Annotated in this window: 114 protein-coding genes and 1 pseudogene (1 of these 115 running past the window's edge); 62 read left to right on the forward strand and 53 right to left on the reverse strand. The window is 60.2% G+C overall.

Features of this window, described 5'->3' with window-relative positions:
• Positions 1-103, reverse strand: a 103-nt coding sequence (locus ACYVIA_RS05530) for a transposase (RefSeq protein ID WP_460839700.1), incomplete at its 3' end; no start/stop codon positions are given.
• A gap of 304 nt (positions 104-407) precedes the next feature.
• A pseudogene (locus ACYVIA_RS05535) lies at positions 408-498 on the reverse strand (phosphoglycolate phosphatase); the annotation flags it as partial.
• A gap of 85 nt (positions 499-583) precedes the next feature.
• On the opposite strand from ACYVIA_RS05535, the gene ACYVIA_RS05540 reads away from it, so the two are divergent.
• Positions 584-1,471 carry a TraB/GumN family protein gene (locus tag ACYVIA_RS05540; RefSeq protein WP_460838740.1) on the forward strand — a complete coding sequence of 296 codons (888 nt, stop codon included), beginning with the start codon at positions 584-586 and terminating at the stop codon, positions 1,469-1,471.
• A 41-nt stretch (positions 1,472-1,512) separates the two neighbouring features.
• Here the strand turns inward: ACYVIA_RS05540 and ACYVIA_RS05545 are convergent, their stop codons facing one another.
• The 5 genes from ACYVIA_RS05545 to ACYVIA_RS05565 form a co-directional block, all read right to left on the reverse strand.
• Positions 1,513-2,148, reverse strand: coding sequence for a Tudor-knot domain-containing protein (locus tag ACYVIA_RS05545; protein ID WP_460838742.1), 636 nt, complete (start codon positions 2,146-2,148; stop codon positions 1,513-1,515).
• Between the two features lie 315 nt (positions 2,149-2,463).
• Complete coding sequence (gene argB, locus ACYVIA_RS05550) at positions 2,464-3,375, reverse strand: acetylglutamate kinase (protein ID WP_460838745.1); 912 nt, start codon at positions 3,373-3,375, stop codon at positions 2,464-2,466.
• A 311-nt stretch (positions 3,376-3,686) separates the two neighbouring features.
• Positions 3,687-4,418 (reverse strand): SPOR domain-containing protein, encoded by a 732-nt coding sequence (locus ACYVIA_RS05555; protein WP_460838748.1) that lies wholly within the window; start codon positions 4,416-4,418, stop codon positions 3,687-3,689.
• Complete coding sequence (locus tag ACYVIA_RS05560; protein WP_460838750.1) at positions 4,412-5,185, reverse strand: type III pantothenate kinase; 774 nt, start codon at positions 5,183-5,185, stop codon at positions 4,412-4,414. Before ACYVIA_RS05560 ends, ACYVIA_RS05555 begins: the two co-directional genes overlap by 7 nt.
• Positions 5,186-5,188: 3 nt before the next feature.
• Complete coding sequence (locus ACYVIA_RS05565) at positions 5,189-5,986, reverse strand: biotin--[acetyl-CoA-carboxylase] ligase (RefSeq protein ID WP_460838752.1); 798 nt, start codon at positions 5,984-5,986, stop codon at positions 5,189-5,191.
• Between the two features lie 95 nt (positions 5,987-6,081).
• Between ACYVIA_RS05565 and ACYVIA_RS05570 the strand changes: the two genes are divergently transcribed.
• The 11 genes from ACYVIA_RS05570 to ACYVIA_RS05620 all read left to right on the forward strand — a co-directional run bounded on the left by ACYVIA_RS05570 (position 6,082) and on the right by ACYVIA_RS05620 (position 14,760).
• Positions 6,082-7,212: an MlaE family ABC transporter permease gene (locus ACYVIA_RS05570; RefSeq protein WP_460838754.1), complete on the forward strand. Its 1,131-nt coding sequence runs from the start codon at positions 6,082-6,084 to the stop codon at positions 7,210-7,212.
• On the forward strand, positions 7,212-8,009 hold the full coding sequence (locus ACYVIA_RS05575) for an ABC transporter ATP-binding protein (RefSeq protein ID WP_460838755.1): 798 nt from the start codon (positions 7,212-7,214) through the stop codon (positions 8,007-8,009). The genes ACYVIA_RS05570 and ACYVIA_RS05575 overlap by 1 nt, the downstream gene beginning before the upstream one ends.
• On the forward strand, positions 7,999-8,934 hold the full coding sequence (locus ACYVIA_RS05580; protein ID WP_460838757.1) for an MlaD family protein: 936 nt from the start codon (positions 7,999-8,001) through the stop codon (positions 8,932-8,934). The genes ACYVIA_RS05575 and ACYVIA_RS05580 overlap by 11 nt, the downstream gene beginning before the upstream one ends.
• A gap of 13 nt (positions 8,935-8,947) precedes the next feature.
• Positions 8,948-9,544 (forward strand): ABC-type transport auxiliary lipoprotein family protein, encoded by a 597-nt coding sequence (locus ACYVIA_RS05585; protein ID WP_460838759.1) that lies wholly within the window; start codon positions 8,948-8,950, stop codon positions 9,542-9,544.
• Between the two features lie 114 nt (positions 9,545-9,658).
• Positions 9,659-10,765 (forward strand): VanZ family protein, encoded by a 1,107-nt coding sequence (locus ACYVIA_RS05590; RefSeq protein WP_460838761.1) that lies wholly within the window; start codon positions 9,659-9,661, stop codon positions 10,763-10,765.
• Positions 10,766-10,816: 51 nt separating this feature from the next.
• Positions 10,817-11,134 carry a (2Fe-2S) ferredoxin domain-containing protein gene (locus tag ACYVIA_RS05595; protein WP_460838763.1) on the forward strand — a complete coding sequence of 106 codons (318 nt, stop codon included), beginning with the start codon at positions 10,817-10,819 and terminating at the stop codon, positions 11,132-11,134.
• Between the two features lie 81 nt (positions 11,135-11,215).
• Entirely contained in the window at positions 11,216-11,839 is a 624-nt protein-coding gene (locus ACYVIA_RS05600) for an alpha/beta hydrolase (protein ID WP_460838765.1), read from the forward strand.
• A 143-nt stretch (positions 11,840-11,982) separates the two neighbouring features.
• The gene (locus ACYVIA_RS05605; RefSeq protein ID WP_460838767.1) at positions 11,983-13,131 is read left to right on the forward strand and encodes a D-alanyl-D-alanine carboxypeptidase family protein; all 1,149 of its coding nucleotides are present in this window, start codon (positions 11,983-11,985) and stop codon (positions 13,129-13,131) included.
• A gap of 69 nt (positions 13,132-13,200) precedes the next feature.
• The gene (locus ACYVIA_RS05610) at positions 13,201-13,485 is read left to right on the forward strand and encodes a DUF1330 domain-containing protein (RefSeq protein WP_460838769.1); all 285 of its coding nucleotides are present in this window, start codon (positions 13,201-13,203) and stop codon (positions 13,483-13,485) included.
• Between the two features lie 45 nt (positions 13,486-13,530).
• Positions 13,531-14,385, forward strand: a complete 855-nt coding sequence (locus tag ACYVIA_RS05615) for a D-amino acid aminotransferase (protein ID WP_460838770.1) — start codon at positions 13,531-13,533, stop codon at positions 14,383-14,385.
• Between the two features lie 105 nt (positions 14,386-14,490).
• Complete coding sequence (locus ACYVIA_RS05620) at positions 14,491-14,760, forward strand: DUF493 family protein (protein ID WP_460838772.1); 270 nt, start codon at positions 14,491-14,493, stop codon at positions 14,758-14,760.
• Here the strand turns inward: ACYVIA_RS05620 and gcvA are convergent.
• On the reverse strand, positions 14,744-15,673 hold the full coding sequence (gene gcvA / locus ACYVIA_RS05625) for a transcriptional regulator GcvA (protein ID WP_460838774.1): 930 nt from the start codon (positions 15,671-15,673) through the stop codon (positions 14,744-14,746). The two genes, ACYVIA_RS05620 and gcvA, sit on opposite strands and share 17 nt — an antisense overlap.
• A 146-nt stretch (positions 15,674-15,819) precedes the next feature.
• On the opposite strand from gcvA, the gene ACYVIA_RS05630 reads away from it, so the two are divergent.
• Genes ACYVIA_RS05630 through ACYVIA_RS05640 form a run of 3 tightly spaced genes read left to right on the forward strand, consistent with a single transcriptional unit; the run spans position 15,820 to position 17,023 of the window.
• Positions 15,820-16,182, forward strand: a complete 363-nt coding sequence (locus ACYVIA_RS05630) for a DUF2917 domain-containing protein (protein ID WP_460838776.1) — start codon at positions 15,820-15,822, stop codon at positions 16,180-16,182.
• 23 nt (positions 16,183-16,205) lie between these two features.
• Complete coding sequence (locus ACYVIA_RS05635) at positions 16,206-16,679, forward strand: DUF3291 domain-containing protein (RefSeq protein WP_460838778.1); 474 nt, start codon at positions 16,206-16,208, stop codon at positions 16,677-16,679.
• Positions 16,680-16,711: 32 nt separating this feature from the next.
• A complete protein-coding gene (locus tag ACYVIA_RS05640) occupies positions 16,712-17,023 on the forward strand; it encodes a cupin domain-containing protein (protein WP_460838780.1) in 312 nt (103 codons plus the stop codon).
• A 138-nt stretch (positions 17,024-17,161) separates the two neighbouring features.
• Here the strand turns inward: ACYVIA_RS05640 and ACYVIA_RS05645 are convergent, their stop codons facing one another.
• The 3 genes from ACYVIA_RS05645 to ACYVIA_RS05655 all read right to left on the reverse strand — a co-directional run bounded on the left by ACYVIA_RS05645 (position 17,162) and on the right by ACYVIA_RS05655 (position 20,275).
• Positions 17,162-18,175 (reverse strand): type I asparaginase, encoded by a 1,014-nt coding sequence (locus ACYVIA_RS05645; protein ID WP_460838782.1) that lies wholly within the window; start codon positions 18,173-18,175, stop codon positions 17,162-17,164.
• Positions 18,176-18,511: 336 nt separating this feature from the next.
• Positions 18,512-19,657, reverse strand: coding sequence for a branched-chain amino acid ABC transporter substrate-binding protein (locus ACYVIA_RS05650; RefSeq protein ID WP_460838784.1), 1,146 nt, complete (start codon positions 19,655-19,657; stop codon positions 18,512-18,514).
• Between the two features lie 45 nt (positions 19,658-19,702).
• Positions 19,703-20,275, reverse strand: a complete 573-nt coding sequence (locus tag ACYVIA_RS05655; RefSeq protein ID WP_460838786.1) for a hypothetical protein — start codon at positions 20,273-20,275, stop codon at positions 19,703-19,705.
• Positions 20,276-20,596: 321 nt separating this feature from the next.
• On the opposite strand from ACYVIA_RS05655, the gene ACYVIA_RS05660 reads away from it, so the two are divergent.
• From ACYVIA_RS05660 to ACYVIA_RS05690, 7 genes are all read left to right on the forward strand, one after another.
• The gene (locus tag ACYVIA_RS05660; protein ID WP_460838789.1) at positions 20,597-21,433 is read left to right on the forward strand and encodes a helix-turn-helix domain-containing protein; all 837 of its coding nucleotides are present in this window, start codon (positions 20,597-20,599) and stop codon (positions 21,431-21,433) included.
• An 11-nt stretch (positions 21,434-21,444) separates the two neighbouring features.
• Complete coding sequence (gene lipB, locus ACYVIA_RS05665; protein WP_460838791.1) at positions 21,445-22,083, forward strand: lipoyl(octanoyl) transferase LipB; 639 nt, start codon at positions 21,445-21,447, stop codon at positions 22,081-22,083.
• A 58-nt stretch (positions 22,084-22,141) separates the two neighbouring features.
• Positions 22,142-23,128: a lipoyl synthase gene (gene lipA, locus ACYVIA_RS05670; RefSeq protein ID WP_460838793.1), complete on the forward strand. Its 987-nt coding sequence runs from the start codon at positions 22,142-22,144 to the stop codon at positions 23,126-23,128.
• A 466-nt stretch (positions 23,129-23,594) separates the two neighbouring features.
• On the forward strand, positions 23,595-24,086 hold the full coding sequence (locus ACYVIA_RS05675; RefSeq protein WP_460838795.1) for a hypothetical protein: 492 nt from the start codon (positions 23,595-23,597) through the stop codon (positions 24,084-24,086).
• A 268-nt stretch (positions 24,087-24,354) separates the two neighbouring features.
• Positions 24,355-25,626: a 2Fe-2S iron-sulfur cluster-binding protein gene (locus tag ACYVIA_RS05680; protein WP_460838798.1), complete on the forward strand. Its 1,272-nt coding sequence runs from the start codon at positions 24,355-24,357 to the stop codon at positions 25,624-25,626.
• A 2-nt stretch (positions 25,627-25,628) separates the two neighbouring features.
• Positions 25,629-26,213, forward strand: coding sequence for a hypothetical protein (locus ACYVIA_RS05685; RefSeq protein WP_460838802.1), 585 nt, complete (start codon positions 25,629-25,631; stop codon positions 26,211-26,213).
• Positions 26,210-26,938, forward strand: a complete 729-nt coding sequence (locus ACYVIA_RS05690; RefSeq protein ID WP_460838803.1) for a cytochrome c3 family protein — start codon at positions 26,210-26,212, stop codon at positions 26,936-26,938. The genes ACYVIA_RS05685 and ACYVIA_RS05690 overlap by 4 nt, the downstream gene beginning before the upstream one ends.
• A gap of 522 nt (positions 26,939-27,460) precedes the next feature.
• Here the strand turns inward: ACYVIA_RS05690 and trxC are convergent.
• From trxC to ACYVIA_RS05705, 3 genes are read right to left on the reverse strand one after another with little or no spacing between them, the layout of a single operon-like run.
• Positions 27,461-27,892 carry a thioredoxin TrxC gene (gene trxC / locus ACYVIA_RS05695; protein WP_460838805.1) on the reverse strand — a complete coding sequence of 144 codons (432 nt, stop codon included), beginning with the start codon at positions 27,890-27,892 and terminating at the stop codon, positions 27,461-27,463.
• A 24-nt stretch (positions 27,893-27,916) separates the two neighbouring features.
• Positions 27,917-28,234, reverse strand: coding sequence for a chaperone modulator CbpM (locus ACYVIA_RS05700; RefSeq protein ID WP_460838807.1), 318 nt, complete (start codon positions 28,232-28,234; stop codon positions 27,917-27,919).
• Between the two features lie 3 nt (positions 28,235-28,237).
• Entirely contained in the window at positions 28,238-29,203 is a 966-nt protein-coding gene (locus tag ACYVIA_RS05705; protein WP_460838809.1) for a DnaJ C-terminal domain-containing protein, read from the reverse strand.
• Positions 29,204-29,371: 168 nt separating this feature from the next.
• Here ACYVIA_RS05705 and ACYVIA_RS05710 point away from each other — a divergent pair, with 168 nt between their 5' ends.
• The 3 genes from ACYVIA_RS05710 (at position 29,372) to ACYVIA_RS05720 (ending at position 30,827) form a co-directional block, all read left to right on the forward strand.
• The gene (locus ACYVIA_RS05710) at positions 29,372-29,812 is read left to right on the forward strand and encodes an Hsp20/alpha crystallin family protein (RefSeq protein ID WP_460839702.1); all 441 of its coding nucleotides are present in this window, start codon (positions 29,372-29,374) and stop codon (positions 29,810-29,812) included.
• 16 nt (positions 29,813-29,828) lie between these two features.
• The gene (locus ACYVIA_RS05715) at positions 29,829-30,212 is read left to right on the forward strand and encodes an Hsp20/alpha crystallin family protein (protein ID WP_460838810.1); all 384 of its coding nucleotides are present in this window, start codon (positions 29,829-29,831) and stop codon (positions 30,210-30,212) included.
• A gap of 108 nt (positions 30,213-30,320) precedes the next feature.
• Complete coding sequence (locus tag ACYVIA_RS05720; RefSeq protein WP_460838812.1) at positions 30,321-30,827, forward strand: Hsp20/alpha crystallin family protein; 507 nt, start codon at positions 30,321-30,323, stop codon at positions 30,825-30,827.
• 173 nt (positions 30,828-31,000) lie between these two features.
• On the opposite strand, the gene ACYVIA_RS05725 is transcribed toward ACYVIA_RS05720, so the two are convergent.
• Positions 31,001-32,734, reverse strand: a complete 1,734-nt coding sequence (locus ACYVIA_RS05725; protein ID WP_460838814.1) for a thiamine pyrophosphate-binding protein — start codon at positions 32,732-32,734, stop codon at positions 31,001-31,003.
• Positions 32,735-32,813: 79 nt separating this feature from the next.
• Positions 32,814-34,421, reverse strand: coding sequence for an FAD-binding dehydrogenase (locus ACYVIA_RS05730; protein WP_460838816.1), 1,608 nt, complete (start codon positions 34,419-34,421; stop codon positions 32,814-32,816).
• Positions 34,422-34,534: 113 nt separating this feature from the next.
• Between ACYVIA_RS05730 and ACYVIA_RS05735 the strand changes: the two genes are divergently transcribed.
• Both ACYVIA_RS05735 and ACYVIA_RS05740 read left to right on the forward strand, forming a co-directional pair.
• Positions 34,535-35,602, forward strand: coding sequence for an AraC family transcriptional regulator (locus ACYVIA_RS05735; RefSeq protein ID WP_460838818.1), 1,068 nt, complete (start codon positions 34,535-34,537; stop codon positions 35,600-35,602).
• 267 nt (positions 35,603-35,869) lie between these two features.
• Positions 35,870-36,511, forward strand: coding sequence for a phosphatase PAP2 family protein (locus ACYVIA_RS05740; RefSeq protein ID WP_460838820.1), 642 nt, complete (start codon positions 35,870-35,872; stop codon positions 36,509-36,511).
• Positions 36,512-36,576: 65 nt separating this feature from the next.
• Here the strand turns inward: ACYVIA_RS05740 and ACYVIA_RS05745 are convergent, their stop codons facing one another.
• The 8 genes from ACYVIA_RS05745 to ACYVIA_RS05780 all read right to left on the reverse strand — a co-directional run bounded on the left by ACYVIA_RS05745 (position 36,577) and on the right by ACYVIA_RS05780 (position 43,362).
• Positions 36,577-37,095 carry a peroxiredoxin family protein gene (locus ACYVIA_RS05745; RefSeq protein ID WP_460838822.1) on the reverse strand — a complete coding sequence of 173 codons (519 nt, stop codon included), beginning with the start codon at positions 37,093-37,095 and terminating at the stop codon, positions 36,577-36,579.
• A 69-nt stretch (positions 37,096-37,164) separates the two neighbouring features.
• Positions 37,165-37,614 carry a DsrE family protein gene (locus ACYVIA_RS05750; RefSeq protein WP_460838823.1) on the reverse strand — a complete coding sequence of 150 codons (450 nt, stop codon included), beginning with the start codon at positions 37,612-37,614 and terminating at the stop codon, positions 37,165-37,167.
• A 20-nt stretch (positions 37,615-37,634) separates the two neighbouring features.
• The gene (locus ACYVIA_RS05755; RefSeq protein WP_460838824.1) at positions 37,635-39,551 is read right to left on the reverse strand and encodes a M48 family metallopeptidase; all 1,917 of its coding nucleotides are present in this window, start codon (positions 39,549-39,551) and stop codon (positions 37,635-37,637) included.
• A gap of 130 nt (positions 39,552-39,681) precedes the next feature.
• Entirely contained in the window at positions 39,682-40,272 is a 591-nt protein-coding gene (locus ACYVIA_RS05760; protein WP_460838826.1) for a LemA family protein, read from the reverse strand.
• Positions 40,273-40,354: 82 nt separating this feature from the next.
• Positions 40,355-40,996, reverse strand: coding sequence for a BON domain-containing protein (locus tag ACYVIA_RS05765; protein ID WP_460838828.1), 642 nt, complete (start codon positions 40,994-40,996; stop codon positions 40,355-40,357).
• A complete protein-coding gene (locus tag ACYVIA_RS05770; RefSeq protein WP_460838830.1) occupies positions 40,989-41,585 on the reverse strand; it encodes a phosphoheptose isomerase in 597 nt (198 codons plus the stop codon). Before ACYVIA_RS05770 ends, ACYVIA_RS05765 begins: the two co-directional genes overlap by 8 nt.
• 212 nt (positions 41,586-41,797) lie before the next feature.
• A complete protein-coding gene (locus ACYVIA_RS05775; protein WP_460838831.1) occupies positions 41,798-42,172 on the reverse strand; it encodes a YraN family protein in 375 nt (124 codons plus the stop codon).
• A complete protein-coding gene (locus ACYVIA_RS05780; RefSeq protein WP_460838833.1) occupies positions 42,172-43,362 on the reverse strand; it encodes a penicillin-binding protein activator in 1,191 nt (396 codons plus the stop codon). The genes ACYVIA_RS05775 and ACYVIA_RS05780 overlap by 1 nt, the downstream gene beginning before the upstream one ends.
• 12 nt (positions 43,363-43,374) lie before the next feature.
• Between ACYVIA_RS05780 and rsmI the strand changes: the two genes are divergently transcribed.
• The gene (rsmI, locus tag ACYVIA_RS05785; protein WP_460838835.1) at positions 43,375-44,280 is read left to right on the forward strand and encodes a 16S rRNA (cytidine(1402)-2'-O)-methyltransferase; all 906 of its coding nucleotides are present in this window, start codon (positions 43,375-43,377) and stop codon (positions 44,278-44,280) included.
• Here rsmI and ACYVIA_RS05790 read toward each other — a convergent pair whose 3' ends face one another.
• The 6 genes from ACYVIA_RS05790 to ACYVIA_RS05815 form a co-directional block, all read right to left on the reverse strand.
• Positions 44,281-45,351 (reverse strand): septal ring lytic transglycosylase RlpA family protein, encoded by a 1,071-nt coding sequence (locus tag ACYVIA_RS05790; protein ID WP_460838836.1) that lies wholly within the window; start codon positions 45,349-45,351, stop codon positions 44,281-44,283.
• A gap of 345 nt (positions 45,352-45,696) precedes the next feature.
• On the reverse strand, positions 45,697-46,818 hold the full coding sequence (gene rodA, locus ACYVIA_RS05795) for a rod shape-determining protein RodA (RefSeq protein ID WP_460838838.1): 1,122 nt from the start codon (positions 46,816-46,818) through the stop codon (positions 45,697-45,699).
• A complete protein-coding gene (mrdA, locus tag ACYVIA_RS05800; RefSeq protein ID WP_460838840.1) occupies positions 46,818-48,716 on the reverse strand; it encodes a penicillin-binding protein 2 in 1,899 nt (632 codons plus the stop codon). The genes rodA and mrdA overlap by 1 nt, the downstream gene beginning before the upstream one ends.
• 143 nt (positions 48,717-48,859) lie before the next feature.
• Positions 48,860-49,372: a rod shape-determining protein MreD gene (gene mreD / locus ACYVIA_RS05805; protein ID WP_460838841.1), complete on the reverse strand. Its 513-nt coding sequence runs from the start codon at positions 49,370-49,372 to the stop codon at positions 48,860-48,862.
• Positions 49,369-50,565 (reverse strand): rod shape-determining protein MreC, encoded by a 1,197-nt coding sequence (gene mreC, locus ACYVIA_RS05810; protein WP_460838843.1) that lies wholly within the window; start codon positions 50,563-50,565, stop codon positions 49,369-49,371. Before mreC ends, mreD begins: the two co-directional genes overlap by 4 nt.
• A gap of 91 nt (positions 50,566-50,656) precedes the next feature.
• On the reverse strand, positions 50,657-51,700 hold the full coding sequence (locus ACYVIA_RS05815; protein WP_057290805.1) for a rod shape-determining protein: 1,044 nt from the start codon (positions 51,698-51,700) through the stop codon (positions 50,657-50,659).
• A gap of 265 nt (positions 51,701-51,965) precedes the next feature.
• Between ACYVIA_RS05815 and gatC the strand changes: the two genes are divergently transcribed.
• From gatC to gatB, 4 genes are read left to right on the forward strand one after another with little or no spacing between them, the layout of a single operon-like run.
• On the forward strand, positions 51,966-52,268 hold the full coding sequence (gene gatC / locus ACYVIA_RS05820) for an Asp-tRNA(Asn)/Glu-tRNA(Gln) amidotransferase subunit GatC (RefSeq protein ID WP_460838846.1): 303 nt from the start codon (positions 51,966-51,968) through the stop codon (positions 52,266-52,268).
• 40 nt (positions 52,269-52,308) lie between these two features.
• Positions 52,309-53,769 (forward strand): Asp-tRNA(Asn)/Glu-tRNA(Gln) amidotransferase subunit GatA, encoded by a 1,461-nt coding sequence (gene gatA / locus ACYVIA_RS05825; RefSeq protein ID WP_460838848.1) that lies wholly within the window; start codon positions 52,309-52,311, stop codon positions 53,767-53,769.
• A complete protein-coding gene (locus ACYVIA_RS05830) occupies positions 53,766-54,254 on the forward strand; it encodes a hypothetical protein (RefSeq protein WP_460838850.1) in 489 nt (162 codons plus the stop codon). The genes gatA and ACYVIA_RS05830 overlap by 4 nt, the downstream gene beginning before the upstream one ends.
• An 11-nt stretch (positions 54,255-54,265) precedes the next feature.
• Entirely contained in the window at positions 54,266-55,726 is a 1,461-nt protein-coding gene (gene gatB / locus ACYVIA_RS05835) for an Asp-tRNA(Asn)/Glu-tRNA(Gln) amidotransferase subunit GatB (RefSeq protein ID WP_460838852.1), read from the forward strand.
• 87 nt (positions 55,727-55,813) lie between these two features.
• On the opposite strand, the gene pyrE is transcribed toward gatB, so the two are convergent.
• Complete coding sequence (gene pyrE, locus ACYVIA_RS05840) at positions 55,814-56,479, reverse strand: orotate phosphoribosyltransferase (RefSeq protein WP_460838853.1); 666 nt, start codon at positions 56,477-56,479, stop codon at positions 55,814-55,816.
• A 152-nt stretch (positions 56,480-56,631) separates the two neighbouring features.
• Here pyrE and ACYVIA_RS05845 point away from each other — a divergent pair, with 152 nt between their 5' ends.
• Together ACYVIA_RS05845 and ACYVIA_RS05850 are read left to right on the forward strand one after the other, a co-directional pair.
• Positions 56,632-57,414 carry an exodeoxyribonuclease III gene (locus tag ACYVIA_RS05845; RefSeq protein WP_460838855.1) on the forward strand — a complete coding sequence of 261 codons (783 nt, stop codon included), beginning with the start codon at positions 56,632-56,634 and terminating at the stop codon, positions 57,412-57,414.
• Positions 57,415-57,487: 73 nt separating this feature from the next.
• Complete coding sequence (locus ACYVIA_RS05850) at positions 57,488-58,774, forward strand: O-acetylhomoserine aminocarboxypropyltransferase/cysteine synthase family protein (RefSeq protein WP_460838856.1); 1,287 nt, start codon at positions 57,488-57,490, stop codon at positions 58,772-58,774.
• Positions 58,775-58,877: 103 nt separating this feature from the next.
• Here ACYVIA_RS05850 and ACYVIA_RS05855 read toward each other — a convergent pair whose 3' ends face one another.
• From ACYVIA_RS05855 to ACYVIA_RS05910, 12 genes are all read right to left on the reverse strand, one after another.
• Positions 58,878-59,774 (reverse strand): M48 family metallopeptidase, encoded by an 897-nt coding sequence (locus ACYVIA_RS05855; RefSeq protein ID WP_460838858.1) that lies wholly within the window; start codon positions 59,772-59,774, stop codon positions 58,878-58,880.
• Positions 59,775-59,897: 123 nt separating this feature from the next.
• The gene (locus ACYVIA_RS05860) at positions 59,898-61,196 is read right to left on the reverse strand and encodes an AmpG family muropeptide MFS transporter (RefSeq protein ID WP_460838860.1); all 1,299 of its coding nucleotides are present in this window, start codon (positions 61,194-61,196) and stop codon (positions 59,898-59,900) included.
• Between the two features lie 158 nt (positions 61,197-61,354).
• Complete coding sequence (gene metW, locus ACYVIA_RS05865; protein ID WP_460838861.1) at positions 61,355-61,966, reverse strand: methionine biosynthesis protein MetW; 612 nt, start codon at positions 61,964-61,966, stop codon at positions 61,355-61,357.
• A complete protein-coding gene (metX, locus tag ACYVIA_RS05870) occupies positions 61,963-63,111 on the reverse strand; it encodes a homoserine O-succinyltransferase MetX (protein ID WP_460838863.1) in 1,149 nt (382 codons plus the stop codon). Before metX ends, metW begins: the two co-directional genes overlap by 4 nt.
• Positions 63,112-63,438: 327 nt before the next feature.
• Complete coding sequence (gene ptsP / locus ACYVIA_RS05875) at positions 63,439-65,184, reverse strand: phosphoenolpyruvate--protein phosphotransferase (RefSeq protein ID WP_460838866.1); 1,746 nt, start codon at positions 65,182-65,184, stop codon at positions 63,439-63,441.
• A 23-nt stretch (positions 65,185-65,207) separates the two neighbouring features.
• Entirely contained in the window at positions 65,208-65,477 is a 270-nt protein-coding gene (locus ACYVIA_RS05880; protein ID WP_460838869.1) for an HPr family phosphocarrier protein, read from the reverse strand.
• Positions 65,478-65,500: 23 nt separating this feature from the next.
• Positions 65,501-65,908 (reverse strand): PTS sugar transporter subunit IIA, encoded by a 408-nt coding sequence (locus tag ACYVIA_RS05885; protein ID WP_460838871.1) that lies wholly within the window; start codon positions 65,906-65,908, stop codon positions 65,501-65,503.
• Between the two features lie 123 nt (positions 65,909-66,031).
• Positions 66,032-66,973, reverse strand: a complete 942-nt coding sequence (gene gshB / locus ACYVIA_RS05890) for a glutathione synthase (protein ID WP_460838873.1) — start codon at positions 66,971-66,973, stop codon at positions 66,032-66,034.
• An 11-nt stretch (positions 66,974-66,984) separates the two neighbouring features.
• Positions 66,985-68,283 carry a glutamate--cysteine ligase gene (gene gshA, locus ACYVIA_RS05895; RefSeq protein WP_460838876.1) on the reverse strand — a complete coding sequence of 433 codons (1,299 nt, stop codon included), beginning with the start codon at positions 68,281-68,283 and terminating at the stop codon, positions 66,985-66,987.
• 245 nt (positions 68,284-68,528) lie between these two features.
• On the reverse strand, positions 68,529-69,950 hold the full coding sequence (gene amt / locus ACYVIA_RS05900) for an ammonium transporter (protein WP_460838877.1): 1,422 nt from the start codon (positions 69,948-69,950) through the stop codon (positions 68,529-68,531).
• A gap of 10 nt (positions 69,951-69,960) precedes the next feature.
• Positions 69,961-70,299, reverse strand: a complete 339-nt coding sequence (locus ACYVIA_RS05905; protein WP_460838879.1) for a P-II family nitrogen regulator — start codon at positions 70,297-70,299, stop codon at positions 69,961-69,963.
• Positions 70,300-70,316: 17 nt separating this feature from the next.
• Positions 70,317-71,063 (reverse strand): TorF family putative porin, encoded by a 747-nt coding sequence (locus ACYVIA_RS05910; protein WP_460838881.1) that lies wholly within the window; start codon positions 71,061-71,063, stop codon positions 70,317-70,319.
• A 236-nt stretch (positions 71,064-71,299) separates the two neighbouring features.
• On the opposite strand from ACYVIA_RS05910, the gene ACYVIA_RS05915 reads away from it, so the two are divergent.
• The gene (locus tag ACYVIA_RS05915) at positions 71,300-71,542 is read left to right on the forward strand and encodes an accessory factor UbiK family protein (protein ID WP_460838883.1); all 243 of its coding nucleotides are present in this window, start codon (positions 71,300-71,302) and stop codon (positions 71,540-71,542) included.
• 3 nt (positions 71,543-71,545) lie between these two features.
• Positions 71,546-73,069 (forward strand): YifB family Mg chelatase-like AAA ATPase, encoded by a 1,524-nt coding sequence (locus tag ACYVIA_RS05920; protein WP_460838886.1) that lies wholly within the window; start codon positions 71,546-71,548, stop codon positions 73,067-73,069.
• A 6-nt stretch (positions 73,070-73,075) separates the two neighbouring features.
• Here the strand turns inward: ACYVIA_RS05920 and ACYVIA_RS05925 are convergent, their stop codons facing one another.
• On the reverse strand, positions 73,076-74,533 hold the full coding sequence (locus ACYVIA_RS05925) for an aminotransferase-like domain-containing protein (protein WP_460838888.1): 1,458 nt from the start codon (positions 74,531-74,533) through the stop codon (positions 73,076-73,078).
• Positions 74,534-74,712: 179 nt separating this feature from the next.
• Between ACYVIA_RS05925 and ACYVIA_RS05930 the strand changes: the two genes are divergently transcribed.
• The 14 genes from ACYVIA_RS05930 to ACYVIA_RS05995 all read left to right on the forward strand — a co-directional run bounded on the left by ACYVIA_RS05930 (position 74,713) and on the right by ACYVIA_RS05995 (position 87,591).
• Positions 74,713-75,060: a hypothetical protein gene (locus tag ACYVIA_RS05930; RefSeq protein ID WP_460838890.1), complete on the forward strand. Its 348-nt coding sequence runs from the start codon at positions 74,713-74,715 to the stop codon at positions 75,058-75,060.
• Between the two features lie 53 nt (positions 75,061-75,113).
• Complete coding sequence (locus ACYVIA_RS05935; protein WP_460838891.1) at positions 75,114-75,968, forward strand: AraC family transcriptional regulator; 855 nt, start codon at positions 75,114-75,116, stop codon at positions 75,966-75,968.
• 47 nt (positions 75,969-76,015) lie between these two features.
• Complete coding sequence (locus tag ACYVIA_RS05940; RefSeq protein ID WP_460838893.1) at positions 76,016-76,990, forward strand: DMT family transporter; 975 nt, start codon at positions 76,016-76,018, stop codon at positions 76,988-76,990.
• 50 nt (positions 76,991-77,040) lie between these two features.
• Positions 77,041-77,577: a hypothetical protein gene (locus ACYVIA_RS05945; protein ID WP_460838896.1), complete on the forward strand. Its 537-nt coding sequence runs from the start codon at positions 77,041-77,043 to the stop codon at positions 77,575-77,577.
• Between the two features lie 137 nt (positions 77,578-77,714).
• A complete protein-coding gene (locus ACYVIA_RS05950; protein WP_460838898.1) occupies positions 77,715-78,059 on the forward strand; it encodes a DUF1840 domain-containing protein in 345 nt (114 codons plus the stop codon).
• A gap of 196 nt (positions 78,060-78,255) precedes the next feature.
• Positions 78,256-78,891 (forward strand): LysE family translocator, encoded by a 636-nt coding sequence (locus tag ACYVIA_RS05955; protein ID WP_460838900.1) that lies wholly within the window; start codon positions 78,256-78,258, stop codon positions 78,889-78,891.
• Between the two features lie 36 nt (positions 78,892-78,927).
• Positions 78,928-80,229, forward strand: coding sequence for a 16S rRNA (cytosine(967)-C(5))-methyltransferase RsmB (rsmB, locus tag ACYVIA_RS05960; protein WP_460838903.1), 1,302 nt, complete (start codon positions 78,928-78,930; stop codon positions 80,227-80,229).
• Positions 80,230-80,442: 213 nt separating this feature from the next.
• A complete protein-coding gene (locus tag ACYVIA_RS05965; RefSeq protein WP_460838906.1) occupies positions 80,443-81,024 on the forward strand; it encodes a DUF4390 domain-containing protein in 582 nt (193 codons plus the stop codon).
• Positions 81,025-81,026: 2 nt separating this feature from the next.
• Positions 81,027-83,384, forward strand: a complete 2,358-nt coding sequence (locus ACYVIA_RS05970) for a sensor histidine kinase (RefSeq protein WP_460838908.1) — start codon at positions 81,027-81,029, stop codon at positions 83,382-83,384.
• A gap of 40 nt (positions 83,385-83,424) precedes the next feature.
• Entirely contained in the window at positions 83,425-84,144 is a 720-nt protein-coding gene (locus tag ACYVIA_RS05975; protein ID WP_460838910.1) for a response regulator, read from the forward strand.
• Entirely contained in the window at positions 84,141-84,500 is a 360-nt protein-coding gene (locus ACYVIA_RS05980) for a GTP-binding protein (protein ID WP_460838911.1), read from the forward strand. Before ACYVIA_RS05975 ends, ACYVIA_RS05980 begins: the two co-directional genes overlap by 4 nt.
• A 151-nt stretch (positions 84,501-84,651) precedes the next feature.
• Positions 84,652-84,909, forward strand: coding sequence for a BTH_I0359 family protein (locus ACYVIA_RS05985; protein WP_057292409.1), 258 nt, complete (start codon positions 84,652-84,654; stop codon positions 84,907-84,909).
• A 186-nt stretch (positions 84,910-85,095) separates the two neighbouring features.
• Positions 85,096-85,764 carry a tRNA (guanine(46)-N(7))-methyltransferase TrmB gene (trmB, locus tag ACYVIA_RS05990; RefSeq protein ID WP_460838914.1) on the forward strand — a complete coding sequence of 223 codons (669 nt, stop codon included), beginning with the start codon at positions 85,096-85,098 and terminating at the stop codon, positions 85,762-85,764.
• A 384-nt stretch (positions 85,765-86,148) separates the two neighbouring features.
• Positions 86,149-87,591 (forward strand): sigma-54 interaction domain-containing protein, encoded by a 1,443-nt coding sequence (locus tag ACYVIA_RS05995; protein WP_460838917.1) that lies wholly within the window; start codon positions 86,149-86,151, stop codon positions 87,589-87,591.
• 54 nt (positions 87,592-87,645) lie between these two features.
• Here the strand turns inward: ACYVIA_RS05995 and ACYVIA_RS06000 are convergent, their stop codons facing one another.
• Complete coding sequence (locus ACYVIA_RS06000) at positions 87,646-88,545, reverse strand: LysR family transcriptional regulator (RefSeq protein WP_460838919.1); 900 nt, start codon at positions 88,543-88,545, stop codon at positions 87,646-87,648.
• A gap of 1,037 nt (positions 88,546-89,582) precedes the next feature.
• The gene (locus ACYVIA_RS06005; RefSeq protein WP_460838920.1) at positions 89,583-89,972 is read right to left on the reverse strand and encodes a hypothetical protein; all 390 of its coding nucleotides are present in this window, start codon (positions 89,970-89,972) and stop codon (positions 89,583-89,585) included.
• On the opposite strand from ACYVIA_RS06005, the gene ACYVIA_RS06010 reads away from it, so the two are divergent.
• The 3 genes from ACYVIA_RS06010 to ACYVIA_RS06020 all read left to right on the forward strand — a co-directional run bounded on the left by ACYVIA_RS06010 (position 89,971) and on the right by ACYVIA_RS06020 (position 93,302).
• On the forward strand, positions 89,971-90,897 hold the full coding sequence (locus ACYVIA_RS06010; protein WP_460838922.1) for a LysR family transcriptional regulator: 927 nt from the start codon (positions 89,971-89,973) through the stop codon (positions 90,895-90,897). The genes ACYVIA_RS06005 and ACYVIA_RS06010 overlap by 2 nt on opposite strands.
• A gap of 63 nt (positions 90,898-90,960) precedes the next feature.
• Positions 90,961-91,731: a class II glutamine amidotransferase gene (locus ACYVIA_RS06015; RefSeq protein ID WP_460838923.1), complete on the forward strand. Its 771-nt coding sequence runs from the start codon at positions 90,961-90,963 to the stop codon at positions 91,729-91,731.
• A gap of 287 nt (positions 91,732-92,018) precedes the next feature.
• On the forward strand, positions 92,019-93,302 hold the full coding sequence (locus ACYVIA_RS06020; RefSeq protein WP_460838925.1) for an EAL and HDOD domain-containing protein: 1,284 nt from the start codon (positions 92,019-92,021) through the stop codon (positions 93,300-93,302).
• A gap of 66 nt (positions 93,303-93,368) precedes the next feature.
• Here ACYVIA_RS06020 and metH read toward each other — a convergent pair whose 3' ends face one another.
• From metH to def, 3 genes are all read right to left on the reverse strand, one after another.
• A complete protein-coding gene (gene metH / locus ACYVIA_RS06025; RefSeq protein WP_460838927.1) occupies positions 93,369-97,127 on the reverse strand; it encodes a methionine synthase in 3,759 nt (1,252 codons plus the stop codon).
• Between the two features lie 260 nt (positions 97,128-97,387).
• Positions 97,388-98,341 (reverse strand): methionyl-tRNA formyltransferase, encoded by a 954-nt coding sequence (fmt, locus tag ACYVIA_RS06030; RefSeq protein ID WP_460838928.1) that lies wholly within the window; start codon positions 98,339-98,341, stop codon positions 97,388-97,390.
• Positions 98,342-98,520: 179 nt separating this feature from the next.
• Entirely contained in the window at positions 98,521-99,054 is a 534-nt protein-coding gene (gene def / locus ACYVIA_RS06035; protein ID WP_460838930.1) for a peptide deformylase, read from the reverse strand.
• A 177-nt stretch (positions 99,055-99,231) separates the two neighbouring features.
• Between def and ACYVIA_RS06040 the strand changes: the two genes are divergently transcribed.
• The 6 genes from ACYVIA_RS06040 (at position 99,232) to ACYVIA_RS06065 (ending at position 106,014) form a co-directional block, all read left to right on the forward strand.
• Positions 99,232-100,311 (forward strand): LysM peptidoglycan-binding domain-containing protein, encoded by a 1,080-nt coding sequence (locus ACYVIA_RS06040; RefSeq protein ID WP_460838931.1) that lies wholly within the window; start codon positions 99,232-99,234, stop codon positions 100,309-100,311.
• An 18-nt stretch (positions 100,312-100,329) separates the two neighbouring features.
• A complete protein-coding gene (dprA, locus tag ACYVIA_RS06045; RefSeq protein WP_460838933.1) occupies positions 100,330-101,451 on the forward strand; it encodes a DNA-processing protein DprA in 1,122 nt (373 codons plus the stop codon).
• 217 nt (positions 101,452-101,668) lie between these two features.
• On the forward strand, positions 101,669-102,145 hold the full coding sequence (locus ACYVIA_RS06050; RefSeq protein ID WP_460838935.1) for a Smg family protein: 477 nt from the start codon (positions 101,669-101,671) through the stop codon (positions 102,143-102,145).
• A 229-nt stretch (positions 102,146-102,374) separates the two neighbouring features.
• The gene (locus ACYVIA_RS06055) at positions 102,375-104,984 is read left to right on the forward strand and encodes a DNA topoisomerase III (RefSeq protein WP_460838937.1); all 2,610 of its coding nucleotides are present in this window, start codon (positions 102,375-102,377) and stop codon (positions 104,982-104,984) included.
• A 74-nt stretch (positions 104,985-105,058) separates the two neighbouring features.
• Positions 105,059-105,403, forward strand: coding sequence for a DUF4870 domain-containing protein (locus tag ACYVIA_RS06060; protein WP_460838939.1), 345 nt, complete (start codon positions 105,059-105,061; stop codon positions 105,401-105,403).
• A 407-nt stretch (positions 105,404-105,810) separates the two neighbouring features.
• The gene (locus ACYVIA_RS06065; protein WP_460839704.1) at positions 105,811-106,014 is read left to right on the forward strand and encodes a glycine zipper 2TM domain-containing protein; all 204 of its coding nucleotides are present in this window, start codon (positions 105,811-105,813) and stop codon (positions 106,012-106,014) included.
• 622 nt (positions 106,015-106,636) lie between these two features.
• Here the strand turns inward: ACYVIA_RS06065 and ACYVIA_RS06070 are convergent.
• The 3 genes from ACYVIA_RS06070 to ACYVIA_RS06080 form a co-directional block, all read right to left on the reverse strand.
• Positions 106,637-106,924 (reverse strand): hypothetical protein, encoded by a 288-nt coding sequence (locus tag ACYVIA_RS06070; protein ID WP_460838940.1) that lies wholly within the window; start codon positions 106,922-106,924, stop codon positions 106,637-106,639.
• A gap of 102 nt (positions 106,925-107,026) precedes the next feature.
• On the reverse strand, positions 107,027-107,509 hold the full coding sequence (locus tag ACYVIA_RS06075; RefSeq protein WP_460839706.1) for a methylated-DNA--[protein]-cysteine S-methyltransferase: 483 nt from the start codon (positions 107,507-107,509) through the stop codon (positions 107,027-107,029).
• 2 nt (positions 107,510-107,511) lie between these two features.
• Positions 107,512-109,005 carry an AlkA N-terminal domain-containing protein gene (locus ACYVIA_RS06080; RefSeq protein WP_460838941.1) on the reverse strand — a complete coding sequence of 498 codons (1,494 nt, stop codon included), beginning with the start codon at positions 109,003-109,005 and terminating at the stop codon, positions 107,512-107,514.
• Between the two features lie 341 nt (positions 109,006-109,346).
• Here ACYVIA_RS06080 and ACYVIA_RS06085 point away from each other — a divergent pair, with 341 nt between their 5' ends.
• The 3 genes from ACYVIA_RS06085 to ACYVIA_RS06095 are packed head-to-tail and all read left to right on the forward strand — an operon-like array spanning position 109,347 to position 111,121.
• On the forward strand, positions 109,347-110,564 hold the full coding sequence (locus ACYVIA_RS06085; protein WP_460838943.1) for an MFS transporter: 1,218 nt from the start codon (positions 109,347-109,349) through the stop codon (positions 110,562-110,564).
• Positions 110,565-110,578: 14 nt separating this feature from the next.
• Positions 110,579-110,707 (forward strand): hypothetical protein, encoded by a 129-nt coding sequence (locus ACYVIA_RS06090; RefSeq protein ID WP_460838945.1) that lies wholly within the window; start codon positions 110,579-110,581, stop codon positions 110,705-110,707.
• Positions 110,708-110,731: 24 nt separating this feature from the next.
• Positions 110,732-111,121 carry a DUF2784 domain-containing protein gene (locus ACYVIA_RS06095; RefSeq protein WP_460838947.1) on the forward strand — a complete coding sequence of 130 codons (390 nt, stop codon included), beginning with the start codon at positions 110,732-110,734 and terminating at the stop codon, positions 111,119-111,121.
• Between the two features lie 147 nt (positions 111,122-111,268).
• Here the strand turns inward: ACYVIA_RS06095 and ACYVIA_RS06100 are convergent, their stop codons facing one another.
• A protein-coding gene (locus tag ACYVIA_RS06100; protein WP_460839708.1) for a B12-binding domain-containing radical SAM protein crosses the window boundary here: on the reverse strand, positions 111,269-111,578 show its final stretch. 1,193 nt of this gene lie beyond the right edge of the window; the window shows 310 of its 1,503 coding nt (coding positions 1,194-1,503); the start codon falls outside the window, past its right edge; the stop codon is at positions 111,269-111,271.

The raw sequence follows: 111,578 nt of genomic DNA on the forward strand, positions 1-111,578 counted from the left end.
GCTCGCTCACGCCGTGGCGCTTGGCTACCTCGGCAATCGGGGCCTTGTCGGCTTCCCGCAAAATCCGGACGATTTGCTCGTCACTGTATCGGCTCTTCTTCATTGCTCCCTTTCGTTTGGGAGCTATCTTCTCAAATTTGCCGTGGCCCGAAAATCTCGGGTCAGGTCAACCGGATGGACCATCGTGCCGAACGCCTGTTCTGTCAGTAGTTCGGTGGGCCGCGAATTCGCAATGCACCCATCGATGATATAGACCCTGTCACAAGGACTTCACCGCATCGAGCATGGCGGGGAGCTTCCGTCGCGGCAGACGCTTGAGCAGCTTTAACAGCCCCGCTCGGCGTAGAAAATTACAGTTACATCGTTTGCCGGCAAGCCCGCCTCTATGAGCGCCGTTGCCATATTTGCATTCGTATTGGCATTAATGGCCGGGAAGATCGCGTGCGAGGCATTGTGCAGCGTGTTATCGGGGTCGAACAACCAAATCGGCTTGGGCATCTGCTAGAGTGCCTCGGCGCTCGCTCGCTTGTTCCTGCAGCGCCCAGGGAGAATGATGAAGTACGGGTTTGTTATTTTAATCAGCTTGGTAGCAAGTCTTTTCATACCGGCAGTCCACGCAGAGGATAATGCCGCACATGCCGCAAGCGCGCCTTCACGCGGCACGCTATACCGGATACGCCACCATGGCAGCGCAAGTTATCTGTTTGGCACCATCCATGTTGGCAAACCTGCCTATTTCCCTCTGGAAGGAGAAGTCGCGCAGGCACTCTCGCAAGCGAGCAAGCTGGTGCTCGAGATCGATGTGCGCAATGACGCACCCTTTCAGGCTGCCTTGACCAAGCATGGCCGGTATGCGAATGGCGAGACGGTGGAGCAGCATCTGTCGCCGGACAGCCTCAACCTGCTTAAGCAGGCGCTGCAGGAATCCGGACTCGCTTACGACAGCATGCAGCACATGAAGCCGTGGCTTCTGGCCAACCTGCTGATGGGCCTCGACCTGGAGCGCAATGGTTATCGCCGCCAGTACGGTATCGAATACTTCCTGCTGTCGGTCGCGGACCGGGAGGCGAAGGCTGTGCATGAACTGGAATCGGCCGAATACCAAATGGCGTTGTTTGCCGACATGAGCGATGCGATGCAGGAGCAATACCTGCGCGAGACGCTGGCGGAGATCGGCAGCGGCAGCGCACTCAGGAAAGCGCAGGGCCTGATCAATGCGTGGGCCGAGGCCAACGGCAGCGCGATGGAAAACGTCCTGCGCGCATCGCTGTCGGAGAACACGCTGTCGTCGGATTTTACGCAGCGTGTCCTGCTCGACAGGCGCAATCCGGAGATGGCCGACAAGATTGAAGCTCTGCTGAAGAACGGCGAAAGCAGTTTCGTCGGCGTCGGTTTGCTGCACCTGCTGGGCGAGAAAGGCCTGCCGGCGCTGCTACAGCAACGCGGCTATACGGTCGAAAAAGTGCACTGAAAGCCGGCGGGCCTTCCCTGCCATATCCACCACGGACTGCATCAATATCCGTACTGGCGCCGCCGCTCGTAATGGTTCTCGGTATCGCGGTATTGCTGCATCGTTTCCTGATGCAGGCGGTTCCCGTTTTCGCGCATCGCATCCATCGTTTTGTAAGCATTGCCCTGCGCGTCTTGAGCAGGCGCTGCCCCAGCCTGTCGCTTGCCGGACTGCGAGGCGGCAATCTTCCTCGCTTTTTCTTCGTCGATGATCTGGGCGTTACTGATCCATTCATCGTAGTTCGACGGCCAGCCAGGGTAGCTGACAAAGTGGCGGCCGCCTTCGGACTTGTGGATGACCGCCTTGTACGGCTTGCCATGCCACAGTACCCAGACCTGCTTTCCCGCATCGGCGCCGGACTGATGCGGCACAGGGCGCGGTTGTACGGACTGCACGCCCTGTCTTTGCAAAGATGGTGCGGATTGGCCCTTGGGTCCGATGATCTGGCTGTCCGAGATCCACTCGTCATAACTGGATGGCCAGCCATCGTAGTGGACGTAATGCCGGCCGCCTTCAGACTTCAGGATAAACGCCTTGTATGGGGTCCCCTTCCAGTCCACCATGACGGGCTCGCCGCTGTTGCCGGCAAATGCCAGCGCGCATATCGTCAGCAACAATGCAGGAATGATCTTTTTCATGTCGTGCCTCACCAGGATGTCATTGCGAAGGAGTGAGCGATGCCGCCGATGTGATGGCTTGCGGAATACACGGCTGCTTTTACCGCGGGAACATGCACGTTACGACTCAAAGACGTCTGCGACGGCGATGCCGTATGGTAATGCTCTCCGGATTGGCAAAACAGGGGACGGGTCAAGAAAATTGACGGCCGATGAAGAGAGATTCGTGGAGCGACATCCGGGACGTCTGACCGGGACATGCATAGTCAGCGCAGTCCTGACCGTATGTCCCGACAAGTACGGGCATGGGCACGTCGGGCGACGTGCCCGATTCGTTCAGTGCGAGCGAATCATCGTGCCGAACGCCTGTTCGGTCAGCACTTCCAGCAGCAGCGAATGCTCGATGCGGCCGTCGATGATGTGCACCGTGTTGACGCCGGACTTCGCCGCGTCGAGTGCGGAAGAGATCTTCGGCAGCATGCCGCCGGAAATCGTGCCGTCGGCGAACATCTCGTCGATCTCGCGCGCGGACAGGTCGGTCAGCAAGTTGCCCTGCTTGTCCTGCACGCCGGCGATGTTGGTCATCATGATCAGCTTTTCCGCTTTCAGGATTTCGGCGATCTTGCCGGCGACGAGGTCGGCGTTGATGTTGTAAGCCTGGCCATCCTCGCCGAAGCCGATCGGCGAAATGATCGGGATGAATGCATCGTCCTGCAGCGCCTTCACGACAGCCGGGTTGATCGCTTCGATCTCGCCGACGAAGCCGATGTCGAGGAATTGCCCCGGGTTTTCCTTGTCCGGCATCTTCATTTTGCGCGCACGGATCAGGCCGCCGTCCTTGCCGGTCAGGCCGACCGCCTGGCCGCCATAGTGGTTGATCAGCATGACGATGTCCTGCTGCACTTCACCGCCGAGCACCCATTCGACCACTTCCATCGTTTCCTCGTCGGTGATGCGCATGCCCTGAATGAAAGTGCCCTGCTTGCCGAGGCGCTTCAAGGCATTGTCGATCTGCGGACCGCCACCGTGCACCACCACAGGGTTCATGCCGACCAGCTTGAGCAGGATGACATCGCGCGCGAAGCCGTGCTTGAGGCGCTCTTCGGTCATCGCATTGCCGCCGTACTTGACGACGATGGTCTTGCCATGGAACTTGCGAATATATGGCAGCGCCTGGGCAAGAATTTCCGCCTTGATGCGCGGCGCTACCCCGCTCAGGTCAGTGTTGGGATCATTCAGTTCGGTCATGGCAATTCCTTAAGCGGGTAAACGGATTGCCGCGATTTTACAGCGAAAGTGCAGCCGATTCTTGAGCGGGAATCCAGTATTTCCGACGCCTGGCGGCCGGCTTTTTGCATGATTGGCAACCTGAGGGCGGCTCTTCTGACGCGCCTGCTCCGGGCGACGCTTTCTTGCCCTGCTCGATGCAGCAATACCGATCAGAGAGCGATGCCAAACGAATGGCCGGCCTCGGCGCGGCACCGGCTTGAATGTGGCATGAAAGACACGAGGGAGTCAGGCCAATGACAGCCGGATTGTTCGATACGGAAGCGGGCCTGTCAGGCCGGCTCGCACTCGCGAATGGCCTGCTTCGGGAATTCAGCCATGATCTTTTCCAGCTCGGCCTTGGCCGTTGCATCCAAATTGCGCAGCTGGAATGTGCTCATGCTGGAGCTGACTGTGCGCTGGCCGATGCGCGCGGAGCGAACGCCCTTCTTGTTCAGTCCTGCCAGATGGGCGCGGGCCGCCTCCTCCTGCTTGAAGACGCCGAGTGAAATCCCCCAGCGCAACGACGAGTTGTCCTGGATGATGAAGAAGTCGTTGATTCCCAGCTGGCGCAGCTGTTCCGCCTTCTTGTCGGCACCGGCCTTGTCGGACTGCGGCGGGATGTAGACCATGTGCGATGCGACTTCCTGGATTGCGCGTTGCGATACGCGATCACCAAGTCCCAGTGCTGCCAATTGCACATTGAAGCGTTTGGCGTCTTCCGGTGAGAAGTTGCCCACCTCAGTGCAGGCCAGCACCTCCGCCTTCTCAGTCTTTTCTGTTTGCTCCACCGCTGGTGCCACGGCGGCCACCGGCTCGACGACCGGCGGTGGTGGTGGTGGCGTCGGCACCGGATCGGGTTTGGCTTCGGATGCCGATATTACCTTGACCTTGTCGGCATTGAGCTGGTTCGCGAAGCGTGCAGGTTCGCGACCACTCGGCAGCAAGCTATCGAGCGCGCCTTGCTGGTACGCGAACAATGCAACATTCGCTATCAGCAGTATCCAGAAGAAGAATTTCAGCATGTTGTTTTCATTGCCACCGTATGCAATCCCAGCAACACCAGGTTATCGACTCTCGCGTGCGGCACCGACAGGTGCGGTGCGATCAGATAGGCCGCTCCGCCGGACAGGATGCACTGCACATCGCCATGGCGGCGCACATGGGCGGCAACCGCGCGCTCGATGGCGCCGACCTGGGCTGCGATGCAGCCGCTGACGATCGCCGCATCGGTATGGTCGGCAAATGGCTCCGACACGTCGAGGTTCTCGGCCACCTGCGGCAGCTGCGCCGTGTTCCTCGCAAGTGACTGCGCCATCAGACCGAGTCCGGGCAGGATCATACCACCCAGGAAAACGCCTTCGGCGGTGATCGCATCGACTGTGGTGGCGGTGCCGCAGGTCGCAACGATCAGCGGCCGGCCGGGATGAAGTGCATGCGCGCCGATCGCCGACGCGAATCGGTCGCATCCCAGCTGCGTGGGCTGCCGGTAGTTGTTGCGCACGCCGGCCAGCTCGGGCGCGGAGGCGAACCACTCGACCGGTACCGGCTGCATGCCGAAAGCGCCCAGCATCACTTGTTCGAGCGAATCACGCATCGCCTGGCCGGCGACATTTGAAATCAGCACATGCCTGACATTCCAGCCGCGCCATTCATCGCACAGCTGGCGCACCTGCGCGTGTTCGACCATGCCGAATGCCTCCCAGCGTCCAAGCCCCGTGTAGCCTCCGTCGCCGCATGCGACAAGCGCCCATTTCACCCGCGTATTGCCCGCGTCGATCAACAGTAGCATTTGTTAATTCTCCCTTGGGCGCAGCGACACGTCGCCAGCCATGACGGCAACGCGCCCGGCCGTGGTATCGAGCACAAAACGGCCGATGCCATCGACGCCGACGGCGACGCCTTCCTGCAGCACCCGTCCGTTATCCAGGATGACCACCGGCTGGCCGCTGTACGCATGCAATGCATTCCAGCGTCCTGTAAAAGCAGCCAGTCCCTCATGCTCGAACTGCACCAGCGCATCGGCCAGGCCGCTCAGCAGGTTAGCCATCAACGTGTCCTGGTCGAGCTCGGCCAGCCACGGAATGCTGGCAACCGGCCGCCCGATCTCCTCGACCATCGCCTGGCCCAGCGACATATTGATGCCGATGCCGATCACCGCCCAGCTTGCATCGTGCGGCACGTGGCCTGCCGAGGCCGTTTCGATCAGGATGCCGGCCAGTTTCTTCCCCTCGACCAGTACATCGTTCGGCCATTTCAGGCGCACTGCGACATTGAACATCGCCAGCGCGTCGGCCAGCGCAACGCCGACCGCCAGCGGCAGGCCGACCAGTGCCTGCACCGGCGCATGGAATTTCCAGGCAAGGGAAAACGTCAGCGAGCGGCCCGGAGCGGACAGCCAGGCACGGCCGGCGCGGCCGCGGCCAGCGGTTTGCGAGCGGGCGATCAGCAAGGTTGGCGCTGTCAGCCGAGGCAACTCGGCAAGAAGGTCGGCATTGGTCGAACCGGTTTCATCCACGATCCGGACGGCCACCTGCTGCGCGGATGGCCGGCACAAAGCGGCAATGCGGTCGGAAGACAGGGTGTTTTTCATATGAGCATTGTAGCGGGAGGAAGGAGTGCTTGATCCAGATTGCCTGCGCGCCGCATCGGGATGACCCTCACGGCAATCTCCCTTACACTTACGACATGACAAATCAGCACTCTTCGCCGGGACTTGCCATTCACAAGGAGGGACAGGTCACCGTGTCTGCCACCGGCTCCTGGCAGGTACATGCTCTGGCGCAGCCCGGCGCCATGGCGGAGATCCAGTCCAGGCTGCAGGACGTGCCGAAGGGCGGCACGATCGCCTGGGATCTCACCCGCGTCACCGCGCTCGACCATATCGGCGCCCAGTTGTTCTGGAACACCTGGAACAAGTCCCGCCCCGCGCAGCTGCTGCTGTCTCCCGCGCAGGAAGAGATTTTCAACCGCATCGAGCAGGCCGGCCCTCTCAGCCTGCCGCCGCAGCCACGGCAGTATTGGTTTGCGCCGGCGGCGATCCATCGGCTCACCCACCATCTCGCGCAACACCTGCTGGCGTTCATTGGCTTGATCGGACAGCTGGCGCTCGACCTTGGCGCGCTCGTCATGCGCCCCTTGCGCGGTCCGTGGAAGGAAATCTCGGCAAACGTTTTCCATATCGGTTATCAGGCGCTGGGCATCACCGCCCTCGTCGGGTTCCTGATCGGCGTCGTGCTGTCCTATCTTTCTGCCCAGCAATTGCGCGTATTCGGTGGCGACATCTACCTCGTCAACCTGCTCGGCATGAGCATCGTGCGCGAACTCGGCCCCTTGCTAGCCGCAATCCTGGTCGCCGGCCGCTCCGGTTCGGCGATCACCGCGCAACTCGGCGTCATGCGCGTGACCGAGGAACTCGACGCCATGCTGGTGATGGGCATGCCGCACGGCTTTCGCCTGATCCTGCCGCGTGTGCTGGCATTGGCGATCTCGATGCCCTTGCTCGTCGTCTGGACCGACGTGGTCGCGCTGCTGGGCGGAATGGCGGCAGCCAAGATCGAACTCGGTCTGTCGGCCACTTATTTCATTCAGGAACTGCCCGACGCGGTGCCTTTGGCAAATTACTGGATCGGGCTCGGCAAGGGCGTAGCCTTCGGCTGCCTGATCGCGCTGGTCGCGTGCCACTTCGGCCTGCGCATCAAGCCCAATACCGAAAGCCTGGGACAAGGCACGACGCTGTCAGTGGTCACGTCGATTACGGTCGTGATCCTCGCGGATGCGGTATTTGCGATCATGTTCAAGGGTGTGGGGTTCCGCTGATGACGAAACCGATCATCCAGATACAAAACCTGTGGACGCAATTCGGCCAGATCGTCATCCACCAAGATCTGAATCTGGAAGTGCGACAGGGCGAAATTTTGTCGCTGGTCGGCGGCTCGGGGTCGGGCAAGACGACACTGCTGCGGCAAATGCTTGGGCTGGAAACACCCGCACGCGGCAGCGTGCATGTTTTCGGCGAGGACATCCACCGCAGCAACGGCGGCCGGCAGCGCCGTCTGCGCAATCGCTGGGGCATGCTGTTCCAGCATGGCGCCTTGTTCTCGGCGATGAATGCGCTGGACAACGTCGCGCAACCGATGCGCGAGCTGCACGCCTTGCCGGAGGAGCTGGTGCGCGACGCCGCCCTGCTGAAGCTGAACATGGTCGGCATCACGCCCAAGGATGCATTGAAGATGCCGTCCGACCTGTCCGGCGGCATGGTCAAGCGCGTTGCCCTGGCACGGGCGCTGGCGCTGGAGCCGGAACTGCTGTTCCTCGACGAGCCGACTGCAGGACTTGACCCGGACCTGTCGGACAGCTTCGTGTCGCTGATCCGCAGCCTGCACCAGCAGATGCGCCTGACGGTCGTGATGGTCACGCACGATCTCGACACGCTGTTTGCGCTGTCGACCAGGATTGCCGTGCTGGCCGAGAAACACGTGATCGCCAGCGGCACGGCGGAACAGGTGCTGGCGAATCCGCATCCGTTCATCGGACAATTCTTCCTCGGCACACGCGGGCAGCGGGCGCTGGAAGTACTACGCGACAAGGAACTGGAAAACCATCATGGAAAATAAGGCGCACGCACTGATAGCCGGACTGTTCACCGTCCTGATGCTGGCCGCCGCCATTCTGATCGGCATGTGGCTCAACCGTGACCGCGTGGAATGGGTGCCGTACCAGATCGCGACCAAGCTGTCGGTGCCGGGTCTGAATCCGCAGGCGGCGGTGCGTTATCGCGGGCTGGACGTGGGCAAGGTCGACGAGATCACCTTCGATCCGCTGGAAGTCGGCCAGATCCTGATTCACCTGAGCATCCATCCCGATACGCCGATCACGCAATCGACCTTTGCCACGCTGGGCTACCAGGGCGTGACCGGTATCGCCTATGTGCAGCTGGACGACGATGGCAGCCGCCCGACCAGGGTCCCGAGCAGCGCGGAGAAAGTGGCGCGCATCGAAATGCGCCCCAGCCTGTTCGACCAGGTGCAAACCCGCGGTCTGGCGATCCTGCAGCAAACGGAAGAAATCGCCAAGCGCATCAACGACCTGCTGCAGCCGGAAAACCAGGAGAAGATGCTCGCGGCATTCGACAATGTCAGCAAGGCGGCAACCTCGCTGGAAACGGTTCCGCGACGCCTGCAGCCGACACTGGACCAGCTTCCCGCGTTGACCACGCAGGCGCGACAGACGCTGAACTCGCTGAACGGCCTCGCAAACGATGCCCGGACGCTCACCGGCAACCTGAATACCATGGCCACATCGCTGCAGGCGCCGGACGGCGCCCTCGCCAATATCAGCACCGCGGCGGAAGAGGTGCGCAGCGCCGCGGACAGGCTGGAACACGAAACGCTGCCCGTCATCAATGATGCGCGCACATCGATCCGCACGTTCAATCGCACACTCCAGGATTGGCGCGAACGTCCGCAAAGCGTCCTGTTCGGCGGCCCGGAGATGGCGCCGGGACCGGGCGAGCCGGGATTTGCCGAGCCATCGAAATAAGGGAACAACACGTATGAAAAGAATTCTCCCGATCTTCATTGCGGTACTGCTTGCCGCCGGCTGTGCCGGGGGCAAGTCAAACCCGGCCACACTCTACGATCTCGGCCCCGTGAGCACTCAGCGGGAAAACGTCACCATCCCGGCATTGCCGCCGGTTGCCGTTGCCGAAATCCAGGGACCGGGATGGCTCGACAGCACACTGATGTTCTACCGGCTCAACTATTCCAGTACTCAACAACCCAGACCCTATGCGCATGCGCGCTGGACCATGCCGCCGGCACAGCTCCTGCTGCAGCGGCTGAATGCCCGTATCGCACAGGCCGGCGGCGTGGCGGTAGCGGCATCCCACGGTGCAACCAACGTACCGGTATTGCGCGTCGAAGCGGATGAATTCACCCAGCATTTCGACGCGCCGGGTTCGAGCAATGCAAAGATCGCCTTGCGCGCGTCGGTCTACAAAGGCCGCACGCTGGTCGCCCACAAGAGCTTTGCCCGGCAGGTAGCGGCACCGAGCGCAGATGCCGAGGGCGGCGTGAAGGCCCTGGCAATAGCGAGCGATGCGGCCATCACGGACCTGCTCATGTGGCTGGGGACTCTCGACGTGAAATGAATTTGCTTGATCCGGTTCGCGCATGTGCCGAGAATACGCGTGAGCCCACGATGATCATGCAATGCCGCAATGTCATTACCCCAGGAAAAATTGTCTGCAGCAGGCCCCGCGCCCATGCCCTTTCCCCAAGCCTCCATCGGCACGCGGGTCGGCCTGCTGATGTATGCCTTCCTGATTGTCTACGCAAGTCTGTACCCATTTTCCAAGTGGAATGACATCGGGCTGGCGCCCTGGGCGTTCATCCGCATGCCGATGCCGCACTACTGGACCGGCTTCGACGTGGCCACCAATGTTGTCGGTTACCTGCCGTTCGGGGCGCTGGTCGTCTTTGCGCTGTATCCCACTGTGCGCGGCCTGCCGGCGGTGCTTGTCGCCATCGTCAGCGGCGCCCTGGTATCCGGTGCGATGGAAGCCATACAGACTTTCCTGCCGAACCGGGTGTCGTCCAACCTCGACTTCCTGACCAATGTCGCGGGCACCGGCATCGGTGCCGTGGCCGGCTGGTTCTTCACTCCACTCTTCCTGGAGCAGAGCAGGCTGCTGCAACTACGGCGCGACTGGTTTATCCCCGAAGCAGGGCGCGGGCTCATTGTCCTTGCGCTATGGCCGCTGGCGCAGATTTACCCGCAAGGCTACCTGTTTGGCCATGGCCAGTTCATGCCGGTGCTGTCGCAATGGCTGTCAGAATGGCTGGAGACACCGGTCGACCTCGTCGCGCTTTTGTCGGAAGGCATGCACCTGACCGTGCAGGAGTATTGGCTGGCAGAGACCTTGATCACCGCCTTCGGCCTGACTGGCGCCCTGCTCACCCTCTCCTGCCTGCTGCGCAAGCATGCGCCGAAAGCCATGTTGCTGATGGCGCTCCTGCTGGCTGCGGTGGCAGTCAAGCTGATGGCCAACGCGCTGCTCTTCACACCAGCGAACGCCTTCGCATGGTGGACGCCGGGCGCCAAGGGCGGCGTGTTGATCGGCGTGATGATGATCGGCGGCCTGGCCTATGCGCCGCCTGCGGCGCAGCGGCGCCTCGCTGCCACTGCATTGCTTGTGAGTTTTATTGCCATCAACCTTGTCCCGAGCAACCCCTATTTCGTGGCAACGCTGCAGACATGGGTACAGGGGAAATTCCTGAATTTCAACGGTGCCGCCCACTTCCTGTCCGTGTTCTGGCCTTTCTTCGCGCTGTGGTTCCTGTTGCACCCTGTGCACCGCGTCTCGAAATAAGCAGGGGTGTATCATTGCCCCTTCACCGTCAGAACCCGAATCAGGCGCACCATGTCCGACAAGCCCTACTACAAACATCACGTTTTCTTTTGCTTGAACCACCGCGAAGAAGGCCGTCCTTGCTGCGCAGACAAGGGCGCGGAAGCAGCGCAGGAACATGCGAAGCAGCGCGTCAAGGAGCTGAAGCTGAACGGCCAGGGCAAGGTGCGCATCAACAAGGCGGGCTGCCTGGACCGCTGCGAGGAAGGCCCGGTGCTGGTGGTATACCCGGAAGGTACCTGGTACACCTATGTGGACAAACATGACATCGACGAGATCATCGATTCCCATCTGGTCGGCGGCAAGGTTGTCGACCGTCTGAAAATCTAGCTGTAATTTGCGATACTGCGCCCGTTCGTTTCCGGCGGTGAACCAGAGGTATTGCAATTTCCCCTTCATACATCAAGAACAATGAACGCCCAAACCCAACGCTTTTCGATCACCGGCGGCGCCGGCGCGCTGGAGTGCGCGCTTGACCTGCCGGAATCGGCGCCACGCGGCCTGGCGCTGGTCGCCCATCCGCATCCCCTGTACGGCGGCACGATGGACAACAAGGTTGCGCAAACCCTGGCGCGCGCTTTCGTTGCGCTGGGTTACGCGGCTGTCCGCATGAACTTCCGTGGCGTCGGCAAATCCGCCGGTACGCATGATGCCGGCCATGGCGAGACCGACGATATGGCAACGCTGCTGGCACACATGCAACAGCAGTATCCGAACCTGCCTCTTGCGCTCGCCGGTTTCTCGTTTGGCACCTTTGTACAGTCACAACTGCAGCAGCGACTGATCAAGCAGGGCCGCCCTGCGGAACGGTTGGTGCTGGTCGGCACCGCCGCCGGCAAATGGCCGCTTCCTCAAGTGCCGAGCAACACCATCCTGATCCATGGCGAGCTGGACGATACCATTCCGCTATCGGATGTCCTCGACTGGGCACGCCCGCAAGACCTTCCTGTCATCGTGATTCCGGGCGCCGATCATTTTTTTCACCGCAAGTTGCAACATATAAAGAATTTCGTGGTCGAAATGTGGCACCGCTGAAAGTCTGGCCGTAAACCGTTGTAAAACGGCGCGGCGGGGCGAAGCGGACTGCAACGGGCCGGAAGCGGCACAGCTATAATTTGCCGCTTGTTTCTTCATGTCATCCGCCGGTGCTCCGTGCGGGGTTTCACACTTCACAACCGATGAAAAAATTACTTGCGGCAATTGCCGCCTCTGCTTTCTCGTTGTCTGTCGCATTTGCGCAGGCGCTTCCCGCACCGACCATTGCCGCCAAGTCCTGGCTGCTGCTCGATGCCACCAGCGGCCAGGTGTTGGCTTCGCAAGACCCGACGATGCGTATCGAACCGGCATCGCTCGTCAAGATCATGACGGCATACCTGACTTTCTCGGCGATCAAGGAAAAACGCCTCGATGCCAACCAAATGGTCAACGTGTCCGTCCGCGCATGGAAGGTTGACCCGAGCAGCTCGAAAATGTTTATCGATCCGGCCACCCCGGTCAAGGTCAACGACCTGCTGTATGGCCTGATCGTCCAGTCCGGCAACGATGCCGCCGTCGCACTGGCGGAAGCCGTGGCCGGAACCGAAGAGGCATTCGTGACGCTGATGAACCGCGAAGCGGAGCGCATGGGCATGAAGAACACCAAGTTCGCCAATCCGCACGGCCTGCCGAGCCCGGACAACTATTCAACTGCACAGGACCTGTCGATCCTGGCGACGCGCCTGATCAACGACCACCCCGAGCATTACAAGATTTATTCCACCAAGGAATACACCTACAACAAGATCAAGCAGCCGAACCGCAACCGCCTGCTGTGGCTCGACCCGACCGTGGACGGCATGAAAACCGGCCACACTGCGGCCGCCGGCTACTGCCTGATCTCGTCCGCCAAGCGCCCGAATGGCCCGAGCGGCGACCGCCGCCTGATCTCGGTGGTGCTCGGCACCGTTTCCGACCAGGTGCGCGCGCAGGAAAGCCAGAAGCTCCTGAACTGGGGCTACCAGAACTTCGATACGGTGAAGCTGTATGCGAAGGGCCAGCCGGTAGCCACGCCGGAAGTCTGGAAGGGCTCGCAGAGCCAGGTGAAGATCGGCTTCACACGCGATATTTTTGTGACGGTGCCGAAGGGCGTGGCCGACAAGATGAAGCCGGTCCTCGAGCGCAAGGATCCGCTGGTGGCGCCGGTGGCGCAGAACAGCCGCATCGGCACGCTGAAGATGATGGTTGACGGCAAGCCGCTGGCGGAACTGCCGGTCGTCGCGCTGGAGCAGGTCAACGAAGCCACCATCGTCGGCCGCGCATGGGACTCCGTGCGCCTGTGGATGAAGTAAGGTGACAACCTAAGCAACCATACGGGGCGGGCATGCAATGTCCGCCCCGTTTTTACATGGGAGACCGCCATGCCTGCCTACATCATCGGCCACATCAGCATCAAGGACCCGGCCACGTGGTCCGACTACTGCAGCAAGGTGCCCGGCACCATCGCTGCGTGGGGCGGCGAGCTCGTCTTCCGCGGCAAGAAGGTCGCCGTCCTGAACGGCACGCACGGACAGACAGACACGGTGGTCGTGCGCTTTCCCGACACGGCCGCACTCACCGGCTGGCATGATTCGGCCGACTATCAGGCGCTGGTGCCGCTGCGCGACGCCGGCGCAGATGTCATCCTCATCGCCTACGAATCCTGAACCGCACTGCGGCGGGACGCTGTCCGCAACAACGAAGGAAGTCCGATGCAAGATCCCCTCGTTTACCTGAACGGCGAATTGACACCGCTCTCCGAAGCGAAGATCCCGGTACTCGACCGCGGCTTCATTTTTGGTGACGGCATCTACGATGTCATCCCCATGTATGGCCGCCGCCTGTTTCGCGCGAAGCAACATATCGCGCGCCTGTTCCGCAGCATGCACGAAGTCGCCATTCCGAATCCGCACACGGAAGAGGAATGGATGACGCTGATTGCCCGGGTCTCCGACGCGTACCCCGCCGACGACCAGCTAGTTTATATGCAGGTCACGCGCGGCGTCGCGAAACGCGCGCACGCCTTTCCGCACGAAGTGAAGCCGACCGTCTTCATCATGACCAACGCGCTCACCGTGCCGACTGCGCAGGCGCGTGACAACGGTGTTGCCTGTGTGTCGGTGGAAGACCAGCGCTGGCTGCGCTGCGACATCAAGTCCACTTCGCTGCTTGGCAATGTGCTTGCTGCGCAGCATGCGGCGGAACACGGCGCGCTCGAGGCGATCCAGTTCCGCGATGGTTTCCTGACCGAGGGTGCGTCATCGAATGTGTGGATCGTGCAGGATGGCGTGTTGCTGGCGCCGCCGCGCGACCGGCGCATCCTTGAAGGCATTCGCTACGGACTCATCGAAGAATTGTGTGCGAGCTGCAACATCCCGTTCCAGGCAAGGAAGATTGCCCGCGATGAAGTCTTTGCCGCGGATGAAGTGATGCTGTCGTCCGCCGGGCGGGAAGTGCTGCCAGTGTCGACCATCGATGGCAAAAACATTGCGACCGGCAAGCCAGGACCGGTCTTCAGGAAACTGTACGCTGCCTACCAGGACGCAAAACAGCCGTCACGCCAGTAAATCGACATGCCGGCGGGCGCCGCACAAGACGGGGGCAGGCGTAAAATAGCGGCCTTGATAATTCGCCGTTCCGGCCGCATCTGCAACGGCAACCGCGAGAATGCCATGCCTCAACCTACCGAAAGCCTCATCGAATACCCGAGCGACTTCCCAATCAAGATCATGGGCGTCATGCAGGAAGCCTTTGCCCAGACCATGGTGGAAGTTGTCACGGTCTATGACCCGACCTTCCACGCCGGCAAGATGGAAATGCGCCCGTCGTCCAAAGGCACCTACCTTTCGCTGACCGTCACCGTGCGCGCCACCAGCCGCGAGCAGCTGGACAACTTGTACCGGGCACTGTCGTCGCACCCGATGGTCAAGGTCGTGCTGTAATCATCGCCCACCCCGGCGATTCCTCGGCCTGCTTCGCAATTTCCGCAAGCAGCCAGTCGCGAAATGCCTGCACCTGCGGCTTGCGCAGGGACTCCGGCGGGCACACGAGGAAATACGAGTGCGGACATGGTGCCGTCGCCTCGAACAGGCGCACCAGATCCCCGGACTCAATATCCGATGCCGCAATCGCATGACGTGCCAGCGCGATGCCTTGGCCATCGACGGCGGCACGTACCATCATCGATGAATCCTGGAACACCAGCCCGCCGGTTGGCTCCGGCATGTCGACGCCGGCCGCATGGAACCATGGTCCCCAGGGCTCTTCTTCGCAACGCAGCAGCGGGCATTTCACCAGTTGCTGCACTGTGCGCGGCAGCTTTCCACCGTTGAAGCGGGGGCTGGCGACGGGATAGTAGTAGTCGCCCATGATCTTTTCGACGGCAAGCCCCGGATAGTTGCCGCGCCCGAAGCGGATGCCGATATCCACCGACTCGCGCACGAAATCGGTCAGGTGGTTACTCGACTGCAGCATCACCTCCAGGTCGGGATGGCGCTCGATAAAGCCGCCGAGCCGCGGCGACAGCCAGCGCGCGGCAAACGCCGGCAGTGATGTGATCGTCAACCGCGCCTGCCGGCTCTCGGCCTGCAGTGCGGCGGCGGCCGATGCGATCTCCATGAGCGACTTGCGCAGCGTGGCGGCAAAGCGCTCGCCTTCCGGCGTGATCGCAATGCGCTTGCCATGCCGCACGAACAGCGACACGCCCAGCTCCTCTTCCAATGCACGCACCTGATGACTGATTGCGCCGTGCGTGACGTGGATTTCTTCTGCGGCGCGCGAGAAGTTTTCGTGACGCGCCGCTGCTTCGAAAGCACGCAGCGCGGCGAGATTGGGCAAGCGTCGGAGATCCGCCATATTGTGAATAAATCTAACAAGAGAAGCAAAAATATATCGTTTAGATAACGCCGAGGCAAGCACTAGAATGCACTCGTACGACAGGGAATTCTCCAACGCTGCACGGTGCAGCGGCGCCCTGCCACTTTTCCGAGGAGTGCACAGTCATGAGAGGCATATTCACAAAGGCGTCGCTTGTGCTTGAACCAAGGCAAGCAGTTTCCGGGATCGCGGGCGAGGCACAAGTGCTGCAGGTCCTGCATGGACAAATTTGGCTCACCGTGGAGGGTGTGTCGCACGACTACTGGTTGTACGCCGGCGACAGCTTCCCCGCTGTGCCGGGCCGCGTTATCGTCATCGAGGCAGATAAAGGCGGCAGCCGCGTGGATATCGTGAGTGTGCAAAGACCGGCAATGCTGGAACAAATCGGCAAGCGCATACGTACCATCGTGCAGCGGCTTGCTTTCGGCAAGGCGTCACAGGCAGGCGCACAGCAATGCACGCTTGCACGCTGCCCCGGGCAATCCTGATCATCACTGTCGAAGGGGAAGCCATGTCCAAGCATCTCGCCCAAGTCAACATCGCTCGCGCCCGTGCGCCGCTGGATGATCCTCTGATGTCGGGTTTCGTCGGGCGCCTCGACGAGATCAACGCGCTCGCCGAGGCCAGCCCCGGTTTCGTGTGGCGCCTGAAGACGGACGATGGAAACGCGACATCGGTAAGACCCTATGACGACGAGCGCATCATGGTGAACATGTCGGTCTGGGAAACGCCGGAGCACCTGAAGCAATACGTCTACCGCAGCGCCCATGTACAGGTCATGCGAGAACGCAAGGCATGGTTCGAGCGTTTCGATGATGTGTCTCTTGCGTTATGGTGGATCCCGGCCGGCCAACTCCCGACCATCGACGAGGCGAAGGAGCGGCTGCGCCATCTGCAACTCCATGGCGAAACCGAATATGCTTTTTCCTTCGCCAGCCTGTTTCCCATGCCCGGCGCAGTCCAGCCGCTGTCCGCCACTGTCTAAGACGTAATCAACGAAAGAAGGGAGAAATCGATTTGAAGATCATCCGTAGCCGCGAATTTACCGCTGAAAAAGCTTGGGGCGCGCTTGACGTCGCCAATATGAATGGCGTGACGACACGCCTGCACTGGACCGATGCACCCTACAAATGGCATGTGAATGACGGCGAGGAAGTGTTCGCGGTGATGGATGGCATTGTTGACATGCATTACCGTGACAATGGCGTGGAAAAAACGGCCGAACTGCGTGCAGGCGATGTCTTCTTTGCAGGTATCGGCTGCGAGCATGTCGCCCATCCTCGCGGCGCGGCGCGCATCCTCGTGATCGAAAAGGAAGGCAGCGTTTAAGGATACGCTGAACAGATGCACGTGCACCGCGCAGCCTGACTTCGCGCAGGCCGCAGCGTGGCAAATCCTCGCCATGGCTGCGGACAGGAACCAGCCCCAACGGCAGGTTTTCTCATCATGCCGGCAGGGACGCACGCATCAGCACGACAGCTCACCACTCAGGTTGCGCAGCATCGCGCGCTTGACCTCGTCGGTCGACAGCCCGAGCGCGAACAGATGGTGCAGCTTGGCGTATATCGCCTCGAATGTCATGTCGTGCGCGCCGGTCACGCCCGCCGCCGTCATGCCTGCACCAGCCGCATAGGCGCCGATCGACACTGCACCATGCGGTGACTGGCTGCAGGCAACCAGCACCGTGCCCGCCTCGTTCGCCCGGCGCAGCATGTCGAGCAATGCCGGCTCGCGATCCGGCACATTACCGGCGCCGTAACACTGCAGGATCACCGCCGCCGGCCTGAGGTCGAGCATTGCCTGCACGGCCTCAAGCGGCAATCCCGGCGCAAAGCGGATGGGCAGCACGGCTTGCGGCCGATACTCCGGCAACTCGAACTTCTCGTTCTGCGCACGAGGCAATAGCACCGGATGATTCAGGCGCACGTCGATGCCGACCTCGGCCAGCCAGGGATAATTAGGCGAGTCGAACGCGGCCATCCGCTCGATGCTGACCTTGGTCGCGCGATTACCGCGCAACAGGCGGTGATTGAAGTAAATCGCCACTTCGCTGATCGCCTCCGATGCAGCGAGTTGCATCGCACCGATCAGGTTCTGCTGTGCATCCGAGCGCGCCGCGCCCAGCGGTATCTGGGAGCCGGTCACGACCACCGGCTTGCGCAAGCCCTGCAGCATGTACGACAGTGCCGACGCGGTGTAGGCCATCGTATCGGTACCATGCAGCACCACAAAACCGTCGTAGTCGTCATAGCGCGCCGCAATGTCGCGCCCGATCCTTTGCCAGTCCTGCGGCGTCGCATTGCTGCTGTCGATCGGGTCTGCGTACGCATGCAGCGTACAGGCCGGCACGGCGTCGCCCTGTGCGCCGAGCAGCGATGCAAGTACGGAAGCAAAATCCGGCATGGGCGCATAGCCATCCGGAGTTTGGGTCATGCCGACGGTGCCGCCGGTATAGATCAGGCCGATATGTTTTCTGCTCATTGCGTATGCGTCTGTATTGATGATGGTTTGCAGCCCGTACCTAGGTTCACGCTTGGCTTCCTGCGCGCGGCAACGCGAGTTGCATGAACCAGGCACTGTGGATGCCGCAGGCGAGGCCAGGGTGGCGTGGCGCAAGCAAGAAGTATAGTGCCCGCCTCAATGCAGCGGAAAGGGAGCTGTCACGACAGTGCACGTCGCCGGTATCCGTTGCGGACGGCGATGTGCCGCAAACAAGACACTTGAGCAGGGAAAAAGAAAACGGCCAGCCATGATGGCCGGCCGCTGAGCGCAAACACCCGGCAGCGGGGTCTTCGCCCGCCGCCGCATGCCATGTCCTTATTTGACCACGGCCAGTTGCTCGCGCTTGCCGTCCTTGTAGGTGTATAGCGTGAGCGTACCGTTCTTGATATCGCCCTTGCTGTCGAAGGCGATGTTGCCGGTCACACCCTTGTAGTTGATCTTCGCCAGCTCAGGCAGGTACTTCTTCGGATCGGCGGAGTCGGCCTTCTTCATTGCCTCGGCCATCACCATCACGGAGTCGTACACATACGGTGCGTAGATCTGCACCTCGGTGCCGAACTTCTTCTTGAAGGCTTCGCGGAATTCTTCCATGCCCTTCTTCTGCGCCTCTTCCACGCCGCCTGCTTCGGCACAGACAACCTGGCCGTTGCCGAGTGCATCGCCGGCAAGCTGGGCGAGGCCCTGCGTGCAGATACCGTCGCCGCCCATGAACTTGGCATTGATACCGAGTGCCTTCATCTGGCGCAGCATCGGGCCTGCCACCGCATCCATGCCACCGAAGAACACGACATCCGGGCTTTTCGCCTTGATCGCGGTAAGAATCGCGTTGAAGTCGGTTGCCTTGTCATTGGTGTATTGCTGCGACACCACCTGCACGCCCTTGCCCTTGGCACCTTTTATGAATTCCTGTGCCACGCCCTGGCCGTAGGCGGTGCGGTCGTCGATCACGGCAACCTTCTTCGCCTTCAGCTGGTCAGCCGCGTAACGGCCCAGCGTGCCGCCGAGCTGGCCGTCGTTGGCCACTACGCGGAAGGCGCTCTTGAAGCCCTGCTGCGTGTACTTCGGGTTGGTCGCGGACGGGGAGATCTGCGGGATGCCGGCATCGTGATAGATCTTGGAGGCGGGAATCGTGGTGCCGGAGTTGAGGTGGCCGATCACGCCGTTGACCTTCGCGTCGACCAGCTTCTGTGCTGCTGCAGTACCTTGCTTCGGATCGGCTGCGTCGTCCTCGGCCAGCAGTTCGAACTTCACCTTCTTGCCGCCAATCGTGACGCCCTTGGCATTGAGCTCGTCGATGGCCATGCGCGCGCCGTTTTCATTGTCCTTGCCGAGGTGGGCAATGGAGCCGGAGATCGGGCCGACGTGGCCGATCTTGACGACCTGTTCCTGTGCCGATGCTGCACCTGCAAGGGCAAATGCGATGGCGCCAGCCAACGGAATCATTCTTGTCTTGAACTGCATGAGTTGTCTCCTTTTTTGAACGAACAATGTGCTGCAACGGGTCGCCTATGCAGGCGTTTGTACAGGCGAATCGAGCCGGGCCTTGCGGCCCGAAATCGCTGAATCGAAGGCATCGTCCAGACACGAATCTCCCAGCGGGCGGCTGCGTTCGGGGAACATTCCCGCCGCACTGATTTTCAACCGATCAAGAGAAAACTGCCGCAGGTGCTTGAACACGCTTTGATTAATCGCAATCATTGCCTGGGTTACCAGCAAATCGACATCGTTGCAGACACGCTCGGGCGGCATGGACTTGGCGCTTGTCCGGTTAGCCGGCTTGTTGCGCGACTGCCCCGACAGCACGCAGCGGTACACGTCTTCCAGTGTCACCTGGCTGGCGTCGCAGGTGAGCTGCAGCTTTTGCGGTGCACGCGGATCGGGACATAGCAGACCTGCACGCGCGAGGCTGCCGCAGAGTCGTGTCAGTTCCCTGCTGCTGCGCCCGGTCGCGTCCTCCAGTTGAGAGAGGCTGACGGAACGCGGTGCGCTTGAAACGAGTTTGGCGAGGATTTCGGTGATGGCGAAAAAGCGATCGTGCAGAACGCTACTGCCGAGGATGCGGTCTCCAACGGTACCCATTGATGTCTCCTTGTGAGGTCAAGCTGCACTTGAGATTCGCCGGTTTGTGGCCAGCTGTCTCGCCTGCAGTCACTGCCTGGTGTCGATAATTCTTGTTGTTATCGTCTTGTCCCTGCCGGATGGGCCGCAGTTCCATACGTGCAGGTTCAGCTGCACGATTTGTTGGAAATTCGGCCACGTCTGGATGGCAACTGTAGGCACAAAGTGGCATGAATGCCATTTCGCCACTTGGCGCGAATTGATGCGGCCTGATGCTACTATGGCGCCATCTCGCATCAATTTATTTCCCTCTAGAAAGCTGACCAAGCCATGCCGGGACTGATGCCCTCCACAAGAGTGACCCACGCCGCGCAGCGCGAATTCTGCGAAAACCTGCGCATGTTATGCAGCTATTACCGTTCGGTTGCCGACGTCTGCCGCAAGCTCAACATCAACCGCGCGCAGTTCAACCGCTACCTGAACGGCACCAGCAAGCCATCCAATTACACGCTGGAACGCATCTGCGATTTCTTCGGCGTCGAACCGGCGGAGATCTACCTGCCGCGCGAGCATTTCCATCAGATCGTGCAGGCACGTCCGAAGCAGCGTGCCGAGCGCACGCTCTACGTCGACCATATCGCGCGCCTGCAGCACCAGTCGGCGGGCAGGTTCGACAAGTACCTGGGCTACTACTACGAGTACTACCAGTCGATGAGCGCGCCGGGCAAGGTGCTGCGCGGACTGGTGCACATCTTCCAGCACAACGGTGCGGTCTACCATGAACGGCTGGAGCGCTTTCCGCAGCATCCGAACCTCGACCAGACCTACAAATGCAAGTACATCGGCAGCACGTTCTACCTGAATGACCGCATTTACCTCGTCGACTACGAATCCCTCAGCGGCAACGAGATCGTGCAGACGGTGCTGTTCCCGACCTACCGCAACCGGGTCGCGCGGCTGTCGGGCCTGATGCTCGGTGTCGCAGCGAGCAACCAGCGCGCAATTGCCTGCGCGCGCGTGGTGTTTGAGTTCCTCGGCAAGGACATCGATGTGCGCAAGGCGATGCGCCTGTGCGGACTGTTCGAACCGGAGTCCGGCGCCGTCGACGCGAGCATCCTGAAACTGATCGATAATTCACGGCACAACGACCAGCACCACTTTTACACCGTTCCCCTTTAGTGCAGACACCGATGCAAACTCCGGCCATCATCGAGCGCGGCAACGAGCCGTACGAAACCACCTTCGCAGCGATGCGAGCATTCACTGACGCGCGCACGCCTGACACACGCGACGAGCTGTGGATCGTGGAGCATCCGCCGGTGTTTACGCTCGGCCTCGGCGCCGACCCGTCGCACGTGCTCAACGCGCACGATGTGCCGGTGATCCAGACCGACCGCGGCGGCGAAGTGACGTATCACGGCCCGGGCCAGGTTGTTATCTATCTGCTCATGGATTTGCGGCGCAAGCCGGGTGCGCGCCTGTACGCGCGGGAGTTCGTGAATAAAATCGAACAGTCGGTCATAAACACCTTGCGTGCGTATAATCTGGACGGTGAGCGCAAGGCCGGCGCGCCGGGCATCTACATGTCCGATGGCGCATGGAAAGGCGCAAAAATTGCCGCACTCGGACTGAAGGTGCGCGGCAACGGTTGCACCTATCACGGCGTCTCCCTCAATGTTGCAATGGATCTCGCACCGTTCTCCTGGATCAATCCCTGCGGCTATGAAGGACTTGCCACCGTCGACATGAAAACGGTCGGCGTCGAAGCGCCGCTGCGAGACGTGCAACAGGCGCTGGCTCGCAACCTGATCGATTTATTAACGGCGTAAGGAGTGATGCACGACTTGCGCTTGACGTGCCGTCGAAGCGACAGCACCTGGAAACACCATGACCACCGAAAAAGACACCCCCGCTGCTCCCGCCTACAACCCCAGCGACAAGCAGAAAGGCGCCGGCAAAACCGCGCGCATCCCGATCAAGATCGTTCCCGCAGAAAAGCTGCCCAAGCCTGACTGGATTCGCGTCAAGGCGGGTTCGCCGTCGACGCGCTTCTACGAGATCAAGGACATCCTGCGCGAGAACAAGCTGGTCACGGTGTGCGAAGAGGCCAGCTGCCCCAACATCGGCGAATGCTTCGGCAAGGGCACGGCCACCTTCATGATCATGGGCGACAAGTGCACACGCCGCTGCCCGTTCTGCGATGTCGGCCACGGCCGCCCGGATCCGCTCGATGCGAACGAACCACAAAAGCTGGCCAAGACCATTGCGGCGATGCGCCTGCAATACGTCGTGATCACGTCGGTCGACCGCGACGACCTGCGCGACGGCGGCGCCGGCCACTTTGCCGACTGCATCCGCGAAACGCGGGCGCTGTCGCCGAAGACACGCATCGAGATCCTCACGCCGGATTTCCGCGGCCGCATGGACAAGGCGATGGAAGCGCTGAAGGCGGCACCGCCGGATGTGATGAACCACAACATGGAAACCGTGCCGCGCCTGTACAAGGAAGCACGTCCCGGTGCCGACTATGCGTTCTCGCTGAGCCTGCTGAAGCGCTTCAAGGAAGAGCATCCGGACGTGCCGACCAAGTCCGGCCTGATGGTGGGCCTCGGCGAAACCGATGAAGAAATCCTCGAGGTCATGCGCGACCTACGTGCACATGGCGTGACGATGCTGACCATCGGCCAGTACCTGATGCCGTCCGGCGACCACCTGCCGGTGCGCCGCTATGTGCATCCGGATACCTTCAAGATGTTTGAGGTGGAAGCGTACAAGATGGGCTTTGCACATGCGGCCGTCGGCGCAATGGTGCGCAGCTCGTATCATGCCGACATGCAGGCGCATGGTGCCGGTGTTGATGTGAACACGCAGTAAGCATGTAGGCAAGCAAGTGGCGGTACGGGCTTGCACGTGATGAGAAAAGTCACTGCAGATCGGCCCGTACAGATCGGCCAGGAGCCAGCCTTGTTTTCTTGCAAAAAACCTCACTGTTGCACATGGAACCCTGCGAATGCAGGGTGATCCACAGCGCTGATCACTGCTCGCTTTGCAGTGATGCGGCGTGTCAGCTACATGATCTTTCCCCTTCTCTTCAGATAATGATCCGTCGGATCTTCCCTTCGGCTGAACAAAGCCTGAACCCGCCATTCATCTTCCGTTAAGACTGTCCTCGGTATAACCGTACCGTGCGCGGTTGACTGAGCCGCATAGCCGACGTTGCTTCGGATTTGCAGTATGCACCGTGTTTTCATCACATCACTGGTGCATAACGCGAGAAGCCGTGCAGCGGAACGTCAAAAATCCGCGCCACGACAAATTGTATGAATACAGGGGAAATGAAATGATGTCTGTTCGAAGCGTAATCATGCTGCTGACACTGCTTGGCACACCGTGGATTCTGGAAGCTGCTTATGCGGACGACCACCGGCAGCAAAAGCCAAGTGCAAGCCAGCAGGATTCTGCTGCTCGGCCGGCAATGAAATGGGCAACCGATGACGTTGTGCGACAGCGAATGGAAGCCATTCGGCAAGCTGTGGCGGCGCAGCAAGCCGACATTCGAGAAGACCGTCTGGAATCGAACAACTATCAGCAGCTCGCTGAAGTCATTAACGCGAATGTCAGCCATATCATCAAGGACTGCAAACTGACGCAGGCTGCGGATGCTGCCTTGCATACGGTTGTCCTCGCCGACTTGACACGCAGCAGCGAGCTGATGCGCACGTCACCAAAGCGCGCTGCGCAACGTACCGGCGCCTTGGGCGTGCTGCAGTCCTTGCGCCTTTACGGCGAGTATTTTGACCACCCCGGCTGGATGACTGCATTGGCGCAATAGCGCAATAGCTATGAACACAAGGAACAGCTATTGCGCGAGCCAGCGCATAGCTGTCGAGCTGCTCTATGCGAGTTCGGAAGACGTTGACCCCGGTCATGGAAATATATCGCTCAAGTTCATAACATGAGTGTGCATTGTCCGGGTTAAAACAAGGCTCTGGCATGCACGCACAGCGCGAATGCCGAGAAAGGCGACTGGCGGAGGCAAAGGTGGACAACGACGTACCTTGGGATAGATCTCACATCCATCACCCTACTTTACCGACGCCATGACCATACAAGAGCTGTCCTCCTATATTGCGCTGGCCATCTTTCTGCAAGTGGCCGCATTCGTCACGGTGACGCTTTTTCGGAAGTCGCGCGACTATCGTCAGTTCGGCTTGCAGGAGAGGACGGGAACCGCCAGCGCTTCCGCACAAGGACGTCCCTCTTCCAATGGCCAGGTGGCTGGATGGAGCGGCTACCGGGAATTTCGGGTACAGCGCAAGGAATCGGAAGACCGCAGTGGATCGATCTGCTCGTTCTATCTTGTACCGGTCGACGGGCAAGCTCTTCCGTCGTTCAAGCCCGGACAGTTTCTGACGTTTCGCCTCGATGTGCATGCAGGGGGTGAAGCACAGCCCATTGTCCGGTGCTATTCACTGTCCGACGCACCCGATCCCGGCTACTACAGGATCAGCATCAAGCGCATCGGGACGCCGCCAGACAATCCGGATGCGCCGCGTGGCATATCGTCGAACTTCTTTCATGATCGCGTCCAAGTGGGGAGCGTGCTGGCTGTCAAAGCACCTTCCGGGCATTTTCATCTGCGCGACGGCGACCAGTCGCCGGTCGTGCTCATCGGTGGCGGCATCGGCATCACGCCGATGCTCTGCATGCTGGAAACGAGCTTGGGCCTCACGCCCAACCGTGAAGTGTGGCTGTTTTACGGTGTCCGCAATGGCAACGAACAGATCATGCAATCGCGGCTTCGCGATCTGGCGCAGCGATATCCGAATTTTCATCTGCATGTCTGTTACAGCCGGCCGGAACCTGACGACATTCCTGGCACCGATTTTCAGCATGCGAGCCACGTCAATATCGAATTACTTCGGCAAACGCTTAGCCTACGCCCCTATCACTTCTATATCTGTGGGCCGCGCCAGATGATGGAGTCGCTGGTTCCGGCGCTGGCCGACTGGGGCGTCGATCCGGAACGGATCCACTACGAAGCCTTCGGGCCGTCCACCGTGCCGAAACTGGCGAAGTCCGCAAGGCCGGTCGAATCAAGCACGATGGCAGCCGGTGCGCCCAGGGTGAGGTTTGCAAAGTCGGCCAAGGAACAGCCATGGGATCCTCGTGCTGATTCCCTGCTTGAATTTGCCGAAGACCTTGGCTTGTCCGTACCGTCCGGCTGCCGCGCCGGCAGTTGCGGCAGTTGCCAGACGACTGTCGTGTCGGGCGAAATCGAAACGACAAAAGAGCCGGATTATGACGTCAGCCCGGGCTGCTGTTTGCTCTGCATCTCCAAACCGAAGTCGGACCTTGTCTTGAGTGCCTGACCATGCCCCACTCCATCTCGATCTTTCGCAAAGAGGTTATCCCGTTCATCGCGATGTTCGCCATGCTCATTCTGGCCGCCATCGCAGGAGATGCACTGTTGCACCGGCTCCAGCTGGTCTGGATCGGCCGGTATCTGGGCATCCCGGGCACGCTGCTGATTCTAGCTTCGTTTACGTACTCGATGCGCAAACGCAAGATGATCCAGTCAGGTGATCCCAAGAGGCTACTGAATCTGCATGAATTCATGACGTGGCTAGGTTCCCTGATGGTTCTTGTGCATGCCGGCGTCCACTTCAATGCCATCCTTCCGTGGCTGGCCGTGACCGGCATGCTCGTCAACGTCATCAGCGGCCTGACCGGCAAGTTCCTGCTTGAGCGATCGCGCCGGCACATGCTGGCGATGAAGGAAAGCCTGCTCCGCCGCGGCATGTCGGAAGACGACGTGGAGAAAGAACTGTTCTGGAATGCGGCTGCCGTTGACGCAATGAAGAAGTGGCGAACGCTCCATATTCCGATCACGCTCGCGTTCGCCGCGTTTGCCCTGGGTCACATCATCAGCATTTTCCTGTTCTGGAACTGGAAATGAAAAGCCGCGCCTTCCTTTACATCCTTCTGGCGAACCTCGCGGTCATTACCGTGCTTGTCTTCCTTTATCCCCATCTGATGGTGGCCCCAGGCAAGCTGATGAAGGGGCACAAGGGCATGGAGCAGAACTGTTTTTCCTGCCACAGCAAATTCTTCGGTCCTCAGGCGGCGAAATGCAAGGACTGCCACAAGGTCCCTGACATCGGGATCGTGACGACGAAGGGGAAACCAATTCAAGGACCGGCGCGCAAAGTAGCCTTTCATCGGGAGCTCGTCGAGGAGAAGTGCATTGAATGCCACGCCGATCACCAGGGCGTGATGAAGTACCGGCAGGGCAAGCAGTTTTCGCATGCATTGCTTAAGCCCGGGAGAAAGGATCAGTGCGAGTCATGCCACAACAAACCGCGCGACTCGCTGCACGAAAAACTGACGGCTGGTTGTGCGCAATGCCACAGCGAGGACAAGTGGAAGCCGGCGACCTTCGATCATGACAAGTACTTCGTGCTCGACCGGGACCATAATGCGACGTGCACAACCTGCCATGCGAAGAGCAACTTCAAGCAGTACACCTGTTACGGATGCCACGAGCATACGCCGGCCAATATCCGAAGCGAACACCTGCATGAAGGAATTCGCAACTATGAAAACTGCGTGGAGTGCCATCGCAGCGCCGACGAACATGAGGGCGGCAAGCGTGACGGCCACGGCGAAGATGACGACGATTAGCCATGCGGCTGGCCTCACGTGCGGTGAGCAGTGAACCATTGACACGTTGTCGCCCTTCTCCGCGCCACCGAACTACGGTTTAGTTGCCCGGCCCGCAGACCTTGCACTTTCGCCGCGCACCAGGAATCTGCGTCACCTTGATGAAGGCGCCGATCATCTTGAGTACTCAGTTCCAACTTCGGCAACGCTGGCGAATAACGCCTTTCTGCCGCCGCACGCATTCCTTTGCAGCGGTTTCTGCCTTGCTTGCCCTCATCACAAGGTCACACCGCCGCTCGGCCCTGCAGAGGAACACTCGGCGTGTTCGCAAGGACATTGCTCGCCTTGTTCGTCGGGGTTGGCATGTTCGCGCCGGCATTCTTCGCTGCAGTACAGCTCGCCTGCAGGAACGGTACAGGTGCAGCGCGGCAGTGCGCATTTGTCTTCAAGCTGCCTGGTTGCCATATCAATCTCCTCGCAGGTAATTAAACAGCGGGAACTGCGCGTGCGTACGCAGGAAGGCGTCTCGGCCCGAGCAAGAGGTCAGCCAAGCGCCGCGCGGGCCCAGCGCACGATGTCCGCCGCACCCATCGCACCGGCTTGTCGTGCGACCTCTCGTCCGTTGCGAAACACGGCCAGTGTCGGGATGCTGCGTATGCCGTAGCGGGCGCCCAGCGCCTGCTCTTCTTCGGTGTTGACCTTGACGACGCGGAAATGCGGTTCCAGTTGCGCCGCAGCCTGTTCATACGCCGGCGCCATCATGCGGCACGGGCCACACCACGGCGCCCAGAAATCCACCAGCACCGGAATGTCGCTGCGCGCAATATGCCGGTCGAAGTCACTGGCCGAAAGCGGTACCGGATGGCCGGTGAACAATGCCTTGTGACACCGTCCACAATCAGGACGTTCCTGCAGGCGCTCGGGCGGGACGCGGTTGACCGCGTGACAATGGGGACAAACGATGTGCATGGACATGATGGCTTCACTCCCTCGTCGGCTTCAATCGGTTGGCAAGCCTGCGCGCCGCAGCCGTGCACGCATGCGCTCCAGCTCGTCGAACAGGTCGGCCACCAGGCCGGCAAGTTCCGGCGTGGCGTCGAAATCCCGCTCGATGCCCCACAGGCGGCGCGCACGCAGTACCTCGCGACCGGAAAATGCCCACTGGCCGGGATCGCTGTCCGCTTCCGGATGGGCAAGCAGCACGCCTGCTTCCACCTGTTCGATCACCCACTCCCGGCTGACCGCGCAACTTGTCGCAAGTTCTTCCAGCGTCAACAAGGCTTCGTCGAGCAAAAGGGCAATGTGTTCCTGCGTCATGGCTCACACTCCTTGGCGCGCTTTTTGGTGCATGTCTTGGCGCGGATCGAAGGCCATCTCGCGCGCCATGGTTTGATAAAGATCCCGCGCTTTCGGCGTATTGGCCGGCGGCAGCATCACTTCCAGCACCAGGTACAAGTCGCCCGGCGAGCTGGCCGGAATGCCCCTGCCCTTCAGGCGCAGCTTGCGGCCCGACTGCGATCCTTCGGGAATGCGCACTTCGACCGCGCCATCCGGTAACGGGGCCTTCACCGTCGCGCCAAGCGCCGCCTCCCATGGCGCAACCGGCAGCGTCGCATAGACGTCGCGCCCTTCGACGCGATAGCGCGCATGCGGCTTGAAGCGCACTTCGAGGTACAAATCCCCCGGCGGTCCGCCGCCAAGGCCGGGACTGCCCTGCCCGGACAGGCGGATGACCTGGCCTTCATGCACGCCCTTGGGGATGCGCACGTCCAGCGTGTGCTCGGCGAGTACGGTGCGTCCGAGTGCATCCATGCGCGGCACGCGCAAGCTCACCCGGCGGCTGGCGCCGTGGTAAGCGTCTTCCAGGTCGAGGAGTATCTTGGCATGGTGGTCGTCGCCGCGTGCATGGAAGGCTGCTCCGTGCGCACCGGCGCGGCCGCCCATGCGGCCGCCGAACAGCTCCGAGAAAAAGTCGCTGAAGTCGGACGCTTCCGCATTGGAAAAACCACGGCCGGAAAACTCGAATCCGGCATCCCAATCCGGCGGCGGACGGAATTCCTGGCCGGCATGGTAACGCTGCCCGAGCTGATCGTAGGCAGCACGCTTTTCAGGGTCGGACAGCACCGCAAAGGCTTCGTTGACTTCCTTCATGCGTGCTTCCGCGTTCGCTTCCTTGGAAACGTCTGGATGGTATTTGCGCGCCATCTTGCGGAAGGCCTTCTTTATTTCATCCGCAGTCGCATCGCGCGCGACGCCCAGAGTGTCGTAATAGTCCTTGAATTCCACACGATCCTCCTTCTGCCTGTTGATCTCTTATAGACAAAAAGAGTGGTGGCGGAAAGGTTCTAAATCAAGGCATTGAAATTTTCCGGCGCGCTCCTATGTTGGCTGCAGAGGCATTGGCCGGCGCCGACTGCGGTGCCCGGCTGGATCAACCACATGGAGGACAACATGATGTATCGGACGATGTTTCCACAGGATATTTTTGCGGAGTTTGATCGCCTGCAACGCGAGATGCAGCAGGCATTCGGTTCGGAATCGAACATTCGCGGCGCAGGCATGAGCGGCTTTCCCGCATTGAATGTCGGCGGCACGCCGGAAACGGTGGAGCTGTATGCATTTGCCCCCGGGCTCGATCCGGCAAGCATCGAAGTGAACCTGGAGCGCGGCGTGTTGACGATTTCAGGCGAACGCGCGAGCGAGCTGCCGCAGCAGGGCGAGAAAATGGCCTTGCATATCAATGAGCGCTTTGCCGGCCGCTTCCGCCGTGTCGTGAGCCTGCCGGAAGATGACGTCAACCCGAGTGGCGTTACCGCCGAATATCGCGACGGCATGCTGCACATCAGCGTCAAACGTCGCCAGGCGCCGCAACCGCGCCGCATCGCTATCCAGTAAGCAAGGAGGAAAGATCATGGACACAAAAACCGATGTGACGAAGACAACCGACACCGCCTCCCGGCCCGAGGCTGCCCTGTTGCCGGCAGTGGATGTAGTCGAGGACGCATCCGGCATCACCCTGTTTGCCGACCTGCCGGGCGTACCGAAAGACAAGCTGAACCTGCAGCTGGAAGCCAGCAGCCTGACGATCGAAGGCGAGCTGGAACTGAACCTGCCGGAAGGCATGGAATCGAGCCATGCCGAAGTGCGCCTGCCGCGTTACCGCCGCGTCTTCAACCTGTCGCGCGAACTCGACAGCGACAAGGCCACGGCGGAGTTCAAGAACGGCGTGCTCAAGCTGCGCATCCCGAAGGCGGAACATGCGCAGCCGCGCAAGATCGAAGTGAGGGCTGTCTAAGGCTTGCGTCTTGGTTCGAGGGAAGCCCTGCATGCCGCCTGCCGGTGCGGGGCTTCCGGCAACACTGCGGCATCATCCCGGCGGGCGTCGACTTGACGGAGGCTGGCAATGAAATTTGAGGACATCAAACAAGGCTTGTCTTCCTTCTGGGATTCGGTCGCCGAAGGCTGGCAGCACCTGCGCCAGTCGGCATCCAACGCGATCACCGGCTTCAAGCCCAGCGCACAGACCAACCTGCCGGCGAAAGGCGATATCGACGATGCATTCTTCATCCCGTCGCGCGGCTGGTCGATGCTGGGAGGGAATTTGTTCGAAGACGAACAGCGGGTTGTCGTCCAGCTGGAAGTGCCCGGGCTCGACAAGAACGACCTGGACATCGAAGTGCAGGACAACACGCTGATCGTGCATGGCGAGAAGCGATTCGAGCGCGAGGAAACCGAAGGCCGCTATCGCGTGCTGCAATGCGCCTACGGCAGCTTCCGCCGCATGATGCCGCTGCCGGCAGCAGTGAAGACCGACATGGCGAAGGCCAGCTACAAGAATGGTGTGCTGCGGGTGGAACTGCCGAAGCTCGAAATGAGCGAACCGCAGAAACGCACGATCAGGGTCGACTGATCCTCACCTTCCTGCGCCGCAGATAGGAGGAAAGCCTTCCCGACGGCGCCGCTGCGACATGGGCGGAGCGGCGCGCATTTCCTCATCTTCCCCTCATCATCTTCTCATCATCTTCTCATCATCTTCTCATCAGCCCCTTATCAGCTCCACATCAGTCCCTCATCAACACCTCATCAACCCATTACGCGGCGCGCCAGCGCCCGCGTCAGCACGCGCACCTTCTGCGGGAGCGGAAAGCGCTTGAAGTTGGTCTTGACCGCGCCTTCGGTAAACGCGGTTCGCTTCGAGTAGTCGATCCGCACGTCGACGATCACCGGCCTGCCGCCGGCGGCGATGGCCGACGCCGTGGCAATCGTGCTGGAGATCGATGCGTTCTCCGGCATTTCCACATACGCCGCGCCCGTCGCGCGCGCCACGCCTTCGACATTCATCAGCCCGAGTCGCGTGCACGGCTTGCGGTTATACGGGATCTCCTGCGCCTGCGCAATCTGCGACAGTTCGCCATCGTTGAACACGTAGTAGATGATGCCAAGGCCGTTGGTAGTTGCGGTCAGGATTTCCATGCAAGTCATCGTGAAAGCGCCGTCGCCGACAATGGCCTGCACGACGCGGTCAGGCTGCGCCAGCTTGGCGCCAATCGCCGCTGGCACCGCATAGCCCATGCAGTTGAAGTCGGTCGGCAGGATCACGCTCTTCGGCGCATACACCGGCATCAGTTCGGCGGTCAGGAAGGTATGATTGCCGTCGTCGATCACGATGATGCCGTCGTCCGGCGTCTGCCTGCGCAGCTCGTCGAAAAAGCGTGCCGGATTCACGCGATTCTCCGTGTCGTGGTCGTACCAGCTTTGGCGATAGTTCAGCTTGTCGCGGCGAATCTGCTCGCGCAGCTCCTGTCGCGGTGCGCGTTTCGGCATTGCCGCCTGCAACGCGATCAGCAGTTGCCCGAGCACGGCAGATGCATCACCCACCATGCCGATCTTGGCCGGGTAGTTCGCATTCAACACGTCCGGGTTGATGTCGATATGGATCAGGTTCTCGGGGACCTCGACGCCGTAGCTGCCGGTTGCAATCTCGCCAAAGCGCGTGCCAATCGCCAGCATGCAATCGCACTCCTTGAAGGCATTGCGCGCCGCAGGCACGGCCGATGCGCCGAAGCCGAATCCCGCATGCAGCGGATGGTTTGCAGGGAAGACCGACAACCCCTGCAGGGTGGTCGCCACCGGCGCGTCGAGCCATTCGGCAATGGCGGTCACCAGCGCGACCGCATCGCGTGCGCCCCAGCCGACGAAGATTCCGGGACGCTTGGCATAACGCAGCAGTACCAGCGCTTCGGCAATCTGCTGCGTCAGGTCGGGCACCGCCGCAACCGGCGCATGGTAGCGGGGCAGCTCGCCCGCTTCGCCGGGCATCAGCAGGATATTCACCGGCAATTCGATGAACACCGGCCCCGGCTCGCCCGTCGTCGCTATCGTGTAAGCCTCGAAGATGGTGGACACGACTTCATCATGGCTGGAGACATGGAAGCAGGCCTTTGTCAGCCCGGACATGAATTTCTGCATGTCGATCTGGTGCAGCTGATAACGGTGGCCGGAATCCGTGCGCGGCCCGCCGCTGATCACCAGCATCGGCACGCCGTCGAGATAGGCCTCGCCGATGCCGCTGGCGGCGTGCGTCAGTCCGGCCGCCGGCACGACGGTCAGCACGCCGATCGAATCCGACACGCGGCTCACCGCATCGGCCATGAAGGCGCCGCCGCCCTCATGTGTCACCAGTACCGGCGTGATCTGACGCGAGCTGTTGAGTTCGTCGTACAGCTCGGTGGTATGCACGCCCGGAATGCCGAACGTGAAGCGCGCGCCGATCTGCTCCAGCGCATAGGTCGCGAGCCAGGCTCCGGTCTTTTTCATTGTGTCGTCTCCTCTGCCAGTCGTTGCTTGTTGTTCGTTGTTCGTTGTTCGTTGTTCGCTCCTGCCTTGCCGCAATCTGTCATGCCGCAGCGATGGCCCGTGCGGCAGTACGTCCGGACAGGATACAGCCGCCCAGGAAGGTCCCTTCCAGCGCACGCAGCCCGTGCATCCCCCCACCGCCAAATCCCGCCGCCTCGCCTGCCGCGTAGAGGCCGCCGATCGGTTTTCCGGTGATGTCCAGCGCGCGGCTTTGCAAGTCGGTCTGGATACCGCCGAGGCTCTTGCGGCTGATGATGAATTCGCGGATGGCGATCAGCGGCAAGGCCTTGTCGTCAAGGATAGGCTGGAACTTGCACAGCCGCACCTTGTCGCCGCGGTACTGCCGCAATGCGGCAATACGGCGCAACTGCTCATCATTCATCAGGCTCGTGCCGCGCTTGATTGCCGCATCATACTCATTGACCGCCTGTTCGACGTCCGCAAGCATCACCGACTGGTCGCCCTGCAGGGCATTCATCTTTTCCACCAGCTCGGGCAGGCTTTTCGCCACCACAAAGTCCGGGCAGTTGCGCGTCAACTCATCCACCAGCCAGCGGTTCCCAAACATAATGTCGCGCAGAAATCCGACCACCTTCTTGTCGCGGATCGAAGGATTGAACTCCGCACCCGATACGGCAAGCTCTTTCAGCGCGATGCGCCGGTTCAGGACCTGCCAGGAATACGGGCGCTCCTGTGCGCAAATGTCGGTGACGAGGCGCCGCGTGTCGAAACCGGACACCAGCGGCTGCGGCCCGATCCGCTGCCCGCGCCAGTTCAGCCACAAGGCCGAGCGCGGTGGCACCAGCGACAAGCCGTGCTGCGGCTTGCGCGGCCGCGGATGGTGCACGCCTGCCGCGTAGTTCCACATCTTGTCAAGGTGCGTGATGTGCCCGCCCGCTTCGGCCACCGCATCATGCAGCATGCCGTCCGCATAGCGGTGGGAGCCATTGAGCATATGTTCGGGCGGAACGCGCCAGTCCGCATGCCAGTGGCGCCGCACCCGTTGCAGGTCGCCGTTGATGCCGCCGGTCGCCACAATCACATGTTCCGCATGCGCCTCGAATGGCGCGCCGCCCTTCTCCTGCCGGCCCTGGACGCCGCATACCCGTCCGTCGCGCAACAGCAGCCGCTCCACCCGATGCCCGAAATGAACGTGCAGGCGTTGTGCATTCGGATGCCGGCGAAGCGCCGCAAGCAAGCGCTCGCTCAGCTCCTTGCCGGTACCCCACACCATGTGAAAACGCGGCACGGAATTGCCCGGCCTGAATTCGCCGCGCTCCACCCAGTTCACGACGGGCATGAAGCGCACGCCGTGCCGCCGCACCCATTCATAGACATCCGGCGTGCAGCGGTGCACATAGGTTTCTGCCCACGCCTTGGGCAGGATGTCGGCCGCGCCGAACTCGGCAAAGTTGTGCCAGTCGCGCAACGCCAGTGCCGTCGAATCCCGGATGCCTTGCCGGCGCTGTTCCGGCGAGTCGACAAAGAACATGCCGCCGAAGCTCTCGCGCGCCAGCCCGCCGGCGGCTTCGGCATCATCGCGGTCCAGCACCGTGACCCACTTTCCCTTGTCCAACAGTTCGATGGCAGCAGTAATGCCCGCGATGCCGCCACCCACGACAAGCACCTCACTGCGGTAGGTTTGCATTGCTTCGTCTCGCTCCGTTCTTCAGTTATGATCGTTATCCGCACATCCTAACCACCCATGCGCCGCGCCGCATTGTCCGCACGAGCATGGAATTTGTCCTGGCAGACCAAGGGATGAACAAGCCGGTCCACATACAAGAAAAGACGGTTGCCATTGGCTGGGTCAGGGCGATCATCGCTGCGGCGCAGCAACTTGGCGCTGCCGAGCCGCAGCTACTTGCCCGCGCAGGCATGGACGTCCTTCCTGTTGACCCATTGGCGCGCCTGCCGCTGGATGCGGTCGTGCATCTGTGGCGCGCCGCCGTGGAGCTGACCGGCAATCCGGCATTCGGCCTGCGCATGGGCCAATCCATCCAGCCCACTTCGTTCAACGTCGTCGCGTACACGCTGGTATCGAGCAGCAGCCTGCGCGAAGCGGTCGCGCACATGCAGCAATTCCAGCATCTCGTGAGCGACGGCGGGCGCATTCAGCTGCTGGAAAAGAATGGCTTTGCCTGGCTGGTGTATCACCCTGTCGAGGCAAGACTGCCGTTCTCGCCACAGCAGGTGGAAGCCGTCCTCGCCTGCACCGTTGCGCTGGGCCGCTGGATCATGGGGAACGGATTTGCGCCGTCGCGTGTTTGCTTCGCGCATGCGGCCATCAGTGACCTGCCTATGTATCACGAGGTGCTCGACTGCGAACCGGAGTTTGGCGGCACCTTCAGCGGCATCGCGCTTCCGGCCGCACAGCTGGATGCGCCGCTGCCCGCCCGCAATCCGGAACTCTGCCGGCTGCACGAGTCGCTGGCGCGCCAGCAGCTGGCATTACTGCACCATACGGAAAGCTTCAGTCCGCGCGTCGCGGCGGTGCTGCAGCAATTGCTCGCGCAAGGGATGGCCAACAAGGAAAAGGTGGCGGGCTTGATGGGCATATCGCCGCGCACGCTGCAGCAACGGCTTGCAGAAGAAGGCAGCAGCTTCGTTGCCGTGCAGGATGAAGTCCGGCACCGGCTCGCACTGCAATACCTTGCCGACCCGATGCTGAGCCTGGGACAGATTGCCGTGCTGCTGAATTTCTCCGACGCGAGCGCGTTCTACCGCGCATTCCGTCGCTGGACGGGCACTGTTCCCGGAGACTACCGGCGTACCCATCGGCATACGGAGCGGGATACGGAGCGGGATACGTCGAAGCGTCAACTGTAACGACGCTTGATCAAGGTAAAACAGCATCCCCGCGGGGCAGCGACAATGGAGCTTCACACCGAGGCTGTCATGGCTCATTCGGCGCTGCCGAGGATCACAATGCATCAACCATCCCCCTTCAATTTTCCTGTCCGGCTATGGTGCCTTGTGCCGGTGCGATCGTGCCGGGCAGCGCGATGGCAAAGCGGCATTGGCGATGGCCACCCATGAAGGCTTGTTACAAATCCGCATGAACTTCTCCCGGCTCGGATTGCCATACAACCACTTATGATTACCTGGTCCGGAATCTCTCATTTCGGCGATATCACCATCACCGCATTTGCCGCGCTGGCCATCGCCGGATGGCTGGTGGTCGAAGGTGAAAAGCGCCTTGCATTGTGGTGGAGCCTGTTGTTTACAGGCGGCCTCGGCATCGTCGTCGTCACCAAGATGGCGTTCATCGGCTGGGGTATCGGGATCCGCACGCTCGACTTCACCGGCTTCAGCGGCCATGCGATGCGGGCGATGGCCGTGATGCCAGTCCTGTTCTACCTGATCCTCGAAAGGGCATCGCGGCCCGCGCGCATCGCGGGCACGCTCGTCGGCTTCCTGTTCGGCGCGCTGGTCGGCGTATCGCGTGTCGCAGTGCATGCGCATTCGGTGTCGGAAGCCGTAACCGGCGTGGCGCTGGGCGCGGTGGTCAGCATCTGTTTCCTGCGCATCGCCAGCAACACCTTGCGCAAGCAGGTATTCAATCCGTTGCGCATCGCACTGTGTACGCTCGCCCTGCTCCAGGCGCCCTATGTGCATCCGGCGCCGACGCAGCAGTGGCTGACCAGTTTCACGCTGCTTTTCACCAGCCGCGAAGAACCCTACCCGCGATCAGGCTGGAAGGACCACCGGCCGAAGCACGAAACACCGTCTCCCTGAATGCAGGGTTCCAAAAACAAAAAGCGCCGCAATGGCGCTTTTTCGCTGTGTCTCCTGCCTACACTTCAAGCTGCTAGCGCATCTTCCAGCAACCGATGCAGGGCCGCAAAATCGGGCTCACCGACATAGCGCTTGACGATGTTGCCGGTCTTGTCGATCACATAGGTGGTCGGCGTGAGCTTGACGTCGTCGAACGCCTTCGCAACCTCGCCTTGCGTATCGAGTGCCACCTTGAACGGCAGCGCGCGCGTCTGTGCGTAGTTCAGCACATAGTTCGGCGGATCGTAGCTCATTGCCACGGCAACGAAATCCAGGCCCTTGTCCTTGAACTTGTTGTACGTCTCGACCATCTGCGGCATCTCCTTAATGCAGGTGGTGCAACTGGTCGCCCAAAAATTGACCATCACGACCTTGCCGCGCAGGCTTTGCATGCTGACTTTTTCGCCCGTGATGCTGTTGAACACGACGTCCGGCGCCGGCTGCTTCGCCGACAGGGAAAAATAACCGACTGCCGTGAGTGCAAGCACGACAATCGCGACGATGAGGCGGGGCCAGAGACGTTTGCTGGATGTTTCGGATTGCATGGGATGACGAGGATTCTCTTATACAGACCCGAGCATTATAGAACCCATTACATTGATCGGCGGCGCGCGCTATGGCCGCAGATAGACAAAGCCTTCCCGAGCTTGCAGGCGGGAAACCTCCACGACGCCCGAAGTCACGAGCTTCGCCTCGGGTACGAGCTGCGATACCGGCACATCATGGGCGGTCAGCGTATTTTTACAGACCCGGAACTCCACGCCTTGCGCAGCCAGTGCTGCGACTGCCGCATCGAAGGGCTTGCCGTTGCGCTCCCTCGCACCCGCGAGCAGGAACCTGATGCCATCACCGTTGGCCACGACCACGATCTTTGTGTCGGGCTCGGCGCGCAGGTGATTGCGGATGTTCGCCATCGCACGCGACGCCTGGTCAAGTCCATCCGCCAGGTGGTACACCACCTTGACCGGCTCACCGGCCGTCACGTTGTCGGCGCTCTGAGCGTCAGCGCCAAGCGCGAGCATGGGAAAAGCGGCCAGCAGGTATTGGATGAAGCGTCGGCGCATTGCGTATTCCTGTCGATTTTCTACCAGTGATGGTGTGTATAGGTGTCCGCCACGGCCGGCGGCACTGGCGCCTCGAGCGCTGCGCAGATCGCGCGCAACAGATCTGCCGTCGCTACCGGCATCGGTGTCGCCTCGCCCGAGGCCGCCAGCAAGGCCTTGATCAGCGCCGGCTTTGCCAGCGGCGCGAGCTGGTGCACATGCTCGAGCGATGCGCGGATACGCGTGTAGTCGATTGCGCCGGCCTTCATCAGATCTTCCGCGCCCAGGCCAAGTTCCGCACAAGCTGCAGCGCCACGGGCAAACAGTTCCGCTGCCGGTATCCGAACGGCTTGCGAAGCAACGTGTGCCACCAGCGACAGCAGCAACGCGCACTCTTCACGCAATGGCATCAGGCTCTCGAAGCGCACCGGCGTGGCTCGCCCTGCATACGGCGCGAGCCGGCGCATCAGGACGGTTTGCAGCACGAATTCGGCAAGCGTGAGTCGATTGTCCGTCGCAATCAGCCTGTCCGCGACTGCAAGCAGCGCCGTTCGGTCGGTGTCGGCGAGCTGCTTCAACGCCGGCATTGCGAGGTCAAGCAAGGGCAGGCGCGCGCTTTTCGGCAGCAGCGCGACTGCCTTTGCCAGTGACGGTGCCAAGGCCGCCTGTTGTGGCGCGTCGTTCTTCAGGATCGCCAGCTGCGCCTCACGTTGCGCGCCATCATCGAGCAACAAGGCATAAACGACGGCACAGGCTGCATGCGGTTCGCGAACTGCATTGTCCAGCGCCGGCGGGAGTGATGTTTCCGCGCCGCTGTCGCTTGCCACAACCCAGTGCGCCGCCGACGTCTCTTCACCTGCGAAGCCGGAGGCGACATAAGGAATGTCGGGAAGCGTCTCGGCTGCCGGGGCCGCGATCTGCAGCTCCGGCGCGTCCATCACGCCGATGGCGCGCCCGAAGATGCGGCGCAGGCGCTCTTCGATCGGCGGATGCGTGGAGAACATGCCGCTGATCAGGCTGCGCTTCGGCGCACCGAGGAACAGATGCGATAGCTGTTCCGCATTCGGGTGCTCGATGCGCGAACCCAGCTCCATGGTGCGCGACAGGCCGCCGATCTTGCGCAAGGCGTTGCCGATGCCGTCCGGATTGCGCGTGAATTGCACCGCACTTGCATCGGCAAGGAATTCCCGCTGGCGTGACACGGCAGCCTTGATCAGGCGGCCGAAGAAAACACCGATTGCGCCGATGACGACCAGCGCCAAACCGGTCAGGAACAGGAAGGCGCGCGCCGATCCGCCCTTGTCGTTGCTGCTGCGCGAACGCGATGCACGCGATCCGAAATCGAGCAGGTGATGCCCGAAACTGGACAGCATCTGGATGCCGAACAACAGGCCGATCAGGCGGATGTTCAGCCGCATGTCGCCATTGAGGATGTGGCTGAACTCATGTGCGACCACGCCCTGCAGCTCGTCGCGCGTGAGGCGCTTGAGTGTCCCTTGCGTGACCGCGACGACCGCTTCATCCTGGTTGTAGCCGGCAGCAAAGGCATTGATCGATGCCTCGCGGTCGAGCAGGTAAACCTTGGGGCACGCAATGCCGGACGCCAGCGCCATTTCCTCCACCACGTTCAACAGGCGCCGCTCATGCAAGTCGGTAGACGACGGCGACACCAGGCGCCCGCCCGCCATCTTTGCGACGGCATCACCGCCGTCGCGCAGGTTGAACATTTCAATCAGCGTGCCGCCTGCTATCAGCAGCAAGGTGACAACCGTATTGGTGAGAAAGAAGCCCTTCGGATATTCGCGAATGCCAAGCACATAGCCTGTCTGCGTCCAGCTCCAGATCAACGCGAGTGCGGCGTTGACGGCAATGATGATCGCCATGACAGCGAGCGCAAACAGGATGACCAGCGTCCTGGTCTGGCGCCGTGCGTGGTCTTGTTGTTCAAAGAAGTTCATCGGGAATGATGAGCGGCGCAAAGCTCACTGGCAAATCCGCGCCAGACGGCGCATACCGTGTCGCACGCGGTGTTCCTGTTTCCCATGTGCCGAGGGAACATGGCGCCATGTGCACCGCCATGAACGTTACTCAGAACGTTACTTTGACGGGCTTGCGTTCTTCCGGCGCTTCGGTGGACTGCAGCAATTCAGCGGTGCGGAAAGCAAACACGCCGGCAATGATGGAGCCGGGGAATTGTTCGCGCGAGGTGTTGTACTGCATCACGCCGTCGTTATAAGCCTGGCGTGCAAATGCAATGCGGTTCTCGGTACTGGTGAGCTCCTCGGTGAGCTGCATCATGTTCTGGTTGGCCTTCAGTTCCGGATAGGCTTCCGACAAGGCGAAGAGTTTGCCGAGCGAAGAAGTCAGTACTCCTTCGGCCGTGGCGAGCTGGTGCATCGCCTGCGCATCGCTGGGATCACCCGCAGCCTTGGCATTGGCAGTGACGGCCTGGTTGCGCGCGGCGATCACCGCTTCGAGCGCCTCGCGTTCGTGCTTCATGTAGGCCTTTGCCGTTTCAACCAGGTTCGGGATCAGGTCGTAGCGGCGCTTGAGCTGCACATCGATCTGGGCAAAGGAGTTCTTGTACTGGTTCTGCAGGCTGACCAGGCGGTTGTAGGCACCCACGGCCCAGAAAACAACCAGAAGCGCGATCGCGACGAGGATAATGACGCCGACCATATTTTTCCCCCTGAAAGAAAAAAGCCGCAAATCAAAATTTGCGGCTTTCAAATATAGCATCCTGGAAACAGGATCCGACCGTTTACTTGCCGGCCTGTTGTTCTGGCGCCCGGGTCAGGCGCCGGTAGTCTTCTTCGGTGATGTACTCGAATACCTTCACTACCTTGTGCACGCCGCTGACGCCGCTTGCCACGGTGGCGGCGAGATGGCCCTCGCCCTCAGTCACGCGGCCCATCAGGTAGACCACACCGCGCTCGGTGACGACCTTGAATGCATTCGCGTACAAGTCCTTCGTGTCGACGAAAGAGGCAATGACTTTGCCCGTGATCAGCGAATCATTGGAGCGTGACGTGAAGCTGGACATGCCCATCACTTCCAGCTCATTCACGATCGACTCTACGCCCTCGACTGCGGCCACTTCGCGTTCGACCGCTGCCTTCATGGCTTCGTCGGGCACTTCTCCGGTAATCAGCACACGGCGGTTAAAGCTGGCGACGTTCACATGTGCTGCACCGTTGACGAGGTTGCGCACACGGTTCTCGCCCTTGAGCACAATCGCCTTGTCTTCGGTCTGCGCGCCAAACGTGCGGCGGTCCGATGCCGCCAACGTCCCGACCACGGCTGTGCCAACCGCCATCTCCACACAGCCCTGCAGGCTCGTCAGCACGACGCCACACAGCGCGACAGCGGCCAAAGGACGTGTCACACGCGTCCATTTACTCATTCACATCTCCTCCGAATAGCGCGACATCGATACCGTCGCATAAACAATGAATCGTCAACAAATGCACTTCCTGAATGCGCGCGGTGCGATCGTGCGGCACGCAGATATGAACATCGGCATCGGTCAGGCGACGGCCAATCTCGCCCCCGCCCTTGCCGGTCAAGGCGACCACGCGCATGTCGCGTTCCAGCGCAGCCTCGACTGCCGCAAGCACGTTCGGCGAGTTGCCGGACGTCGACAACGCGAGCAGCACGTCGCCGGCCTGGCCGAACGCCTGTACCTGCTTGGCAAACACGTCCTGGAAGCTGTAGTCATTTGCGACCGCAGTCATGATCGATGTGTCCGTCGTGAGCGCCAATGCCGGCAGCGGAAGCCGTTCGCGTTCAAAGCGGCCGACGAGTTCTGCCGCAAAGTGCTGGCAGTCCGCGGCAGAGCCGCCATTGCCGCATGCAAGTATTTTGTTGCCGTTTGATAAGGCCGTGAACATGAGCTCCACGGCTTGGGCGATTGAGGGTGCCAGGAGAGACGCTGCTTTGAGCTTGAGGTCGGCGCTTTCCTGGAAGTGCGCCTGAATGCGTTGGTTTGTCATAGTGTTCGCGATTATAGTGCAGCGCGGGAAGGGAAACTCCCAATAACAGCTTGGGTGAAGTTGAGGGGAGAGCGGCAGAGCGCCACCGGCAAGCCGGAAAAGCTTGCCTGAATGAAACTTCGACAAGATGCGACAAGGAAAGTTCCTTGCGGATTGTTGCTGTTATTTAACTGCTCTTCAGACGTTAGGAAGCTTATTCCGGGGTGTTGTATTTATGCATCAATCGCGTTTTTCAGCCACTCCAGCGACCCATTCTCGATTGCCACCACGTCAAAACGACAAGCGGGCTGATCGCGCAGGCGTTGCAAGTAGGTTTGTGCCGCGATGACGAGGCGAGCCTGCTTGCTGGCGGTAACGCTTGCTGCGGCACCGCCGTATCGTCCGCTTGCGCGCTTGCGGACTTCAACGAATACGAGCGTGTCACGGTCCCGCATGATGAGATCGATCTCTCCGCCCTTGCAGCGGAAGTTCCGCTCCACCAGCTTCAATCCCTGCTGCTGCAGGTACTGCAGTGCGCGGTCCTCGGCCGCATCTCCTGCGAGCTGTTTGGCCGTTCGCGACCGGATCAGCGCATTGAGCAGCGCCATTATTCACTGGCCGGCACAACGCTGCCTTCGCGGTACACCGCCGGTTGTGCGGTGCGCTCGAAATGAGCGTGATCCTTATCGAATTGCACGCTCAGCTTTCCGGTAACGCCGTCGAGTTCGAAGTTGGTATGGTTAGCCGCGATTTCACGTGCTACGCGATACGCGTCGATGCCAAGCGCATACAGCCGCTCCATGTCGGCACTGCGACTCTGGTCTGCGTCAACTACCAGGCGCGGATAGACCATCACGGCGGGATGATCGGCCTGCAGCTGCCACGGGATGTCGAGCAAGCGCGTGCCGTCCATCTCGACGGTCAGCTCCTCAGGGGGGCGCTCAGACAACGCAAATGGATTCAGTTGCGACGTCCCGTACATTTGCGCGTCGTTGCCCATGATCGCGCGCACCTGGCGTGCCTGGCGCGCATCCAGGGCAAGGAACAGCACCGGCGGGGTACCGGGCTCGATATCCTTCTTCAACTGCATGAGCGCGCGGCCGTTGAGGAAACCGTCCATCGACACCAGCTCGACCATCTCGACTTCACGCCCCTGCTGCTGCCAGTAGTATTCAAAAGCCTTGGCAGCGCGTCGTTGCCAGGGGCTCTTCGTGAATAGCGCAAACGCCTTGCCCGCGATGTTTTCGCGGCCCGCCCATTCGGCAATCTGGCGCGCCTCTTCTTCGATCGACAACCCCACGACGAGCATCTGCTGCGGCGGCCTTTGCGCCGCGTCTCCATTGGCGGCCACATCCGGCGCCGCTAGCGCAATCGTCGGCCGGTTGACGGCGCCGCCCTGCACGACGGCGGTTGCACCGGTGCGCGACAGCGGGCCCACCACAATGTCGTGCTGCGCACTGGCAGCCCGATAGCCGGCAAGCGTGTCCTGCGCCGAATCCCCGGTTTCGACGATGCTGATCGCAATACCCTCCTTTTCACGCTCATGCGCTGCCTGAAAGCCTGCACGCACCGCTTCGGCAGCCGAGCGCAGGATATCCGAACGCAGCGGCAACAACAGCGCCACCCGCACCAGGCGCTCGGTAGAGGAAAGATCGACCGCAGAGGGAACCGCGACAGGGGCCTGCGCAGGAAGCGGCGTGGCGGCTGGTTCGCCCGGTGTTGTATTTGCATGCACGGGCAGGCACAATCCACCGAGCACACTGCACAGCGCAAACGCTTTCCTCCAAAGCCTCACCATCACCGTCTCCTCATGACATCCAACACACCCGTTTTGTCTTCCCTCACGCCACTCATGCACGAGGTGTCGCAGCAAGTTTATCCTTCGGCCACATTATATGTGGTGGCCACACCCATCGGTAATGTCGGAGATATCACGTTGCGTGCCATGAACGTGCTGGCGATCGCCGATGCAGTCGCCTGCGAGGATACGCGCAACACGGCGCAGTTGCTTGCCCGTTACGGCCTGTCGAAGGAATTGATCGCGGCCCATGAGCATAATGAACGAGAGGCTGCGGAGAAACTGATTGCACGCCTGCGCGCCGGCGCGCGAATTGCGCTGGTCTCTGATGCCGGCACACCTGCCGTTTCCGATCCCGGCGCACGCATCGTGGACGCAGTGCGTGCGGCGGGGCTGCGCGTGATGCCGTTGCCGGGGCCCTCGGCGGCTGTCAGCGCGCTATCGGCCAGCGGCTTGGTAAACGACCGGTTCTACTTTGTTGGCTTCCTGCCGGCCAAAGCGAAGCAGCGGGAAACCATGCTGAAGGGCCTTGCAGGCATGGAAGCGACACTGGTGTTCTATGAAGCGCCGCATCGCATCGCGGAAACTGTCGATGCGCTGGTGGCAACCCTTCCGCGTGACCGGCAAGTCGTCTTCGCGCGCGAAGTGACCAAACTCTTTGAGGAAATTCACCGCTGCCCGCTTGCCGAAGCACAGGCATGGCTGGCAGCCGATCCTCACCGACAAAAGGGTGAGTTCGTGGTCCTGGTTGAAGGCGCATCGGCGTCTTCCGGCGATGACGATGCAGAGGCAGAACGTGTGCTGTCGATCCTGCTCGCGGAGTGTCCGGTGAAACAGGCTGCGTCACTGGCCGCGCAGATCACCGGACAAAAGAAGAATGCACTTTACGAGCGCGCGCTGCGCATGAAGGGGCAATGATCACCGCTGCACGATCAACGGTTTGAAGCTGCCGCGGTCCTTCAACCGCAATGCCGCCGCCGCGGCTTCAGCGCGCGTCGCGAAGGGGCCGCTATACAAACGGTGGAGCGCGCCTTGCATTACCACTTCCATCGGCGCCAGGATCCCACCCGCGGTTTGCTCAAGGCGTGACCGCACCGATTCTGCACTCGCTGCCTGCGAATAAGCCCCAAGCTGCAGGTAGAAGCCGGAAGCCCCAACCCCTGCAGTCCCTGCGGCGGCTGCTGCAGGGGAAGCGGCGGCACTCGTCATGACCGCTTCGCCAGCCTGACCACCCCCCTGCACTGCAGTTACCTCTGTCCGCGAGGATTGCACTGCTGCAGCCGCAGACAGCACTTCGCTTGTCGGGATCGCCTGTTCCGCGCGGGCGAGCTGCTCCTTGCGCACGCTTGCCAGGCGATTGATCTCGTCCGGCAACAGACGCTCCACCTCCAGCAGACTACTTCCCTTGCCGAGATAGCCTAGCTTCAGGGCCGCGGTATAGGACAGGTCGATGATGCGTCCGGAGTGGAACGGTCCGCGGTCATTCACCCGTACGATGACCTGTTTGCCGTTATTGACGTTGGTGACGCGCACATAGGAGGGGATTGGCAAGGTCGGATGTGCAGCGGTCATCTTGTACATGTCATAGGGCTCGCCGGACGACGTCTTCTGGCCATGGAATTTCTTCCCGTACCAGCTGCCGACGCCACGCTGCTTGAAGGGGCGGTCGTCAGTGAACGGCGTATATTGCTTTCCGAAGACCACATAGGGCTTGTTGCCGCGCGTCGCGTAGGGCTCGATCTTCGGCTCGGCATCCGGCGTATCGAGCAGTCCTTCCGGCGGAGCGTCGCCCGGACCGTCGTCCATGTAGTAGCCGCCGCGTCCGGAGCCGGCTGGCGGCAGTGCGGGAAGCGAAGATGCGCGGGCGGAAGAGTTCGTCGTCACGTTTGATGCGGGCGGCAAACTGCCGCAGCCAACCAACACGAGTGCAGGTGCGATCAGGGCAATTGCAGCCCATCGAAGACGAGTCAGGTAAATGCGCGGTGACATCGCGTTCTCCTTTGTTTTCTTGTTAGCCGCGAGAGACGTGCTGCCGAGCCACGATGCAGCTCCCCGGGTCGTATCAGCAACGACCTTTCATGGCGCCATTGCAGGCGGTCCTGTCCGGAACCTGTTCAACGGCCTTGTCGCCGACAACGACCGCTGATGATCAGGCCAGACAGGGATCCCGGCGCGACTCCCTTGTGTTTTTAAGCATGGCCAGGCACGCAGCGAGGCCGTCAACCGAAGAGTGTGCAGCGGTCACGCCTTGACTGCAAGAACAGTTTTCTTATGGAATTCTTTGTTAATAACCCGACCACGATGCAGCCAAGTAGTTCCGTCCCAGAGTATTGATCAGCTTTGCACCAGCTTGCGATGCCGCTGAATGCTCATCAGGATCCCCATGCCGAGGCCGAGTGTGACGAACGCAGTGCCTCCGTAGCTCATGAATGGCAATGGAACGCCGACCACCGGCAGGATGCCCGACACCATGCCCATGTTGACGAATGCGTAGGTAAAGAACATCAACGTCAGCGCTCCGGCCAGCAGGCGCGCAAAGAGCGTTGGTGCATTCGCGGCGATCAGCAGTCCTCGCCCCAGCAGCAACAGGTACAGCACCAGCAGCAGAATATTGCCGGCAAGGCCGAACTCTTCCGAATACACGGCAAACACAAAGTCCGTCGTCCGCTCGGGAATGAATTGCAGATGCCCCTGCGTACCGTTCATCCACCCCTTGCCAGCGACGCCGCCGGAGCCGATGGCGATCATCGACTGGATAATATGGAAGCCCTTTCCGAGTGGATCTGACGTCGGATCGATCAACGTCATCACGCGCTGCCGCTGGTAGTCGTGCATCATGGACCATCCGACCGGAAGGAAAGCAGCACCGGAAATCATCAGGCCGAATATCACCTTCCATGGCAGGCCGGCAAGAAAGATCACAAAGAACCCTGAGCCAGCCACCAGCAGCGACGTGCCGAGGTCGGGCTGCTCCATGATCAGTCCGACCGGAACCATCAGCAAGACTGCAGCCACCACGAATTCCTGCCAGCTGATGATGCTTTCGCGCTTCTGGAACCACCACGCCAGCATCAGCGGTGTGGCAATCTTCATGATTTCCGAAGGCTGGATCACGACACCCACATTGATCCAGCGCTGCGCACCCTTCTTGATAATGCCGAACAGCGCGACGGCAATCAACAGTGCGACGCCCACCGTGTAAATCGGCACAGCCAGGCGCATCAGTGTCTGCGGCGAAACCAGAGCGGCGGCCCACATGACGATAAAAGCCAGCACGATGTTCCGAATATGATCCTCGAGCCGACCAGGGAAATCGATACCAGCCGAATACATGGTGATCGTGCTGAGCGTGAGTATCAGGGCGAGGATCACTACGAGCGGTCCGTCAAACACCGTGAAGTACGGCTTGACGGTCGGCCAGAAGGCGCGTCGTTCAGTCAGTTCAAAAGAACCCATCAGTCACCCTCGACTTCAATAGCGGCAGCGGTTGCTTCCTTTGGCTCAGGCCGCTTGCCAAGCAGGTAATAGTCCATCGCGAGCCTCGCAATCGGTGCGGCGGCAGCCGCGCCGAAACCGCCGTTCTCGACGATGACCGCCAGCGCAATGCGTGGATTGTCAGCGGGCGCGAATGCGATATACAAGGAGTGGTCGCGGTGACGTTCAGGCATCTTCTTCGCATCATACTTTTCGTTACGGGCAAGACCGACCGCCTGCGCCGTACCGGTCTTGCCGGCAGAAACATACTCCGCACGGGCGAAGGCCCGTGAAGACGTGCCCTCGCGCACAACACCAGCCATCGAGTGCTTGATGAAATCGATGTTCTCCTGCTTGAGGGGAATGCGATAGCTTTCCTTGGATACGGTGAGCGTCCGCTCCCGGGTGGCGCCGTCTTCAACGGACTTCACCAGATGCGGTTTTATGACCACGCCATTATTGGCGAGGTTGGCCATGGCGTGCGCAAGCTGCAGCGGCGTATAGGCGTTGTAACCCTGACCGATACCGACCGAAATCGTCTCGCCTGCATACCATTTCTTGTGCTCAGGTCGCTTGTAGGCCGCGCGCTTCCATGCGGTCGATGGCAGCACGCCGGAACGCTCGTTCTCGAGGTCGATGCCGGTGAGCTGGCCGAATCCGAACGGCTTCATGAAATCATGGATCGCGTCGATGCCCAAATCATTCGCCAGGTTGTAGTAGTAGGTGTTACACGACTCCACGATCGACTTGTACATGTCGACTGTGCCGTGGCCGCCCACCTTGTCGTCACGGAAGCGATGATTGCCGAACCAGAAAAAGCCGGGATCGGCAATCGCCTGCCCCGGTGTGCGCTTGCCAAGCTCAAGTGCTGCCAGCGCCATGTACGGTTTGAAGGTCGAACCCGGCGGATAGGTGCCGATCAGAGGGCGGTTCAACAACGGTTTGTCGAGTGAAGTGTTGAGTTCGTCCCAGCTCTGCTGGTCGATGCCGTCCACAAAGAGGTTAGGATCGAAGGTTGGCTTGGACACATAGGCGAGCACATCACCGGTGGCCGGTTCGATGGCGACCAGCGCACCACGGCGGTTTCCGAATGCCTCCTCGACGATCTTCTGCAGCTCGATATCGAGCGACAGAATCAGGTTGTGACCAGGCGTGGCGGCAGTACGGGACAAGGTGCGCACGGCGCGGCCGCCGGCAGTCACTTCCACCTCTTCATAGCCTGTCTTGCCGTGCAAAATGCTCTCGTACTTTTTCTCCAGGCCTTCCTTGCCGATATAGTCGGTGCCGGCGTAGTTCGCGGCATCGTCCATTTCTTCGATCCTTTTGGCGTCTTTCTGGCTGATGCGACCGATATAGCCGACGACATGCGATGCGGTCTCGCCAAGCGGATACTGGCGGAACAGACGCGCCTGAATTTCGACGCCGGGGAAGCGGTAACGTTGCACAGAAAAACGCGCTACTTCCTCGTCCGACAGCCGGGTGCGGATGGGTACGCTCTCGAAGTTCTTCGCCTCCTCCAGCAAGCGGCGGAAACGACGACGATCCTTGGGCTGGATATCGACAATTTCAGCAAGGTCATCAATCACGGTTTCCAGTGGCGCACCGAGCTTGGATGGGGTGATCTCCAATGTATAGGCGGCGAAATTACGCGCCAGGACCACGCCGTTGCGGTCGAGGATCAGGCCGCGATTGGGCACCACCGGCACCACGGAAATACGGTTGTCGTTTGCCTGGCTCATGTAGTCCTCGTGTCTGACTACCTGCAGCCAAAGGAAACGCGAGAGCAGCAGTCCGAAACAAACCAGCACGAACACGCCCACCACCGACAGGCGCAGGCGGAACAAGTGCAGTTCGCGTTCAGTGTTCTTAAACTCGGTCATGTTCAGTATTGCAAGGACGGCAAGCAGCCGTCCCCGTCATTCAGCTCGCCGCATCCTTGACGGAGACGAACTAGGAGGACGAGGATGCGTTTCACGAAGTACGCCACGCATTCGGGAAACAGTAGTAATAATCAGGTTGGCAATCAGATCGGGCGCGTGTCATCTCGATCGATCGCGCGCCGCTGCGGCGCCAGCAGGATCATCGTCACCAGCGGCCAGAGCGCCGCAGCGACCACGCTTTCCATGAAATACAGCCAGCCCGGAAACTTGCCGCTTACCATCAGGCGCACCACCAGCTGTACGGATTGCATCATCAGCAGCAGCGGCAGAATATGCGCGGCCTGGGTCGGCAGCTTGAACCACAATACCCGACGGTGGATCATGATCGCGAAGTACGACAGCAGCGTATAGGACAGTGCGTTCTCGCCCAGCAGAGAGGCATCGTGCACATCCATCAGCAGGCCCATCAGGAAAGCAATGCCAATCCCGACCTTGCGCGGCTGGTGGATGCTCCAGAACACCAGCACCAAGGCGACGAAATCCGGAATGCCAACCCAATGCCCCCACGGCAGGAGGTTCAGCAGAAAGGCGCAAATCATGCTCGCCGTGATGAACAGCGGATTGGCGGGCAGCAGAATGTAATGCGGGCGGTTCATGGCGTATTCGTCTTCTGCACAGGTGCCAGGGGTAAGGGCGCCACGGGTGCGGGAGTCTTCGGCGCCGATGCACCCGCGACTTCCTTCCCGGGTTGCTTCCCGGTTTCTTTGGGTGCGCCTTGGGGCGCTTCCTTCGCCTGCACCTTGACGGCATTCGCGACCGGTGGTGCCGGTGGTGCCACTGGTGCCTTGGCAGGCTCCTTCGGCGCTTGTTGCTTCGCAGTGTCCTTGGGCTGCTCTTTAGGTTGCTCTTTAGGTTGCTCTTTGGAAGGCTCCTTTGGCGCCGCCTTCGGAGGCTCCACGCCATGCTTCTTGGCTGCGCGTTCCTTGGCATCTTCCGGCGGCGGCGCTGGCGGCACTTTGGATTCGGTTAGCAGGATCAGCAGCTGCCGGTTGCGGTCGATGCCAGCCAGAGGCTGGCAAACGATGCGCGCGAAGGCGTCGGATGACTTGCTTTCCACTTGCACCACCTTCGCCACGGACAGTCCGGCCGGATAGACGCCGTCGATCCCCGAAGTGACGAGAATGTCGCCATTCTTGACGTCTGCATTGACCGGCATGAAGCGCAAGTCCAGGGAGCCGGAATGCCCCTGGCCGTACGCGATGCTGCGCAAGCCGCTGCGCACGACCTGCACCGGAATCGCCTGGTCCTTGTCGGTCAGCAGGGTGACCTCGGAGGTGAATGGGAACACGCGAGTCACCTGACCCACGACGCCAATATCGTCGATCACCGGTTGCCCCGTCATGACGCCGTGCTGGCTGCCGCGGTCCACCACGACCTTCCGCGTGAATGCATCACGGGCGTCGTACAGGATTTCGCTCATCACGGATTTCACCGGCAATCGCTCATTGGCAGCAAGAAGCTTGCGCAACTGCGCGTTTTCCGAGGACAGCTGCTGCACCTGCTGCAACGTCTGTGCATTGGCAACCTGCTGGAGCCTAAGTTTGTCGTTCTCCTTTTTCATCGCCGACAGCGTTGAAAAGTAGTCGCCAACCATATAGGCGGCATCGCGCGGCATCAGCGCAACAACCTGCAGCGGGTACAGCGCAGTGCCGACGAATTGCCGGATCGTGGTCAGCGAACGCAGGCGCGAGTCGGCGACCAGCAGGATCAGTGCGATCAGGGAGAAAAACACCACTTTGGCGCGGGCGGAAGCGCCCTGCTTGAAGAGTGGTGGTGGACTGTATTCCATTAAAGCCTAACGATATTGCGGGAATATGACCGAAGGTCGCTGTCCATTCGCGCGCCTTGCGCAGAAATGGCAAGGCGCAGCTTCTGAAGCATTACTCGTACGAGAAGATGGAGCCGAGCTTGTCCATGCGCTCGAGTGCCATGCCGGAACCGCGCACGACGCAGGTCAGCGGATCTTCGGCAACGATCACCGGCAGGCCGGTCTCTTCCATCAGCAAACGGTCGAGGTCGCGCAGCAGCGCGCCACCACCGGTCAGCATCATGCCTTTCTCGGCGATGTCGGCGCCCAGTTCAGGCGGCGTTTGCTCCAGTGCGTTCTTGACAGCGGAAACGATGTTATTCAGCGGGTCGGTCAGTGCCTCCAGGATTTCGTTGGAAGAAATCGTGAACGAGCGCGGGATGCCTTCGGACAGGTTGCGGCCCTTGACTTCCATTTCCTTTACTTCGGAGCCCGGGAAGGCGGAACCGATTTCCTTCTTGATTGCTTCGGCGGTTTGCTCACCGATCAGCATGCCGTAGTTGCGGCGGATGTAGTTGACGATCGCTTCGTCGAACTTGTCGCCACCCACGCGCACCGAGCCTTTGTACACCATGCCGCCCAAAGAGATGATGCCCACTTCAGTGGTACCGCCACCGATATCGACCACCATCGAACCGGTCGCATCCGACACCGGCAGGCCGGCACCGATTGCGGCAGCCATCGGCTCCTCGATCAGGTACACCTGCGATGCGCCTGCACCGAGCGCGGATTCACGGATCGCGCGGCGCTCAACCTGGGTGGAACCGCAGGGGACGCAGATGATGATGCGGGGGGACGGTTTGAACAGTTTGGAGTCATGCACCATGCGGATGAACTGCTTGAGCATCTGCTCGGTGACGGTGAAGTCGGCAATCACGCCGTCTTTCATCGGGCGGATCGCTTCGATATTTCCCGGCACCTTGCCCAGCATCTGTTTAGCTTCCTTACCGACGGCCTGGATGGTCTTTTTGCCGTTCGGCCCGCCCTGCTGACGGATGGCCACTACCGAGGGCTCGTCGAGCACGATACCCATGTTGCGCACATAGATCAGCGTATTGGCAGTACCGAGGTCAATTGCCAGGTCGTTAGAAAAATAACTGCGTAAGAATCCAAACATGTAGTGTCCCGATGCGCATCCACGGCGCGTTTTAACAGTGTGAGTAAAACCTATATGCCCGCAACCACTCAAAACTCAACGGTCCGGCAAGGTATCAGCCCCGCATTCTACCTTATAATTTATCCGAAATTTGTCGACGGAAACGTCGAAAATCCGTGCCGAATACAAGCCAATTCAAGCGTTTTGGCAAGTTTTTGCCAGAACAAGAAAACACTTTGCTTTCCTAGAAAAACCCCGCCGCAAACGGCTTGCAAACTAACTAACCATGTCACTCGACCTCTCCGATGTTAAGCGCTTGGCTCGCCTCGCGCAGCTCGATCTGAACGATGATCAGGCAGTCAACACCCTCGACAAACTCAATGGCATCTTTGCACTGGTCGAACAGATGCGTGCCGTAGACACAACAGGCGTCGAACCACTGAACCACCCGATCGCCGCGTACCAGAACGATGTCGCTCTACGTCTGCGCGAAGACCAGGTCACCGAACCGAACCGCCGTGACGACTATCAGCAAGTCGCTCCTGCAACACAGGACGGCCTGTACCTGGTCCCCAAGGTCATCGAATAACACCTGACGGCGCACAGCGCCGGCATCGCCATCCAACCCTATGCATACCAAGACACTTAAAGAGCTTTCCGCTTTGCTTCAGGCAAAGCAGGTCTCCGCTACCGAACTGGCCCGCACCTATCTCGACCGCATCAAGCAGAGCGACCTCAACGCGTTCGTCCACGTCGATGACAACCTGACCTTGCAGCAGGCGGCAGAAGCCGATGCCCGTATTGCGAAAAACGACACAACGCCCCTGACCGGCATTCCCATCGCGCACAAGGACATTTTTGTCACACGCGACTGGCGCTCCACCGCGTCCTCGAAGATGCTCTCAACTTATGTCAGCCCCTTCGATGCTACTGTGGTGAAACAGTTCCGCACGGCAGGCATGGTCACGCTCGGAAAATTGAACTGTGACGAATTTGCCATGGGTTCTTCCAACGAAAACTCGTTTTTCGGCCCGGTCAAGAACCCCTGGGACAAGAACGCAATTCCCGGCGGATCCTCCGGCGGCTCGGCTGCGGCGATTGCTGCCCGACTGGCCCCCGCTGTGACAGCGACCGACACCGGTGGTTCGATTCGCCAGCCGGCATCCTTCTGCGGCGTCACCGGCATCAAGCCGACCTATGGCCGCGTGTCGCGCTTCGGCATGATCGCTTTTGCATCCTCGCTCGACCAGGGTGGCCCGATGGCGCAGACTGCGGAAGACTGCGCCCTGCTGCTCAACGCGATGGCCGGCTTCGATCCGCAAGACTCCACCAGCCTCGAGCGTCCTGACGAGGACTTCACCCGCGACCTCAACAACAACCTGCAAGGCCTCAAGATCGGCATTCCGCGTGAATACTTTAGTGCCGGACTGGCAAGCGATGTCGAACAGGCAGTGCGCGCAGCATTGCGCGAGTATGAAAAGCTGGGGGCGACGCTAGTTGACATCTCGCTGCCCAAGACCGAGCTGTCGATCCCTGTCTACTATGTGATCGCGCCGGCGGAAGCGTCGTCCAACCTGTCGCGCTTTGACGGCGTGCGCTATGGCCATCGTGCCAAGGAGTACAAGGACCTTGGCGACATGTACCGCAAGTCGCGCGCCGAGGGCTTCGGCGAAGAAGTGAAGCGCCGTATCCTGGTTGGCGCCTATGTGCTGTCGCATGGTTACTACGACGCCTACTACCTGCAGGCGCAGAAGATCCGCCGCCTGATCGCACAGGACTTCCAGAACGCGTTCCAGCAATGCGACGTCATCATGGGACCGGTCGCGCCGACAGTGGCCTGGGATCTCGGTGACAAGGCCGATGATCCGGTTGCCAACTACCTGGCCGACATCTTCACCCTGTCGACCAGCCTGGCTGGGCTGCCCGGCATGTCGATTCCCTGCGGCTTCGGCCAGGGCGACGAGAATGGCAAGCGCCCGGTCGGCCTGCAGATCATCGGCAACTACTTCAACGAAGCGAAACTGCTGAACGTCGCGCACCAGTTCCAGCGCGTGACCGACTGGCACCAGCGCAAACCGGAGGGCGTATGAAATCCTTCTTCCGCACCACTGCATTCCTGCTGATTGCTGCCAGCGGCATCGTTGCTGCGCAGGAGCTGGACACCAAGTTTTCGTGCAGCGTGGCGCGGGAGATGGATGGCGAACGCGTCATTTATGCAGACAACGGCGCATTCCGGCTCAAAGGTGAGCGCATTGAAGCCTTCCAATGGGAATCGGCCCTGTACCGCAGCACGCACGGTTTTGACTGCAGCATCGACCAAAGCGATGGCCTGACGGCCGAAGTGCGGGAAGAAGGAGCCAAGGCGATGTGGCGCGTGGCGCTGAAGGATGCGCGCGCTGCGCGCAGTAAGCGCGGATTCACGTTTGATCGCGGCATGAACTGCACGATCCGGATTGAGCGGGAAGGCGACATGATGAAAGTGACGCCCACGTGCCCCGCATTGTGCGGATCGCGCCCCAATTTTTCGGCACTGTCGGTGGACCTGAAGTCCGGCGAGTGCCGCTACGAAGAATAAGTGAGGACACTATGCAGTGGGAAGTCGTAATCGGTCTTGAGACGCACGCACAACTCTCGACACAATCGAAAATCTTCAGTGGCGCATCGACGCGCTTCGGCGCCGAGCCCAACACGCAGGCCTGCCCGGTGGACCTGGCGCTGCCGGGTGTGCTGCCCGTGATGAACAAGGGCGCCGTCGAGCGCGCGATCCAGTTTGGCTTGGCGATCGGCGCCACCATCGCGCCGCAGTCGATCTTCGCGCGCAAGAACTACTTCTACCCTGACCTGCCCAAGGGTTACCAGATCAGTCAGTACGAGATCCCGGTTGTGCAGGGCGGCACCGTGTCGTTCATTCTGGAGAGGGACGGCAAGCCGGAAATGCGCACCGTGCAGCTGACGCGCGCGCATCTGGAAGAAGACGCCGGCAAGTCGCTGCATGAGGACTATCACGGCATGTCCGGCATCGACCTCAACCGCGCCGGTACGCCGCTGCTGGAGATTGTCACCGAACCGGTCATGCGCAGCGCTGCCGAAGCGGTCGCCTATGCGAAGGCGCTGCATTCACTGGTCGTGTGGCTGGGCATCTGCGACGGCAACATGCAGGAAGGCTCGTTCCGCTGCGACGCGAACGTGTCGGTACGTCCGGTCGGCCAGAAGGAATTTGGCACGCGTTGCGAGATCAAGAACCTGAACTCGTTCCGCTTCCTCGAAGAGGCGATCAACTACGAAGTGCGGCGCCAGATCGAGCTGATCGAGGATGGCGGCACCGTGGTGCAGGAAACCCGCCTGTACGATCCGGACCGCAAGGAAACGCGTTCCATGCGCAGCAAGGAAGACGCGCAGGATTACCGCTACTTCCCCGACCCCGACCTGCCACCGCTGGTGATTGCGCAGGAATGGATCGAGCGCGTGAAGGCGACGATGCCGGAACTGCCGGGTGCGATGCGCGAGCGCTTCGTGAAGGACTACGGCCTGCCGGAATACGATGCTGCGGTGCTGACGCAGTCCAAAGCCATGGCGTCCTACTTCGAGGCGGTCGTCACCAAGGCCGGCAAGGAGCAAGCGAAGCCGGCGGCCAACTGGCTGATGGGCGATGTCTCGTCGACGCTGAACCGTGCCGGAGTGGATATTGCCGATGCGCCGGTGAAGGCGGAGCAGCTCGCGTTACTGCTGCAGCGCATCGCTGACGGCACGATCTCGAACAAGATCGCCAAGGAAGTGTTCGGCGCGATGTGGGAGACGCCTTCCGACAAGCCATCGCTGGCCGACGACATCATCGAAGCCAAAGGCCTGAAACAGATTTCGGATTCCGGGGCGCTGGAGAAGATCGTCGACGAAGTGCTGGCTGCGAATGCGAAGTCGGTCGAGGAATTCCGCTCCGGCAAGGAAAAGGCGTTCAACGCGATCATCGGCCAGGCGATGAAGGCGACGAAGGGCAAGGCGAATCCGGCGCAGCTGACGGAATTGCTCAAGCAGAAGCTGTCCGCATAAAGCTACACAGATGAAGCGGCCCGAAGTCGCTTCAAAATAAAAAAGGGCGCATTTCGATGCGCCCTTTTCTCATTCCAGTCTTACTGCTTACATCACGCCATAGCGGGTACGGTACGCTGCAACAGCATCCTTGTACTTGGCGAGGTCAGCACCTGCGCCGGCATTCGAAATGTACTCCAGCAAGTCGTTCAGGTTGCCGATCGACACCACCGGAATGCCATAGGCCTTCGTCACTTCCTGCACTGCCGAGCCTTCGGACAGGGCGCCGTCCTTGCCCGAGCGCTCCATGCGGTCCAGTGCAATCAGCACCGCGCACGGGGTCGCACCGGCAGCGCGGATCATCTCGACCGACTCGCGCACCGAGGTGCCAGCGGAGATCACGTCGTCGATGATGACGACCTTGCCTTGCAGCTTGGCGCCGACGATGGTGCCGCCTTCTCCATGGTCCTTGGCTTCCTTGCGGTTGAACGCGAACGGCACATTGCGTCCCTTATTGGCCAGCGCGACCGCGGTGGCGGAAGCCAGCGTGATGCCCTTGTAGGCCGGGCCGAACAGCATGTCGAATTCGACGCCGGAATCGAGCAGCGTCTGCGCATAGAAATCCGCCAGCTTGCCGAGGGTGGCGCCGTCGTTGAACAGACCGGCATTGAAGAAATACGGCGACGTGCGGCCGGCTTTGGTGACGAACTCACCGAAGCGCAACACACCGGTGGAAACGGAGAATGCAATGAATTCCTGACGTAGCTTACTCAAGATGCCCTCAATCTGTATAAATTGACAACGCGGCGACACGGCCGGCAAAGCAGGCATTGTAAAGGGTGTTGCAAGGACGTTGCGCGGGCGGCCACGGAAATTTCAGGAGCAATCGGTTATGCTAGCCGCCATTCTTTTTCCTAGTACCAACCATGCTCAAGATCGTTTCCGCCAACCTCAACGGTATCCGCTCCGCCGCCAAAAAAGGTTTTTTCGAATGGATGCAGCAGCAGGCGCCGCACTTCGTCTGCGTGCAGGAACTCAAGGCGCAAGCCACCGACATGACGCCGGAATTCCTGTCGCCGCACGGCTACCACGGCCATTTCCACTACGCCGAGAAGAAAGGCTACTCCGGCGTCGGCATTTACTCGAAGTTCGAGCCGGATGCGATCCAGGTCGGCTTCGGCTGCCATGAGTTCGATGCGGAAGGCCGCTATGTGCAGTGCGACTTCGGCAAGCTGTCCGTCATTTCCCTGTATTGCCCGTCCGGCTCTTCCAGCGAGGAACGCCAGCAGGCGAAATTCCGCTTCATGGAGGTGTTCCTGCCGCATCTCGCCAAGCTGCGCGAAAGCGGCCAGGAAATCGTGATCTGCGGCGACTGGAATATCGCGCACAAGGAGATCGACCTGAAGAACTGGAAGAGCAACCAGAAGAATTCGGGCTTCCTGCCGGAAGAGCGCGCATGGATGACGCGCGTGTTCGACGAGATCGGCTGGCGGGACGTATACCGCAAGCTGCATCCGGAAACCACCGGCGAAGCGTATACCTGGTGGAGCAACCGCGGGCAGGCATGGGCGAACAACGTCGGATGGCGCATCGACTACCACATCTCCACCGCCGGCATTGCCGACACGGCATGCACCGCCGCAATTTACAAGGAGCAACGCTTCTCCGACCATGCGCCGCTGACAGTTGAATACGAGTGGGCGATGTAGGCTGGTTTGCTGCGCAAGGATGGCGTGGCACAATGTCGGCCGGTATTGATTTTCTAACACTGACGGGGACGACATGAAAATTGAAACATTGGCTGTACACGCCGGCTACTCACCGGATCCGACTACCAAAGCGGTAGCCGTGCCGGTTTACCAGACGGTTGCCTATTCCTTCGACAGCGCGCAGCACGGCGCGGACCTGTTCGACCTGAAGGTGCCGGGCAACATCTACACTCGCATCATGAATCCGACGCAGGATGTGCTGGAAAAGCGCATTGCTGCACTCGAGGGCGGCATCGCGGCACTGGCCGTTGCATCCGGCATGGCGGCGATCACCTATGCGATCCAGACCATCACCGAAGCCGGCGACAACATCATTTCCGCAAGCCAGCTGTACGGCGGCACCTACAACCTGTTTGCGCATACGCTGCCGCAGATGGGCATCGAGGTGCGCTTTGTGGACGCACGCAAGCCGGAAAGCTTCGCATCGCTGATCGACGGCCGCACCAAGGCCATCTTCTGCGAATCAGTCGGCAACCCGCTCGGCAATGTGACCGACTTCGCCAAGCTGGCCGACATCGCGCATGCGCATGGCATTCCGCTGATCGTCGACAACACGGTCCCCAGCCCCTATCTGTGCCGTCCGTTCGAGCACGGTGCCGACATCGTCGTGCATTCGCTGACCAAGTACCTCGGCGGCCATGGCAACAGCGTCGGCGGTGCGATCGTCGACAGCGGCAAGTTCCCGTGGGCACAGCACAAGGACCGCTTCAAGCGCCTGAACGAGCCGGATGTGTCCTACCACGGCGTGGTGTACACCGAAGCACTCGGACCGGCCGCGTTTATCGGCCGCGCTCGCGTGGTTCCGCTGCGCAACATGGGTGCGGCGATTTCGCCGATGAACGCCTTCCTGATTCTGCAGGGTATCGAGACGCTGGCGCTGCGCATGGACCGCATCTGCGACAACACGGTGGCGATCGCCAAGCACCTGAAGAAGCATCCGAAGGTGGCATGGGTGAACTACGCCGGCCTCGAAGACCATGCTGACAATGCGCTGGTGAAGAAGTACATGGGCGGCAAGGCATCCGGCATCCTGTCCTTCGGCCTGAAGACCGTCGACAAGGCCGACCCTCGCGCAGCCGGTGCACGCGTGCTGGATGCATTGAAGCTGTTTACACGACTGGTGAACATCGGCGATGCCAAGTCGCTGGCGACCCATCCGGCATCGACCACACACCGTCAGCTGAACCCGGAAGAACTGGCCAAGGCAGGCGTGTCGGAAGACATGTTGCGCCTGTCGGTCGGCATCGAGCATATCGATGACCTGATTGCCGACCTCGACCAGGCGTTGGACGCAGCATAAAACCCGTCCTTGGCCGCCCGCGGCCGTTTAACCAAAAAAATGGGCCGCGCGATGCGGCCCATGTCGTTTAGGGCGCCAGCTGCGGCGGGCGCCGAATATCCTGCTATTTGATCGGAGCAATGCTCTTGACGTTGCTCTGGTACGGCGGCAATGCGGTCATCTGCACGCCCCTGGCTTTCGCATACAGCGGCATCACCGACGGCATGTGTCGCTGCATCTCCGCAATGCGGCTCTTGCCTGCCGGGTGCGTCGACAACCACTGCGGCATCGCATTTCGGCCCAACGAACCCATCTTCTGCCACAGTGCGATGCCGGCGCGCGGGTCGTAACCTGCGCGCGCCACAATATCGAGCCCGACCAGATCAGCCTCCGTCTCGTCACTGCGCGAGAACTTCATGATCGCGAGATTGGCGCCGAGCCCGGTCGCCGCATCGGTCAGGTTCGGGTCAACGCCCAGGAGCGCGGACAGGCCGAAACCCAACACTTTTGCACCCGCATTGGTGAGGCTGGACTTGGCCAGCCGTTCGCGGCCATGCTCGCGCAGCGCGTGCGCGATTTCGTGCCCCATCACGATGGCGACTTCGTCGTCAGTCAGCTTTAGGGTCGTCAGCAGACCACTGAAGAAGGCGATCTTGCCTCCTGGCATACAGAACGCATTGACTTCCTTTGAATCGAGCAGGTTGACTTCCCATTGCCAGTCGGTCGCAGCGGGATTCCAGCGTTCAGCATGCGGAATGATCTTCTTCGCAATCGCGCGCAGGCGTTGCACCTGCGGATCGCTTTCCGCCACAAGCATGCCCTTCTGCTGCGCCTGCTGCTTGAGGCCGGAGTATTGCTGGAGCGCGGCCGCTTCAAGCTCGCCTTCCGGTACGAGGTTACGCAGGGGCGACATTTCCTCGACCTGCACACCATCCGGGCTGACCGCATCCTTTGCAGCGACATAAGGCACGGGGGCCGCGAGCACAGCAAGAGTCACCACGGAGGAAATCAAACGTTTCATGAATTGTCCTTTATGCCAATTTCTGCTCGTTGTCCCATAGTTGCCGGGACCGAGCAAGCGCCAATTACATGGCGCCGGCATGCTCGATTTTCAACGGCTGGCACGGCAATCGTGGCAGTGCAATCAGCTTTCGGATATATCCGCTTCCAGCTTCACGCGCGGCCGCAGCCAGAAGTACAGCGCAACGGCGGGAACGATTGCCAGTGTGGTGATCCAGAAATACGGCGCATAGCCGACCGCTTCGACGATGCGACCGGAATAGAAGCCCAGCACCTTTCCCGGCAGCGTGATCAGCGAACTGAACAACGCATACTGCGTCGCGGTGTAGCGCTGGTTCACCAGTGCCGACAGGTACGCGACGGCGGTCGTGCCGAGGATACCCTGTGCCAGGTTTTCACCGGAAATCACGAGCGTCAGCATGGCGACGTTGCCGTTCGCACCGATCAGCCACAAATACAACAGGTTGCTTGCTGCGCCGGTAATGATGCCGGCCAACAAACCGCGCTCGACGCCCCAGCGCGCAACGGCAATGCCACCAAGGAATGCGCCGGCAATACCGACCCAGATGCCGTAGACCTTTGAGACCGCTGCAATCTCGGTCTTGGTAAAGCCCTGGTCCAGATAGAACGGCCCCATGATGCCGCCGACCAGCGCCTGGTCCGAAATCTTGAACAACAGAATGAACAGCAGGATCAACAGTCCGACGCGACCGCCAAAGCGCCGGAAGAAATCGGCGAACGGTTCGATCACGCCTTCGCGCAGCCCTTCCGCCCAGCTCTGTGCCCGCACGCGCACGACGTCCGGCTCGCGCGAGAACAGGTTGACGACGATCGGCACCAGCATGCACAAGGCCATGACCCGGTACACGTTGGGCCAGATGGTGTGATCGGCGAGTACCAGCGCCACTGCGCCGGTGACGATCAGCGCGATCCGGTAGCCGAGGGAATACGTCGCAACCAGCGCGCCCTGCGCTTCCTTCGGCGCGATCTCGATACGATAGGCATCGACTGCGATGTCCAGCGTGGCGCCGGCAAACGCCACCATCAGCGTCAACCCGACGAACAGGCCGAGCTGTGATGGCGTGACCGATGCCATCGCCCCCAACCCGATCATCACGAACACCTGTGCCAGCAACAGCCAGCTGCGCCGCTGGCCGAGCCGCCCCAGCAGCGGCAATCGCACGCGGTCGATGAACGGCGCCCACAGGAACTTGAAGGAATAGGCCATGCCCGCGCTGGCGATCATGGTGATGTCCTTGAGCGTGATGCCGTTTTCCTTCAGCCAGTAGGCCAGTGTGCCGGCGACCAGCAGGAACGGCAGGCCGGAGGCAAAACCGAAAAAAAACATCGTCCAGGCAGAGGGCTGGAGGAAGGCATCGCGGATGCGCGCACCGGTCTTGTTGTCTCCCTTTTTATTGCTCATCCGGTATTTCCTACGGTGACGGCGCAAGGTCGAAGGACCGACGGCCGGTGCATGTCAGTGCATCTTGGTGAATTGTGCAAACTGGCAATCCATATCGTGTGCACCTGCAGGCCGGAACCGGCTATCGGATTCCCGCTTTGCATGTCGCAACAACAACTTTATGCTGCAATCTTTTTGCGCAGCCGGAACACCGCGAGACTGCCACGCCAGTTCGGCAAAAATGATACGGGCTTTCCTTCGTGCAAGGCGATGCATTCGAGCACTTCGAGTCCCGCTTTATTGGCAAGTTCCTCAAAATCCTTGATCGTCGCGCACCGCAGGTTGGGTGTGTCGTACCACTCGTATGGCAGCGATTTCGATACCGGCATGCGCCCGCGCAGCAACGCAATGCGATGCGGCCAGTAGGCGAAATTGGGGAAAGACACGATGGCTTCGCGCCCCACGCGGGCAATGTCGCACAGCACGCCTTCAACATTCTTCATCATCTGCAGGGCGGACAGGCACAACACCATGTCGAAGGCATTGTCGGCAAACATCGCCAGTCCCGATTCCAGGTCTTGCTGGATCACGGCGACGCCACGGTTTACGCACAGCGGGATCTTGTCGTCGTCAATCTCGACGCCATAGCCGAGGCACTGCTTATCCGACTGCAAATACTCGAGCATCACGCCGTCGCCGCAGCCGAGGTCCAGCACTTCCGAACGGTTGCGCACCCAGTGCGCGATGAAGGCGAGGTCGGGACGCAGGGTGCTCAATTCACGGAAATTCATGCCCGGCCTCCTTGGCTGATGCCTTGCCAGACGCGGTTGTAATAGGCGCGTACGACATTCATGTAACGCGGATCCTCCAGCAGGAAAGCGTCGTGGCCGTGCGGCGCGTCAATCTCCGCATAGGTCACGCGGCGCTTGTTGTTGACCAGTGCCTGCACGATCTCGCGGCTGCGCTCCGGCGAGAAGCGCCAGTCCGTCGTGAAGGACGCCAGCAGGAAATCGGCCTTGGTATCGGCCAGCGCCTTCGTCAGGTCGTCGCCATGTTCACGCGCCGGATCAAAGTAGTCGAGCGCCTTGGTAATCAAGAGATACGTGTTGGCGTCAAAGTATTCCGAGAACTTGTCGCCCTGATAGCGCAAGTAGGATTCGATCTCGAAGTCGATGCCGTAGCCAAACTGGTAATCGCCGTTGCGCAGCCCCCGGCCGAATTTCTCGGCCATGCTGTCGTCGGACAGGTAGGTGATGTGGCCGACCATGCGTGCCACGCGCAGCCCGCGCTTGGGCACGACGCCATGCTCGTAATAATGACCGCCATGGAAGTCGGGATCGGTCAGGATCGCCTGCCGTGCGACGTCATTGAACGCAATGTTCTGCGCCGACAGCTTCGGCGTGGACGCAATCACAACGCAGTGACGCAAGCGCTCCGGGAACAACATGCTCCACGACAGTGCCTGCATGCCGCCAAGCGAGCCGCCCATCACCGCAGCAAACTGCTGGATGCCGAGCGCATCGGCAAGGCGCGCCTGCGCGCGCACCCAGTCTTCCACCGTCACCACGGGGAAGTCTGCGCCGTACGGCTTGCCGGTGGCCGGGTTGGTATGCATCGGGCCGGTCGAGCCGAAACAGGAGCCGGGATTGTTGACGCCGATGACGAAAAAACGATCAGTATCGACCGGTTTGCCCGGACCGACCATGTTGTCCCACCAACCCACATTTTTGCTGCCGTCCGCCCGCTCGTACATACCGGCAACGTGGTGCGACGCATTGAGTGCATGGCAAATCAGCACAGCATTCGACTTGTCGGCATTGAGCGTGCCGTATGTTTCATACATTAAGGTGTAGTCGGACAGCGAAGCGCCGCTACTGAGGGGCAGCGGCTCCGCGAAATGCATCGATTGCGGGACGACGATTCCAAGTGATGACATAGCGGTCCAAAAAACGCGCACCGTCCATACTCCGCCATCCGGCGGGATTTCCGATACGCCAAAAACAAAAAAGCCCGAAAGCGTTGGCTCGTCGGGCTAATACAGGGCTTATGGGCAAGCTCGCTTTAGCCGTATTTATTACGCGCCCGCAAGCTGATTTTCAAATCGGCGCATTGCATAAGAATAACCAAGACAGTTCCGTGCGTCAAACTTCCGGCCGTTGCCTTCTACTGTTTTTCATGAACATGCCCAAGTTGGTCAATCGTTCAACACACAATTGCGCATCTGGTAACCCAAAGCGCTCAATCGCCGTCGGCATGGCCGAGGTCAGAGAATCCTTAATTGCTCTACGGCATCGACGATTGCTGCGGGTTCCATCGTACGAAGTATCTTCCTTACCTGCGGAGTGATCGCTTGCAGATCCGTGTTCAGGATCTCTTGCTTGACTGCAAGAATCTGGGTCGGGTGCATCGAAAACTCGCGCAGCCCCATACCGAGGAGCAGGCGGGTCAGTTTGGTATCGCCTGCCATCTCGCCGCATACGGCAACCGGAACACCGGCCTTGGACGCGATCGAAATCGTGCTGGAGAGCAGGTACAGAATCGCGGGATGCAACGGGTTGTACAGGTGCGCAACCTCGTGGTCAGCACGGTCGATCGCCAGCGTGTACTGAATCAGGTCGTTGGTACCGATGGAAAGGAAATCCAGCCGTTTGACGAACAGCGGAAGAGTCAATGCCGCCGCCGGGATTTCGATCATCGCGCCGACGGGAATCAGCGGGTCGAATTTCTTGTTCGCGTTGCGCAGCTGCGTCTTGGCCTGCTCGATCATCGCCAGCGTCTGGTCGATTTCGAACGCATGCGCGAGCATCGGGATCAACAGCTTGACCGGCCCGTAGGCCGACGCACGCAGGATTGCGCGCAATTGCGCCAGGAACATTTGTGGCTCGGCCAGGCAGAAGCGGATCGCGCGCAGCCCCAGCGCCGGGTTGAGCGCCGTCTGCTCCGCCGCATCGAGCGGCTTGTCTGCGCCGATATCGAGCGTGCGGATCGTCACCGGCTTGCCCTTCATTGCGACCACTGCCTGGCGATAGGACTCGAACTGCTCGTCTTCCGACGGCAGCTTGTGCACGTAACCGGCCCGCCCCATGAACAGGAATTCGGACCGGAACAGGCCTACGCCCACTGCCCCGGCATCGAGTGCGCCGGTACAGTCGTCGGGCAACTCGATGTTCGCCAGCAGCGTCACTTCCGTGCCGTCGCGCGTAACAGCCGGCGTTTTCTTCAGCTTGCCGAGCTTCTTGCGTTCGCGCAGCAGGCGCGCCTGCCGTTCGCGGTACTGCTCAAGCACATTCGGCGTCGGGTCGACGATCACGACACCGGCATCGCCATCGATGATGACCCAGTCATCCTGCTCGATCAGCGCCGATGCGTTATACATGCCGACCACGGCAGGGATATCGAGGCTGCGGGCGACGATGGCGGTGTGCGAGTTCTGCCCGCCGAGGTCGGTGACAAAACCACCGAACGCGCGATCCTTGAACTGCAGCATGTCTGCCGGCGAGATGTCGTGCGCGACAACAATCATGCGGCCCGCGGACTCTTCCGACTCACCCGGCACATTCAGTGCACTGCCGGTCAAGGCCTTCAATACCCGCTCGCCGACTTGCTGGATGTCGCTCTTGCGCTCACGCAGGTAGGCATCCTCAATCTCGTCAAACTGCGCCGACAGCTCGTCGATCTGCGTCACGAGCGCCCATTCGGCGTTGTAGTAGCGGTTGCGGATGATATCGAGCGGCACCTCCGACAGCATCGGGTCGGAGAGGATCAGTGCATGCACGTCGATGAACGCGCCGAGCTCGGCCGGAGCGTCCTTCGGCAATTCATTCCAGATGGTCTGCAGTTCCTTGTGAACAGTGGCAATCGCCTTTTGCAGGCGCTGCACTTCCGCCTCCACCTGTTCTTGCGGAATCAGGTAATGCTTGACGTCGAGCGCGGCCGGCGCGAGCAGGTGCGCGCGGCCGATGGCGATGCCGCGTGAGACCGGGATACCGTGGAGCGTGAAGGAGGCCATTGCGGTGTCAGAACGTGTATGTCCTACTCGCCTTCGCCGAATTTATTCTGGATCAGCTCGGCGATCGCGTCAAAGCATGCCTGCTCGTCGGCGCCATTGGTCTCGAGAAGGACTTTGGATCCCTTGCCGGCGGCCAGCATCATCACGCCCATGATGGACTTGGCATTGACGCGGCGCGCGTTCCGGGTCATCCACACTTCGCTCTGGAATTTTGCGGCGAGCTGCGTCAACTTGGCCGATGCACGTGCATGCAACCCAAGCTTGTTGATGATTTCAATTTCCTGTTGAATCATGTCTGTGTTTCTAGTTCTGGTTTTCAGGTCGGGGAAAGCCGCACGCGGTTGTCCACCCGGACAGCGCCGCTCTGGCCGCCGGCCAAGGCCATTTCGACGACTACATCGAGCGTGTCATTGCGATAGGTAAGCGCGCGCAGCAACATCGGCAGGCTGATACCGGCGATTACATCGATGCGTCCCGGGTTGCTGAGGCACAGCGTACAGTTGGAAGGCGTGCCACCCATAACGTCAGTGATGACGAGCACGCCGGTGCCATCATCCAGCCGCTCAATGGCCTCTTGCGCAAGACGGTTGACTTCGGCGGTATCCTGGTCGGCGCGCACGTCGATTGCCTCCATTCTCTCCGGCCGGGCACGAAACACATGCGTGGCCGCTTCAATGAATGCAGCGCCCAGCGGTTCGTGCGTCAAGAGGAGAATACCAATCATGCTAGCCCCGGCCTAAACTGGTCGACGCCACCGCCGACTCTGGTGAATATGCGCGAGGATCCGGAGCAAAACCGGTTGCCGCCATCGCCATGCACGGCGTGCGGCATGACGAGTGCAAGAAAATCACTGACACTGCTGCTCAAGCGCATCAATGAACATGCCGGCCACATTGAAGCCTGTCTGTTGGGCGATCTCTTGGAAGCAGGTCGGACTGGTGACATTTATTTCCGTCAAATAATCCCCGATAACGTCCAATCCTACCAGCAATAGGCCCCGCGACAAAAGAAGTGCTGCAAGCCCCTCGCCGATTTCACGGTCACGATCGGACAACGGCTGTGCCACGCCGAGGCCGCCGACGGCGAGGTTGCCGCGCACTTCCCCACCCTGCGGAATTCGCGCCAGGCTGTACGGCACCACCTTTCCACCGATCAGCAGGATGCGCTTGTCACCCTCGGTGATCTCGGGGATGAAACGCTGCACCATGATCGTATGCCGACCGTTTTCGGTCAGCGTCTCGACGATGGAGCCCAGGTTCAGGCCCTCTTCCTTCACGCGGAAAATGCCGGCACCACCCATGCCGTCCAGCGGCTTGAGGATGATGTCCTTGTGCTCGCGGTGGAAGGCGCGCACGCGGGACTCGTCGCTAGTCACCAGTGTCGGGGCCGTAAACTGCGGAAACTGCGCGATGGCGAGTTTTTCGTTATGACTGCGAATGGCTTGCGGCCGGTTGAAGATGCGCGCGCCCTGGGTTTCCGCCACCTCCAGCAGATACGTCAGGTAGATGTACTCCATGTTGAACGGCGGATCCTTGCGCACCATCACCGCGTCAAACTCGCTCAGCTGCATCGCCATCGGTGCTTCGGCGCGATACCAGTCGTCGGCGTCACCGGTCAGCGTGATCCGCTCAGCGTTGGCAACCACCGTTCCTTCATGGAATGCCATGTGCTTCTGCTGGAACGCGTAGACTTCGTGGCCGCGCTTCGCCGCCTCGGCCATCATTGCGTAGGTCGTGTCCTTGTAGGTCTTGAACTGATCAAGAGGATCGGCAAGAAAGGCGAATTTCATGCGTCCGCCCCTCAGTAAATTTCAGGATTGGGATCCGTCTTTTCCAGCTCGATCGACGCTGCCAGCAAGGCCATGCGTGCGACCACGCCGTACATGTAGAAACGATTCGGCGGCGCGGTGCCGGGCTTCGCCTGCAGGTCAGGTAGCGCATGCTGCTGCGCGAAGGCGAGCGGCACGAAATGCATGCCAGGCGAATTCAGGTTCTCATCGATGCCGCGCTCGGCATGCACGCGATAGAAACCGCCGACCACATAGCGGTCGATCATGTACACCACCGGCTCGGCCACGTTGTCGTTGATCTGCTCGAACGTGTGCACGCCCTCCTGGATGATCACGTCGTTCACTTCTAGGCCTTCCTTCACCACCGCCATCTTGTTGCGCTGCTTGCGGTTAAGGTCCTTCACTTCGCTCGCATCCTTGACCGTCATGATGCCCATACCGTAGGTCCCGGCGTCCGCCTTGACGATGACAAAAGGTTTTTCCTTGATGCCGTATTCCTTGTACTTCTTGCGGATCTTCGTCAGCAGCATATCCACATTCGAGGCAAGACATTCCTCGCCAGTGCGTTCATGGAAGTCGATCTGGCCGCACTTGGCAAAATACGGATTGAGCATCCAGCCGTCGATGTCGATCATCTTCGCGAAGCGCTTGACCACCTCATCATAGGCGGCGAAATGGTTGGTCTTGCGCCGCACTGCCCAGCCGGCATGCAGCGGCGGCAGCAGGTTCTGCTCATGCAGGTTTTCGAGAATGGACGGGATGCCGGACGACAGGTCGTTGTTGAGCAGGACCGTGCACGGGTCGAAATTCTTCAGGCCGACACGGCGACCGTTCGCAATGCGCTCCAGCGGCTCGAGCAGCAACGAGCTGCCGTCGGGCAGGTCGATCTGGGTCGGCTCCTTGATGTCCTCGGACAGCGAGCCGAGCCGCACATTAAGCCCGGTCTGCCGGAAGATCTGCATCAGCCGCGCGACGTTCTGCAGGTAGAAAGTGTTGCGCGTGTGGCGCTCCGGGATCAGCAGCAGGTTCTTGGCATCGGGACAATATTTTTCGATTGCGGCCATCGCGGCCTGCACTGCCAGTGGCAGCATTTCCGGCGACAGGTTGTTGAAGCCGCCGGGGAAGAGATTGGTATCGACGGGCGCAAGCTTGAAACCGGCATTGCGCAGATCCACCGAACAATAGAACGGCGGGGTGTGTTCCTGCCATTCGAGGCGGAACCAGCGTTCGATCGCCGGCGTCGCGGCCAGCATTTTCTTTTCGAGGTCGAGGAGCGGGCCATTCAGGGCCGTGACGAGGTGGGGAACCATATAAACCTTTGCCGTATAAGCATTTTTGCAAGAGGGAGTGCTGCCGATTCTAACGGTATTCGCTGTCGAGCGCCTGCAGATGCTTGTTGAAGAATCGGGTTATCCGGGACCTGTTTCACATTTGACAAGAAGCAGGCCGTGCCATGAGGCATGTATATCCGGGCGGTTCGGCAATTTTAAAGTGCGGCACGAAAAAAAACGGCGCCTCCGCAGAGGCGCCGTCAAAAACCCTCGGGAGACAGCAATCAGGCGTGATAGGCGGACTCACCATGGCTGGTGATATCCAGGCCTTCGCGTTCCTGCTCCTCCGGCACGCGCAGACCGACCACCAGATCCACCAGCTTGTAGGCGACATAGGCCACCACGCCGGACCATACGATCGTCAGCAGCACGCTTTTCAGCTGCACCCACAACTGATGGCCGATGAGGTAATCGGCACCTTGCACGCCGCCCAGGCTGGGCGCCGCGAACACGGCGGTCAGGAGCGCACCGATGATGCCGCCCAGGCCATGGACGCCGAACACATCAAATGCGTCATCCGCACCCAGCATCCTCTTCAGGCCGCCTACACCCCACAGGCAGACGAGGCCAGCGATCAAGCCGATGATGATGGAGCCCATCGGGCCGATGAAGCCGGCCGCTGGCGTCACGGCGACCAAGCCCGCGACCGCACCGGAAGCGGCACCCAGCATCGAGCCCTTGCCCTTGAAGAGAGCTTCACCCGCAATCCACGACAGCGTGGCCGCGCCGGTTGCAAGAATGGTGTTGATGAAGGCCAGGCCGGCGACACCGTTGGCAGCACCGGCGGAACCGGCGTTGAAGCCGAACCAGCCTACCCACAGCAGTGAAGCACCCACCATGGTCAGCGTCAGGCTGTGCGGCGTAAGCGCTTCCCGGCCAAAGCCAATGCGCTTTCCGACCACGTAGGCGCCAACCAGGCCGGCGATACCGGCATTGATGTGCACCACGGTTCCGCCGGCGAAGTCGAGCGCGCCATCCTTGCCCAGCAGTCCGCCGCCCCACACCATATGCGCCATCGGGACGTAGCTGAAGGTGAACCAGACCACGGAGAACAGCAGCACCGCCGAGAACCGGATGCGTTCGGCAAAGGAGCCGACGATCAGTGCGCAGGTGATGGCAGCAAAGGTCGACTGGAAGGCCACGAACACAAACTCAGGGATCGTAGGCAGCGCCCCCGACATCGTATCGGCAGCAATCCCCTTCAGGAACAGCTTGTCAAAACCGCCGAAGAAGCTGCCTTCGCCGGAGAACGTCAGCGAATAGCCGTAGATCGCCCACAGGATCGTGATGAGCGCGAAGATGACGAACACCTGCATCAGCACGGACAGCATGTTCTTCGAACGCGCCAGGCCGCCATAGAAGAGCGCAAGCCCTGGAATGGTCATCAGGATGACCAGCATGGTGGAGGTCAGCATCCAGGCGGTGTCGCCGCTGTCGAGCTTGGGCTCTGCCGCCGGCTCGGGGGCAGCTTCAGGGGCCGATACCGCAGTCGGCGCGGCCGGAGGAGCCTCCGCAGCGGGAGCCGCAGATTCAGCCTGGGCAGTAACGGTAGCAACCGGCGCATCTTCGGCAAGCACCGGCTGCAGGAATCCGACCGAGCAGATGAATGCCGCAGCCGTCAGGAAGCGGGAAAATGGTTTTTTCATGGAAGTCTCCTCAGAGTGCGTCTTTGCCTGTTTCGCCGGTACGGATGCGGATGACCTGCTGCAGGTCGTACACGAAAATCTTGCCGTCGCCGATCTTGCCGGTGCGGGCCGCGCCCTCGATCGCCTCGATCACGCGCTCGACGATCGCGTCGTCCACGGCGGCCTCGATCTTTGTCTTGGGCAGGAAATCGACCACATACTCGGCACCGCGATACAGCTCGGTGTGGCCCTTCTGGCGGCCAAAGCCCTTGACCTCGGTGACGGTAATGCCCTGCACGTCGATCTCCGACAGCGCTTCGCGCACTTCGTCCAACTTGAATGGCTTGATGATTGCAGTAACCAGTTTCATTGCGAACCTCTTATGGATCAGAACGTTTTGGATAGAGAGAGCACCGCCGCTGTCTTGCTGACATCCTTGGACTTGCTGCCGCTGGTGTTGGTATAGGTGTAGCTCGCCTCGTCCGCATTGGAGCCCACGAGCGCCACGCCCAGCGTGGCAAAGCCGAAGTCACGCGACAGGCTGACCTTGTAGTCGGTGTAGCTGTAGTCGCCGTAGTTCTTGAACTTCTGGCGGCCGGCATGAAAACCCAGCACGGTCTTGTCGGCGACCTCGAAGTTCGCATTCAGGTCGAGGTAATAGGAGCCGTCCGCATTCTCGAAACCGAAATAGTCGTCGCTGATCGCATGGCTGTACTTCGCTGAAAACCACTTGTAGGTTGCGCCCACGTACAGTTCAAGCGCATCCGGCTTCACACCGGCAATGCGTGCTCCCGGGTAGTAGTACTTAAGCAGACCGACATCGGCCGTCAGCCTCGGCGCCGGCTCAAACTTGTAGCCACCGTAAAAATCCATTTCGAGGCTGGCGCCATCCGGATACTGGTTGCCGCTGACGTTGGAGTTCCAGTTGCCGACATAAAAACCGCTGCTGTGCGCATAGTCGAAACCGCCTTGTATGGTCGGCTTGCGGAAAGTCTGGGAAATACCGCGGAAGCGGTAGTCGCTCGCTAGCGTCAGGTTGCCGGTAAAGGTATGATCGGACGCAGCCGCTTGCTGTGCGAAAGCAGACGATGAAAAGGCAGCGAACACGGCAGCAGCAAGAATCATTTTTTTCATGGCGTTCCCTTTTATGGTGTTGGGTTGAAAAAATGCGGCGAATTGCATTTTTCCAACTGTTTAGCAGGACTCATGCCACCTTTTTTCGGTGCGTTTGCGTTATCATTTTTGCCATTTCGGCAAGACGCGCACATTCCTTGCGCCCGTTTCCGGTGATGTAGCGCAAGGCACGCACCACACTGAGGCGCATGCGTGCTGCTCGCACCATCAATGTGCGCCGTTCACTCAGGACTATCATGGATCGCAACAACTTCTTTAACGACCTGCAGGCAAAGATCAGCCAGGCACTTGAAAACTCCCCCGCCAAAGACATGGAGAAGAACGTCAAGGCTATGCTGACGCAAGGCTTCTCCCGCCTTGATCTCGTTACCCGCGAAGAATTCGACGTACAGGCACAGGTGCTGGCCAAGACCCGCGCCAAGCTGGAAGCACTCGAAGCCCGCGTCGCCGAACTCGAAGCGCAACTGCGCAAACCCTGATCGATGAGTCTTGCGGTCCTGAAGAGTCGGGCGCTGGCCGGCATGCATGCGCCCGAAGTGACCGTCGAAGTGCATCTCGCAAACGGTCTGCCTTCCTTCACCATCGTTGGTTTGCCGGAAACCGAGGTGAAGGAATCGAAGGACCGTGTACGCGCCGCGTTGCAGAACGCACGATTCGAATTTCCCGCCCGCCGCATCACCGTCAACCTCGCGCCCGCCGACCTGCCGAAGGAGTCCGGGCGTTTTGACTTGCCGATTGCGCTCGGCATCCTCGCTGCCTCCGGGCAGATGCCGGCGGACGATCTCGACCGCTACGAGTTCGCGGGCGAGCTGTCCCTGTCGGGCGAACTGCGCCCGATTCGCGGTGCGCTGGCGATGACTTACGCGATGCACCGTGCCGCGGACGCTTCCGGCAAGCAGCGCGCATTCATCCTGCCGCGTGCCAACGCAGATGAGGCGGCACTCGTCCGCGATGCCGCAATTTTTCCCGCCGATTCGCTGCTGCAGGTTTGTGCGCACTTCGCGGCGACCGACAGCGACGCACGTCTCGCGCGCCATCGTGCGCAAGCCGACGCAGCGCGCCCCGTGTATCCGGATTTTTCAGACGTCAAAGGCCAGGCGCAAGCAAAGCGCGCATTGGAGGTCGCAGCAGCAGGCGGGCACAGTGTGGTGATGGTCGGGCCGCCCGGCACCGGAAAATCGATGCTGGCAGCGCGCTTTCCCGGCATCCTGCCACCGATGACCGACGAGGAAGCACTGGAGTCGGCGGCAGTGCAGTCCTTGAACGGGGGCTTCTCCATCTCGCGCTGGAAGGCGCGCCCATATCGCGCACCGCATCACACCGCCTCCGGTGTGGCACTGGTGGGTGGCGGCGGCACACCCCGCCCGGGAGAGATTTCACTCGCCCATCGTGGTGTCCTGTTCCTCGACGAACTTCCGGAATTCGACCGAAAAGTGCTTGAAGTGTTGCGCGAACCGCTGGAGTCGGGACATATTACGATTTCGCGTGCTGCCCGGCAGGCCGACTTCCCTGCACGCTTTCAGCTCATTGCCGCGATGAACCCGTGTCCTTGCGGATATCTGGGCCACAGTGCCAACAAATGCCGCTGTACGCCGGACATCGTCGCGCGCTATCAGGACAAGATCTCCGGGCCGCTGCTCGACCGTATCGACATGCAGATCCAGGTCGGCGCACTTCCCCAGGAAGAATTGCTGAAACAGGCTAATGGCGAGCCGTCCAGCGCGATTGCCGCACGCGTGGAGCGGGCATTTGATCGGCAGCACAAGCGGCAAGGCAAGGGTAACCATGCACTGTCGACCACGGAAATCGACATACATTGCAAGCCGGATGAGCAAGCGGAACAATTGCTGCGTACGGCAATGACGCGCCTGAACTGGTCAGCACGTGCCTACCATCGTGTATTGAAGGTCGCACGCACCATCGCCGATCTCGCCGATGCGCCGAGCATCGCGCAGCCACATGTTGCCGAAGCAATCCAGTATCGAAGGGCGCTGCGGGAACACTAAAGCCTGTTATGCTGCCTCGATCACCCCGCGCGACAGTTCACTGGCAATCAGGCCAAGCCTGCGCACCGCGTCATCCAGCGCGTCGGTATAGTGCCAGCCGCAGCTGACGCGCATGAAATGGTCAAAGCGGCTCGAGTTGGAAAACATCGCGCCGGGCGCAATCAGGATGCCTTCCCGTATCGCCGCATCAAACACCTGTGTTGCCGGCAGCTTTTCCGGCAACTCGATCCATAGCGTCAAGCCTCCCGCCGGAATGCTGAGGCGCGTCCCCAACGGAAAGTACGTGGCAATCGCCTCCGCCATGCGTTCACGTTGGACGCGCAGGGCTGACCGCAACCGACGCAGATGGCGTTCATAGTCAGGAGAAGCCATGTATTCCGCCGCTGCGATCTGCGGCCATTCTTCGTTGTCACGGGTTTGCGCGTACTTGAGCATCTCCACGCGTACATGCCAGCGTCCGGCGGACATCCAGCCAAGGCGCATGCCGGGCGCGAGGATTTTGTGCAGCGATGCGCAATAAATGACGTTGCCGCTGCGGTCCCATGCCTTGAGTGCAGTAAGCGGTGCCGCGCCGTCAGCCAGTTCGCTGTAGGTGTCGTCCTCGATCAGCGCAATGCCATGCCGTTCGCACAATTGCACCAGCCGCTGTTTGTGCGCATCGGGCATGATGCTGCCCAGCGGGTTTTGCAGGTGCGGCACGACGACCACTGCCTTGATATTGGCATAGGCCTGCAGTGCCAGTTCGAGCGCATCGACCGATATGCCGGTTCCCGATGACGTGGGAATTTCCAGCGCACGCAGGCCGAGGCTTTCCAGGATCTGCAGCAGTCCGTAAAAGGTTGGCGACTCGACGGCAATCGTATCGCCTGGCGCGGCAACGGCACGCAAGGCTAGGTTCAAGGCTTCGATGCAGCCATGCGTGATCGTGACGTCATCGGGAGACACGACCAATCCGCTTGCCATTGCGCGGCGGCTGAGGACGGAACGAAAAGTGGCGTTGCCGCCGGGCGCGCCGGCGCTCACGAGCAGATCCGGCTTGCGCCGTAGCGCACGGATGGCAGCATTCCTGAGCTGTTCGGACGGATACAGGTCGGGTGCGGCACGCGCACCGGACAGGTTGAATTGCACCGGATGCCTGCGACCCTGCGCAATGAACTCGGAGACGCGGGCATGAATGCCGACATACCGGGCGGGATCCGGGCGCAATGCCAGGTTCGGCTCCTCCACCGGCAGGATGTCGAGCCGCTTGGGATGGCGCACGAAATAGCCGGAGCGCGGGCGCGCCTCGAGCCATCCTTCGCTTTCCAGCTGGCGGCATGCCTGCAACGCCGTCGACAGGCTGACATCATGCAAACGCATCATTGCGCGCACAGAGGGCATGCGCTCGCCCTGCGGCAGCATGCCGAGCCGGATCGCTGACAGATAGTGATCCGCCACTTGGCGATAAAGAGGTTGCGTGTCCATGACGCATGTTCCCTTATTCACTGTGCACCGAACAGATATAGATATCAAAAAATCAAACCATAACAGATGGTGCATTCCCATCCTGTTCCGGCCCCGGTTGAGGTGTCTTGTGTCTGTTTTGCCATCTGCCTGACTCCTACCATGAAGACATCTTCATTCATCAAGACGGGAGAGGGAGCATGGAAGAAAAGTACCCAAGCAGGTCAGTGCTGCATCCGGGACAACAACTTCATCTGCATGCCAGCCGCGGCATGATCGTTGTCGCACTGCAGGGCGATGCCTTGATACACTCCCCGGCGACATCCATTGGCGAACAGATTGCCCGGCATGCCATCGTGTTGCAGGAAGGACAGGCACACGTACTTGCAGACAGTGGCTGGATCACAATCCATGCACGAACCAGGGCAGAAATCGCCTGTGTCGACGCCACGCATGAAACCGCTTCCCGGCCGGTACGCTTGCTCCTGGCATTGTTTTCGGCGTTGCGCCCTCAACGGACCGGATCAGGCGTGCTGCCCGATTCCTGAATCGCCGCGACACGGATTCCGGGATGGCTTTATGATTGCCGGTTGCCGATGTCGTGACCGCACCCATGTTCCACCATCCTTCCGAATTCGTGACTTTCAAAGCCACGCCGCACCTGCCGGGCGTGGAGCTGTATTCGGCGCGACTGGTCGATCATGCCTTTGCGCCGCATGTGCACGACGGGTACTCGCTGGGCGCAATCGAAGCCGGGGTGGAGCGCTTTCGCTACCAGGGTACAGAACACCTGGCTTCTGCCGGAACGCTGGTATTGCTGAATCCGGACGAGCTGCACACCGGGCAGGCGGAAGTCGACACCGGCTGGACTTACCAGATGCTCTACATCGAACCGGACACCTTGCACGAGCTGACAGGCAGCGAAGCGTTCTTTGCCGAGGCGACCGTGCATGACCCGAAGCTCGCCAACGCATTCCGGCAGACCTTCCGTGCCATGTGGCATGCGCCGGACGATATCGGTTTCCTGTCGGGGTTCACGCACCTGGTCGATACCATCGTCGCGCGCTACGGCAGCAATGCGCAGCGCCCGGCGCCGATCCGCGATGCGCGCCGCATGGCCTCGATGCAGCGCGTGCTCGACTGCATCGAGGCCAACCTGGACCAACCGCTTAACATCGAGATCCTGGCCGCAGAAGCGGGCCTGTCCGTATTCCACTTCGTGCGCACGTTTTCTGCAACATTCCACGCCACGCCGCACCAGTTTCTGCAGGCCCGCCGCGCCGCACGTGCGAAGGCGTTACTCGCGCAACGCGCCGCGCCGTCCGATGCGGCCGCAGCAGCCGGCCTCACGGACCAAAGCCATCTGAACCGATGGTTCAAGCGCGCCTATGGCGTGACGCCGGCGCAATACCAACAGCAAATCGGTACAAGACCGGACAGCGGCAAGCGCGGATAATCGGTTCGCATTGCCATTGTGCGATTCCTCTTGCGAGTCCAGTTGTTATGTTGACCGGTTTTCTGTGCGCGCTCGGCGCCGGATTGATGTGGGGACTGGTGTTTGTTGCGCCCCTGATGCTTCCCGACTATCCGGGCCTGGTGCTGTCGTTCGGCCGTTATATCGGCTTCGGCCTGATCGCGCTCGTCCCGGCCTTTCTTGACCGTCGGCGCATCGCTGCGCTGACGCGGGCGGACTGGGTCGCTGCGCTGAAACTGTCCCTGGTCGGCAATATTCTGTATTACGCCGCGCTTGCAACAGGTATCCAGCTCGCCGATGCTCCGCTCCCGGCTATGCTGATCGGCACCTTGCCGGTGATTATTTCCGTTTTCTCGAACTGGTCACCCGGCCACCCGTCCGAAGCCGTAGCGTGGAAGCGCCTTGCCCCGTCACTGCTGATCATCCTGACCGGCTTGCTTCTCGTGAATGCGGGCGAACTGGCTCGTCTGGACGGCAAGCGCAGCATTTCGGATTACGCGCTGGGGTGCTTCATCACACTCGGCGCGCTGGCGGCCTGGACCTGGTATCCGATCATGAACGCGCGGCACCTCAAGCAGCATCCCCGCATCGGTTCGTCGACATGGTCGACAGTCCAGGGGCTCGCGACATTGCCGCTGGCGCTCGCCGGGCTCGCCGGTTATGGCATTTATGTTGCGGCAAGCGGAAACGGATACGACTTCCCGCTCGGGCCGCGCCCGCTGCCATTCGTCGGCCTGATGCTCACGCTTGGACTGTGCGCGTCGTGGCTCGGGACCATGCTCTGGAACAAGGCCAGCCAGCATCTTCCCACGTCACTGGCCGGACAGCTGATCGTGTTCGAGACCTTGTCGGCACTGCTGTATGCCTTCATCTGGCGCGGCGCAGCGCCCACGCTATCGGTGCTTGCAGGCATCGCCCTGCTTTGCTTCGGTGTCATGCTCGGCATGCGCGCCTTTCACCACGCACGCAACCGGGCAGCTACACCCCTTGCCGGTTCTCAATAACAACGCGCTACATCGGCGCACAGCATGCATCGCCTGTTACCATCTTGGCCATGCTCAGGTTCTCCCTTTCTCCCTTGTTGGCGTCCGCCTGCCTCGCGGGCGCCTTGCTGCTCAGCGCGTGCAGCCCGAAATACGATTGGCGCGAAGTGCGAGGCAGCGACGCGCCATATGTCGTTGTCCTTCCGGCCAAGCCTGTTTCTCACACACGCAACATTAATCTCGACGGCGTTCAGGTGAATATGACCATGACCGCGGCGGAGGTAAATGGCGTGACATTTGCGGTCGGCGTTGTTGAACTTCCCGATGCAATGCAGGCGCAGAAAGCGGTGCTATCCATGAAGACGGCGCTGGTCAGGAACATCGGGGGAACGATCAGGCAGGAAAAGTCATCGACATTAAACGGTGTGCCGGTGGCCGAAGTCGACGCCAGTGGCCCTGCCGCGCGTAGTACGGACCAGCCAAGGCGGATGCTCGCGCGTTTCATTGCACAAGGCAGCCATGCATACCAGCTCATCGTCGTCGGCAGCGAGAATGCGGTCGAACAGGATGCGGCTGACGTGTTCTTTACTTCTTTCAGGCTCAAGTAGAAATCCCGCAGCGTTCCCTTTGGCAAGCAAGAGGGGAAGCGCGACCACTTTGACGCCTTCCTTGGAATCGACATGGCCTGTAGCAAACCTGCAAAGTCATGCTATGGTTAAAGACATACTGGACTGCGGAGGATCCCATGTTGGTCACATTCAAATCAAAGGCGGCGGCCGAGGTAATGATGTACGAAGAGCACGCCAAGCGCATACTGGATTTGCTGGGCAAGGACGTCAAACGCGGAATCATTACGTCGGCGGAAACGCCGAATGCCGTGGCCAAGCTGGAAGCGGAGATTGCGGAAAGCCGTTTGCATCCGACATCGGAGGAAGTACGCCGTGATGTGCTCGCCCATCATGGTGACGAGGGCGACGACAACGAGCATGAGCCGGTCGAGTTTGTCAGTTTTGCAACGCGCGCTTATCCATTGCTCGAAATGCTGCGTGCAGCGCAACACAACAAGCAGGACGTGATGTGGGGTGTGTAGTCATGCCCTTGCACGATATTCAGTAACGGTTCGTTCAAGCCAGCCATCGGCGCACAGCGAGCCCGGACGGTAGCAACGCGGGTTTGTCGAAACGGCCCGGATCGCCGCCGACCCGAGCGAACATCAATAAAAGTGCCGGCGAGCGGCTACAATGTCGCCTTTCCCCGACGGCACCACGTGCTGATGCCCGCCCGCCATGAATTTCATCGGCATCTCCGATTTCAGTCTGTTTGTAGCATCAGTCCTGTTGCTGAATGCCACACCCGGCCCCGATACTGCCTATATCGTCGGCCGCAGCATTGCGCAGGGCCGTTCCGCCGGAATCGTATCAGCGCTCGGCATCTCGGCCGGCTGCTGCATGCATGCACTGGCCTCTGCGCTCGGACTGGGCGCCGTCCTGGCCGCATCCGCCAACGCCTTCATGCTGATCAAGCTGGCGGGTGGTGTGTATCTTGTCTACCTCGGTATGCGGATGATGCAGACCCAGCCGGGAAGAACAGGGATGGGCGATGTGCGAGACGTCCGCTCGCTTCGGACGATTTTTTGGCAGGCCACGCTGACCAATGTACTCAATCCGAAGGTCATCCTGTTTTTCCTTGCCTTCATTCCACAATTCGTCCGCGCTGACGCACCAAACAAGACCTTGGCCTTTCTACTGCTCGGCCTTGCATTTTCGATCATCAGCCTCGGATGGAACAGCGGCACAGCACTTCTCTCCGGAACACTGGCGCGCCACGCCGGGCGGAATCCGCAGATGCGGCTTTGGCTTGAACGCGTAGTAGGCGCCGCCTTCATCGGACTCGGCGCGAAGCTCGCCTTTACCAGGAACTGATTTCTCTTATATGGCTCTCCTCTAACTTGCCGGCTGATGAAACTGCATTTGAAAACCGATTCTCTCGCCTTCAGCCTGTTGGGCGCTGCCCGGGCAACGGCCCAGGTCAAGGACGGGACTGCCTTGCCCCAGGCACTGTCGGCCGTGTTCGCACAAATGAACGCTCCGGCACAGGCCCGTGGCGCGATGCAGGACATCGCCTACCGTGCCATGCGACAGCTTGGCCGGACGCAGGTACTGCTCGGCATGCTGGCCAACAAGCCGCCGTCCCCAGCCGAATTGCACGGCCTTCTGTGCTGTGCGCTATCGCTTCTGGTGGATGCTGACGACAACCCCTATGACGGCTTTACTGTCGTTGACCAGGCAGTCACCGCAGCGGATGCCAATCCTCGCACTGCCCCTGCCAAAGGCATGGTCAATGCAGTGCTGCGCCGATTCTTGCGCGAGCGTGATGCGCTGTTGCAGCAGGCACTCAAACAGCCGACGGCCTGCTGGAATTATCCGGTCTGGTGGATAGATGCCTTGAGGGCGGCTTATCCGCAGGATTGGCAGCAGATTCTGCAAGCCGGAAATGCCTTGCCGCCCCTGACCTTGCGCATCAATCAGCGCAAGACTTCAAGAGAAAGCTATCTGCGCATCCTCGCGGACGCAGGCATCGCTGCGACGGCAGTCGGTCCTGTTGCTGTGCGCCTGGAACGTGCAGTCCCGGTGTCCCAGATACCTGGTTTTGAAGCGGGCTTGGTGTCGGTGCAGGATGCAGCAGCACAGCTTGCCGCCCCCTTGCTGGATTTGCAGGATGGAATGCGCGTGCTGGATGCATGTGCTGCGCCCGGGGGGAAAACGGGACATATCCTTGAGACATCGCAGGTCAACCTGCTCGCCCTCGACAGCGACCCGAAGCGCCTGGCGCGTATTGACGAAAACCTGCAAAGGTTGCAACTTCAGGCAACACTGAAAGCCGGGGATGCTAGCCGGCGCGACTGGTGGGACGGACAAGCCTTCGACCGCATTCTTGCGGACGTGCCGTGCACCGCGTCCGGTATCGTCCGGCGGCATCCCGATATCCGCTGGCTGCGTCGCAAGGGAGATGCAGCGCAGCTTGCAACACTTTCTGCCCGAATTCTGGACAACCTGTGGCAGATGCTGTGCCCGGATGGTAAATTGCTATTTGTGACTTGTTCACTTTGGCCGCAAGAGTCGGAATCCCAAGCCGCCGCTTTTGCCGAGCGACACAATGCCGTCCGCTTGCCCGCGCCCGGTCAGTTGTTGCCTACCGCAAGCATCGAGCGAGACCATGATGGCTTGTTTTATGCGCTGTTTCAAAAGAAGGCGGCTTGATCGTTAACATCCTCGTCAGAAACTCGTCTCCAGCTGGAAGGGCGCATGAATACAATAATCACAGGGCGTACTGACCTTCGTTCACGGCATTACCACACGATTTCTTCCCCGGCCACATTGCGGCCGGTATTACAGGATCAATATCGCAGGTTCTAGAAAAGCCTTCCTGGTGAGCAAAAACAATACCTTTCGTCATTGATCTGCGCGAAACGAGTGATTCATCGACTTCCACATTTCCTTGCGAGCTGGCTGGCTGCAGTGCTTCTGCTGGCCGCTGCTGTCGCCCCCCTTCCGTCGCATGCCGCGGAAGGGGTGGATATCGCTCGTGCCGGACTGGAAAGCACCGAGGATGGCTACAAGCTGTCGATCGCATTTTCATTCTCGTTGACGCGCAGCCTCGAAGAGGCGGTCATGCGCGGCATTCCGCTTTACTTCACGACAGAGGTGCAGATCAGCCGTCCCCGCTGGTACTGGTTTGATGAAAAGACCGTCAACACGGCGCAAACCATTCGCATTTCCTACAATGTGCTGACGCACCAGTACCATGCGTCCATCAGCGGGCGCCTGCAGCAAAGTTTCAGCTCGCTGGACGATGCGCTATCGCTTGTACGGCGCCCCGCACGCTGGGTGATCGCGGAAAAAGACGCACTCAAGTCCGGCGAAGTGTATAACGTTGCAGTCCGCATGGGCCTGGACATCGCGCGGCTGCCAAAGCCGTTCCAGGTACATGCACTCAACAGCTCCGACTGGCGGTTCTCCTCCGACTGGACACAGTTCTCCTTCAGGGCCGAGTAGACGTGCAACGGTTCTTGCGTTACTTCCTCATTGTCGGCGGCGCGATCATCAGCATTCTGCTATTCCTGCTCGCGTCTGCCTCTTCCAATTCCGCCTTCTTCGATCAGCATTATCCCGAGCTGTTAATGCTCAACGCGCTGATCGCGGCATCGCTGCTGGCGTTGGTCGGTCTGCTGCTGACGCGACTGTACCGGCGTTACAAGCGGCGCGAGTTTGGGTCGCGGCTCATGGCGCGGCTGGTGCTGCTGTTTGCGCTGGTGGGCATTCTTCCCGGCACCGTCATCTACATCGTGTCGGTGCAGTTCGTGTCGCGCTCGATCGAATCCTGGTTCGACGTCCGGGTCGAATCCGCGCTTGAAGCCGGCCTGACGCTGGGCCGCACTGCGCTGGACGCCTCATTGGCCGACCTGAGCGCAAAAGCGCGCGGCATTGCACTGGAGCTGTCCGAAATGTCGGATTCCGCACAGGTGACCCACCTGACGCGCCTGCGCGAACGGAGCCAGGCCCAGGAAGCAACTATTGTGACGGCCAGCGGCCATGTCGTTGCAACGGTTGGTGGCCGCCTCGGCACGCTGGTGCCCGACCTGCCGACAACAGCAATGTTGCGGCAGGCGCGCCTGACCCGCGGCTTCTCGGCGATCGAGGGCGGATATGATGTGCAGGAAAGCATGCCGGAAGAGGCCGCCCAAGAGCCGCCCGCCGAGGTAAGGGAAGAACAGAGCCGGGCCGCCGAACTGAGGCTGCGTGCCGTTGTGGCGATACCGGCGTCGACCAACGGCATGATGCTGCAAAGTGATGAACGCTTCCTGCAATTGCTGCAGCCCGTGCCAGCCCATCTCGCGACAAATGCGGAAGCGCTGCGCGCAGCGTACAGCGAGTACCAGGAACGCTCCATGGCGCGGACCGGCTTGCGCAAGATTTATATCGTGACCCTGACCTTGACCCTGCTGCTGGCGATTTTCGGCGCCATTGCCGCTGCATTCCTCATCGCCGGTGATCTTGCCCAGCCCTTGCTGGTCCTGGCGGAAGGCACCAAAGCCGTGGCGGAAGGCAATCTGTCGCCCCGCCCCATCGTCGCATCCTCAGACGAACTTGGCACGCTGACCCAGTCTTTCAATACCATGACGCGCCAGCTCTCGGAAGCGCGCGCCTCGGTCGAACGCAATCGCGCCGCGCTGGAGAACGCCAAGGCCTATTTGGAATCGGTGCTTGCCAACATGTCCGCCGGCGTGATGGTACTCGACGGCCAGTTCCGGCTGGTTACCTGCAATGAATCCGTCGAGCGTATCCTGCAAAGCGACTTCGATCCGCACATCGGCAAACCGATCCTGGCCATCGATGGTCTCGCGCCGCTTGCCAATGCGGTCACGGCTGCGTTCTCGGAGCAGCGGGCGCAGTCGGCTGGCGACGTCACCAGCTCCGGCGACGACCTGCACTGGCAGAAGCAGATCGAGGTTCCACGCCGCACGGTCGGCGTCGATACCGACAACAACATCACCTTGCTTGCCCGGGGCTCCTACCTGCCTGTAGCGGGCGGCACGGGCTACATCGTGGTGTTCGACGATATCTCGGACGTGATCTCCGCGCAGCGCTCCATCGCCTGGGCCGAAGTCGCGCGCCGGCTAGCGCATGAGATCAAGAACCCGCTGACGCCGATCCAGCTCTCCGCCGAACGCCTGCAGATGAAGCTCGAACCAAAGCTGGAAGAAACGGACGCGGCGATGCTCACCAAGGGCACCACCACGATCGTCAACCAGGTCGCCGCGATGAAACGCATGGTGGACAACTTCCGCGATTATGCGAAGACGCCGCCGGCCGTCTTGCAGCCGCTGAACCTGAATGCGCTGATCGAAGAAATCCTACATTTGTATGTCGCCGGCGACGAACGCGATATCATCCACGCATCGCTGGCAGTTGACCTGCCGATGGTGATGGGCGATGCGACCCAGCTGCGGCAGGTGATCCACAATCTTCTGCAGAATGCGCAGGACGCTGTCGCAGACCGTCCGCCGGAAGCGGAGAAGGCGCGCATCGACGTCGTTACCGAAACAGTCCGCTATCGGGATTCCGATGGCAACGAGTGCACCGCCGCACGTTTGTCGGTGGGGGATAATGGTCCGGGCTTTTCCCCGAAAATCCTGGCACGTGCGTTCGAGCCGTATGTGACGTCCAAGGCGCGCGGCACCGGTCTGGGACTTGCGGTGGTAAAGAAGATTATCGAAGAACACGGTGGTCGGATCGACATCAAGAATCGCTCCGGCAGCAGTGGTGCAAAAGTGGCAATTTTGCTGTTAAAGTTAGCCCCGGATCAAAATTCGGGAGCTAACGTTGGTCAAATGTGCTCCGGAGACGGCGCATAATAAAACTACAATCGGTAATGGAACCGAACAAGGTACGCATATGGCAAATATTCTGGTAGTCGATGATGAAATGGGAATCCGGGAATTGCTCTCGGAAATTCTGGGTGACGAAGGCCATGTCGTCACTACGGCCGAGAACGCGCAGCAGGCGCGCGACATGCGGGCGAAGGAGAAGCCCGACCTCGTGTTGCTGGACATCTGGATGCCCGATACCGATGGCGTCACGCTGCTCAAGGAATGGCAGCGTGATGGCCTGCTCACCATGCCGGTCATCATGATGTCAGGCCACGCGACCATCGATACCGCTGTCGAAGCAACCCGCATCGGCGCACTCAATTTCCTTGAAAAGCCGATCGCACTCCAGAAGCTGTTGAAAGCCGTGCAGCAAGGGCTGACCCGCCCGCAAGAGGCAGCGCGCCCAGCGCCGCTTTATCAGGCCAGGCCCATGCCGGTTGCACCGACCGAACCGGCCGGCGCCTCGGTGACATACGCCCAGGCTGCGCCCGCAGGCGTTGCAAGCCCCGCAGTTGCGATGCCACCGACAGCGCCGGCTGAATCCCCGTTGTTCGGGTTGTCCTTCGACCTCCCCTTGCGCGAGGCTCGTGATGCATTCGAGCGCGCCTACTTCGAGCATCATCTGGTGCGGGAAGGCGGAAGCATGACGCGCGTCGCGGAAAGAACAGGGCTCGAACGCACGCACCTGTATCGCAAGTTGAAACAACTCGGTGTTGAACCGAGCAAGGTCGCAAAAAAAGGTTGACCCTCACCACGCTGGTCATCGGTGCAACAATCGCCGCACGCGAAGCGGCGATTGTTGCAGCACTTGATCCTACGCTGCATACAGCGCTGATTCTCGAAGGAATTCCTGACGGCGCATCTACTCTCGAAGCACTCGCACAAGATTCCAGCTTACTCATCGCGCGGATTGCTCCCGGTTGCCTCTGCTGTACCGGCAACCTCACCATGCGGGTAACATTGAATCGCTTGCTCCGTCGTTCGCCGCAACGTCTTTATATCGCTGTGACAAACGCGGCTCATGTCGAAACTCTGCGCACTTTCCTGCAGCAATCGCCTTACGACAATTTGCTTTCTCTCACTAAAGACTTGCGGGTCTGAATCCGTGGTCTGATATATCAGACATATCAGACGTTGGTTTGCGGCATTTGTATCTCTTTGTAGACTGGCTTGAAATGCGGATGGCTGGCCCCATTTTTGCATCATTGGTAAACGGTTACCAGCAATTATTCCGTAGCACAAGGAGCGCGAAATGAACTTAATCTACAACAGCGAGCAATACAGCGTCGTGGAGTTCGGGGCGGATGATGGTCGCGAAGCCCTGCGCTTTGGCGGATACGAAATCATGGATAAATCCGGCAAACGCGAGATCTTCATTGGCGGTACGCTCGCCCGGTCTTTCCGGGAAGAAGTGGAGAACTTGATCGCCACGGAGCCGAGCGTCGAAGAAATCGATGATTTCCTCGGCAAGTATGACGCGCTGATGCGTCAGCCCGTTACACTGCACTAGCGCTTTTTACACGGTCCGCCACGGGAACGGGGAGACACGTTTCTGTGGCAGGTCACGGTTCGACTCCTGTGTCGCAACCAGCCAGACCTCCTGTCTCAACGAGCGAGAGATATGGCATCATGGCGGGCATTTCGCCCGACGCAGGCTTGACCACCGGCGTCCAGATGTATTCACAAGAACGCCTCCATGCTCGCCAATTCAAGCCCTGTCAGCAGTGCACAGTCCGGCGTGCACGATCAGCTGGCGGCACTCGTAGCCAAGCATGCCGGCACGGAGTTCCGCAAGCCGGTTACCGCCTACAATCGCGAGGCGTTTGAGCGCAGCATGGCGGCATGGCGCGCGGCCGGTAATGCTCCATTGATTCTCGACGCAGGTTGTGGTGTTGGACTTTCGACGCTACACCTGGCTGCACAATTTCCGGATCATTTCGTCATCGGCGTCGACCAGTCCGCCCATCGCTTGGCCCGCAACGTGATCTGGGATGGGCCTCTGCCTCCCAACCTCATCCGGGTCCGCGCCGACCTGGTCGACTTCTGGCGCCTGATGCTTGCGTCTGGAGTACGACCAACGCGGCAATATTTTCTCTATCCCAATCCATGGCCCAAGATTGGCCATCTCGTCCGGCGCTGGCACGGGCATGCTGTGTTCCCGACTATCGTCGCATTGGGAGGGGAGCTGGAGTGTCGCAGCAACTGGAAGATTTACGTTGAAGAGTTCGCTGCCGCGCTCTCGCAACTCAGCCATAAGGAAGTCGGCTGCGAGCGGTATGAAACTACACAGCCGATGACGCCCTTCGAACAGAAATACATTGCCTCCGGCCATACTCTTTGGCGTTGCAAGGTAGTGCTCGATTAGCAGATCACTCCTCCTTCGGGCACCGTGGCTGCGACAACACCACGATCTTCCCTCTCCCAACTTCACGGTTTGCAATTATTTCGATTTGGAAGTACCTACTTCTTTGAAAACCCTTGTAATTTCGGGATAGAAAGAAGGTTTTGACGCATGACAAACGGGGACATCGTAGTCATAAATTCCCCTATTTATGGCATTGTTTGGGCAGATAAAAGTCGGTAAGCTCGATTCGTGTTCAGAACATGAAACAAGCCCTTCTGCCATTGCCAGCCGATGGTACGCCCGCAGGAGCAGTCGACGCATGACGGCAATGTCGTTTGTCGATTCCGGTTCTTCGCTCGCCATCCGAGCGTCGGCAAGCATTAACAAAAACAAGGTATTCTGAAAATGCTGTACGTTTCTTCCTCTGCACCAGCGAACCAGTCCGTGCTGGTTTTGCGCCTGACCAGTCGTAGCGGACAGCCCTGCTCATATACCGAGACCTTGAGGGAACAGGGACTCAACCTGATCGAATGCTTTACGCTCGAGGCCGCGCTTGATGCCGTGCAGAATGGTTGCCGCGTCGGGCTGCTGGTCGTGACGCAAGAGGCGGATCTTGCCAAGCTCGACAAATGCGAGCCCTTCGTCAGCAATAACAGAGTTTCGTGGGTCGGCCTGATCGCGCAGAACCTCATCTCCGCGCCGCGCATGCGGGAATTCATTGCGGAGCATCTGTTCAATTTCATCACCCTGCCGGCGGAACTCGATCACATCGTACTGACGCTGCGCCACGCCTGGGGCATGGCGTTCATGCGTGACGTGCAGCACAGTCCATCGCCAGCCTGCCTGCCCGACGATGCAGATTTCATGATGGTCGGGAAGACGCCACAGATGCAGCAGCTGTTCGGTCAGCTCCAGAAAGTCGCCCGCACGGATGCTTCAGTCTTGATTACTGGCCCTTCCGGAACCGGCAAGGAACTTGCTGCGCTGTCGATTCACCGGCAATCCGCGCGCAGGAATGCCCCTTTTGTGGCAGTAAACTGCGGGGCAATCGCGTCACAACTCTTTCAGTCAGAACTGTTCGGCTATGAAAAGGGCGCTTTTACCGGCGCCAACCAGCGCAAGACAGGGCGCATTGAAGCGGCACAAGGCGGGACATTGTTCCTCGATGAAATCGGCGACATGCCGTTCGACATGCAGGTGAATCTTCTGCGCTTTTTGCAGGAAAAGACTATCGAGCGTGTCGGCGGCACCGAGACGCTCGAAATCGATGTGCGCGTCATTGCGGCTACGCACATTGATCTGGCAGAAGCGGTAAGGCAGGGACGTTTCCGCGAGGACTTGTATTACCGCATCAACGTCGTCTGCATTCCGATGCCGCCGCTGGCCGACCGCGGGCAAGATATTGAAGATATCGCGAAGCATTACTTCGCCAAGTTCGCGGGCATGCACAATCGCAGCCTGCGCGGGTTTTCAAAAGCAGCCATGAATGCCATGCTGAGTCACCCTTGGCCGGGCAATGTACGGGAACTCGTCAACCGGGTACAACGTGCCACGGTAATGGCGGAAGGCCGCTTCATCCAGCCCGAAGACCTGGGGCTGGATCGACACCATTACCAGACGCAGTTGATGTCGCTGGAGGATGCGCGCGCCGATGCGGAACGCACAATGATACGTCGCGCGCTGTCGCAGTCACGCAATCAGATTTCCCGTGCGGCGGCCTTGCTCGGTGTGTCGCGCGTGACGCTGTACCGCCTGATCGAAAAGTACAACATCCGGCCCGAAGTCATGCCGTCGACAAATGCATCCTTCATGCAGACGCGCAGCACGGATCTGGAAGCACACAATTAAGCTCGGGTAACAGCCAGTCGCAAGATGCGAGGGGCAAGAGTCCTGCCGCAGGCGTCACGCCACCACCGTTTTGCTTTCCGACTCCTTGGCCAAAGTTCGAAGCACTTCCGCAAGGCGGCTCGCTGCCGGTGTCATGCACCACGGGCGGCCATGAATCAGGTACAGGATGACTTTGCAGGGACGTTTGTCTAAGAGTGGCAACCGCACCAGCGTTCCCTCGTCCAGCCACTTCTTTACGCGATGCTCCGGCAGCCAGGCATAGCCCAAACCTTCGGCGATGGCGGCCACCACTGTTTCGAAACTGTTCATTACCCAGCGCCGCACGTGCTTCGAGTGAGTGATGCCGGTTTTCTCTGCGGTGCCGGCTGCTCCCATATCGATCTGCACATGTTTGGCAAGGTCCATTGCCGTAATCTCGCGATCCAGCTTCAGCAGAGGATGCTGCGCATGGGCGACAGCGACATACTCGATTTCGGTAAGTGGCTCGCCGAGCAATCCCAGTGGCACCCGCTCGCTGATGGCCAGGTCAAGATTGGGATCACGCAGCACGTCCTCTGCCTGCAGGGTAACGACTTCCCGCAGGCGTACGTGGCCTGCGCCTTCTCCGGCCTCATGGAACCTGCCAAGCGCTTGCGTCAGCAGATGCATCGGGAAGTTGTGGTCCACCACCAGGCGAATCTCCTGCCCCCAGCCTTGCCCCAGGTTCTTGGCAAAGGTCTCGAGTTCGATCGCCTCCTTGAGCACATTGCGCGAGCGCTCGAGCAGCGCGCGCCCTTCCGTTGTCAGGGTGGCCTTGCGCCCCTCAATGCGCAGGAGCGATGTGCCGAGCTGGTCCTGCAGTTTGGCGATGGTGTAGCTGATCGAGGATTGGCTGACATGCAGGGCTTTCGCCGCTTCCGCAAAACCGCCGCAATCGATGACCGCATGGAAGATGCGCCATTGTTTCAGGCTCACATAGAGATTATGCACATCGTGGGGCCGTGAACGGTACGCTGTGCGCATCCCTTCATGATTCAGGGCATGTCGTGGAACCTGTTTTCTTGATTGCGACATTTTTCCTCCTGCGCCATCCAGAGAGCTGAGATGGAAATCGAAAAACCGGATCGAACAAGGCGCCGCCCCACTCGTTGCACTTCGCAGCATCGGACTTGTTCCGACTACACCACGTCAAGGCGTCATGCATTTCCACAGGCGTTTGCTGACCGCTGCTTCGAATTGATTGGTTCGCATGTAAATGCATACACGGGCTGATGATATTTCAGTCGCTTTCCCGCATGCTTTATCAAACGCAAACATTGATCGAATCGATGGATCAGCATGCCGGAGAAAGACGTAAAGACGCGCGGCTTCCATAGAAAGCGCGTGCACGCCGCCAGACTCGCCGGAATGGGGCTTAGACGGCGCGGTCTCGTTCTTGACACTGACGCCGCTTCGGCTGAACGCGACAACGGAATACAGTTCGAACGTACAGGTGCATCCATCTCGTCTTTGATAAAAAACCCGCCACACTTGCATGCGCAAGTAATGGCGGGAACCGGAGAGGGTACTTCAGCAGGATCGACACGCGCAGCAGCACGAGGCGGTCACTGCGGTTGAGCCATCCTGTCGCAATACGTATGCCAAGAGGATAACTCCTTGATTTTTCTTGGTTATTCCGGCCAACGCCACATGATCCGAGAAGTGGCTGTCCGCAGATGTGTCATGAATGTCGCAGCCGTTTCGACAGGCGTCGGCTGTGTAAAGCCATCCGAGTCTGGAATAGGTGCGGGAACAGGCGCGTCTTAAGTAAGAACTGGCGAATGAAACCGGTTTTTGGTCGTCTTTTTCAGCAGTACGCTGGATCAAATGAGGCAAAAGCACTCGGTCAAAGCGTGTAATGCAAACGTACGTTGCACAGCGCCACAGTTTTTGCCGATGGTGAAAGGCGAAGAAAGGGTAAAAAAAGGGCGTGCAAGCTGCACGCCCAACCCTTGAATCCTCAGCGTCCCCCACTATGGGACACTGTGCGCCACGAGCGTGGCGACTTGTGCTGCAACCCCGAATAAGCCGCCCGAGAACGGTATCCGGTTCTGCTTGCTCTTTGCTCCCTGGATAGCTTCCTTGCGCACCTCATGACGGGTTTTGCCGGAAACAGCCAGGATGTACTCACGAAGTTCGGAGTACGTACCAATCCTGCTCGCTGCAGCAGCCTGCCGGAATTCAGCATGGTTGCGTTCCACTACTGCGCTTTCAGCTGGTCCTCCCCAAGAGAAGCCGATTCCGCTGCACATCCGTGGCGCTACATCGATGAAGCGCAGTGTATCGATTGCGCACTTCACGAAAAACACCAATAATCGCAAAGCACTATTTCCCATAACGAAACAATAAAGGATGCAGTTCATGGACCGCTTGCAATCCATGCGGGTATTCGCAAAAGTCGTCGAGCAGGGCAGCTTTGCGCGAGCCGGACAGACGATGAACATCTCCAATGCCGTTGTCACGCGCCATGTGGCGGATCTCGAAGAGCACCTTGGCACACGACTGCTCAACCGCACCACCCGCAAGCTCTCGCTTACCGAGACCGGCCATGCCTACCTGGAGCGGGTGCTGCAGATTCTGCAGGAGATCGACGAAGCGGAAGCAATTGCATCGTCGCAATCGAAGAAGCCGAGCGGCACGTTACGCATTTATTCGCATCTCGGCTTCGGCCAGCACCAGCTCTCACAACTGTTGCCCGCGTATGCCAGCGAATTCCCGGATGTCACCCTTGACGTGACGCTGTCAAACCGCACGGTCGACCTGGTCGAGGACCGGTTCGACGTCGGCGTGTTTGTCGATTTTCAGAAGTTCGATGCCAGCATGGTGGCGCGCCAGCTCGGCGTATCGGAAGTCCTGTTGTGTGCGGCACCGTCCTATGTGAAAAAGAACGGCGCGCCGAAAACGCTGGAGGATATTTCGCGGCATGCCTGCCTGAATTTTTCATACGAACAGGTTCGCCATCACTGGCCGGCGAAAGGGCCGGATGGAGAAACGGTCAACATTCCCATTACCGGACGGGTCGTGTCGAACAATGGCGAACTTCTGCGCCACTGCGCGCTGGCAGGCATGGGTATCACGCTGCGGCCGTCGTTCTCGCTGGGGGATGACCTCGCTACCGGACGCCTGGTCCGGCTGCTGCCGGAACAACGACTGGGCCAATTGTCGGTCGTCCTCGTGTATCCAAGCCGACGCCTGCTGTCGGCAAAGGTCCGCACCTTCGTCGACTTCATGGCAAAGCAGTTTCCCCGTCCGGGAATCGACCCTTGGCTGCGCGCGCAACGTTCATAAGGATCAAGCACTTCGCGCCGGACGTGCTATGTTGAAATTACGTCGTCAACTTGGAGGCAAAGCATGTGCCAACTGCTTGGGATGAACTGCAATGTCCCGACGGACATTGTGTTCAGTTTTACCGGATTTGCGACGCGCGGCGGCCGCACCGACGTCCACAATGACGGCTGGGGTATCGCCTTCTTTGAAGGTGCCGGAGTCCGCCATTTCGTCGATTACGAGGCCGCAGTAGCCTCCCCAGTCGCGGAACTGATCAAGCGTTGTCCGATCAAGTCGAAGAATGTCATCGCGCATATTCGCAAGGCAACGCAAGGGCGTGTCGCACTCGAGAACTGCCATCCTTTCGTGCGGGAGTTGTGGGGACGCTACTGGGTATTTGCCCACAACGGCGACCTGAAAAACTTTGCGCCGGTGATCGACGGCCCCTTTCGTCCGGTCGGCAATACCGACAGCGAGCTCGCGTTCTGCTATTTGCTGCAGGAACTGCGACGCCGGTTCGGGGATACGCCCCCAGAATTGCCGGCCCTGAGCGCAGCGCTCCGGGAATTGACTGCCGAGATTGCGGGATATGGCGCCTTCAATATGATGCTATCCGATGGTAAAGCACTGTTTGCACACTGCTCGACCCACCTGCATTACATTGTGCGAAAGCATCCGTTCTCGACGGCGAAGCTGTCCGACGAAGACCTGAGCGTGGACTTCTCCCAGGTCACCACGCCAAATGACCGCGTTGCGATCATCGTCACAGCTCCGCTGACCACGAACGAGACCTGGACCCAGTTTGTTTCTGGCGAGTTGAAGGTTTTTGCTGAAGGCGTGCCGACCGACTATTGAACGCCATCATTGCCCCCCTGCTTCGGCTGCCTGGCTGCGCCGCACCATCAAAAATTGGCGCATGGAAATATTTTTACGCTACAGTGTGGAGATGAAGGGGAGGCCTACTGCTTCTTCCCACAGTGCGAACAGGCCGTAGGAGTTGCCGCTCCCGGTGTGAATTGCGTAATGAAAGGGGCATGGTGCGCGCCGTAAAATGGCGGCACCCCGTATGACGTGTGCGCGCTTGCACTTTGTGCTACGTTACGGAGCAAAACAAAAAGTACCACGCAGGCAAAGCGACTCGGATGACCGTCTCCAACACAACTGATTCAGCGTATACAGCACCATCGCGCGCGCACGAATTCTTTCTCGGACGCCAGCCGATCCTGGACCGCAACCAGACCATCGTCGCGTATGAACTGCTTTTCCGCAATGCACCGGTCGGCCCGGCGAATGTCACCGACGATCTGGCTGCAACGGCAACCGTCATCGCCCATGCATCCGAGCTGGGCATGGAAAAGGTCCTCGGCGATTCGCTCGGTTACCTGAACGTTGACGCTGCCGTTCTGGCGAGCGACATTTTCCAGCTTCTACCGCGCGAAAAAATCGTCCTGGAGATCCTCGAAACAACGAAAGTCACGCCACAGGTTCTTCAGCGGGTTACAGAACTGGTGAATGCCGGCTTCAAGTTCGCGCTCGACGACGTCATTACCGAAAACGCGGATTTCAGACAATTGTTGCCGCTTGCGGAAGTCATCAAGCTCGACTTGCGCGAGATGTCGCTGCCGGCATTACGCGCGCTTACACCGAAGATCAAGCAGGCCGGGAAGAAGCTCTTGGCCGAGAAGGTCGAGACGATGGAGCAGTTCAATCTCTGCATGGATCTCGGCTTCGACTATTTTCAAGGCTATTACTTTGCCAAGCCTGTGATCCTGAGCGGCAAGAAGCTCTCGCCGTCGCAGATGGTGATTGTCCAGCTCCTGAATCTGATCAACTCGGACGTGGACACCGTTGAGATCGAGAGTGCAATCAAGAAGGACGTGTCACTTTGCTTCAACCTGCTGCGTATCGTGAATACGCCGGCAATAGGTGCACGCCGCCGTGTCGAGTCCATCAGCCAGGCACTGATGATCCTCGGCCGCAACCAGTTGCAGCGATGGCTGCAGATCATCCTGTATGCGGAGCCGGGGCGCAAAGGCTTCGGCGCGATGCCTCTGCTGATGCTGGCTGCAACCCGCGGCAAGCTCCTCGAGCTGATTGCGCAGCAACGGGAACCGCACAATCACGCGATGGCCGAGACGGCTTTTACGGTCGGCATCATGTCATTGATGGATACGCTATTCAGTATGCCGCTGGAAGCCATCCTCGAACAGATCCCCGTAGCCGACCCGGTCAGCCAGGCATTGCTGCATCGCCAGGGAGTGTATGGCGATATGCTCCGGCTGGCGGAACATACGGAAAGGCTCGAGACGGGCGAACTGCTGCAAATGGACTTGCTCGAAAAAAACCAGCTTTCCGTGGCAGACCTGCGCGACCTGCAAATGGAAGCGTTTACCTGGGCAGACAGTGTCACCCATGAGGCGTGCTGACGCCACACCCCGCTTCACCATTGAAGACATAACGGCACACCCGCTGAAGCAGATGTGCCGCCTGCATCAGGACAGGTTCGGCGCGAGCCAGCGCTCGATCACTTCCTTGCTCACACCACGGCGTGCCGCCATGTCGGCGACCTGGTCTTCTCCAATCTTGCCGACCACGAAGTACTTCGATTCCGGGTGCGCAAAGTAAAAACCGGATACCGATGCACCGGGGAACATTGCGTACGACTCGGTCACATGCATGCCGATTTCGTCACACTGCAGCAGCTTGAACACGTCCGCTTTCACCGTGTGCTCCGGGCAGGCCGGATAGCCGGGTGCCGGGCGAATGCCGCTGTACTTTTCCTTGATGAGTTCGTCGTTGCTTAACGATTCGTCAGCAGCATAACCCCACAGGTCCTTGCGCACCCGTTCATGCAGGTGTTCTGCGAAGGCTTCCGCCAGGCGATCGGCGAGCGACTTCAGCATGATGCTGCTGTAATCGTCGTGCGCTTCTTCGAAACGCTTTTCATGCTTCTCGATGCCGATGCCCGCAGTGACGGCGAACAGGCCGATGTAGTCCGCAATGCCTGAAGACTTCGGCGCGATGAAATCGGCCAGGCACTGGTTGGGGCGTGCCACACCGTCGATCACCGGCTTCACGGTTTGCTGGCGCGTACCGTAATACGTGAACGCCACTTTCGTGCGCGTCTCGTCGGTGTAGATCTCGATGTCGTCGTCGTTAACCGTATTCGCCGGCAGCAGTGCAATCACACCATTGGCCGTGAGCCAGCGGCCTTCGACCAGCTTCTTCAGCATCGCCTGACCTTCCTCGTAGACCTTGCTGGCTTGCTCGCCAACGACAGGATCCTTCAGGATTGCCGGGAAAGCACCGGCGAGGTCCCAGGTCTGGAAGAACGGACCCCAGTCGATGTACTGCGCCAGCATTGCGAGATCATAGTTCTTGAACACGCGGCGGCCGATGAACTTCGGCTTGACCGGTGCGCCATCGCCCGAAAACGCCAGCCTCATCTTGTTTGCACGCGCCTCGGCAAGCGAGATCAGCGGGGTGGCCTTCTTGTTTGCATGCTGCACACGGATGCGCTCGTAGTCACTCTTGATGTCTTCGATGTACTGTTCGCGCTGCTCGGTTGTCAGCAGAGACTGTGCGACCGACACCGAACGCGACGCGTCCGGCACGTAGACCACCGGCCCTTCGTAATTCGGCGCGATCTTCACCGCAGTGTGTGCGCGACTCGTCGTCGCGCCACCGATCAGCAGCGGAATCTTCAGCATGCGGAAATGCTCGTCGCGCTGCATTTCCTTCGCGACGTAGGCCATTTCTTCCAGTGACGGCGTGATCAGGCCGCTTAGTCCGATGATGTCGGCATTCTCCGCCTTGGCCTTCGCGAGGATCTCGGAGCACGGCACCATCACGCCCATGTTCACGACTTCGAAGTTATTGCACTGCAGGACCACCGACACGATGTTCTTGCCGATATCGTGCACGTCGCCCTTCACCGTGGCGACGACAATCTTTCCCTTCGGCTTTGCAGCGATGCCGGTACGCTCTTCCTCGAGACGCTTTTCTTCTTCGATGAACGGGATCAGGTGTGCGACCGCCTGCTTCATCACGCGCGCCGACTTCACCACCTGCGGCAGGAACATCTTGCCCTGGCCAAACAGGTCGCCGACGATGTTCATGCCGTCCATCAGCGGTCCTTCAATCACATTGATCGGGCGACCGCCGGCTTCCAGCGTCTTGACGCGCATCTCTTCGGTGTCGTCGACGATCCATTGCGTGATGCCGTGCACCAGCGCATGCGCAAGACGCTTCTCGACCGGCTCGTTGCGCCATTCGAGGTTCTGCTCTTCCTTTTTGCCGCCAGCCTTCAACGTCGCGGCGAATTCGATCATGCGCTCGGTCGCATCCGGACGGCGGTTCAGCACCACGTCCTCGACGCGCTCGCGCAATTCTGGGGCGAGGTCGTCATACACACCCACCATGCCGGCGTTGACGATGCCCATCGTCAGGCCCGCCTTGATCGCGTGGTACAGGAACACGGTATGGATGGCCTCACGCGCCGGATCGTTGCCGCGGAAGGAGAAGGAAACGTTTGACACACCACCGCTGATCTTTGCGTGCGGCAGGTTTTCCTTGATCCAGCGCGTGGCGTTGATGAAATCGACCGCGTAGTTGTTGTGCTCTTCGATGCCGGTCGCAATGGCGAAAATGTTCGGGTCGAAAATGATGTCTTCAGGCGGGAAACCGACTTTCTCCGTCAAGAGCTTGTACGCACGGCTGCAGATCTCGATCTTGCGCTCAAAGGTGTCGGCCTGGCCGGTTTCGTCGAAAGCCATCACGATCACTGCTGCGCCATAGCGGCGGCACAGCGCTGCCTGGCGCAGGAATTCCTCCTCGCCTTCCTTCATCGAGATCGAGTTGACGACCGCCTTGCCCTGCACGCATTTCAGGCCGGCCTCGATCACCGACCATTTCGAGGAGTCGATCATGATCGGCACGCGCGCAATGTCCGGCTCAGACGCGATCAGGTTCAGGAAGCGCGTCATCGCAGCGACCGAATCGAGCATCGCCTCATCCATGTTGATGTCGATGATCTGCGCGCCGTTTTCGACCTGCTGCCGTGCGACTGACAGCGCCTCGTCGTACTGCTCGTTCAGGATCATGCGTGCGAACGCCTTGGAGCCGGTGACATTGGTGCGCTCGCCAACGTTCACGAACAGCGAGTTCTCGTCGACGATGAACGGCTCCAGTCCCGACAGCCTCATGGCAACTGGCACTTCGGGGATCTTGCGCGGTGCGATCTTGCTGACCACATCCGCAATTGCCTTGATATGCGCCGGCGTCGTCCCACAGCAACCGCCGGCAATGTTGACGAATCCGCTCTCGGCAAAATCCTTCAGCAGCGACGAAGTGACATCCGGCGTCTCGTCGAAGCCAGTATCAGACATCGGGTTGGGCAAGCCGGCGTTCGGATAAACGCAGACGAAGGTATCGGCAATCTTCGACAGTTCTTCCGCATACGGACGCATCAGCGTCGCGCCGAGCGCGCAGTTCAGGCCAATGGTCAGCGGCTTTGCATGACGCACCGAGTTCCAGAAAGCGGACACGGTCTGGCCGGACAAGATGCGGCCGGAGGCGTCGGTTACGGTACCGGATATCATGATCGGCAGGCGCTTGCCCGATTCCTCAAAGAAGGTATCGATCGCAAACAGCGCCGCTTTGCAGTTGAGCGTATCGAAAATCGTTTCGACCAGCAGCACGTCGGCGCCGCCCTCGACCAGGGCACGGGTTTGTTCGAGATAAGCGGCAACGAGTTGGTCGAACGTGACGTTGCGCGCAGCGGGGTCGTTGACGTCGGGGGAAATGGAGGCGGTCTTCGGCGTCGGCCCGAGCGCGCCGGCGACGAAGCGCGGCTTGTCGGCCGTGGAGTACTTGTCGCACGCGGCACGAGCGAGCTTGGCAGCCTGCACGTTCATTTCGTACACCAAGTGCGCCATGTGGTAATCGTCCTGCGCAACGCTGGTGGCGCCGAAGGTATTCGTCTCGATCAGGTCGGCGCCAGCGGCAAGGTATTTCTCGTGAATCTCGCTGATGATGTGCGGCTGCGTCAACGTCAGTAATTCGTTGTTGCCCTTGACGAAGAGCTCTTTGCCGGGGATGGAGAAATCGGCGAAGCGCGTGCCGCGATAGTCCTCTTCCGTCAGTTTGTATTGCTGGATCATGGTGCCCATCGCACCGTCCAGGATCAGGATGCGTTGGGACAGCAGATCGCGCAGCAGCGCTTCGGTGGAGGAGACGGCGTCACGTTTCATTTTGTACTCGCAATAAAAAAACCCGGCCTGCAAAGCGGGACCGGGTCTGATGTCCGCTTTAGCTGCATTTGTTAGTGGGACTTCACCCTGGCGCCCGCAAGCTGGGTTTTGACTTTGGCAATCAAATCGGCGCAACAAAAATTATACGTGAGATCAAAGGCTTGCGTAAATTACCCTTCCCTCAATCTCTCGACCGGGCAGGCCAGTGCGGCTGTTTTCTGACTTATCTCGCAACGCGCCGGACCGACGCTATTGCCGTTTTAGTGAAAGCTGCCGCCTTCAAGCGGAAAACCCTTGAGGAATTCCGCTGCAGGCAGGCGTTTGCCGCCAGGTTTCTGTAGTTCCCGTATCCGCAATGCGTCCCGGCCGCAAGCGACCACGACCCCGTCCTGCGGGTTTGCGGCGAGCACCTCGCCGGGAGCCGCCTGGGTTGACTGCGGCACAAGTTCTGCGCGCCATAGCTTGACGGGAACATCGTTGAACAAGCCTGTGGCACCCGGAAAGGGATTAAAAGCGCGGATCTTGCGCAAAAGGACTTCCGCCGGCTGACTGAAGTCGAGCGCCGCCTCTTCCTTGGCAATTTTCGCTGCGTATGTCACACCCGCTTCGGGCTGGGCTACCGCCGTCAACGTACCGCTTTCCAGGTTGCGCAGTGCATCGACAATCATCCTCCCACCCAAGGTTGCGAGCTTGTCATGGAGGCTGCCGGTGGTGTCATCGGCCGCGATCGGCAGGCGCTCCATCGACAGCATCGGCCCGGTATCCAGGCCCTCTTCCATCTGCATGATGGTGACGCCGGTTTCGGCGTCGCCGGCTTCGATGGCGCGATGGATCGGTGCCGCTCCCCGCCAGCGCGGCAGCAATGATGCATGGATGTTGATGCAGCCGTACTTCGGTATGTCGAGCACGCTGCGCGGCAGGATCAGGCCGTAGGCGGCCACGACCATCACATCATGGTCGGTGCTTTTCAGGAGGTCGTGCGCCTCTTGTGCGACGTCGGGATACTTGCCGTTGAGCCGCAGCGACACAGGTTGCGCTACGGGAATGCCGTGAAGCAGCGCATACTGCTTGACCGGCGAGGTCTGCAGCTGCATGCCACGACCGGCCGGACGGTCGGGTTGCGTCAATACCAAACGGATGTCGAAGCCTGCATCGTGCATTGCCTTCAATGCCACGGCGGCGAATTCGGGGGTGCCAGCGAATATGATTTTCATGAGGCTGGATTGTATTGCATGCATTCGTCCAGCGCCCCGGTGAAGAGCATTCTCGCGCCGCCCACGGGATCAATGCCCCGCGTTACACGGCAGTTATCACATGCCATTCTGACAACAATAAAAGCCGATTCTGCGTGAAAAACATCCATCCGGCCAGTGCGGCGGGCACTGCACGCGAGTTAGCGGGCGGTCGCCAGCTTGCGGTCACGGCTGATTTCGCGCTCTTCTTTCATCAGCTTGGTCTTGATGCGGTTGCGCTTCAGGGGGGACAGGTATTCGACAAACACCTTGCCCTTGAGATGATCAATTTCATGCTGGATGCAAACCGCCAGCAACCCATCCGCTTCCAATTCGAATGGTTGTCCTTGCAGATCGAGTGCACGGACTTTCACGCGCGCGGGCCGTTCTACGCCGTCATAGATGCCGGGCACGGACAGGCAGCCTTCATCGTAGACCAGCTTTTCCTCGCTGGACCAGATGATCTCCGGATTGATGAACACCTGCAGATTGTCATGCGTATCGGAAGTGTCGATCACGACAACCTGTTCATGCACATCCACCTGGGTCGCCGCCAGTCCGACGCCCGGAGCGGCATACATCGTCTCAGCCATGTCCGCGACAAGCTTCTTCAGGCGTTCGTCAAAAATGGCCACAGGCTTTGCAATCTTGTGCAAACGCGGGTCGGGATAGCGAAGGATATTCAATAGAGGCATACGGCTTTTGTGCAACAACACCGAGGTCTAAGAGTGTCGTTTATCTTGCTAGTTCAAGGATTTATGTGCAGAATTTGATTCAGTTTGACAAGTTTTGCCAGAAAGAAATTCTAAATCTGACAACATCTTGCGGCACTCGTCATCACGCTGTATTCAGCCGTTTTTACCGGACAGACTATGAAAAAGTTTAGCACAGCAGCCCTTCTCTTCGCTTTGGCTTCCGCTTCCACCGGCTTTGCGGCTGACTCCGATACAGTATTTAATTCCCCCCGCTGCGTTTTCAAGCCTGACGCACCAGATCAGCACAAAGTGGTGCGCGGCGACACGCTGTGGGACATCTCCGGCAAGTTCTTGACGCATGCCTGGTGCTGGCCGCAAGTCTGGGGCATGAACCGGGAGGAAATCCGCAATCCGCACTGGATCTATCCGGGACAAATCGTGTATTTCGACCGTGCTGCCGGCCGCCTGCGCCTGGGCAAGCCTGTTGCTGGCGGCGCCGTGGATACCGTGCGCCTGTCCCCGCAGATCCGCACCGAAGGTCTCGGCAGGGATGCCGTACCCGCGATTCCATCCAATGCAATCGAACCCTTCCTGTCGCAACCGCTCGTCGTCGGCGAAAGTGAACTGAGTACCGCACCACGCATTGTCGCGACGCAGGAAGGCCGCGTCCTTCTGGGCCGCAACGACAAGGCTTATGTGCGCGGCGATTTGGGCGACGGCACTTCCTTCCAGGTCTTCCGCCCGGGCACGCCGCTAAAAGATCCGGAAACCCAAACGATCCTCGGCTACGAAGCAGCCTATCTCGGCACCATCAAGCTCGATCGTGCTGCACAGAAGAGCGACGAGGCACATGTATTGAAGGTGGTGAGCGCAAAACAGGAGATGGGCGTAGGTGACCGCTTGCTGCCAGTGCCCCCGACACCAATCCTGAACTACATGCCGCACCCGCCGGAAAAACAGGTGAATGCACGCATCATGTCGGTCTATGGCGGCGTTTCCCAGGCCGGCCAGAACCAGATTGTTTCCGTCAATCGCGGGAAGAACGAAGGGCTGGATGTCGGCACGGTGCTCGAACTCTATCGCTTTGGCGAAACAATCATCGACCGCACCGAAAAGGACAAGCCGCGCGTCAAACTGCCCGACCACCAGTACGGTAGCCTGTTTATCTTCCGCGTGTTTGACAATATCTCGTACGGCCTCGTGATGCAGGTCACCGACAGCGTGAAGATCGGCGACATCGCGAAGTCGCCGGAATAAGAAGCGACCGCAGTATTGATGGCACACCCGGGTTGGGAGCATGAGCTCGCGCAGTGGATCCGGCTGGACCAGACACCTGGTGTCGGGCCGGATACTGCGCGCAAGCTGCTGAATGCATTCGGGCTGCCCGAAGATATCTTCGCAACCAGTTTTTCCGCACTGCAGACTGTCGTATCCGACAAGGTTGCACGCGCCCTGATCGCCTCGCCCTCAGATGAAACGAAGGCGTTGATCGACAAGACGATTGCCTGGGCAGAACAGCCGGGCAATCTCGTGCTCACACTTGCCGATGCCGACTATCCCCGCACATTGCTCGACATTGCCGACCCGCCAATAATCCTGTACGCGAAAGGGCGACTGGAGCTGCTTTCCAGTCCGTCGCTAGCCGTGGTGGGCAGCCGCAACGCGACGACACAAGGCATCGTGAATGCGGAGAAGTTCTCGGAAACGTTAAGCCACGCCGGATTGACCATCATCTCTGGCCTGGCGCTGGGCATTGACACCGCTGCGCATCAAGGCGGCCTGCGCGGCTCCGGTTCGACGGTGGCTGTGATCGGTACCGGAGCCGATATTGTTTATCCGGCCCGCAATCGTGGTCTCGCACACCAGATTGCCGCAGGCGGCTGCATTCTCAGCGAATACGCACTGGGCGTGCCGGCCATCGCTGCAAACTTCCCGCGACGTAACCGTATCATTTCCGGCCTCGCCCAAGGTGTGCTTGTGATTGAAGCAGCAGCGCAATCGGGCTCACTGATTACTGCTCGAATGGCCGCCGAACAGGGGCGCGACGTATTTGCGATCCCCGGCTCGATTCATTCGCCGCTTTCCAAGGGCTGCCATTTATTGATCAAGCAAGGCGCGAAACTGGTTGAATCCGCACAGGACATCCTGGAGGAGATTCGACATTTCAAGAGCGAGCTCAACCGCACGCCATCTTCCGCAGCAGCACCCGCTGAGCCGGCACCGGAAGATTCTCCCTTGCTGAATGCGATGGGCTTTGACCCGGTTGCCCCCGATGCGCTGGCCATGCGCTGCAACGTCGATATTGCCCAGATCAATACAGAGTTGCTTACACTGGAACTGGAAGGCAGGATTGAAATGCTTCCCGGTGGAATGGTGCGGCGGCTCGCAACATCCTGATACCATTTGGCGCTATTGCCGCCCGCCTTTTTAAGATATCCTGCCCCTTGTAGTTTGCACGTCGCGTTGTACTTGCGTTGTACTGTTGCTGACTTGGCACCGTTTCTTGCTTGACATACCCCCTGTCGCAAGAGACACTGAAACACGAGAGTGTCATTTTTTAATCTGGTTGTCCCGGCTGCTTGCGGGATAGCAACCTTAACGGTACAGTGGAATCATGTTTGACGTTCTCGTTTACCTCTACGAAACTTATTACCGCCCCGACGCCTGCCCGGATTCGGAAGCGCTGGTAAAGAAGTTGTCAGCGGTCGGCTTCGAGGAAGAGGAGATTTCCCAAGCGATTGGCTGGCTGACCGACCTGGCACAAGCCACCCACGAATATACTGATCGCTCTCCGCAGCAAACCGCGTTCTCGTTCGGCATGCGTTTCTATGCACCGCAGGAGCTCGAAGTGCTGGGTACGGGGGCAGTCGGCTTTCTGCAATTCCTCGAATCCGCCAAAGTCATCGATGCGTTGCAGCGCGAGATCATCATCGAGCGGGCACTGGCGGTCGGCAAAAGTGAAGTCACGCTGGACAAGCTGAAAGTGATTGTGCTGATGGTGTTGTGGAGCCAAGGCAAGGAACCGGATGCATTGATTTTCGATGAATTATTCTCTGACGACGAGGATGCGGAACCTCGTCTGTTGCACTGAAATTCCGCCCCCACCCCGATCTGTTGCTTCCTCACCACGTTGCCTGGGTTGACATCCAGCATCTCTCCTCGCTTGCGGTTTTCGCCGCAACCCGCTTATCATTGGCCGCTAAATCCCCGGATCGCTGTTAGCACGCGCAGGAATTGAGCCAAATCAACGCCGGTCCGGCCGCCGTTCCTTCGTATATGCGCGCCACTATTAAATAGGCGCCTCTTTCGAGATCATATTTATGGCTAAGACCCTCATCATCGCGGAGAAGCCCTCTGTCGCGAACGATATCGCGAAGGCGCTCGGCGGCTTCACGAAGCACGATGAGTACTTTGAATCCGACGAGTACGTGCTGTCCTCCGCCGTCGGCCACCTGGTCGAAATCACTGTGCCGGAAGAATACGACGTCAAGCGCGGCAAATGGACATTCACGCATTTGCCGATGATTCCACCGCATTTCGCGCTGAACCCGATCGCCAAGACCGAATCGCGCCTGAAGGTGCTGAACAAGCTGCTCAAACGCAAGGATGTCGACGCCGTCATCAACGCCTGCGACGCGGGCCGCGAGGGTGAACTGATTTTCCGGCTGATCGTGCAATATGCGAAGGCCAAACAACCAATCAAGCGGCTGTGGCTGCAGTCGATGACGCCGGCGGCCATCCGCGACGGCTTTGCGCGCCTGCGCGACGACAAGGAAATGCTGCCGCTCGCCGATGCTGCACGCTGCCGCAGCGAAGCGGACTGGCTGATCGGCATCAACGGCACGCGTGCGATGACAGCATTCAACTCCAAGGATGGTGGCTTCTATCTGACGACCGTTGGCCGGGTGCAGACGCCAACGCTGTCGATCGTGGTCGAGCGCGAGGAGAAGATCAAGAATTTCGTGCCGCGCGACTATTGGGAAGTGCGTGCCGAGTTCGTCTGCGCGGCCGGTGTATACGAAGGTCGCTGGCTCGACACCAAGTTCAAGAAGGATGAAACCGATCCGGAAAAGAAGGCCGAACGCCTGTGGAGCAAGGCCGCTGCCGAATCGATCGTCGCGGCTTGCCGCGGCAAGCAAGGAACGGTAACGGAAGAGTCCAAGCCGGCTACGCAAATGGCGCCAGCGCTGTTCGATCTGACGAGCTTGCAGCGCGAAGCGAACGCGCGCTTCGGTTTTTCTGCAAAGAACACACTGGGGCTCGCGCAGGCACTGTATGAAAAGCACAAGGTCCTGACCTATCCCCGTACCGACTCGCGCCATCTGCCGGAAGACTATCTGAATACCGTGCGGCAGACGCTGGACGTCGTTGCCGAGAACAACAATTATCACCAGTTCGCCAAGCAGATCCTGAACAAGAACTGGGTGAAGCCGAACAAGCGCATCTTCGACAACAGCAAGATCAGCGACCACTTCGCAATCATCCCGACCCTGCAGGCGCCGAAGAACCTGTCCGAGCCGGAACAGAAGCTGTACGACATGGTGGTGCGCCGCTTCATGGCCGTATTCTTCCCCGCCGCGGAATTCCAGGTCACGACGCGCTTCACCGAAGTCTCCGGCCATACCTTCAAGACCGAAGGCAAGGTCATGACCAATGCCGGCTGGCTGGCGATCTACGGCAAGGAAGCTGCCAACGACGAGGACAAGGAGAACGCCGGCACGCTGGTGCCCGTGGCCAAGGACGAAAAGGTCAAGACCGACAAGGTGACGGCGAACGGGCTGGTCACCAAACCGCCTGCGCGCTACACGGAAGCAACGCTGCTGTCCGCCATGGAAGGCGCCGGCAAGCTGGTGGAAGACGAAGACCTGCGCGAAGCGATGGCGGGCAAGGGCCTCGGCACGCCGGCCACGCGCGCCGCGATCATCGAAGGTCTGCTGAACGAAAAGTACTTGCTGCGTGAAGGCCGTGAATTAATCCCGACGGCGAAGGCATTCCAGCTGATGACTTTGTTGCGCGGTCTCGGCGTGGATGAACTGACGCTGCCCGAATTGACCGGCGAATGGGAATACAAGCTGTCGCAGATGGAGCGCGGCAAGATCAGCCGTGAAGAGTTCATGCGAGAGATCGCGCAGATGACGCAGATCATCGTCAAGCGCGCGAAGGAATACGACAAGGACACCATTCCCGGCAACTATGCGACGCTGAAGACGCCGTGCCCGAACTGTGGCGGCGTGGTGAAGGAAAACTATCGCCGCTTCGCCTGCACGCAGTGCGAGTTCTCGATGAGCAAGGTGCCGGGCAGCCGTCAGTTCGAAATCCCCGAAGTGGAAGAATTGCTGGCCAAGCGCGAGATCGGTCCGTTGCAAGGCTTCCGCTCGAAGATGGGCCGTCCGTTTGCCGCGATCCTGAAGATCGTGCGGGATGAGGACAACAACAACTACAAGCTGGAATTCGACTTCGGCCAGAACCAGGACGAAGGCGAAGAAGGCGAAGGCGTCGATTTCTCCGAGCAGACGCCGCTTGGCGCCTGCCCGAAGTGCGGCAGCAATGTCTACGAAATGGGCTTGGCCTACGTGTGCGAGAAAACCGTCGCCAAGCCGAAGGCATGCGACTTCCGCAGCGGCCGCATCATCCTGCAGCAGGAAATCGTGCCGGAGCAGATGACCAAGCTGCTCAATGACGGCAAGACCGACCTGCTGCCGGGCTTCATTTCGCAGCGTACGCGCCGCCCCTTCAAGGCTTTCCTGGTGCGGGACAAGAACGGCAAGGTGAGCTTCGAATTCGAGGAACGCAAGGCCAAGGCGCCGGCCAAAGGCAAGGCGGCGGCCGCTACACAGGAAGAAACCGAAGCGCCGGCGAAGAAGGCGGCTGCAAAGCCGGCCGTGAAGAAAGCGGCGGCGAAGAAGACAGCAGCGAAGAAAGCGGCTTAGAGAGGCGGCATGATTTCGGCGTCGCCGTCAAGGCGAAATCCCGGCATGCATGAACATGTCTTGAGGAGTGCGCAATGAACGAGATCATGACCACCAGCCCCACAAAGGACGAGCGCAATCTGGCCATGCTGGCCCACCTGCTGGGCATCTTCACCGGATTTATCGGTTCCCTCGTCCTGTGGCTGATGAAAAAGGATGAAGGCGGCTTCGTTGCCGAGGAGACGAAGGAAGCACTGAACTTCCAGATTACGATCGCGATCGCGCTGGCAGCAAGCGTGATGCTGAAGGTGGTCCTGATCGGCATCCTGCTGTTCCCGCTGGTCTTCCTTGCGAATTTCATCTTCTGCCTGCTCGCAGCGCTAACCGCTGCGAAGGGAAAATCGTACCGCTACCCGTTCGCACTGCGCCTGCTCAGTTAGTATTTTCTCTCCCGGCTGGCGGCACCTCGCCGGCCGCACCTCGCCGGCCACACCTCGCCGGCCACAACCAATCTCGAACTGCACTGCTTGCTGTACCTCCGCACGGCTGCGCTTCCCGGACTCAGGATTCCCAACCGATCATCACTTGTAGTCATCCAGGCAGCTTGCAACGTTCTTCAATCGCCGGCTAGCCAGAATGATCGCCCGGTCCGCGCGCCTTGCATGCGCAGGCGCGCGGATTCCATCTCAAGGCGAAATGTCTATCCAGAACTTCCGGAGAAGCGCTGCACTCGAAGACATACATGCCCGTTCCGCATCTTCCTTGCTTGCATTCATTAGTTCCGATGCATAGAGGCATGTGTCTCCTTTCAGGAATTACGGAGCGTCCTATGTTCTCGCATTCCATCATGTCAGCAGCCATGGCGGGCGCCTTGGCAGTCATTCTTTCCGCATGTGGCAGCCCCACGAAACAACAGGTGGGTATCGGCACCGGTGCGGTCGTCGGTGGCGTTGTAGGCAACGTGCTCACTGATGGCAGCACGCTCGGCACGGTTGGTGGCGCGGCGGTAGGTGGTGTCGTCGGCAACGAAGTGACCGAACGCAGGAAGTAAAAGCGCCTGTTCCCGAGCACCGAGGTCACAAGCTACTGGCACAGCGCACTTGGAGAAGCGTATTCCGCAGGTGTCGGCTTGCGGGATGTGCGCAGGCGTTTGCGTGTCAGGCTGCACTCTCTTGCGCATTGCCGGCCTGACTTTGCTGTAGCGTGCGGCAGCCTCGCAAGTGACGCGATAAGCCGTCTTTTTGGCATGACATGGACTATGCCACTTTGGCGAAGCGTCCTTGTTCCTCCCCATATCGTTGGGCCCAGCCACACCGAATAGCGCTTGCGGCGCCCTGACACACGGTAGCTCCGTTGTTCCACCAGAATCATTTCACCGCTGTTTTCGTCACAATTCAGAAACAAATCTCCCGGAACTTTCGGATGTTGAAAGATTCTCATCACTCGCATGCATGCAATGTTGGCATGAGCGGTATTTCATGCTTCACCGATTTATTCTTTAGGAGAATCTCTATGTTGAAATGGACTATCCCTCTCGCCTGCGTCGTTGCGTTGGCTGCGTGCGGCACCCAAGGTTCTGGCACCACTTCCGGCTCATCCTCCGGCATGGGCTCCGGCTCGGGATCCGCCACCGGCACCGTTTCCACCCCAAGCAGCTCCGGCTCGTCGGGCGGCTATGGCACTTCCAGCGGCTCGTCGACCACCAGCCCAAGCAGCTCCGGCAGCAGCACCATGCCAAGTGACAGCAGCAGCTCTGGTAGCAGCACCACCATGCCGAGCGACAGCGGCAGCTCCGGCAGCAGCACCACCATGCCGAGCGACAGCGGCAGCTCCTCTGGCACTTCGGACTCGACCGGTGGTTCATCCTCAAGCAGCTCCGGCACCTCCGGCTCGACCGGCAGCTCGTCGTCGGGTAGCACCGGCACCGACTCTTCCGGCTCCACCGGCACTTCGTCCGGCACTGGCTCCTCCAGCTCCGGCTCCAGCTCCCGTTAATCAGGTTTCAGTGAGTGTGCTCGCCGGCCCCTGCTGAAGGAGAACGGCGCAGCACACCACCGGCCTTTTCATTCTCTGACACCACCTTCGAGTGCGAGCAGAAAACGCTTGCGCTCCAGTCCTCCCGCATATCCCGACAACCCGCCCGATGTGCCCAGCACGCGATGACATGGCACGATGATGCAAACCGGGTTGCGCCCAATGGCCGTCCCTGACGCACGCACTGCCCCCGGCTTGGCCAGTCCTTTCGCAATCTCGCCGTAACTGGTCGTGCTGCCGTAAGAAAGCGCCTGCAGGGCACGCCATACAGCCTGCTGGAACGGTGTACCGCGCAAATCGAGATCAATATCGAACGTGCTGCGCTGCCCCGCAAAGTATTGATCCAGCTGTCGTGCTGCCTTCTGCAGAAGCGGATGGGCATCATCACGCTGCCATCCGTGCGGTCCCTTGAAATATTTATGCTCTTCAAAGTATAGGCCGCACAGGCCCTGCTCGGTTGCTGCCAGCACGAGGGGGCCGAGCGGGCTGTGATGTTCGGTGAAGTAGATCATGGTCATGTCATCCAAAGTGCAAGTGCCGCATATCCGCGCCAGGGAGACCAGCTGCTGGCACGGGCAGCGAGTTGTTTCTCTGTGAGTCGTCCGCCTTGTTCTGCCGCTGCTTTCTGCAGGCCGAGGTCGCCTGCCGGAAAGGCATCGGGAAAACGTAGTGCGCGCAGCGCAATGTAGTGTGCAGTCCAGTCGCCAATGCCTGGCACCGTCTTCAGCCGTGCGACGGCGGCGTCCAGCGTCACGCCCGGCGGCATCTGCAGGCCGCCCTGCGCAGCGAACTGCGCGACATGCCGGATCGTCCGTGCGCGCGTCTGCGGCAAGCCGATCGCCGCGATATCCGCCTCGTCCGCGCAGGCAATCGCTTCCGGCCGAGGAAAATGATGCGTCACCTGCGGGAAAGGCGTGTCCGCCGCCTCGCCAAAGCGATGCACCAGGCGACCGGACAAGGTCGTTGCACCCGCCACACTGACTTGCTGCCCGAGCACGGCGCGCACTGCAAGTTCGAATGCATCGAAGGCACCGGGCACGCGCAGGCCGGGATGCGCTGCGATGCGCGAAGAAAGCGTCTGGTCACCGGACAGATGCGCTTCGATGACTGTCGGATTTGCATCGAGGTCGAACTGGCTTCGCACGCGCCCCTGCAAGGGCATCAGGACACCTGATAACGATGGCGCGACCTCTATCGCCAGCTGATGCCGCTGCGGCAGGTGCATCACTCGCAGCCAGCCGCTGGCTTCTCCTATACGGATGCTGCGCAGGTAGGCCGGCTCGGCGCCAAGCGTCACCGCTTCCACTCCCGCGATTGCTCTTCCCGCCATGTACTGCGTAATGCGCTGCCAGTTGTAGGGAGGACGGTAGGCGAGGCGCAGCGTCAGTACGTCGCCGGCTGCGCCTTCCTTCGGCGCCGCACGTCGGATCTCGCCCGGGACCATGCCGTAACGCAGCGCGAACAGTGCATTGAAACGACGTACGCTGCCGAAGCCTGCGGCATATGCGACTTCTGCCATCGGCAACTGTGTTTCCTGCAGCAGCTTCTTCGCGAACAAAAGACGTTGCGTCTGCGCCAGCTCGACCGGTGTCACGCCGAAGTGCTGCAGCAATACGCGGCGCAACTGGCGTGACGAGAGGCCGACTTCTGCGGCCAGACGCTCAATATCGCCGTCGTTCAGAGCACCGGCCGCAATGCGCTGCCAAACCGCATGCGCCAGGTTCTGCTGCAGCGCATAGGGCGCGAGCTCCGGCCGACAGCGCAGGCAGGGACGGAAGCCGGCGGCTTCTGCTGCGGCAGCGCTGCTGAAAAACTGGCAGGAAGATTCCCGCGGCGTTTTGACCGTACAGACCGGGCGACAATAGATACCGGTCGTTTTCACGCCGGTAAAGAACACACCGTCAAAGCGGGTGTCTTTCGCTGCCAGCGCACGATAGCAGCTCGCGCGGTCCAGCACTGGAGCGGATGCGCGGTGGGATGCGGAGCGAGGCGGAACGACGGTATCCATGGCGTTGTTATACGCGCCATGACGAACAGCGTCTAGCCGTTTTCGGACGCCATTCGACTGACAAGTCGTGGATGCGCGAGGATGTCGATCCTGCGGCCACGCATGCGGAACAGCACCGTTTCGGCAACTCGATGCAGACGTGAATTTTCGGCACCAGACCTATCAGAAGTTTTGTAGACAGCAACATACCATCTCCTTTGAAGGGCGGCAGAAACCGGGAAAGAAGTGACGGCGAATCCATTTTGTTAAACGAAAAGCTGGCCCGGTCGATTTTCCGGGCCACATGCTTTTTTGCTTTGCGCTACACTCGACTCCTTCCTCACGCTCCATAGACACAAAACATGCTGACCGCGACCCGCCCACCGCAACTGAAAAACGTTCTGATCGCCAGCGGGCTGGTGCTGACCCTGGCCATGGGCGTGCGGCATGGTTTCGGATTTTGGCTGCAGCCGATTTCGCAGGCACATGGGTGGACGCGCGAGACCTATTCACTGGCACTCGCATTGCAGAACCTGCTGTGGGGTGCGTTCGGACCGTTCGCCGGCATGGCGGCGGACCGCTTCGGCACGGCGCGCGTTGTCATCGCCGGCGCGCTGATGTACATGGGCGGATTGCTATGGATGGCGCTGGTCGCGGAACCGACCGCCTTTGTCATCGGCTCGGGCGTGCTGATCGGTGGTGCGCTGGCATGTACTGCATTCGGCGCCGTCAGCGGCATCATCGGCCGCACCGCCCCTGAAGAAAAGCGCTCCTGGGCATTCGGCATTTCCGGGGCGGCGAGCTCCTTTGGCCAGTTCATGATGATGCCGGTCGAACAAACGCTGATCTCCGCCGCCGGCTGGCAGAACGCGTTCTACATCCTGGCCGGACTGGTCGGTCTGGTAATGCTGCCGATGGCATTCGGCCTGCGCGAACAGCCGTCGGAAAAGGCAAGCGGACCGCAACAGAGCGTGCGGGAAGCGATCCGCGAAGCATTCACCTACCGGCCGTTCCAGCTGCTGGTGGCCGGCTACTTTGTCTGCGGCTTCCAGGTGGTGTTCATCGGCGTGCACATGCCGTCATACCTGCAGGACAAGGGCATCATGGACCCGGGTGTGGCGGTCATGGCGCTGGCGCTGATCGGTCTGTTCAATATCTTCGGCTCCTTCTATGCGGGCAAGCTGGGCGGCACGCTGCCCAAGCGTTACCTGCTGTCATCGATCTATATCAGCCGCTCGGTCGTGATCTCGCTGTTCCTGCTGGCGCCGCTCACACCGTGGTCGGTGTATGTCTTCGCCTGCGCGATGGGCCTGCTGTGGCTCTCCACCGTGCCGCTGACCAACGGCGTGATCGCCGGCATTTTCGGTGTGAAGTACCTGTCGATGCTGTCGGGCTTTGTGTTCTTTTCCCATCAGGTCGGTAGCTTCCTCGGCGTATGGCTCGGCGGCTACCTGTTCACCCGCGACGGCAACTACAATACCGTGTGGGGTATCACCATTGCGCTCGGCGTGTTTGCGGCGCTGGTGAATTTGCCGATCAATGAAAAGGCAATCGTGCGGCAACGCGCGGCGCTTGCCTAAGGACTGAGAAACACATGCGTGAACGGCTTGTCCGCGTACTGCTCGGCGCCGCGCTGATTGCGGTGCTCGGGCTCGCATTTCTCGGCTACCTGCGGCCGGCCTTCGTCGTCGACCTCGCCAATCGCTTCATCCTCTGTTTTTGACCGGCCTGCCCTGCCGATTCCGGCATGCAAGCAACGCCCTATCACCTGCTGGCTGATCTGGTGCTGGTACTGCACCTCGTCTTCGTCGTTTTTTCGGGCCTCGGCGGCCTGCTCGTCCTGCGCTGGCCCAAAATCCTGTGGCTGCATGTGCCTGCCCTGCTGTGGGGCGTGATGGTGCAGTGGGCCGACCTCATCTGTCCGCTGACGCCACTGGAGAATGACCTGCGCCTGCGCGCGGGTGAGGTGATATTTGCCGGTGGCTTTATCGAGCGCTTCGTCTCCGGCATTCTTTATCCCGAGCACCTGCCGCTGGAGTTGCGCTATGTGCTCGGCTTCATGCTGCTCGGCGTCAATGTCGCGGTTTACGCGTACGTAATCCGGCGCCGCTCCGGTTCAGACAAGGCGTCGGGATAACGCGCGACTTCCCGGCTGGAATCGGATGGAACGCCGGTGCAGCTGCTGGTACCTAAGCCTGATGCGCAAGAGCAGATCAAGACAATCTACGTCGTGCGCAATGCCGACAAGCTGCCGCATGTGACAGCCTGTGCGGCACACCCGAACTTATGCGGCCAGATGCCGCGTCTGCCGCTGCGGTACCGCGCTCTCGGCCTTTGCCGTATTGGCTTTCGGCTTCAGGTGCAGCTTGTGCGCCTGGCCGGCGTAGTCGCTGTCAATCAGCGCAGTGACGCGTTCCGGGTCATGTCCGCGGCTGCGCAACCATTGCGCCACCAGCGCTGCGAGGCGGTCGAGTGCAATGCGGTGGGTCGCATCCGTCTCCGCATACAACCAGTCGGAGAAGTCCATGAAGTTCGCAAACGGTGCATCGCCGAGCATGACAGGTAGCGTGTGCGCAAAGCGGCCGGAGTTGGCG

It is taken from the genome of Noviherbaspirillum agri, assembly GCF_054780595.1.

Excerpts from the sequence above, each read along its gene's own strand:
- ACYVIA_RS05635 (WP_460838778.1), top strand. The coding sequence starts at position 16,206 with ATGTCCAAGCATCTCGCCCAAGTCAACATCGCTCGCGCCCGTGCGCCG.
- dprA (WP_460838933.1), top strand. The coding sequence starts at position 100,330 with ATGGCACACCCGGGTTGGGAGCATGAGCTCGCGCAGTGGATCCGGCTG.
- ACYVIA_RS05770 (WP_460838830.1), bottom strand. The coding sequence starts at position 41,585 with ATGACAAACCAACGCATTCAGGCGCACTTCCAGGAAAGCGCCGACCTC.
- gcvA (WP_460838774.1), bottom strand. The coding sequence starts at position 15,673 with ATGGCGGATCTCCGACGCTTGCCCAATCTCGCCGCGCTGCGTGCTTTC.
- rodA (WP_460838838.1), bottom strand. The coding sequence starts at position 46,818 with ATGGGTTCTTTTGAACTGACTGAACGACGCGCCTTCTGGCCGACCGTC.
- ACYVIA_RS05945 (WP_460838896.1), top strand. The coding sequence starts at position 77,041 with ATGCTCAGGTTCTCCCTTTCTCCCTTGTTGGCGTCCGCCTGCCTCGCG.
- ACYVIA_RS05735 (WP_460838818.1), top strand. The coding sequence starts at position 34,535 with ATGAACAAGCCGGTCCACATACAAGAAAAGACGGTTGCCATTGGCTGG.
- gatA (WP_460838848.1), top strand. The coding sequence starts at position 52,309 with ATGCATACCAAGACACTTAAAGAGCTTTCCGCTTTGCTTCAGGCAAAG.
- ACYVIA_RS05920 (WP_460838886.1), top strand. The coding sequence starts at position 71,546 with ATGAGTCTTGCGGTCCTGAAGAGTCGGGCGCTGGCCGGCATGCATGCG.
- ACYVIA_RS05885 (WP_460838871.1), bottom strand. The coding sequence starts at position 65,908 with ATGATTGGTATTCTCCTCTTGACGCACGAACCGCTGGGCGCTGCATTC.
- ACYVIA_RS05855 (WP_460838858.1), bottom strand. The coding sequence starts at position 59,774 with ATGAAACGTTTGATTTCCTCCGTGGTGACTCTTGCTGTGCTCGCGGCC.
- ACYVIA_RS06050 (WP_460838935.1), top strand. The coding sequence starts at position 101,669 with ATGTTTGACGTTCTCGTTTACCTCTACGAAACTTATTACCGCCCCGAC.
- trmB (WP_460838914.1), top strand. The coding sequence starts at position 85,096 with ATGCTCGCCAATTCAAGCCCTGTCAGCAGTGCACAGTCCGGCGTGCAC.
- ACYVIA_RS06065 (WP_460839704.1), top strand. The coding sequence starts at position 105,811 with ATGTCAGCAGCCATGGCGGGCGCCTTGGCAGTCATTCTTTCCGCATGT.
- ACYVIA_RS06005 (WP_460838920.1), bottom strand. The coding sequence starts at position 89,972 with ATGAACTGCATCCTTTATTGTTTCGTTATGGGAAATAGTGCTTTGCGA.
- ACYVIA_RS05560 (WP_460838750.1), bottom strand. The coding sequence starts at position 5,185 with ATGCTACTGTTGATCGACGCGGGCAATACGCGGGTGAAATGGGCGCTT.
- ACYVIA_RS05790 (WP_460838836.1), bottom strand. The coding sequence starts at position 45,351 with ATGTCACCGCGCATTTACCTGACTCGTCTTCGATGGGCTGCAATTGCC.
- ACYVIA_RS05750 (WP_460838823.1), bottom strand. The coding sequence starts at position 37,614 with ATGCGCCGACGCTTCATCCAATACCTGCTGGCCGCTTTTCCCATGCTC.
- ptsP (WP_460838866.1), bottom strand. The coding sequence starts at position 65,184 with ATGGCCTCCTTCACGCTCCACGGTATCCCGGTCTCACGCGGCATCGCC.
- ACYVIA_RS06080 (WP_460838941.1), bottom strand. The coding sequence starts at position 109,005 with ATGGATACCGTCGTTCCGCCTCGCTCCGCATCCCACCGCGCATCCGCT.
- ACYVIA_RS05575 (WP_460838755.1), top strand. The coding sequence starts at position 7,212 with ATGACGAAACCGATCATCCAGATACAAAACCTGTGGACGCAATTCGGC.
- gatB (WP_460838852.1), top strand. The coding sequence starts at position 54,266 with ATGCAGTGGGAAGTCGTAATCGGTCTTGAGACGCACGCACAACTCTCG.
- ACYVIA_RS05700 (WP_460838807.1), bottom strand. The coding sequence starts at position 28,234 with ATGACGCAGGAACACATTGCCCTTTTGCTCGACGAAGCCTTGTTGACG.
- ACYVIA_RS06090 (WP_460838945.1), top strand. The coding sequence starts at position 110,579 with ATGCGTGAACGGCTTGTCCGCGTACTGCTCGGCGCCGCGCTGATTGCG.
- ACYVIA_RS05660 (WP_460838789.1), top strand. The coding sequence starts at position 20,597 with ATGCCCTCCACAAGAGTGACCCACGCCGCGCAGCGCGAATTCTGCGAA.
- ACYVIA_RS05905 (WP_460838879.1), bottom strand. The coding sequence starts at position 70,299 with ATGAAACTGGTTACTGCAATCATCAAGCCATTCAAGTTGGACGAAGTG.
- ACYVIA_RS06010 (WP_460838922.1), top strand. The coding sequence starts at position 89,971 with ATGGACCGCTTGCAATCCATGCGGGTATTCGCAAAAGTCGTCGAGCAG.
- ACYVIA_RS05955 (WP_460838900.1), top strand. The coding sequence starts at position 78,256 with ATGAATTTCATCGGCATCTCCGATTTCAGTCTGTTTGTAGCATCAGTC.
- ACYVIA_RS05985 (WP_057292409.1), top strand. The coding sequence starts at position 84,652 with ATGAACTTAATCTACAACAGCGAGCAATACAGCGTCGTGGAGTTCGGG.
- rsmI (WP_460838835.1), top strand. The coding sequence starts at position 43,375 with ATGACATCCAACACACCCGTTTTGTCTTCCCTCACGCCACTCATGCAC.
- ACYVIA_RS05755 (WP_460838824.1), bottom strand. The coding sequence starts at position 39,551 with ATGAACTTCTTTGAACAACAAGACCACGCACGGCGCCAGACCAGGACG.
- mreD (WP_460838841.1), bottom strand. The coding sequence starts at position 49,372 with ATGAACCGCCCGCATTACATTCTGCTGCCCGCCAATCCGCTGTTCATC.
- ACYVIA_RS06020 (WP_460838925.1), top strand. The coding sequence starts at position 92,019 with ATGACCGTCTCCAACACAACTGATTCAGCGTATACAGCACCATCGCGC.
- ACYVIA_RS05720 (WP_460838812.1), top strand. The coding sequence starts at position 30,321 with ATGAAATTTGAGGACATCAAACAAGGCTTGTCTTCCTTCTGGGATTCG.
- ACYVIA_RS05940 (WP_460838893.1), top strand. The coding sequence starts at position 76,016 with ATGTTGACCGGTTTTCTGTGCGCGCTCGGCGCCGGATTGATGTGGGGA.
- ACYVIA_RS05925 (WP_460838888.1), bottom strand. The coding sequence starts at position 74,533 with ATGGACACGCAACCTCTTTATCGCCAAGTGGCGGATCACTATCTGTCA.
- ACYVIA_RS05860 (WP_460838860.1), bottom strand. The coding sequence starts at position 61,196 with ATGAGCAATAAAAAGGGAGACAACAAGACCGGTGCGCGCATCCGCGAT.
- ACYVIA_RS05580 (WP_460838757.1), top strand. The coding sequence starts at position 7,999 with ATGGAAAATAAGGCGCACGCACTGATAGCCGGACTGTTCACCGTCCTG.
- ACYVIA_RS05545 (WP_460838742.1), bottom strand. The coding sequence starts at position 2,148 with ATGAAAAAGATCATTCCTGCATTGTTGCTGACGATATGCGCGCTGGCA.
- ACYVIA_RS05760 (WP_460838826.1), bottom strand. The coding sequence starts at position 40,272 with ATGGTCGGCGTCATTATCCTCGTCGCGATCGCGCTTCTGGTTGTTTTC.
- ACYVIA_RS05600 (WP_460838765.1), top strand. The coding sequence starts at position 11,216 with ATGAACGCCCAAACCCAACGCTTTTCGATCACCGGCGGCGCCGGCGCG.
- ACYVIA_RS06055 (WP_460838937.1), top strand. The coding sequence starts at position 102,375 with ATGGCTAAGACCCTCATCATCGCGGAGAAGCCCTCTGTCGCGAACGAT.
- ACYVIA_RS05655 (WP_460838786.1), bottom strand. The coding sequence starts at position 20,275 with ATGGGTACCGTTGGAGACCGCATCCTCGGCAGTAGCGTTCTGCACGAT.
- ACYVIA_RS05715 (WP_460838810.1), top strand. The coding sequence starts at position 29,829 with ATGGACACAAAAACCGATGTGACGAAGACAACCGACACCGCCTCCCGG.
- ACYVIA_RS05780 (WP_460838833.1), bottom strand. The coding sequence starts at position 43,362 with ATGGTGAGGCTTTGGAGGAAAGCGTTTGCGCTGTGCAGTGTGCTCGGT.
- ACYVIA_RS05630 (WP_460838776.1), top strand. The coding sequence starts at position 15,820 with ATGAGAGGCATATTCACAAAGGCGTCGCTTGTGCTTGAACCAAGGCAA.
- fmt (WP_460838928.1), bottom strand. The coding sequence starts at position 98,341 with ATGAAAATCATATTCGCTGGCACCCCCGAATTCGCCGCCGTGGCATTG.
- ACYVIA_RS05730 (WP_460838816.1), bottom strand. The coding sequence starts at position 34,421 with ATGCAAACCTACCGCAGTGAGGTGCTTGTCGTGGGTGGCGGCATCGCG.
- ACYVIA_RS05910 (WP_460838881.1), bottom strand. The coding sequence starts at position 71,063 with ATGAAAAAAATGATTCTTGCTGCTGCCGTGTTCGCTGCCTTTTCATCG.
- ACYVIA_RS05725 (WP_460838814.1), bottom strand. The coding sequence starts at position 32,734 with ATGAAAAAGACCGGAGCCTGGCTCGCGACCTATGCGCTGGAGCAGATC.
- ACYVIA_RS05680 (WP_460838798.1), top strand. The coding sequence starts at position 24,355 with ATGACCATACAAGAGCTGTCCTCCTATATTGCGCTGGCCATCTTTCTG.
- ACYVIA_RS05710 (WP_460839702.1), top strand. The coding sequence starts at position 29,372 with ATGTATCGGACGATGTTTCCACAGGATATTTTTGCGGAGTTTGATCGC.
- ACYVIA_RS05765 (WP_460838828.1), bottom strand. The coding sequence starts at position 40,996 with ATGAGTAAATGGACGCGTGTGACACGTCCTTTGGCCGCTGTCGCGCTG.
- mrdA (WP_460838840.1), bottom strand. The coding sequence starts at position 48,716 with ATGACCGAGTTTAAGAACACTGAACGCGAACTGCACTTGTTCCGCCTG.
- ACYVIA_RS05590 (WP_460838761.1), top strand. The coding sequence starts at position 9,659 with ATGCCCTTTCCCCAAGCCTCCATCGGCACGCGGGTCGGCCTGCTGATG.
- ACYVIA_RS06075 (WP_460839706.1), bottom strand. The coding sequence starts at position 107,509 with ATGATCTACTTCACCGAACATCACAGCCCGCTCGGCCCCCTCGTGCTG.
- ACYVIA_RS05740 (WP_460838820.1), top strand. The coding sequence starts at position 35,870 with ATGATTACCTGGTCCGGAATCTCTCATTTCGGCGATATCACCATCACC.
- ACYVIA_RS05815 (WP_057290805.1), bottom strand. The coding sequence starts at position 51,700 with ATGTTTGGATTCTTACGCAGTTATTTTTCTAACGACCTGGCAATTGAC.
- ACYVIA_RS05975 (WP_460838910.1), top strand. The coding sequence starts at position 83,425 with ATGGCAAATATTCTGGTAGTCGATGATGAAATGGGAATCCGGGAATTG.
- ACYVIA_RS05830 (WP_460838850.1), top strand. The coding sequence starts at position 53,766 with ATGAAATCCTTCTTCCGCACCACTGCATTCCTGCTGATTGCTGCCAGC.
- gshB (WP_460838873.1), bottom strand. The coding sequence starts at position 66,973 with ATGAAATTCGCCTTTCTTGCCGATCCTCTTGATCAGTTCAAGACCTAC.
- metW (WP_460838861.1), bottom strand. The coding sequence starts at position 61,966 with ATGAATTTCCGTGAATTGAGCACCCTGCGTCCCGACCTCGCCTTCATC.
- argB (WP_460838745.1), bottom strand. The coding sequence starts at position 3,375 with ATGACCGAACTGAATGATCCCAACACTGACCTGAGCGGGGTAGCGCCG.
- mreC (WP_460838843.1), bottom strand. The coding sequence starts at position 50,565 with ATGGAATACAGTCCACCACCACTCTTCAAGCAGGGCGCTTCCGCCCGC.
- ACYVIA_RS05690 (WP_460838803.1), top strand. The coding sequence starts at position 26,210 with ATGAAAAGCCGCGCCTTCCTTTACATCCTTCTGGCGAACCTCGCGGTC.
- ACYVIA_RS05915 (WP_460838883.1), top strand. The coding sequence starts at position 71,300 with ATGGATCGCAACAACTTCTTTAACGACCTGCAGGCAAAGATCAGCCAG.
- ACYVIA_RS05615 (WP_460838770.1), top strand. The coding sequence starts at position 13,531 with ATGCAAGATCCCCTCGTTTACCTGAACGGCGAATTGACACCGCTCTCC.
- amt (WP_460838877.1), bottom strand. The coding sequence starts at position 69,950 with ATGAAAAAACCATTTTCCCGCTTCCTGACGGCTGCGGCATTCATCTGC.
- ACYVIA_RS05620 (WP_460838772.1), top strand. The coding sequence starts at position 14,491 with ATGCCTCAACCTACCGAAAGCCTCATCGAATACCCGAGCGACTTCCCA.
- ACYVIA_RS05745 (WP_460838822.1), bottom strand. The coding sequence starts at position 37,095 with ATGCAATCCGAAACATCCAGCAAACGTCTCTGGCCCCGCCTCATCGTC.
- ACYVIA_RS06095 (WP_460838947.1), top strand. The coding sequence starts at position 110,732 with ATGCAAGCAACGCCCTATCACCTGCTGGCTGATCTGGTGCTGGTACTG.
- gatC (WP_460838846.1), top strand. The coding sequence starts at position 51,966 with ATGTCACTCGACCTCTCCGATGTTAAGCGCTTGGCTCGCCTCGCGCAG.
- ACYVIA_RS06060 (WP_460838939.1), top strand. The coding sequence starts at position 105,059 with ATGAACGAGATCATGACCACCAGCCCCACAAAGGACGAGCGCAATCTG.
- metX (WP_460838863.1), bottom strand. The coding sequence starts at position 63,111 with ATGTCATCACTTGGAATCGTCGTCCCGCAATCGATGCATTTCGCGGAG.
- ACYVIA_RS05645 (WP_460838782.1), bottom strand. The coding sequence starts at position 18,175 with ATGAGCAGAAAACATATCGGCCTGATCTATACCGGCGGCACCGTCGGC.
- metH (WP_460838927.1), bottom strand. The coding sequence starts at position 97,127 with ATGAAACGTGACGCCGTCTCCTCCACCGAAGCGCTGCTGCGCGATCTG.
- lipA (WP_460838793.1), top strand. The coding sequence starts at position 22,142 with ATGACCACCGAAAAAGACACCCCCGCTGCTCCCGCCTACAACCCCAGC.
- ACYVIA_RS05555 (WP_460838748.1), bottom strand. The coding sequence starts at position 4,418 with ATGCTGAAATTCTTCTTCTGGATACTGCTGATAGCGAATGTTGCATTG.
- ACYVIA_RS05775 (WP_460838831.1), bottom strand. The coding sequence starts at position 42,172 with ATGGCGCTGCTCAATGCGCTGATCCGGTCGCGAACGGCCAAACAGCTC.
- ACYVIA_RS06085 (WP_460838943.1), top strand. The coding sequence starts at position 109,347 with ATGCTGACCGCGACCCGCCCACCGCAACTGAAAAACGTTCTGATCGCC.
- lipB (WP_460838791.1), top strand. The coding sequence starts at position 21,445 with ATGCAAACTCCGGCCATCATCGAGCGCGGCAACGAGCCGTACGAAACC.
- gshA (WP_460838876.1), bottom strand. The coding sequence starts at position 68,283 with ATGGTTCCCCACCTCGTCACGGCCCTGAATGGCCCGCTCCTCGACCTC.
- ACYVIA_RS06015 (WP_460838923.1), top strand. The coding sequence starts at position 90,961 with ATGTGCCAACTGCTTGGGATGAACTGCAATGTCCCGACGGACATTGTG.
- ACYVIA_RS05950 (WP_460838898.1), top strand. The coding sequence starts at position 77,715 with ATGTTGGTCACATTCAAATCAAAGGCGGCGGCCGAGGTAATGATGTAC.
- ACYVIA_RS05850 (WP_460838856.1), top strand. The coding sequence starts at position 57,488 with ATGAAAATTGAAACATTGGCTGTACACGCCGGCTACTCACCGGATCCG.
- def (WP_460838930.1), bottom strand. The coding sequence starts at position 99,054 with ATGCCTCTATTGAATATCCTTCGCTATCCCGACCCGCGTTTGCACAAG.
- ACYVIA_RS05605 (WP_460838767.1), top strand. The coding sequence starts at position 11,983 with ATGAAAAAATTACTTGCGGCAATTGCCGCCTCTGCTTTCTCGTTGTCT.
- ACYVIA_RS05880 (WP_460838869.1), bottom strand. The coding sequence starts at position 65,477 with ATGATTCAACAGGAAATTGAAATCATCAACAAGCTTGGGTTGCATGCA.
- ACYVIA_RS05565 (WP_460838752.1), bottom strand. The coding sequence starts at position 5,986 with ATGAAAAACACCCTGTCTTCCGACCGCATTGCCGCTTTGTGCCGGCCA.
- ACYVIA_RS05675 (WP_460838795.1), top strand. The coding sequence starts at position 23,595 with ATGATGTCTGTTCGAAGCGTAATCATGCTGCTGACACTGCTTGGCACA.
- ACYVIA_RS05595 (WP_460838763.1), top strand. The coding sequence starts at position 10,817 with ATGTCCGACAAGCCCTACTACAAACATCACGTTTTCTTTTGCTTGAAC.
- rsmB (WP_460838903.1), top strand. The coding sequence starts at position 78,928 with ATGAAACTGCATTTGAAAACCGATTCTCTCGCCTTCAGCCTGTTGGGC.
- ACYVIA_RS05845 (WP_460838855.1), top strand. The coding sequence starts at position 56,632 with ATGCTCAAGATCGTTTCCGCCAACCTCAACGGTATCCGCTCCGCCGCC.
- ACYVIA_RS05930 (WP_460838890.1), top strand. The coding sequence starts at position 74,713 with ATGGAAGAAAAGTACCCAAGCAGGTCAGTGCTGCATCCGGGACAACAA.
- ACYVIA_RS05610 (WP_460838769.1), top strand. The coding sequence starts at position 13,201 with ATGCCTGCCTACATCATCGGCCACATCAGCATCAAGGACCCGGCCACG.
- ACYVIA_RS05570 (WP_460838754.1), top strand. The coding sequence starts at position 6,082 with ATGACAAATCAGCACTCTTCGCCGGGACTTGCCATTCACAAGGAGGGA.
- ACYVIA_RS05685 (WP_460838802.1), top strand. The coding sequence starts at position 25,629 with ATGCCCCACTCCATCTCGATCTTTCGCAAAGAGGTTATCCCGTTCATC.
- trxC (WP_460838805.1), bottom strand. The coding sequence starts at position 27,892 with ATGTCCATGCACATCGTTTGTCCCCATTGTCACGCGGTCAACCGCGTC.
- ACYVIA_RS05650 (WP_460838784.1), bottom strand. The coding sequence starts at position 19,657 with ATGCAGTTCAAGACAAGAATGATTCCGTTGGCTGGCGCCATCGCATTT.
- ACYVIA_RS05585 (WP_460838759.1), top strand. The coding sequence starts at position 8,948 with ATGAAAAGAATTCTCCCGATCTTCATTGCGGTACTGCTTGCCGCCGGC.
- ACYVIA_RS05995 (WP_460838917.1), top strand. The coding sequence starts at position 86,149 with ATGCTGTACGTTTCTTCCTCTGCACCAGCGAACCAGTCCGTGCTGGTT.
- ACYVIA_RS06040 (WP_460838931.1), top strand. The coding sequence starts at position 99,232 with ATGAAAAAGTTTAGCACAGCAGCCCTTCTCTTCGCTTTGGCTTCCGCT.